General features: G+C 71.3%; 112 protein-coding genes and 1 pseudogene (2 of these 113 cut by a window edge). 59 read left to right on the plus strand and 54 right to left on the minus strand.

The window, feature by feature from the left end; genetic code table 11:
* The 3 genes from AC0QR5_RS00300 to AC0QR5_RS00310 form a co-directional block, all read left to right on the plus strand.
* A protein-coding gene (locus AC0QR5_RS00300; RefSeq protein ID WP_329863409.1) for a GntR family transcriptional regulator crosses the window boundary here: on the plus strand, positions 1-112 show its 3' end. 548 nt of this gene lie to the left of the window's left edge; only the last 112 of its 660 coding nucleotides appear in the window; its start codon lies beyond the left edge, outside the window; its stop codon occupies positions 110-112.
* Positions 113-175: 63 nt separating this feature from the next.
* On the plus strand, positions 176-955 hold the full coding sequence (gene map, locus AC0QR5_RS00305) for a type I methionyl aminopeptidase (RefSeq protein ID WP_329863410.1): 780 nt from the start codon (positions 176-178) through the stop codon (positions 953-955).
* Between the two features lie 259 nt (positions 956-1,214).
* Positions 1,215-1,505 carry an antibiotic biosynthesis monooxygenase family protein gene (locus tag AC0QR5_RS00310; RefSeq protein ID WP_329863412.1) on the plus strand — a complete coding sequence of 97 codons (291 nt, stop codon included), beginning with the start codon at positions 1,215-1,217 and terminating at the stop codon, positions 1,503-1,505.
* Between the two features lie 134 nt (positions 1,506-1,639).
* On the opposite strand, the gene AC0QR5_RS00315 is transcribed toward AC0QR5_RS00310, so the two are convergent.
* From AC0QR5_RS00315 to AC0QR5_RS00330, 4 genes are all read right to left on the minus strand, one after another.
* Positions 1,640-1,882, minus strand: a complete 243-nt coding sequence (locus AC0QR5_RS00315; RefSeq protein WP_329863414.1) for a helix-turn-helix domain-containing protein — start codon at positions 1,880-1,882, stop codon at positions 1,640-1,642.
* Positions 1,879-2,571, minus strand: coding sequence for a DUF2975 domain-containing protein (locus tag AC0QR5_RS00320; RefSeq protein WP_329863416.1), 693 nt, complete (start codon positions 2,569-2,571; stop codon positions 1,879-1,881). The genes AC0QR5_RS00315 and AC0QR5_RS00320 overlap by 4 nt, the downstream gene beginning before the upstream one ends.
* A 60-nt stretch (positions 2,572-2,631) precedes the next feature.
* Positions 2,632-3,894 (minus strand): hypothetical protein, encoded by a 1,263-nt coding sequence (locus AC0QR5_RS00325; RefSeq protein ID WP_329863418.1) that lies wholly within the window; start codon positions 3,892-3,894, stop codon positions 2,632-2,634.
* A gap of 97 nt (positions 3,895-3,991) precedes the next feature.
* On the minus strand, positions 3,992-4,942 hold the full coding sequence (locus AC0QR5_RS00330) for an NAD(P)-dependent alcohol dehydrogenase (RefSeq protein WP_329863420.1): 951 nt from the start codon (positions 4,940-4,942) through the stop codon (positions 3,992-3,994).
* Between the two features lie 74 nt (positions 4,943-5,016).
* On the opposite strand from AC0QR5_RS00330, the gene AC0QR5_RS00335 reads away from it, so the two are divergent.
* Positions 5,017-5,781 carry a TetR/AcrR family transcriptional regulator gene (locus AC0QR5_RS00335; protein ID WP_329863422.1) on the plus strand — a complete coding sequence of 255 codons (765 nt, stop codon included), beginning with the start codon at positions 5,017-5,019 and terminating at the stop codon, positions 5,779-5,781.
* Positions 5,782-5,941: 160 nt separating this feature from the next.
* Positions 5,942-6,868, plus strand: coding sequence for a carbohydrate kinase family protein (locus AC0QR5_RS00340; RefSeq protein ID WP_329863424.1), 927 nt, complete (start codon positions 5,942-5,944; stop codon positions 6,866-6,868).
* A 7-nt stretch (positions 6,869-6,875) separates the two neighbouring features.
* Here the strand turns inward: AC0QR5_RS00340 and AC0QR5_RS00345 are convergent, their stop codons facing one another.
* The 3 genes and pseudogenes from AC0QR5_RS00345 to AC0QR5_RS00355 form a co-directional block, all read right to left on the minus strand.
* Entirely contained in the window at positions 6,876-7,844 is a 969-nt protein-coding gene (locus AC0QR5_RS00345; RefSeq protein ID WP_329863426.1) for a hypothetical protein, read from the minus strand.
* 166 nt (positions 7,845-8,010) lie between these two features.
* Positions 8,011-8,925, minus strand: coding sequence for a hypothetical protein (locus AC0QR5_RS00350; protein ID WP_475372547.1), 915 nt, complete (start codon positions 8,923-8,925; stop codon positions 8,011-8,013).
* A 9-nt stretch (positions 8,926-8,934) separates the two neighbouring features.
* Positions 8,935-9,018, minus strand: a pseudogene (locus tag AC0QR5_RS00355) (hypothetical protein); the annotation flags it as partial.
* A gap of 120 nt (positions 9,019-9,138) precedes the next feature.
* On the opposite strand from AC0QR5_RS00355, the gene AC0QR5_RS00360 reads away from it, so the two are divergent.
* The 4 genes from AC0QR5_RS00360 (at position 9,139) to AC0QR5_RS00375 (ending at position 12,643) form a co-directional block, all read left to right on the plus strand.
* The gene (locus tag AC0QR5_RS00360; protein ID WP_329863430.1) at positions 9,139-9,867 is read left to right on the plus strand and encodes a DUF5058 family protein; all 729 of its coding nucleotides are present in this window, start codon (positions 9,139-9,141) and stop codon (positions 9,865-9,867) included.
* A 19-nt stretch (positions 9,868-9,886) separates the two neighbouring features.
* Positions 9,887-10,645: a hypothetical protein gene (locus AC0QR5_RS00365; RefSeq protein ID WP_329863431.1), complete on the plus strand. Its 759-nt coding sequence runs from the start codon at positions 9,887-9,889 to the stop codon at positions 10,643-10,645.
* 65 nt (positions 10,646-10,710) lie between these two features.
* Positions 10,711-12,216, plus strand: a complete 1,506-nt coding sequence (locus AC0QR5_RS00370) for an amidohydrolase (RefSeq protein WP_329863433.1) — start codon at positions 10,711-10,713, stop codon at positions 12,214-12,216.
* A gap of 145 nt (positions 12,217-12,361) precedes the next feature.
* A complete protein-coding gene (locus AC0QR5_RS00375; RefSeq protein WP_329863435.1) occupies positions 12,362-12,643 on the plus strand; it encodes a hypothetical protein in 282 nt (93 codons plus the stop codon).
* 212 nt (positions 12,644-12,855) lie between these two features.
* Here the strand turns inward: AC0QR5_RS00375 and AC0QR5_RS00380 are convergent, their stop codons facing one another.
* The 7 genes from AC0QR5_RS00380 to AC0QR5_RS00410 all read right to left on the minus strand — a co-directional run bounded on the left by AC0QR5_RS00380 (position 12,856) and on the right by AC0QR5_RS00410 (position 20,496).
* Positions 12,856-13,716: an SDR family oxidoreductase gene (locus AC0QR5_RS00380; protein ID WP_329863440.1), complete on the minus strand. Its 861-nt coding sequence runs from the start codon at positions 13,714-13,716 to the stop codon at positions 12,856-12,858.
* Positions 13,717-13,880: 164 nt separating this feature from the next.
* The gene (locus tag AC0QR5_RS00385; protein ID WP_329863442.1) at positions 13,881-14,903 is read right to left on the minus strand and encodes a sigma factor-like helix-turn-helix DNA-binding protein; all 1,023 of its coding nucleotides are present in this window, start codon (positions 14,901-14,903) and stop codon (positions 13,881-13,883) included.
* Positions 14,904-15,007: 104 nt separating this feature from the next.
* Positions 15,008-16,684 carry an SIR2 family NAD-dependent protein deacylase gene (locus AC0QR5_RS00390; protein ID WP_329863444.1) on the minus strand — a complete coding sequence of 559 codons (1,677 nt, stop codon included), beginning with the start codon at positions 16,682-16,684 and terminating at the stop codon, positions 15,008-15,010.
* Positions 16,685-16,809: 125 nt separating this feature from the next.
* On the minus strand, positions 16,810-17,499 hold the full coding sequence (locus AC0QR5_RS00395) for a vWA domain-containing protein (RefSeq protein WP_329863446.1): 690 nt from the start codon (positions 17,497-17,499) through the stop codon (positions 16,810-16,812).
* Entirely contained in the window at positions 17,496-17,879 is a 384-nt protein-coding gene (locus AC0QR5_RS00400; RefSeq protein WP_329863448.1) for a hypothetical protein, read from the minus strand. Before AC0QR5_RS00400 ends, AC0QR5_RS00395 begins: the two co-directional genes overlap by 4 nt.
* 46 nt (positions 17,880-17,925) lie before the next feature.
* Entirely contained in the window at positions 17,926-18,867 is a 942-nt protein-coding gene (locus AC0QR5_RS00405; protein WP_329863449.1) for a ribonuclease HI, read from the minus strand.
* Between the two features lie 436 nt (positions 18,868-19,303).
* Positions 19,304-20,496 (minus strand): IS3 family transposase gene (locus tag AC0QR5_RS00410; RefSeq protein ID WP_475372474.1). Its coding sequence is split into 2 segments (ribosomal slippage): positions 19,304-20,209 and positions 20,212-20,496, totalling 1,191 coding nucleotides; the frame shifts between segments, so codons are not numbered across the junction.
* Here AC0QR5_RS00410 and AC0QR5_RS00415 point away from each other — a divergent pair.
* The 3 genes from AC0QR5_RS00415 to istB all read left to right on the plus strand — a co-directional run bounded on the left by AC0QR5_RS00415 (position 20,489) and on the right by istB (position 23,257).
* Entirely contained in the window at positions 20,489-20,773 is a 285-nt protein-coding gene (locus tag AC0QR5_RS00415) for a GIY-YIG nuclease family protein (RefSeq protein WP_329864321.1), read from the plus strand. The two genes, AC0QR5_RS00410 and AC0QR5_RS00415, sit on opposite strands and share 8 nt — an antisense overlap.
* A 169-nt stretch (positions 20,774-20,942) precedes the next feature.
* A complete protein-coding gene (gene istA / locus AC0QR5_RS00420; protein ID WP_237428196.1) occupies positions 20,943-22,472 on the plus strand; it encodes an IS21 family transposase in 1,530 nt (509 codons plus the stop codon).
* On the plus strand, positions 22,469-23,257 hold the full coding sequence (gene istB, locus AC0QR5_RS00425) for an IS21-like element helper ATPase IstB (protein ID WP_237428195.1): 789 nt from the start codon (positions 22,469-22,471) through the stop codon (positions 23,255-23,257). The genes istA (AC0QR5_RS00420) and istB overlap by 4 nt, the downstream gene beginning before the upstream one ends.
* A gap of 445 nt (positions 23,258-23,702) precedes the next feature.
* Here the strand turns inward: istB and AC0QR5_RS00430 are convergent, their stop codons facing one another.
* Together AC0QR5_RS00430 and istA (AC0QR5_RS00435) are read right to left on the minus strand one after the other, a co-directional pair.
* Positions 23,703-24,449 (minus strand): ATP-binding protein, encoded by a 747-nt coding sequence (locus AC0QR5_RS00430; RefSeq protein ID WP_329863576.1) that lies wholly within the window; start codon positions 24,447-24,449, stop codon positions 23,703-23,705.
* On the minus strand, positions 24,446-26,008 hold the full coding sequence (gene istA / locus AC0QR5_RS00435; protein WP_475372487.1) for an IS21 family transposase: 1,563 nt from the start codon (positions 26,006-26,008) through the stop codon (positions 24,446-24,448). Before istA (AC0QR5_RS00435) ends, AC0QR5_RS00430 begins: the two co-directional genes overlap by 4 nt.
* A gap of 266 nt (positions 26,009-26,274) precedes the next feature.
* On the opposite strand from istA (AC0QR5_RS00435), the gene AC0QR5_RS00440 reads away from it, so the two are divergent.
* Positions 26,275-27,513 (plus strand): IS256 family transposase, encoded by a 1,239-nt coding sequence (locus tag AC0QR5_RS00440; protein WP_329862411.1) that lies wholly within the window; start codon positions 26,275-26,277, stop codon positions 27,511-27,513.
* 83 nt (positions 27,514-27,596) lie between these two features.
* On the opposite strand, the gene AC0QR5_RS00445 is transcribed toward AC0QR5_RS00440, so the two are convergent.
* Entirely contained in the window at positions 27,597-28,889 is a 1,293-nt protein-coding gene (locus AC0QR5_RS00445; protein ID WP_400588025.1) for an IS256 family transposase, read from the minus strand.
* A gap of 105 nt (positions 28,890-28,994) precedes the next feature.
* Here AC0QR5_RS00445 and AC0QR5_RS00450 point away from each other — a divergent pair, with 105 nt between their 5' ends.
* On the plus strand, positions 28,995-29,750 hold the full coding sequence (locus AC0QR5_RS00450; RefSeq protein WP_329859536.1) for a YdcF family protein: 756 nt from the start codon (positions 28,995-28,997) through the stop codon (positions 29,748-29,750).
* 154 nt (positions 29,751-29,904) lie between these two features.
* On the opposite strand, the gene AC0QR5_RS00455 is transcribed toward AC0QR5_RS00450, so the two are convergent.
* The 3 genes from AC0QR5_RS00455 to AC0QR5_RS00465 all read right to left on the minus strand — a co-directional run bounded on the left by AC0QR5_RS00455 (position 29,905) and on the right by AC0QR5_RS00465 (position 31,986).
* Positions 29,905-31,122 (minus strand): RNA polymerase sigma factor, encoded by a 1,218-nt coding sequence (locus tag AC0QR5_RS00455; protein ID WP_329859799.1) that lies wholly within the window; start codon positions 31,120-31,122, stop codon positions 29,905-29,907.
* A gap of 98 nt (positions 31,123-31,220) precedes the next feature.
* Complete coding sequence (locus AC0QR5_RS00460; RefSeq protein ID WP_329859538.1) at positions 31,221-31,607, minus strand: YciI family protein; 387 nt, start codon at positions 31,605-31,607, stop codon at positions 31,221-31,223.
* A 1-nt stretch (position 31,608) separates the two neighbouring features.
* Positions 31,609-31,986 carry a YciI family protein gene (locus AC0QR5_RS00465; protein ID WP_329859539.1) on the minus strand — a complete coding sequence of 126 codons (378 nt, stop codon included), beginning with the start codon at positions 31,984-31,986 and terminating at the stop codon, positions 31,609-31,611.
* Positions 31,987-32,216: 230 nt separating this feature from the next.
* Here AC0QR5_RS00465 and AC0QR5_RS00470 point away from each other — a divergent pair, with 230 nt between their 5' ends.
* On the plus strand, positions 32,217-33,326 hold the full coding sequence (locus AC0QR5_RS00470) for a Gfo/Idh/MocA family oxidoreductase (RefSeq protein WP_329859541.1): 1,110 nt from the start codon (positions 32,217-32,219) through the stop codon (positions 33,324-33,326).
* Between the two features lie 57 nt (positions 33,327-33,383).
* Here the strand turns inward: AC0QR5_RS00470 and AC0QR5_RS00475 are convergent, their stop codons facing one another.
* From AC0QR5_RS00475 to AC0QR5_RS00485, 3 genes are read right to left on the minus strand one after another with little or no spacing between them, the layout of a single operon-like run.
* Complete coding sequence (locus tag AC0QR5_RS00475) at positions 33,384-33,872, minus strand: ASCH domain-containing protein (RefSeq protein WP_430632572.1); 489 nt, start codon at positions 33,870-33,872, stop codon at positions 33,384-33,386.
* A 17-nt stretch (positions 33,873-33,889) separates the two neighbouring features.
* The gene (locus AC0QR5_RS00480; protein WP_329859543.1) at positions 33,890-35,092 is read right to left on the minus strand and encodes a hypothetical protein; all 1,203 of its coding nucleotides are present in this window, start codon (positions 35,090-35,092) and stop codon (positions 33,890-33,892) included.
* Positions 35,085-35,777 (minus strand): RNA polymerase sigma factor, encoded by a 693-nt coding sequence (locus tag AC0QR5_RS00485; protein ID WP_329859544.1) that lies wholly within the window; start codon positions 35,775-35,777, stop codon positions 35,085-35,087. The genes AC0QR5_RS00480 and AC0QR5_RS00485 overlap by 8 nt, the downstream gene beginning before the upstream one ends.
* A 175-nt stretch (positions 35,778-35,952) precedes the next feature.
* On the opposite strand from AC0QR5_RS00485, the gene AC0QR5_RS00490 reads away from it, so the two are divergent.
* From AC0QR5_RS00490 to AC0QR5_RS00500, 3 genes are all read left to right on the plus strand, one after another.
* Positions 35,953-37,044, plus strand: coding sequence for a nitrilase-related carbon-nitrogen hydrolase (locus AC0QR5_RS00490; RefSeq protein WP_329859546.1), 1,092 nt, complete (start codon positions 35,953-35,955; stop codon positions 37,042-37,044).
* Positions 37,045-37,111: 67 nt separating this feature from the next.
* Complete coding sequence (locus tag AC0QR5_RS00495) at positions 37,112-38,224, plus strand: agmatine deiminase family protein (protein WP_329859802.1); 1,113 nt, start codon at positions 37,112-37,114, stop codon at positions 38,222-38,224.
* Positions 38,221-39,762 (plus strand): APC family permease, encoded by a 1,542-nt coding sequence (locus AC0QR5_RS00500; protein ID WP_329859548.1) that lies wholly within the window; start codon positions 38,221-38,223, stop codon positions 39,760-39,762. Before AC0QR5_RS00495 ends, AC0QR5_RS00500 begins: the two co-directional genes overlap by 4 nt.
* Before the next feature lie 69 nt (positions 39,763-39,831).
* Here AC0QR5_RS00500 and AC0QR5_RS00505 read toward each other — a convergent pair whose 3' ends face one another.
* Positions 39,832-40,659 carry a TetR/AcrR family transcriptional regulator gene (locus AC0QR5_RS00505; RefSeq protein WP_329859549.1) on the minus strand — a complete coding sequence of 276 codons (828 nt, stop codon included), beginning with the start codon at positions 40,657-40,659 and terminating at the stop codon, positions 39,832-39,834.
* Between the two features lie 147 nt (positions 40,660-40,806).
* Here AC0QR5_RS00505 and AC0QR5_RS00510 point away from each other — a divergent pair, with 147 nt between their 5' ends.
* Positions 40,807-42,183 (plus strand): flavin monoamine oxidase family protein, encoded by a 1,377-nt coding sequence (locus AC0QR5_RS00510; RefSeq protein ID WP_329859550.1) that lies wholly within the window; start codon positions 40,807-40,809, stop codon positions 42,181-42,183.
* A 34-nt stretch (positions 42,184-42,217) separates the two neighbouring features.
* Complete coding sequence (locus tag AC0QR5_RS00515; RefSeq protein WP_329859551.1) at positions 42,218-43,675, plus strand: aspartate aminotransferase family protein; 1,458 nt, start codon at positions 42,218-42,220, stop codon at positions 43,673-43,675.
* 2 nt (positions 43,676-43,677) lie between these two features.
* Here AC0QR5_RS00515 and AC0QR5_RS00520 read toward each other — a convergent pair whose 3' ends face one another.
* A complete protein-coding gene (locus AC0QR5_RS00520) occupies positions 43,678-44,718 on the minus strand; it encodes an FAD-dependent oxidoreductase (protein ID WP_329859553.1) in 1,041 nt (346 codons plus the stop codon).
* 164 nt (positions 44,719-44,882) lie between these two features.
* Here AC0QR5_RS00520 and AC0QR5_RS00525 point away from each other — a divergent pair, with 164 nt between their 5' ends.
* The gene (locus AC0QR5_RS00525) at positions 44,883-45,641 is read left to right on the plus strand and encodes an AfsR/SARP family transcriptional regulator (RefSeq protein ID WP_329859554.1); all 759 of its coding nucleotides are present in this window, start codon (positions 44,883-44,885) and stop codon (positions 45,639-45,641) included.
* Between the two features lie 101 nt (positions 45,642-45,742).
* On the opposite strand, the gene AC0QR5_RS00530 is transcribed toward AC0QR5_RS00525, so the two are convergent.
* A complete protein-coding gene (locus tag AC0QR5_RS00530; RefSeq protein ID WP_329859555.1) occupies positions 45,743-46,327 on the minus strand; it encodes a helix-turn-helix domain-containing protein in 585 nt (194 codons plus the stop codon).
* Positions 46,328-46,441: 114 nt separating this feature from the next.
* On the opposite strand from AC0QR5_RS00530, the gene AC0QR5_RS00535 reads away from it, so the two are divergent.
* The 5 genes from AC0QR5_RS00535 to AC0QR5_RS00555 all read left to right on the plus strand — a co-directional run bounded on the left by AC0QR5_RS00535 (position 46,442) and on the right by AC0QR5_RS00555 (position 50,927).
* Positions 46,442-47,647 carry an MFS transporter gene (locus AC0QR5_RS00535; protein WP_329859556.1) on the plus strand — a complete coding sequence of 402 codons (1,206 nt, stop codon included), beginning with the start codon at positions 46,442-46,444 and terminating at the stop codon, positions 47,645-47,647.
* Between the two features lie 79 nt (positions 47,648-47,726).
* On the plus strand, positions 47,727-48,152 hold the full coding sequence (locus AC0QR5_RS00540; protein ID WP_329859558.1) for a hypothetical protein: 426 nt from the start codon (positions 47,727-47,729) through the stop codon (positions 48,150-48,152).
* Between the two features lie 434 nt (positions 48,153-48,586).
* The gene (locus AC0QR5_RS00545) at positions 48,587-48,919 is read left to right on the plus strand and encodes a hypothetical protein (protein ID WP_475372488.1); all 333 of its coding nucleotides are present in this window, start codon (positions 48,587-48,589) and stop codon (positions 48,917-48,919) included.
* 202 nt (positions 48,920-49,121) lie between these two features.
* Positions 49,122-49,619, plus strand: a complete 498-nt coding sequence (locus tag AC0QR5_RS00550) for a DoxX family protein (protein WP_329859560.1) — start codon at positions 49,122-49,124, stop codon at positions 49,617-49,619.
* A gap of 120 nt (positions 49,620-49,739) precedes the next feature.
* The gene (locus AC0QR5_RS00555) at positions 49,740-50,927 is read left to right on the plus strand and encodes a thermonuclease family protein (RefSeq protein WP_329859561.1); all 1,188 of its coding nucleotides are present in this window, start codon (positions 49,740-49,742) and stop codon (positions 50,925-50,927) included.
* A 77-nt stretch (positions 50,928-51,004) separates the two neighbouring features.
* Here AC0QR5_RS00555 and AC0QR5_RS00560 read toward each other — a convergent pair whose 3' ends face one another.
* From AC0QR5_RS00560 to AC0QR5_RS00575, 4 genes are all read right to left on the minus strand, one after another.
* Positions 51,005-51,538 carry a hypothetical protein gene (locus tag AC0QR5_RS00560; protein WP_329859562.1) on the minus strand — a complete coding sequence of 178 codons (534 nt, stop codon included), beginning with the start codon at positions 51,536-51,538 and terminating at the stop codon, positions 51,005-51,007.
* A 405-nt stretch (positions 51,539-51,943) separates the two neighbouring features.
* Entirely contained in the window at positions 51,944-52,534 is a 591-nt protein-coding gene (locus AC0QR5_RS00565) for a DNA-3-methyladenine glycosylase I (protein WP_329859564.1), read from the minus strand.
* Positions 52,531-53,196 (minus strand): alpha-ketoglutarate-dependent dioxygenase AlkB family protein, encoded by a 666-nt coding sequence (locus AC0QR5_RS00570; RefSeq protein WP_329859565.1) that lies wholly within the window; start codon positions 53,194-53,196, stop codon positions 52,531-52,533. The genes AC0QR5_RS00565 and AC0QR5_RS00570 overlap by 4 nt, the downstream gene beginning before the upstream one ends.
* A gap of 238 nt (positions 53,197-53,434) precedes the next feature.
* Positions 53,435-54,796, minus strand: coding sequence for a dihydrolipoyl dehydrogenase family protein (locus tag AC0QR5_RS00575; protein ID WP_329859566.1), 1,362 nt, complete (start codon positions 54,794-54,796; stop codon positions 53,435-53,437).
* 191 nt (positions 54,797-54,987) lie between these two features.
* On the opposite strand from AC0QR5_RS00575, the gene AC0QR5_RS00580 reads away from it, so the two are divergent.
* Entirely contained in the window at positions 54,988-55,695 is a 708-nt protein-coding gene (locus AC0QR5_RS00580; protein ID WP_329859567.1) for an alpha/beta fold hydrolase, read from the plus strand.
* 53 nt (positions 55,696-55,748) lie between these two features.
* Here AC0QR5_RS00580 and AC0QR5_RS00585 read toward each other — a convergent pair whose 3' ends face one another.
* On the minus strand, positions 55,749-56,219 hold the full coding sequence (locus AC0QR5_RS00585) for a DUF2231 domain-containing protein (protein ID WP_329859568.1): 471 nt from the start codon (positions 56,217-56,219) through the stop codon (positions 55,749-55,751).
* 149 nt (positions 56,220-56,368) lie between these two features.
* On the opposite strand from AC0QR5_RS00585, the gene AC0QR5_RS00590 reads away from it, so the two are divergent.
* A complete protein-coding gene (locus AC0QR5_RS00590; protein WP_329859569.1) occupies positions 56,369-56,695 on the plus strand; it encodes an IS1096 element passenger TnpR family protein in 327 nt (108 codons plus the stop codon).
* A 36-nt stretch (positions 56,696-56,731) separates the two neighbouring features.
* Positions 56,732-57,817, plus strand: coding sequence for an IS1096 element passenger TnpR family protein (locus AC0QR5_RS00595; protein WP_475372542.1), 1,086 nt, complete (start codon positions 56,732-56,734; stop codon positions 57,815-57,817).
* 82 nt (positions 57,818-57,899) lie between these two features.
* Here AC0QR5_RS00595 and AC0QR5_RS00600 read toward each other — a convergent pair whose 3' ends face one another.
* The 5 genes from AC0QR5_RS00600 to AC0QR5_RS00620 form a co-directional block, all read right to left on the minus strand.
* Entirely contained in the window at positions 57,900-58,406 is a 507-nt protein-coding gene (locus AC0QR5_RS00600) for a class II fructose-bisphosphate aldolase (RefSeq protein ID WP_329859570.1), read from the minus strand.
* Between the two features lie 151 nt (positions 58,407-58,557).
* Complete coding sequence (locus AC0QR5_RS00605; protein ID WP_329859572.1) at positions 58,558-59,781, minus strand: amidohydrolase; 1,224 nt, start codon at positions 59,779-59,781, stop codon at positions 58,558-58,560.
* 20 nt (positions 59,782-59,801) lie between these two features.
* Entirely contained in the window at positions 59,802-60,542 is a 741-nt protein-coding gene (locus tag AC0QR5_RS00610) for a hypothetical protein (RefSeq protein ID WP_329859574.1), read from the minus strand.
* Positions 60,543-60,560: 18 nt separating this feature from the next.
* Positions 60,561-61,307, minus strand: a complete 747-nt coding sequence (locus AC0QR5_RS00615; protein ID WP_329859575.1) for a DUF5058 family protein — start codon at positions 61,305-61,307, stop codon at positions 60,561-60,563.
* Positions 61,308-61,372: 65 nt separating this feature from the next.
* Positions 61,373-62,005, minus strand: a complete 633-nt coding sequence (locus AC0QR5_RS00620; protein WP_329859576.1) for an Lrp/AsnC family transcriptional regulator — start codon at positions 62,003-62,005, stop codon at positions 61,373-61,375.
* A 132-nt stretch (positions 62,006-62,137) separates the two neighbouring features.
* Here AC0QR5_RS00620 and AC0QR5_RS00625 point away from each other — a divergent pair, with 132 nt between their 5' ends.
* The 16 genes from AC0QR5_RS00625 (at position 62,138) to AC0QR5_RS00700 (ending at position 75,716) form a co-directional block, all read left to right on the plus strand.
* Positions 62,138-62,275, plus strand: a complete 138-nt coding sequence (locus tag AC0QR5_RS00625) for a hypothetical protein (protein WP_329859577.1) — start codon at positions 62,138-62,140, stop codon at positions 62,273-62,275.
* Between the two features lie 107 nt (positions 62,276-62,382).
* The gene (locus AC0QR5_RS00630; RefSeq protein ID WP_329859578.1) at positions 62,383-63,225 is read left to right on the plus strand and encodes an SRPBCC family protein; all 843 of its coding nucleotides are present in this window, start codon (positions 62,383-62,385) and stop codon (positions 63,223-63,225) included.
* Between the two features lie 176 nt (positions 63,226-63,401).
* Positions 63,402-64,085, plus strand: a complete 684-nt coding sequence (locus tag AC0QR5_RS00635; protein ID WP_329859579.1) for a fasciclin domain-containing protein — start codon at positions 63,402-63,404, stop codon at positions 64,083-64,085.
* Positions 64,086-64,220: 135 nt separating this feature from the next.
* Positions 64,221-64,799 carry an ECF RNA polymerase sigma factor SigK gene (gene sigK, locus AC0QR5_RS00640; RefSeq protein WP_430970672.1) on the plus strand — a complete coding sequence of 193 codons (579 nt, stop codon included), beginning with the start codon at positions 64,221-64,223 and terminating at the stop codon, positions 64,797-64,799.
* A gap of 20 nt (positions 64,800-64,819) precedes the next feature.
* Complete coding sequence (locus AC0QR5_RS00645; RefSeq protein WP_329859581.1) at positions 64,820-65,674, plus strand: anti-sigma factor; 855 nt, start codon at positions 64,820-64,822, stop codon at positions 65,672-65,674.
* A 9-nt stretch (positions 65,675-65,683) separates the two neighbouring features.
* The gene (locus AC0QR5_RS00650; protein WP_329859582.1) at positions 65,684-66,475 is read left to right on the plus strand and encodes a Pr6Pr family membrane protein; all 792 of its coding nucleotides are present in this window, start codon (positions 65,684-65,686) and stop codon (positions 66,473-66,475) included.
* A gap of 141 nt (positions 66,476-66,616) precedes the next feature.
* Positions 66,617-68,206, plus strand: a complete 1,590-nt coding sequence (locus tag AC0QR5_RS00655; protein WP_329859583.1) for a molybdopterin-dependent oxidoreductase — start codon at positions 66,617-66,619, stop codon at positions 68,204-68,206.
* A 187-nt stretch (positions 68,207-68,393) separates the two neighbouring features.
* Positions 68,394-69,710 (plus strand): extracellular solute-binding protein, encoded by a 1,317-nt coding sequence (locus AC0QR5_RS00660; RefSeq protein WP_329859584.1) that lies wholly within the window; start codon positions 68,394-68,396, stop codon positions 69,708-69,710.
* A complete protein-coding gene (locus AC0QR5_RS00665) occupies positions 69,707-70,672 on the plus strand; it encodes a carbohydrate ABC transporter permease (protein ID WP_430632592.1) in 966 nt (321 codons plus the stop codon). The genes AC0QR5_RS00660 and AC0QR5_RS00665 overlap by 4 nt, the downstream gene beginning before the upstream one ends.
* Entirely contained in the window at positions 70,672-71,514 is an 843-nt protein-coding gene (locus tag AC0QR5_RS00670; protein ID WP_329859585.1) for a carbohydrate ABC transporter permease, read from the plus strand. Before AC0QR5_RS00665 ends, AC0QR5_RS00670 begins: the two co-directional genes overlap by 1 nt.
* A gap of 30 nt (positions 71,515-71,544) precedes the next feature.
* Entirely contained in the window at positions 71,545-72,801 is a 1,257-nt protein-coding gene (locus AC0QR5_RS00675; protein WP_329859586.1) for an ABC transporter ATP-binding protein, read from the plus strand.
* Between the two features lie 134 nt (positions 72,802-72,935).
* Positions 72,936-73,217, plus strand: coding sequence for a hypothetical protein (locus AC0QR5_RS00680; RefSeq protein WP_329859587.1), 282 nt, complete (start codon positions 72,936-72,938; stop codon positions 73,215-73,217).
* Between the two features lie 252 nt (positions 73,218-73,469).
* Positions 73,470-73,769, plus strand: a complete 300-nt coding sequence (locus tag AC0QR5_RS00685) for a DUF7218 family protein (RefSeq protein WP_329859588.1) — start codon at positions 73,470-73,472, stop codon at positions 73,767-73,769.
* A gap of 114 nt (positions 73,770-73,883) precedes the next feature.
* Entirely contained in the window at positions 73,884-74,288 is a 405-nt protein-coding gene (locus AC0QR5_RS00690) for a hypothetical protein (RefSeq protein WP_329859590.1), read from the plus strand.
* Positions 74,289-74,343: 55 nt separating this feature from the next.
* Entirely contained in the window at positions 74,344-75,264 is a 921-nt protein-coding gene (locus AC0QR5_RS00695; protein ID WP_329859805.1) for an SDR family oxidoreductase, read from the plus strand.
* A 218-nt stretch (positions 75,265-75,482) separates the two neighbouring features.
* Complete coding sequence (locus AC0QR5_RS00700) at positions 75,483-75,716, plus strand: hypothetical protein (RefSeq protein WP_329859592.1); 234 nt, start codon at positions 75,483-75,485, stop codon at positions 75,714-75,716.
* A 94-nt stretch (positions 75,717-75,810) separates the two neighbouring features.
* Here AC0QR5_RS00700 and AC0QR5_RS00705 read toward each other — a convergent pair whose 3' ends face one another.
* Positions 75,811-76,005 (minus strand): CsbD family protein, encoded by a 195-nt coding sequence (locus AC0QR5_RS00705; protein WP_329859595.1) that lies wholly within the window; start codon positions 76,003-76,005, stop codon positions 75,811-75,813.
* A gap of 221 nt (positions 76,006-76,226) precedes the next feature.
* Here AC0QR5_RS00705 and AC0QR5_RS00710 point away from each other — a divergent pair, with 221 nt between their 5' ends.
* Positions 76,227-76,964 carry an FMN reductase gene (locus tag AC0QR5_RS00710; RefSeq protein WP_329859596.1) on the plus strand — a complete coding sequence of 246 codons (738 nt, stop codon included), beginning with the start codon at positions 76,227-76,229 and terminating at the stop codon, positions 76,962-76,964.
* A 13-nt stretch (positions 76,965-76,977) separates the two neighbouring features.
* Here AC0QR5_RS00710 and AC0QR5_RS00715 read toward each other — a convergent pair whose 3' ends face one another.
* Positions 76,978-78,183 (minus strand): MalY/PatB family protein, encoded by a 1,206-nt coding sequence (locus AC0QR5_RS00715; protein ID WP_329859597.1) that lies wholly within the window; start codon positions 78,181-78,183, stop codon positions 76,978-76,980.
* A gap of 90 nt (positions 78,184-78,273) precedes the next feature.
* Between AC0QR5_RS00715 and AC0QR5_RS00720 the strand changes: the two genes are divergently transcribed.
* Positions 78,274-78,810, plus strand: coding sequence for a DUF6328 family protein (locus AC0QR5_RS00720; protein ID WP_329859598.1), 537 nt, complete (start codon positions 78,274-78,276; stop codon positions 78,808-78,810).
* Complete coding sequence (locus AC0QR5_RS00725; protein WP_329859600.1) at positions 78,797-79,924, plus strand: DNA alkylation repair protein; 1,128 nt, start codon at positions 78,797-78,799, stop codon at positions 79,922-79,924. Before AC0QR5_RS00720 ends, AC0QR5_RS00725 begins: the two co-directional genes overlap by 14 nt.
* Here the strand turns inward: AC0QR5_RS00725 and AC0QR5_RS00730 are convergent.
* Both AC0QR5_RS00730 and AC0QR5_RS00735 read right to left on the minus strand, forming a co-directional pair.
* On the minus strand, positions 79,921-80,430 hold the full coding sequence (locus tag AC0QR5_RS00730; protein ID WP_329859601.1) for a hypothetical protein: 510 nt from the start codon (positions 80,428-80,430) through the stop codon (positions 79,921-79,923). The genes AC0QR5_RS00725 and AC0QR5_RS00730 overlap by 4 nt on opposite strands.
* Positions 80,431-80,893: 463 nt before the next feature.
* Entirely contained in the window at positions 80,894-81,568 is a 675-nt protein-coding gene (locus AC0QR5_RS00735; protein WP_329859602.1) for a DUF6318 family protein, read from the minus strand.
* Between the two features lie 220 nt (positions 81,569-81,788).
* On the opposite strand from AC0QR5_RS00735, the gene hpaH reads away from it, so the two are divergent.
* Both hpaH and AC0QR5_RS00745 read left to right on the plus strand, forming a co-directional pair.
* A complete protein-coding gene (gene hpaH, locus AC0QR5_RS00740) occupies positions 81,789-82,574 on the plus strand; it encodes a 2-oxo-hept-4-ene-1,7-dioate hydratase (protein WP_329859604.1) in 786 nt (261 codons plus the stop codon).
* On the plus strand, positions 82,559-83,383 hold the full coding sequence (locus AC0QR5_RS00745) for an HpcH/HpaI aldolase family protein (protein ID WP_329859605.1): 825 nt from the start codon (positions 82,559-82,561) through the stop codon (positions 83,381-83,383). Before hpaH ends, AC0QR5_RS00745 begins: the two co-directional genes overlap by 16 nt.
* A gap of 221 nt (positions 83,384-83,604) precedes the next feature.
* Here the strand turns inward: AC0QR5_RS00745 and AC0QR5_RS00750 are convergent, their stop codons facing one another.
* The 3 genes from AC0QR5_RS00750 to AC0QR5_RS00760 are packed head-to-tail and all read right to left on the minus strand — an operon-like array spanning position 83,605 to position 87,245.
* Positions 83,605-84,402, minus strand: a complete 798-nt coding sequence (locus AC0QR5_RS00750) for an IclR family transcriptional regulator domain-containing protein (RefSeq protein WP_329859606.1) — start codon at positions 84,400-84,402, stop codon at positions 83,605-83,607.
* A gap of 14 nt (positions 84,403-84,416) precedes the next feature.
* Complete coding sequence (locus AC0QR5_RS00755) at positions 84,417-86,369, minus strand: bifunctional sugar phosphate isomerase/epimerase/4-hydroxyphenylpyruvate dioxygenase family protein (protein ID WP_329859607.1); 1,953 nt, start codon at positions 86,367-86,369, stop codon at positions 84,417-84,419.
* Positions 86,370-86,372: 3 nt separating this feature from the next.
* Positions 86,373-87,245 (minus strand): shikimate dehydrogenase, encoded by an 873-nt coding sequence (locus AC0QR5_RS00760; protein WP_329859609.1) that lies wholly within the window; start codon positions 87,243-87,245, stop codon positions 86,373-86,375.
* Positions 87,246-87,432: 187 nt separating this feature from the next.
* Between AC0QR5_RS00760 and AC0QR5_RS00765 the strand changes: the two genes are divergently transcribed.
* A complete protein-coding gene (locus AC0QR5_RS00765; protein ID WP_329859610.1) occupies positions 87,433-88,785 on the plus strand; it encodes an MFS transporter in 1,353 nt (450 codons plus the stop codon).
* Positions 88,786-88,854: 69 nt separating this feature from the next.
* On the opposite strand, the gene AC0QR5_RS00770 is transcribed toward AC0QR5_RS00765, so the two are convergent.
* On the minus strand, positions 88,855-90,033 hold the full coding sequence (locus AC0QR5_RS00770; protein WP_329859611.1) for a glycosyltransferase family 4 protein: 1,179 nt from the start codon (positions 90,031-90,033) through the stop codon (positions 88,855-88,857).
* 125 nt (positions 90,034-90,158) lie between these two features.
* Here AC0QR5_RS00770 and AC0QR5_RS00775 point away from each other — a divergent pair, with 125 nt between their 5' ends.
* Both AC0QR5_RS00775 and AC0QR5_RS00780 read left to right on the plus strand, forming a co-directional pair.
* Complete coding sequence (locus AC0QR5_RS00775) at positions 90,159-90,908, plus strand: sulfite exporter TauE/SafE family protein (RefSeq protein ID WP_329859612.1); 750 nt, start codon at positions 90,159-90,161, stop codon at positions 90,906-90,908.
* A gap of 154 nt (positions 90,909-91,062) precedes the next feature.
* Positions 91,063-92,313, plus strand: a complete 1,251-nt coding sequence (locus AC0QR5_RS00780; RefSeq protein ID WP_430632787.1) for a cell division protein PerM — start codon at positions 91,063-91,065, stop codon at positions 92,311-92,313.
* A gap of 171 nt (positions 92,314-92,484) precedes the next feature.
* Here AC0QR5_RS00780 and AC0QR5_RS00785 read toward each other — a convergent pair whose 3' ends face one another.
* Together AC0QR5_RS00785 and AC0QR5_RS00790 are read right to left on the minus strand one after the other, a co-directional pair.
* Entirely contained in the window at positions 92,485-93,108 is a 624-nt protein-coding gene (locus AC0QR5_RS00785; RefSeq protein WP_329859615.1) for a DinB family protein, read from the minus strand.
* Positions 93,105-93,545: a hypothetical protein gene (locus AC0QR5_RS00790; RefSeq protein WP_329859616.1), complete on the minus strand. Its 441-nt coding sequence runs from the start codon at positions 93,543-93,545 to the stop codon at positions 93,105-93,107. Before AC0QR5_RS00790 ends, AC0QR5_RS00785 begins: the two co-directional genes overlap by 4 nt.
* A 22-nt stretch (positions 93,546-93,567) precedes the next feature.
* Between AC0QR5_RS00790 and purN the strand changes: the two genes are divergently transcribed.
* Positions 93,568-94,152, plus strand: coding sequence for a phosphoribosylglycinamide formyltransferase (purN, locus tag AC0QR5_RS00795; RefSeq protein ID WP_329859617.1), 585 nt, complete (start codon positions 93,568-93,570; stop codon positions 94,150-94,152).
* 17 nt (positions 94,153-94,169) lie between these two features.
* On the opposite strand, the gene AC0QR5_RS00800 is transcribed toward purN, so the two are convergent.
* From AC0QR5_RS00800 to AC0QR5_RS00810, 3 genes are all read right to left on the minus strand, one after another.
* Positions 94,170-94,406, minus strand: a complete 237-nt coding sequence (locus tag AC0QR5_RS00800; RefSeq protein ID WP_329859618.1) for a hypothetical protein — start codon at positions 94,404-94,406, stop codon at positions 94,170-94,172.
* 34 nt (positions 94,407-94,440) lie between these two features.
* Positions 94,441-95,781 carry a S8 family serine peptidase gene (locus AC0QR5_RS00805; RefSeq protein ID WP_329859620.1) on the minus strand — a complete coding sequence of 447 codons (1,341 nt, stop codon included), beginning with the start codon at positions 95,779-95,781 and terminating at the stop codon, positions 94,441-94,443.
* A 162-nt stretch (positions 95,782-95,943) separates the two neighbouring features.
* Complete coding sequence (locus tag AC0QR5_RS00810) at positions 95,944-97,293, minus strand: MFS transporter (protein WP_329859622.1); 1,350 nt, start codon at positions 97,291-97,293, stop codon at positions 95,944-95,946.
* 190 nt (positions 97,294-97,483) lie between these two features.
* Here AC0QR5_RS00810 and AC0QR5_RS00815 point away from each other — a divergent pair, with 190 nt between their 5' ends.
* From AC0QR5_RS00815 to purH, 3 genes are all read left to right on the plus strand, one after another.
* Positions 97,484-98,764: an Nramp family divalent metal transporter gene (locus AC0QR5_RS00815; protein ID WP_329859623.1), complete on the plus strand. Its 1,281-nt coding sequence runs from the start codon at positions 97,484-97,486 to the stop codon at positions 98,762-98,764.
* Positions 98,765-98,867: 103 nt separating this feature from the next.
* Positions 98,868-99,440 carry a DUF4303 domain-containing protein gene (locus AC0QR5_RS00820; RefSeq protein WP_329859624.1) on the plus strand — a complete coding sequence of 191 codons (573 nt, stop codon included), beginning with the start codon at positions 98,868-98,870 and terminating at the stop codon, positions 99,438-99,440.
* Between the two features lie 140 nt (positions 99,441-99,580).
* Entirely contained in the window at positions 99,581-101,251 is a 1,671-nt protein-coding gene (gene purH / locus AC0QR5_RS00825; protein ID WP_329859625.1) for a bifunctional phosphoribosylaminoimidazolecarboxamide formyltransferase/IMP cyclohydrolase, read from the plus strand.
* Here purH and AC0QR5_RS00830 read toward each other — a convergent pair.
* The 3 genes from AC0QR5_RS00830 to AC0QR5_RS00840 all read right to left on the minus strand — a co-directional run bounded on the left by AC0QR5_RS00830 (position 101,223) and on the right by AC0QR5_RS00840 (position 104,199).
* A complete protein-coding gene (locus tag AC0QR5_RS00830; protein ID WP_329859626.1) occupies positions 101,223-102,245 on the minus strand; it encodes an NAD(P)-dependent alcohol dehydrogenase in 1,023 nt (340 codons plus the stop codon). The genes purH and AC0QR5_RS00830 overlap by 29 nt on opposite strands.
* Before the next feature lie 53 nt (positions 102,246-102,298).
* A complete protein-coding gene (locus AC0QR5_RS00835) occupies positions 102,299-103,171 on the minus strand; it encodes a hypothetical protein (protein ID WP_329859627.1) in 873 nt (290 codons plus the stop codon).
* 146 nt (positions 103,172-103,317) lie between these two features.
* Entirely contained in the window at positions 103,318-104,199 is an 882-nt protein-coding gene (locus tag AC0QR5_RS00840; protein ID WP_475372489.1) for an N-acetylglucosamine kinase, read from the minus strand.
* Between the two features lie 337 nt (positions 104,200-104,536).
* Here AC0QR5_RS00840 and AC0QR5_RS00845 point away from each other — a divergent pair, with 337 nt between their 5' ends.
* Both AC0QR5_RS00845 and AC0QR5_RS00850 read left to right on the plus strand, forming a co-directional pair.
* Entirely contained in the window at positions 104,537-105,094 is a 558-nt protein-coding gene (locus AC0QR5_RS00845) for a DUF6318 family protein (protein WP_329859629.1), read from the plus strand.
* A 172-nt stretch (positions 105,095-105,266) separates the two neighbouring features.
* A complete protein-coding gene (locus tag AC0QR5_RS00850) occupies positions 105,267-107,489 on the plus strand; it encodes an NADP-dependent isocitrate dehydrogenase (protein ID WP_329859630.1) in 2,223 nt (740 codons plus the stop codon).
* Positions 107,490-107,762: 273 nt separating this feature from the next.
* Here AC0QR5_RS00850 and AC0QR5_RS00855 read toward each other — a convergent pair whose 3' ends face one another.
* Both AC0QR5_RS00855 and AC0QR5_RS00860 read right to left on the minus strand, forming a co-directional pair.
* The gene (locus AC0QR5_RS00855; RefSeq protein ID WP_329859631.1) at positions 107,763-109,529 is read right to left on the minus strand and encodes an ABC transporter ATP-binding protein; all 1,767 of its coding nucleotides are present in this window, start codon (positions 109,527-109,529) and stop codon (positions 107,763-107,765) included.
* Positions 109,526-109,556 carry the 3' end of an ABC transporter permease gene (locus AC0QR5_RS00860; RefSeq protein WP_329859633.1) on the minus strand. 896 nt of this gene lie beyond the right edge of the window, so only the last 31 of its 927 coding nucleotides appear in the window; its start codon lies beyond the right edge, outside the window — the gene reads right to left on this strand; it ends in the stop codon at positions 109,526-109,528. Before AC0QR5_RS00860 ends, AC0QR5_RS00855 begins: the two co-directional genes overlap by 4 nt.

Raw genomic sequence — 109,556 nt, forward strand, 5'->3', positions numbered from 1 at the left:
GTCCGGGCACGCCCAGCAGGCCGCCCTGGCGCTCAACGACTACCTCATGGACTTCGCGCTCGCCGTGGCCATCCGGCATTCGGAGGTCGGCCGCACCCCGCCGGTCAAGTAGAGGGGGCCCCGGCCCCGGGCGCTAGGGTGGGAACCTACCGGAACCGCGCGAAGGGCGACCCCCATGATCGAGATCCTGACCCCCGCCGAGCTGGACCGCGCCCGTGCCACGGGCGCGCTCGTGGCCGACATCCTGGACACGCTGCGCCAGCGCGCCGAGGTCGGCACCAACCTGCTCGAGCTCGACGGCTGGGCGCGGGAGATGATCGAGGCCGCCGGGGCGGTTTCCTGCTATGTCGACTACGCGCCGGCCTTCGGCCGCGGGCCGTTCGGCCACTACATCTGCACCTCGGTGAACGACGCCGTCCTGCACGGCCTGCCGCACGACTACGCGATCGCCGACGGAGACCTGGTCACGCTCGACCTCGCCGTCTCCCTCGACGGGATCGCCGCGGATTCGGCGATCAGCTTCGTCGTCGGCGAGGCCGCGCCGGAGAGCAACGCCCTCATCCGCGCCACCCGGGAGGCGCTGGCCGCCGGCATCGCCGCAGCCGGGCCCGGCACGCGGATCGGGGACCTCGCCCACGCCATCGGCTCGGTCCTCGAGGGGGCGGGCTATTCGGTCAACCTCGAGTTCGGCGGCCACGGGATCGGCTCCACGATGCACCAGGACCCGCACGTTCCCAACACGGGCCGGGCGGGCCGCGGGTACAGGCTGCGCCCCGGCCTGCTGCTCGCGCTGGAGCCGTGGGTCATGACGGACACCGCCGAGCTCGTCACGGACGACGACGGCTGGACCCTGCGCAGCGCGACCGGCTGCCGGACCGCGCACAGCGAGCACACGATCGCGATCACCGAGGACGGCGCCGAGATCCTCACGCTGCCGGCGCGCCTGCGCGGCTGAGCCCCCTCGCGGGCTTCCCGACCGCGCCCGCCCCGCGCCGCCGTCGTGCTCCCTTCCGCTCCTCGCCCCGCCGTCGTGCTCATTCCTGCGCACCTTTCGCCCTTGTTGCGCACCTTTACCCCGTGTGAACCGCGCCACCCCGGGGCCCTCCGGGTTACTTGAAGGGAAAAGTGCGCTGGGGGGGCGGGGGGGTTGCGAGGGGGTAGCGTGGGCCGGAAGCGGCCCCCGTGTGGTGGGGCCGGCGAGGCAAAGGAGCACCATGTCCGTCGTCGTCATCAACGCCCTGAACGTCCCCGAGGGGGCCGGCGCCGAGCTGGAGGCGCGCTTCGCCGCGCGCAAGCACGCCGTCGACAACGCCCCCGGCTTCGAGGGCTTCAAGCTGCTGCGCCCCACGGCCGGTGAGTCGCGCTACTTCGTCTACACGCAGTGGGCCACGCGCGCCGACTACGAGAACTGGCGGGACCACCGCGCAGCGCGCGACCACTCGGGCCAGGCGCCCGTCGCCTCGGGCGCGGAGCTGCTCGAGTTCGAAGTCGTCGAGCTCGGCTGATCCGCGCGACGGCCAAGAGCACGACGCCGGGGCCCGGCTCCCGTGCCTACCCCTCGGACCGCCGGGGTGCTGAGGCCTGCTGGTCGTCGAGCCAGCTGAGGGCACGGCTGCTGCCGGCCCAGGCGGCGCAGCCTTCAGTGCGTGTCTTCCTCGGTCAGGATCAGCAGTTCGCCCGGGGTGCAGTCCAGGGTCCGGCAAATCGCCGTGAGGGTGCTGAACCGGATGGACCGGGCGCGGTCGTTCTTCAGGATGGAGAGGTTAGCGAGCGTGATGCCGACGCGCTGGGCGAGCTCTGTCAGGGTCATTCCGCGCGCCTCGAGGAGCTCGTCGAGGCGGCAGTGCACGGCGTGGGCCGCATCGTCGGCCGAGGGAGTCATACGAGCCCGGCGACGTCGTACTGCATCTTCACGGCCCGCCGCCACACCCCGCCCAGGACGATCAGCACGAGGCCGAAGCCGATGGCCGTCCACGGCACGTCGGCCATGCTGAAGGGCGCCGGGATCACGCGTCCAGCTTCGGTTGACGTGTTGATCAGCCACGCGTGGAAGCCCCAGGTCGCGACGGACAGGGCGGCGGATCCGGCGGCGATCACGAGGCCGGCGGTCGTGAGGCGGCGGGCGTTCGCGGCCGTGAAGACGTCCTGGCGCCGGCTGTCTCGGACCAGGTTGGCCAGCTGCCAGGCCAGCACGGCCGCGACGAGCAGGGGAATTACGGAAAGCGCCACGAAGATCAGGGAATCCCAGCCTTTATAGGGCCAGACCTGGACGGAGAGGCCGTGGAGGATGTCCATGAGGTTCTGGTCTTCGGGGACAATCAGGGCGGTCTCCGTCTCCTCGAAGAGGTGGTCGTTGAGGCCCTCGAAGAGCGATCGGTCGGCGAAGTGGGGCTGGAGCCGGGGCCCGCTGCGGATGCCGGCCAGCGGTCCTTCCCGGTCGAGGACGTCGAGGTGGTCAAGCCAGTTCAGCATCGTCAGCTTGAGCCCGAAGGGACCCGCGACCCACAAGCCGGCCAGGACGAGCGACACGGCGGAACACGCCCTCAGGCCCATTTCGAGAAGTCGTTCCATGCCGTCCCCATCTCGTTTCACGATAATATCGACAAACGATATGGTCGGGATGCCGCGGCGTCAAGGGCCGGGCGGTTTCCGGGGAGACTGCGACGCGTCCTGCTCAAACCAGGCCCGGCCGTGGCGGTATCGGACGGCCCAGCCGTCGAAGCCGGCAGGGCGCAGGTCGATCCGGTCCAGCACTCCGTCCTGCGGGCGGAGGACGGCGGGCACGCGGTCCCGGTACTCGTCCTCGTCGAGGAACTCCGCCTCCTCCGTGGACGCCGTCACGGCCTCCACGCCGTTCGGCGTCCGCGCCACGGGGATCCCGGCGAAGAGCTCCCCGGCGAACGCGAAGACGTACGGTCCCGTGCCGCCCGCGTCCCGCGGAACGGGCGGCGTGGCCTCCCCGTCCCAGAGCCACGGCTGCTCCGCGATCCGGCGGAACCCGTCCGGCGCCAGCGCGTTGACCACGTCGATCCCGTGCTCGGGGCAATACGGGGCGGCGGGGACCAGCTCGTCGAACAACTCCGCGTCGTCCGGCCATCGCTCGAGCTCCGCGGCACACGAGCAATCGGGGCCGCCCTCACCGGGGACCATGCCCGTCTCCCGGCTCGGGTCGAGCACCACCGGGCCGCCCGGCGCGAACGGCAGCTGGCACACCGTGCCCGTGGCGCCGCCGACGACCACCTGGCGGGCAAGGCACCCGGCCCACCAGATCACGGCGAGCAGCCCGGCACCGAGGCCCACGGCGAGCGCCACGTCCGAGAAGGTCGTCTCGCCGAGCTCGGCCTCGGTCAGCCCCAGCTCGCCGGGCAGGATCCACCGCGCCGCCGCGAAGCCGGCCGCGGAACCGGCGGTGAACAACAGCGCCGTCTTCAGCCCACGCCGCCGGGCCAGCGACAGGCTGGCCCGGGCGCGCGGGCCGACCTCCACGGATTCGGACGTCGCGCCCGCGACGAGGAGGGCGCGGACGGCGGCGCCCCGGCGTCGTACTCCGAGCAGCTGGCACCCGGCCCAGCCGGCCGCGACGGCCGCGCCCGCCAGCCAGACCAGGGCCACGCCGGGCTTGCCCTCGAGGTGGAAGACTGCTGCGGCGTAGGCCAGGACGGGCGGCGCGGCGGCCGGGGCGCGCCGCCCCAGGGTCCAGGCGCCGAAGCAGAAGGCGAGCACCAGGTACAGCCCCGCCTGGTCGTAGGCCTCCCGCACGGTCCACGGGCCTTCCCACGTGGGCCCGTCGAGCTGCTCCCAGCCGCGGTCGGCGACGAACGCCGCGGTGATCGTGAGCGCGGAGGTGGCCGTCGCGACGATCCATTGCCGGGCCGCCGCCCGCTTCCCGCGCACCTTTCACGCCTCGCGCGCACTTTTACGCCGCGCGGACGCCGCTGACCAGGGGGTTTTAGAGTGCTTGAAGGTAAAAGTGCGCTGGGGAAGGGGGTGGTCAGGCCCAGGGGAGGACGACGACGTTGCCCGTCTTGCGGCCGGAATCCACCAGGGCGTGGGCTTCCGGGAGCGCGTCGAGGCCGCCGATCACGCGGGTGAACGGGTCGAGCGCGCCGCGGGCGGCGAGGTCCAGCAGGTACGCGACCAGCTCGGGGGAGTCGCTCGCGATCCCGGCGACGACCCGCCCGCGCGCCGTGATGGTGGTCAGCAGGTCGGCGGCGGCGAGCACCACGGTGCCGCGCTCGCCGGCGAGCCGCTTGCCGAGCGCGGCGGAGACGTTGCCGACCGCGTCGAGGACCAGGTCGAAGGGGCCGGTCAGCGATTCGACGGGCGTGCGCGTGTAGTCCACGGCCTCGTCCGCGCCCAGCCGGGCCAGGAGCTCCTGGTTGGCGGGCCCCGCGACGGCCGTGACGTGCGCGCCGAAGTGCTTCGCGAGCTGCACCGCCGAGGAGCCCACGGCCCCGGAGGCCCCGTTGACCAGCACCCTTGCGCCCGGCGCGAGGCGGGCCTTGTCGCGCAGGAAGTGCAGCGCCGTCGTCCCCCCGAAGAGCAGTCCCGCGGCGTCCGCGTGGCCGAGCTGCGCCGGCTTGGGCACGAGGATGCGGGCGGGGACGACGGCGAACTGGGCGTGGGTGCCGAGCCGTCCGTTCATCCCGGCGACCTCGTCTCCGGGGGTGTGGCCCTCGACTCCGTCGCCCAGTTCCTCGACGGTCCCGGAGAACGCCATGCCGAGGACCTTGCGGCGCGGGCCGCGCAGGCCGATCGCCAGGCGGGCCGGGAGGCCGAAGCCGCGCGGGAAGCGGCCGCCGCGCATGCGCGAGTCCCCGGCGGTGACGGCCGAGGCCTCGACGCGGACGAGGACCTCGCCGGGACCCGGTATGGGGCGCGGGACCTCGGTGACGTCGAGCGACTCCGGCGGGCCGTAGCGGTGCGCGATCGCTGCCTTCATGAACTTCCCCTTACACTCGTAAGCCTGTGGGATCGAGCGTAGGCTTACGGCTGTAAGAAGACAAGGGGTGGGACGTGAACGCGAGGGAACCATTGAGCCGCGAGCGCGTCGTCGAGGCCGCCGTGGCCGTCGCCGACCGCGGCGGTCTGGCCGCGGCGAGCATGCGCGGCGTCGCGGCGGAGCTCGGCGTGGAGGCGATGTCGCTCTACCACCACGTGGCCGGCAAGGACGCCCTGCTGGACGCGCTCGTGGATTGGGTCTTCGCACGGATCGAACTGCCCGGGGAGCGCGATCCGTGGCGGCCCGCGATGGCCGCACGCGCCGCCTCCGCGCGCTCGGTCCTGGCCGCGCACCCGTGGGCGCTGGGCCTGATCGAGTCCCGCCGCGTGCCCGGACCGGCGCTGCTCGCCCACCACAACGCGGTCCTCGGCAACCTGCGCGCCAACGGCTTCCCCGTCCGGCTCGCCGCCCACGCGTTCTCCGCGCTGGACTCGTACGTCTATGGGTTCGTGCTGACCGAACTGAACCTGCCGTTCGACGCCGCGGGGGACGGCGCGAACGGGGAGGCGGGGGACGGCGGGGGCGGGGGAGCCGGTCGGGAGGCGGCAGCGGGCCGGGCGGCGGGCGCGGGAGCCGTTGGGAGCGGAGACGCCGGCCGGGAGACTGGAGGAGCGGCCGCGGACTTCGCCGAGGGCCTCCTCGACGCCCTCGCGCCGTATCCGCACCTGCTCGAGATGGTCGGCGGGGTGGTCTCGCGGCGGGACTACGCCTACGCGGACGAGTTCGCGCCCGGGCTCGAGCTGATCCTGGACTCGCTCGAGCGCCGGCTGGAAGGCTGAGCCTGCGAGTGCCTGCCGTGCGCGGGCCGCGGAACCGGAGTGCGTCACGTTGGCGCAATGTGTGCCCCGCATCACGGCCGCGCGCCTACGCTGGACGGCAACGGTCGACGACGTCGCGGCCACCCACCCCAACCGCCACCGCACCGGAGGTTACTTTCCCATGCCCGCAGCAGAGAACACCGTTCTGTCCCACGACGTCCTCGTGGTCGGCGAGGCCCTGGTCGACGTCGTCCTGCAGGACGGCGGCACGCGGGAGCACCCCGGAGGCTCGCCGGCGAACGTCGCCTACGGGCTGGCCCGCCTCGGCCTGGACACGACGCTCCTGACGGCCCTGGGCGAGGACGCGCACGGGGCGCTGATCCGGGAGCACCTGTCCGGGGCCGGCGTCGGGCTCGCCCCCGTCGAGGCTCCGCTCGAGCGCACGGCCAGTGCGACGGCGGTGCTCGCCCCGGACGGCTCCGCCGAGTACGAGTTCGACATCCGCTGGGAGCCGGCACCCGTCCTGCCGCTGCCCCCGGCCCGGGCCATCCACACCGGCTCGATCGCCGCGTTCCTGGCGCCCGGCGCGGCCACGGTGCGCTCGATCCTCGAGGTGGCGCCGGCCGGCACGGTGATCACCTACGACCCGAACATCCGTCCCGCGCTGCTCGGCACGCACGCCGAGGCCCTCGCGGCGTTCGAGGAGCTCGCCCCGCTCGCGCACGTGGTCAAGCTCAGCGACGAGGACGCCGCCTGGCTCTACCCCGGTCGCGGGCTCGACGACGTCGCGGCCAGGATCATCGAGCTCGGCGCGCGCCTCGGCGTCGTCACCCTCGGGGCCGGCGGCTCGCTGCTGCGCAGCGCGGACCGGGAGCTGCGGGTCCCCGCGGTCGCCTCGCAGGTCGTGGACACCATCGGCGCCGGCGACTCCTACATGGCGGCGCTCATCGCGGGCGTCCTGGAAACGGGGACGGAGGAGCTCGGGGCGGCAGAACTGGCGCGGCTCGGCTCGCTCGCCGCGGCGGCAGCGGCCCTGACCGTGCGCCGGGCCGGGGCGAACCCGCCCACGCGCACCGAGCTCGACGGGCTGCTCGCCGGCGAAGGCTGAGGCCGGTTCACGGGCTCCCGGGTCCGCGTGGCCCGGCGGCGTCCGGGTGCGCATGCACCGAGATGGCCGGGGGAGCCTCCGTTCCCACTTCCGTGAACCCGCGGCCCGAGCGGGTCACCGCGAGCCCGGTGGAGGCCGGCCCCAGGTAGTAGGCGACGAACCCCGTGTCCGCGTCGTGCGCCGCCTCCGCCGGCAGCCGCAGCGGGCCTTCGCGCAGCGGAACCTCCCACACGGCAAGGCCGACCATCAGGCGCGCGGCGGAACGTCCTGCCACGCGCGCCCAGTACCCGAAAGCCAGGGCGGTGAAGAGGACGGCGAAGACGGCGCCTGCGCCCGGGTGGTGGCCCCTGAAGTCCAACCTCGGGAAGAGCCTCTGATACATCGGGTCCGGGTCCGAGACGACCTCGAAGTCCGCGATGAGGAAAAGGATGATTGCGGCCGCGGTGGTGCCGACGGCAAGGAGGACGCCCTTGCGGGCAGTCCGCAGGACGTAGGAGTCGACCCCGGCCCCGACCTCCGGGACGATTCCCCCGTCCGGCGTGTCCCGGGCGAGCGACGCCGCGGCCAGGGTGCCGCGGACGGACCGGCGGAGGCAGACGGCGGCCCACGCCAGGGACAGCACGGCGCCCGCAGCGGCAACGTAGGCGCCGCCGGATCCGTCGATCCCATAGGGGACCGCGAGCGCGGCGAGCACCGGCGGCGTCGCGATCGATGCGTGCCGGCCGAGGCCGACCCAGAAGAGTCCGACGAACACATAGGAGGCCCACGGGGGTCCGATGAGAAAGCCGCCGACGAAGTACTCGACGGCGGGGCCCCCGCCCTCGTCCGGCAGGAGGCGCTCGATGAGCAGCAGGCCGCCGACCGTCGCCCCGGTGATCAGCCCGGCGACGAGCGCCTGGAGCGCCGGGGACACGTCGAGGGGAAGGTCGCGCCAGCGGGCGGGATCGGGGCGGATCAGGCGGAGGCTGCGGGTCATGGTGTCCTTGGCTTCGGAGGCGTCACCGGCAGTCTAGGACGGCTTCGCCCACCGATCTCGCGCGGGGAGCGAGGCTGTGGATAGCGGGGTGCGCGGAGGACCCGCCGCGGCGCCGTCGTCCGCTTCCCCCTCCGTCGTCCGCTTCCCTCCCGTGGAAGACGGGCGCCTAGGCCGGCGGCACGACGTACCGCTCGGTGAACCGCCCGTCGTGATCCAGCAGGTGGCCCAGCCGCTTGGGCGTGCGCAGGACGATCTGCCGCCTGATCTTGACCCCCGTCTGGGAAAGCGAGTCGATCTTCGCCTCGAGGGCGTGCAGGACGCCCAGGCTGCGCAGCCACACGTCGAAGGTGAGGTTGGCCGGGCCCGCGGACGTGCCCACGTAGCGGACCTCGGGCTGCGCCGTCAGCGCGGCGGCGACCGCGGTGAGCTGGCGGGGCGGGACCTCGACGAAGTACCAGATGTGCACGGGCCACCCCGACCAGGCATTGACGACGTCCGTCCTCAACCTGAACTCGTCGCCGTGCAGCACCACGGCGATCCCGTCGTGGACCTTCTGCTCGCTCACGCCCAGGGTGCGGGCCAGCACGGAGGCCGGCACACGGGCATCTCGCCCGAGTTCCGCCATGAGGGCGCTGCGGAAGGCGGGATCCAGGTTCCTCGAGGCCCGGGCCCGCGGCGGACGGGGGCCGCTGATCCGGCCCGCCTCCTCCGGCTCGAGCGCCCTGAGGTTCCACCGGTCCCCGGTCTTGAGGATCGAGGTGGCGACGTGCGCCCGTACGTCCCGCACGCCGGGCAGTGACGGCACGGTCTCCAGGAGCATGGCGGCCAGCGCGGACGGGTGGGGCGCGTTGAGGGTCGCGACCAGGCACGTCCCCGAGGACGTGGCATCCAGCGTCATGGCCGTCGGCAGCTCCGCGAGGGTGTCCGTGACGTCGGCGAGCGCGCCGGGCTCGACGTCGATCTCCGCGAACGCCGTATGGCTCCGGGTGTTGATCCAGGTGGGGTGCCCGGTGGTCCTGACGAGGCCGGCCTCGTAGAGCCGCGCGAACCTTTGCGCGAGCGCCGAGGGGCTGGCGGACAACGCACGGGAGAGCTCGCTCCACGGGGCGCGCGGAGAAATCTGGAGTGCGTGAATCAGCCGGGCGTCGTCTTCTGAGATCGAGTTTCCATTCATCTGGAAGCCAACTTTCCCAGATTCAGCCAGATTTACGCAATGGAAACCGGCTATGTCCAAGATCACAAGACAGCCCGTCCCGCCCCGGGAACGGGTTCCTACGATCCCCAAGGAGCCTCCATGGAGGACACCGTTCCGACCTTGGCCCAAACCGTCAACCACCCGCTGCTCTGGCTCGGCGCCGTCCTGGTGCTGATCGTCATCCTGGTCCAGAGCGTCGTCTACCTCCGGGCGGCCAAGGCCGCCGCGACGTCCGTGGGCATGCCGTCCGCCGACGTGCGCACGGCCTTCCGCGCCGGCGGCGTCTCCGCCATCGGCCCGTCGATCGCCGTCTGCCTCGTCGCCCTCGCCCTGCTTCCCCTGTTCGGCAACCCCAGCACCATCACCCGGATCGGCCTCATCGGCTCGGCCGCCTACGAGACCATCGCGGCGAACCTCGCCCTCGGCACCATGGGCTCCGGGCTCGGCCAACCGGGCGTGGACGGCAACATGCTCGTGACGATGCTCCTGGCCCTCGCGATCGGCGGCAGCGGCTGGATGGTGGTCACGCTCATCATGACCCCCATCATGAAGCGCGGCATGGCCGCCGGCACCACCACCAAGACCGCCCGCAAGCGCTCCGCGCGCTGGGCCCTCCTGCCCGTCGCCGCCCTCATCGGCGCGTTCTTCACCATGGGCCTGAAGGAGGTCGCGGCCAGCTTCAACGGCGCCCTCGTCTTCGGCACCTCCGCCCTCCTCATGCTGGTCCTGACGCTCGTGGCCAAGCGCCTGGACAAGCCGATGCTGCTCGAGTTCGCCCTCGGCGCGTCGATGATCGGCGCGCTCGCCGTCGGCTACCTCGTCTCCTGAATCCGTGAGAGGACCCACCATGTCTGAAACCCCCGCGCCCGCCGCCACGCCAGCCACCACCGCGCCCGCCGCCGCCGGCGCCACCACGAACCCCCTCGCCGGCTTCGACCGCACCACGTCCGTCTGGGGCCCGGTCACGATGACGGCCGGCATGGCCGCGATGCTGATCGGCCCGGTCCTGATGGTCGTCTTCGGAGGCTACGAGGTCAGCCTGGGGACCCTCGTCGCGGCCGTCGTCGCGATCGCCCTCGTCATGGGCGTCATCTGGGTCATCGAGCCGATCTCCTACTTCCCGATCCTCGGGGCCGGCGCCATGTACCAGGCCTTCCTCATCGGCAATATCTCCACCAAGCTGCTCCCGGCCGCCGTCACGGCCCAGGCCAGCATCAAGGCCAAGCCGGGCACGCCCCAGGCCCAGATCGCCGCGACCCTGGCCATCTGCTCGGCCGCGTTCATCCACGTCGCCGCGCTCGTCCTGGTCATCGCGGTCTTCGGCCAGTGGCTCCTGACCATCGTCCCCGCGGACCTGCTCGCCGCCGTGACCCGGTTCGTGGTCCCGGCCGTCCTCGGCGCGTTCCTGATGCAGAACATCATCGGCAACTGGAAGCAGCCCAAGGTGCTCCTCGCGGGCCTGGCCGTCGGCGTCCTGGTGATCTACGGCGTCGTACCCCTGATCCCGGTGCTGGCCCCGGCGGCGCCCCTGTTCGGCGTCGTCCTGACCGTCGCCGTCGTGATGCTGACGTTCAAGGCGAAGCCCGCCGACGCGGACCGCGCCTAGCCACCGCCCGCACCCCGCCACCGCCGCGCCGTCACGCGCGGACCCCACCCTTCGAAAGGAACACCATGACCCTCAACGAGACCGCCCCGGCCCCGGCCGGCGCCCTGGACGCAACCCACGTGGAGGCCCTCGCGGAACGCGTGGCCGTAGCCGCCCCCGAGTTCACCGCGATGGCGGACGCGATCTGGGACGATCCGGAGATGCGCTGGGAGGAGTTCCGCGCCCAGGAGAAGCACCAGGCGGCGGCCCGGGCCCACGGGTTCACGGTCACCGAGCGGGTCGGCGGGATCCCGACGGCGTTCAGCGCCGAACGGGGGAGCGGCGGGCCCGTCATCGCGTTCCTCGGCGAATACGATGCGCTCGCCGACATCAGCCAGGAGTCCGGCAACGCGGAGCGCACGCCGGACCCGGCCAACGCCTCCGGCAACGGGCACGGCTGCCACCACCACCTGCTCGGCTCCGGAGCGCTCATGGCCGCCGTCGTCACGGCCGAGTACTTCGAGGCGGCCGGGATCGAGGCCCGGGTCCGCTACTACGGCTGCCCGGCGGAGGAGGCGGCCGCGGGCAAGACCTTCATGGTGAAGTCGGGGGCGTTCGCCGACGTCGACGCGGCCGTGACGTGGCACCCGACGCCCCTGACGCGCAGCCGGCAGTCGCTCACGCTGTCCTACTCGCAGGTCTACTTCCACTTCACGGGCCTGGCCGCCCACGCCGGCGCGATGCCGCACCTCGGCCGGTCCGCACTGGACGCGGTGGAGCTGATGAACGTGGGCGTGAACTTCCTGCGCGAGCACATGCCCGACTCGGCGCGCGTCCACTACGCGATCACCGATGCGGGCGGCCGGTCCCCGAACGTGGTCCAGGCCCATGCCAGCGTCTACTACGTCATCCGCGCCGAGGACACCCGGCAGATGCGCGAGCTCCACGAGCGGGTCGTGAGGATCGCCCGCGGCGCGGCCCTGATGACGGAGACGGAGCTGGAAATCGAGTTCGACGGCGCGTGCGCCGAGGTGCTGCCGAACGAGGTCCTCGAGCGGACGTTGGAGGGCGTGCTGCGGCAGATCGGCCCCGTGCCGTTCGACGCGGAGGACCAGCAGACCGCCGCCCGGTTCGCGGCGGGCCTCGACGCGCGGGAGATCTCGGGGGCGAAGCGCCTCGTCGGCTGGCAGGTGACCGACGGGCGGGCCCTGCATGATGGGATCGCGCCGTTCCTTCCGGAGCAGCCGCGGCCCCAGATGACCGGGTCCACGGACGTCGGCGACGTGAGCTGGGTGGTGCCGACCGTGCAGATCTCCTCGGCGACCGCGGCGCTCGGGACGCCCTTCCACGCGTGGCAGACGGTGGCGCAGGGCAAGCTCCCGGCCGCGCATAAGGGCATGCTCCACGCGGCGACGTCGATGGCGGCGACGGCCGCGGCGATCGTCCTGGATCCCGGGGTGCTGGCGGCGGCGCGGCAGGAGCACCGGGACGTCCTCGCGGTGACGCCCTACCTCGAGCCGATCCCCGACGGCGTCGTCGCACCGCCGCTGCGCGCCGGGGCCCGGTCCGCGGGGCCCGGGTCCGTCTCGTAGGGGAGCGGCGCCGCCGGCTCGCTCCTGCCGGTCGGGGCCCGCCGATTCGCGTTCGCAGGGCCCAACCGCTAGCCTTTCTAGTCAACTACGGCCGCGTGACCCGGGGCACAGTCCGGGGCGGCCGGTGGCGGAGGAGGGGAGGATCATGCACCACGGAATTCTGGACGAGGCGCTCGAGGTCCTCAGCGGGACCGATCCCGAGGACGCGTCGGCGGAGGCCCGCGGGCGCCGCGCGCACGCGCGGGTGCTGGCGATGATCGAGATGGCGCGCCAGGCGGAGGCGTCGCAGCGCGAGCAGCGCATCGCCAACCTGCTGCTGCTGGCGCAGCTGGACAAGAAGGACGCCGGCCCCGCGCTCAAGGAGGCGCGGCGGTTGATGGCGGAGGACGACGCCGGACGGGCGCCCGGGATCCGCCGCGTCGCCTGAGCGGGTGCCCGCCCGGGGGGCTTGTGTGCGTGTTCGCCCCCGCACTGGGCGCCGGCGCCGGCCAGTACGGGTATCCCGTCAAGAACGGGAAGTAAGCGGTCGGCGGATTGCCGAGGGCGCAGATTACCCGTCGTTGACCTGCCGATGATGATGTCGTGGCCGTGGCCCGTCCCGTGCATCGGGGCGGGCCACGGCCGTGCGGGGCGCCGGCGTCAGTTGGACTCGGCGGCCCAGGACTTCACGGCGTCGACAAGCGGGGTGGTCGGGCGGCCGATGAGGGTGGAGAGGTCCTTGGAGTCGGAGAGCAGCAGGTTCCCGGCGGTGTCGGCGTCGAGCGCGACGAGGAACCCGGCGGTCCCCTCGTCGAGCCCGGCCCCGGCCAGGGCCGCACGGTGGGCATCGGCGTCGACGTCCGTGTAGGCGACGTCGCGTCCGAGCGCCTGCCCGAACGCGTCGGCGAGGCCGGCGAGGGTGAACGCCTCGTCGCCGGCGAGCTCGTAGACGCGGCCCTCGTGGCCGTCGGCGGTGAGCACGGCGGCCGCGGCCTCAGCGTAGTCCGCGCGGGTGGCGGCGGAGACCCGGCCCTCGCCGGCGCTGCCGAGCACGGTGCCGGTTGCGGCGGCCTGGCCGAAGGCGGGGAGGTAGTTCTCGGTGTACCAGCCGTTGCGCAGGATGGTGTGGGGCAGGCCGGAGGCGGCGAGGAGCTCCTCGGTGGCCTTGTGCTCGGGCGCCAGGACCAGCGGGGAGCCGGAGGCATCGAGAATGCTCGTGTAGACGATCCGGGCGGCGCCGGCCTTCTTGGCCGCCTCGATGACGTTGCCGTGCTGGCGGGCGCGCTGGCCGACCTCGCTGCCGGAGACGAGCATGACGGTGTCGCCGGCCCCGATGACGCCCTCGGCGGGGGCGTCGAAGTCGAAGGCGGCGGTGGCGACGCCGCGCTCGGCGAGGTCGGCGAGCTTCTCGAGCGAGCGGCCGGTCGCGGTGATCTGGGCGGGCTCGATGCCGCGGTTCAGGAGGGACTCGACGATGAGGCGGCCGAGGTGGCCGGTGGCTCCGGTGACGATGATCGACATGCTGGCTCCTTCATGGGGCGGACCGCCCCGACTCGATGGTTGAAGGTGTAACCATTCGTTTGCCGGGATTGTTCCCCGGTACGAGGGGAGGACGACGCCGGGGCCGGCCCTGGTCTTCCGGGTGGCCCCGGCGTCGTTCCTTGAGCAGGGGAGTGCTCGCCAGATCAGGCGGAGAGATCGAATCCCAAGCGCACCACGTCGCTCCATGCGCCGAAGTAGTTCCGCAGCGACGAACCGGAGGGGATCTCGCAGTCAGTCCCCATGAGCCGCTGGGCCCGGTCTTCGTAGGCGGCGTAGGTCGGTGAAGCGCCGGACCGGGCACACTCGGCGAGGAAGCTGCGGGCCGCGTTGACGTAGTCGGCATCCGTGTACTTCACGAGCCCCGGTGTGCGGCCGCGGCTGGTGGTCGCGATCCCGAGCGACGCCAGGGCCCTGCTCCACGTGGCGTAGCGGCGCATCAAGGTCTGTCGGGTCGGGGGCCACGGGGAGGACCCCTTGGCGGAGACCCAGCCGAGCGCATCGACGAGTTCGCGCCGGAGTTCCTCATAGCGTGCGCCGGTGATCGTCGTGTCCGGTTCGGCCGTGACGTGCTGCTGGGCGGCGGCGATGACGCCCAGTACCGTGGACACGTCCTCGGCCGTGGCATCCCCGCTGCCGAGGATGGAGGCGAGCTCCTCCATGAGGTCGAGGTCGAGCAGCTCCGTGGCGGCCGCCCGGTCCGGGGCGAGTCCGTGCTCGGAGCCCAGCAGGTACCAGATGCCGGCCTCGACGACGGCGTCCGAGAAGATGTTGTCCACGTAGCGGTCGAAGACGATCGTCGACTGCCGCAGGGCCTCCTCCGCCAGCGCGGTGTCGAGGGAGGGGTTCAGCAGCGCGAGCCGCCGGATCGCCTGATCGCGCGTGTGGCCGTTGGCGGAGAGCCGCCGTGCCGTGGCGCCGAATTCGGCCATGAAGTCGTCGAGCCGGGCCTGCTGGGCGGCCTGGCGGGCGGCGATTCGCTTCGCGCGGGACTCCTCGGCGGACGGGCCGCCGAGTTTCGTGACGATCTGGCGGACGCGTTCGCGCGTCACTCCGTAGTCCTCGCCGATCGCGGCGAGGGTCTCGCCGTCAAGGTAGCGCTCGAGCATCTGCTGATTACGCTCCTGCGGGTCCTGCGTCGTGGCGGGCTCCCGGCGGGTCTGGGTCATGCACTCTCCTCAAGTCGATGGTCGCTGGACGGGTCGGGGACCGGACTCGTCCGGTCCCCCGTCCTCTGATTCTCAAGCTACGGGGGAGCGTCGACAGTTTGGGTTCATGGCTTGCCGACGCGTCGAGCCGATGGTTCCCGGCGGGGGCCGTGGCCGGCGGCGCCGCGGTCGAATCCGAGCGAGGACAGCATGGTGCGAACGACGTCCAATGCGTCGCCAGAAGCCCCCGTGGGGAGTGCGGCCGCGAGGTCCAGGAGCAGGCCACGCAGCTCCCGGTCGGCTTCCCCGAGGGCTCCGTCATACTTCGGGGCCAACAGATAGGAGTGCTCCGTGGCGATACATGCGGCGAGCATGTCCAGGAAGATCTCGAGGATGCGCCCGGCGGCCGGAAGAGCCGGGTCCCCGGTATCCCGGGTCAGTGGGACGATCCGCAGATGGTCCTCCCACAGGGCGTTCTGGAGTGTGTCGTCGTGCAGCACGAGGGCTGTGCCGAGCGTGCGGGACGGGCCATCCTCCCTCGGCATCGCGCGGCGGACGTCGTGGATGATCTCGTGGAAGTGCTCGTCAGTGAGCCCGAACCCGACGAACAGCATGTGGTGGGTCAAGAGGTGCGCTTGGACGAGGCCGGTCAGGGCCTGCTTGGTGGCGTTGAAACCCAGATAGTCGTCTCGCGTGAGGATGATCGACTCGACGTCGTCGACCGAGCCGTGCAGCTTGAGGAGCCACCGGTCACTGCTGGATGACGAGGAATCGGCCGGGACCTGTGGCGCCTCCGAACCCGAGGAAGCGCCGCGGGCCGGTGGAATGACCGTTCGCGATCGCGCCTGGTCCGCCGCCGCGGCCTCGAAGAGCGTGTCGTAGTTCAGGGTGATGGCGCCGTCCGAAGGCAGGGCGGCCAAGAGCGCGGGCGCAAGCCCGTAGCGCTCCAGGGACGCTTCACGCGCGATGGCCGCGCGGAAGCCCATGGCCGCGCCCGCGTCGCCTTCCTGCGCCGACTCGAACTTCGACTGGATGAGGGAGGCCCGGTCGAGAGTGCTCAGCCTGCTCAGGGCGTCGAGGTGGTCCTTCAGCTCGGTTCGTTCGGCGAGTGAGTTCAGCAGTCCGTTCCACGTGGGGCCGCCCGCGCTGACGCTCGTGCCGGCCCCCATGAAGGGGACGAGCTTCCCGCGGCGCGCGACGTCGGCTAGCGAGCGTGCCTCGTCCTTGAGCTCGGCCGACAGGGCCGGCCAGTTGTCGTTGTCCCTACGGATCCTCTGGGCCAGTCCGTACGCGGCCTCGTCCTGCAGGACGAGCGCGGCATCGACGCCGTGCTCGCGGACACCTGCGTCGAGTCCCGCGAGTAGTTCCTGGAGGACCGGGCCGCGCTGCAGGTCGCCACCACCGCCGCCCGTGCCGAAGAACGGGACGGCGAGGAGCGGTACGCACCGTGTCGAAACGAGCGGATCCCGCCTTGACGCCAAGGCCGCAACTGCTTCACGCATGAAGGCGTCTAGAGCCGGCCGGACATCGGGCGCAGACCTGATGCCGAGCAGCGGGACGGCCGTGGCGATCGGCAGCGGAAGCCTCGGCTTCCAGCCGGGAACCGCCGCGGCGAGCCGGTCTCCCGTGCCGAAGCCCGCGCCTCTCAGTCGGTCCACGCCGGGGGCCAGACCGTCAACGTGAGTCCAGCGGCGGGCGTGGAGGTGCTCGTCGGTGGGCAGCATCCACGCGTCGCAATTGAGATGCAGGATGTCGCCCCGGATCACGAAAACGTGGCCCGGCTGCGATGGTCGGGTGGGCATCGGCCCTCCTGGGTTGGAACGGTCGCCTGAGGTTGGCGGCAGTCTATGGCCCGCGATCCGTTTCGGTGCGCAAGAACCGGCGGGGCATCCGGCGTCGTACCTGATGCCCCGCCCAGGAGTCCTGCCTACCGCGCCGGCCGCCCCGTCGGCTTCTTCGCCCGCTTCCCGGCCATCGCCGCCATGCGGTCCTCGTCGCTGTAGGCCGCGGCGACACGCGCGTCCACCATCGGCGCGCCCGCGGCCACGTGCTCGCGGAGCATTGAAACCGAGCCCGCGAACGCGTCCATGGCGGCGTCAACGTTGCGCGGGTCGTAGGTCATGGACCGCTCGCGGGAGATGCCGAGCCCCGCGCCGACCTCGATGGCGTCCTGGTTGGCGCCGAGGTACATGAACGTCCAGTCCTCGGCGGCCTCCTGGCGCTCGATGATCTTCTTGACGTCGGCGTGCTTGAGCTCGCGGGAGGCGTTCTCGAGCCCGTCGGTGATGATCCCGAAGATCACGGCACCGGGACGTTCGCCGGCGGGCTTCGCGGCGAGGCGGGCGCGGGTCTCCGAGACGGAGCGGCCGATGGCGTCCAGGAGCGCGGTCATGCCGCGAGGGTGCAGCTCGAGGGGTCCGACTTCGGCGATCGGCTTGCCGACGTAGACCTCGGTGAACCGGTCGTCGAACTGGTAGAGGCTGACGGAGGCGTCGGTGCCCTGGGAGCGCTGTTCGGCGATGAAGGCGTTGAATCCGCCGATCATGTCGTCGGCGATGGAGGCCATCGAGCCGGAGCGGTCCAGCAGCATGATGATCTCGGTGTTGGTGGTGCTCATGGTGTTCCCCCTTTGCTTGGCCGGCGCTTGGTGAAGCGCGGCGGTTCGTTGCCTGGCGGCGGTGTGCGCTCGAGCTCCGCGTCGTAGCGGGCCCGCTCGAGAGAGGCGCTTCCGATCCGTCCTTCGGGGGACCGGTAGGCCTGCAGCGGCGCGGTGCGTGCGAGTCGTGGTGGCACCGCGTTGGGTGAGAGTCCGGCGCGGAGTGCGACGGCCCGGATCGACGCGCCCTCGAGGGCGGCTTGCGCCATGGCCTCGTTGAGGGCTTCGTCGAGCAGTTCGCGTGCCTCGCCGAGGACCTCGACTTGGTCCAGGGCGGGGCCCTGAAGGCCTTCCAGGAGCCGGATGGCCTGGCGGATGGCGGCACGGGAGTCAATGTTCATGAATTGATCATACGCATAAACTGCGCATGCGCAACTCTTGAGTACGCTATGCGGCGAGTGCGACGCCGGAGCGGGCGCCGAGCGCGGGGGCGTCGCTGCGGATGGAGTTGGCCTGGGCGAGGACCTGTTCCGGTGTGAGGCCGGCCTCGGCGGAGCGCCGGGCCATGACGGCCATCCGGTCGGCGAGCTCGTTGCCGGCGTCGCCGTTGTGCCCCTTGACCCACTCCACGCGAAGGGGGAGTCCCTTCATCTGGTGGAAGATCGCATCAACGATCGCGAGGCTGCGTAGCGTTGCCCGCTCGGGTGCCCATCCCGGGTGCTGGAGCATGCGGACGGCGAGCTGGCTGTCGGAGCGGACCGTGAAGGCGCACGACTCGTTGCTCGGGCACGGAACATGGGCCACGGCCTCCTTTAGGGCGAACAGGATGGCCCGCAGCTCCGCTTCGAGGACGTCCCTGCCGCGGCATGCTTGGTGGCCGAGCCGAGGAAGGATCCCGTGGCCGAAGTCGATCGCCCACCCTTGGCCCGTCCAGCCCCGCGTGCCGGCGGAAGCGTCGGTCGAGACGATGACGTCTCGGTAGCACGCGGTGATCGCCGCGGCAATGGCGGCCTCGTTCGCGGCGACTCCCACCTGGGGCGGGAAGAAGTTGGACACGACGAAACCGCGGGCGGTGAGTGCCTTGCCGATGCCGAGGCGCTCGAGGAGGCCGCCCTCATCGCAGTAGACGACCTCGGCGGCGTTGCGGCGGATGGCGCGGATGGCCTTGTCCAACTGCTGGTGAAGCCGGCCGAAGTGTGGTCCCATGTCCTCCTCGACGACCCGCCCTGTGCGAGTTGCGATGAGATTGCCGCCGACCGCGAGCGCGACGGACCAGAACGCCAGACCGCGTCGGCTGCCGACGCTGATGGCGATGCCGTCGCGGGATGCCACTTCCCGGAAGGCCGGGATGTACCGGTGGGCGGGTGGAGCGGGAATCGGGTGCTGCATGACTGCCTCCTCGTGTAGCTGGAACTCGGTCGCCGGTGCCTCCTTCGCTCGATGCATCGGTTGCCGAGAACACTAGGAGCGGGTACTGACAGTTTCGCTGGATTCTCGGCGTACTCAGTATCAGTAAGCGCCTCTAGGCGACTTCATGGCTTCGGTAGCGAAGCCGGAGGGGCCTTGCTCCCTGGCGCGAAAGTCACGGTTGGACCCTATGAGCCGTTCAGTCCTAGCCTTGCTTCATGTCGCAAAAGTCTGCGGAGACGCAACCTCACACAGCTCGGTTTTCGCTGAGCATCACTCAGGCAATGAAGAAGCAGCTTGCAGACCTCCTCGGAAGTCTAGATGCGCAACGGCTCACGCTCGACGCCGTCAATGCCATCAATGAGGAGCCGGGAGTTTACCAACTGGGACTGCTGCACGGTTAGGTGACAGGTTCTAGTCACGCCGCCAGTGCGACGGTCGTGTTCATGATGGTCTCGAACTCGATGGGCGTCAAACGACCCAGGCGTGCCTGACGGCGTCGCCGGTGATAGCTCCGCTCGATCCAGGTGACGATCGCGATGCGCAGCTGCTCGCGAGTGGTCCAGGAGCGGCGGTCGAGGACGTTCTTCTGGAGCAGCGCGAAGAAGCTTTCCATGGCGGCGTTGTCCCCGCTCGATCCGACTCTGCCCATGCTCCCGACCATGCGGTGAAGGGCAAGAGCGCGCAGGAACTTCCTGCTCCGAAATTGACTGCCCCTGTCGCTGTGCACGATGCAGCCGGCGACGTCGCCGCGCATCGCGACAGCATTCTCGAGCGCCTGAACGGCCAGGCGGGACTTCATCCTCGAGTCGATCGAGTACCCCACGATCCGGCCTGAGCACGCGTCCTTGATGGCGCAACAGTAGAGCTTGCCTTCCGCGGTCCGGTGCTCCGTGATGTCCACGAGCCAGAGCTGGTTCGGGGCTTCGGCGGCGAACACGTGCCGGGTCCGGCCGTCCTCGTCGACGACCGCGCACAGGTCGTCGTGGACCGGCGGGCCCGGCTTCTTGCCGTTACGTCCCCGCTTCTTCCCGAACGCGGACCACCAGCCGTTTGCGGAGGCGATCCGCCACGCGGTCCGGTCAGACATCGCCTCACCCGCGTCACGGGCCTCGTCGGCGAGGAGCCGGTGCCCGAACTCGGGGTCATCCTTGTGCGCGTCGAACAGCGCGTTCGCGCGATACGCCTCCACGACCTCGCTATCGGTGATGGGGCCGGCCAGCCATCGGTAGTAGGGCTGGCGGGAGAGCTTGAGCACCCGGCACGTCACCGTCACAGGGATCCCTGCTTCGGCGAGCTCTGTCACGAGCGGGTAGAACCTTTTCCCGGCAGATTCGCCTGCGACAGATACGCCGCCGCCCGCCGGAGGACCTCGTTCTCCTGCTCGAGCAACCGGTTCCGCTTCTTCAGCTCGCGGATCTCCGCCGCCTCGGTCCGGGACTGGCCGGGCTTCGCACCTGCGTCGATGTCGGCGCGACGCAGCCACTTCTGCAACGTCATCGGGTGGACCCCGAAGTCTTTCGCGATTTGCTCGATCGTCACTCCGGGCTCACGGTTCCTCGCGACGCGCACAACGTCGTCACGGAACTCGGACGGGTAGGGCTTGGGCACAGCAACATCCTTCCAGACCCACCCCGCGGGCAAGCCAGATCAGATGTCACCTACTCGTGCAGCAGTCCCACTTTTTCATGATCAGAACCCGGTCTACGTAGGAAAAGCGGACAAGTCACTGCGCCAGCGTCTGTTGAAGCACTACAAGAAACTGTCGGGACGCAAGTCGAAGTCGCACGAAAGCTTGCTCGACCGCATCCATTTCAAGTGCCTCTACGTGATGGAGGATCTGAATGCCCTTGCTCCGGTGTTAGCGGCCATGAAAAACTGCCCATAGGCGGCCACGAAAGTGCCCGCTGGCGGCCAGCAGAACTGCCCGCCGGTGGCCATGAGATCTGCCCACTTCCTTACTTGTTCCTGCCGCGTCTTTAAGCGGTGGGGGCCTCTCCCTGCGGTTTGATGACGGTGTCTAAGCGCACCAAAAGCGAACCAGGAAGAGGCCCTGTATGAAGTCTGACGGAGAAATCATGGAAATTCTTGCTGCCTACGATCTGACCGGATCGTTGCGCGCCACCGCGGAGCTCACGGGCTGCTCGCACCACACCGTTGCTAAACACGTCACCGCCCGTGACGCGGGCCGGCCGATCGGGGAACCCGCGGCCCGCGGCCGGGTCACCGACGCGTTCCTGCCCAAGATCGAGGAATGGATCGAAGCCTCCAAGGGCCGGATCCGGGCCGACAAGGCCCACGAAAAGCTCCTCGCTCTGGGCTACACCGGTTCGGAACGGTCTACCCGCCGGGCGATCGCGCAGGTCAAAGCCGCGTGGCGGCTGGGCCACACCCGCGTCCACCGGCCGTGGATCACAGAACCGGGGATGTGGTTGCAGTACGACTTCGGCGACGGGCCCCGGATCGGCGGGGTGAAGACCATCCTTTTCGTGGCCTGGCTGGCGTTCTCACGCTTCCGCATCGTGATCCCGCTCAGGGACAGGACCGCGCCGAGCGTGTTCGCGGCCCTGGACCGGTGCTTCCGGATCCTCGGAGGGGCGCCGACCTATGTCCTCACGGACAACGAGAAGACCGTCACCACCGCCCACGTCGCCGGGGTCCCGGTGCGCAACCAGCAGACCCTGGACTTCGCCCGGCACTACGGGGTGACCGTGCTGACCTGCCAACCGGCGGACCCGGCCACCAAAGGCGGAGTCGAAGCGTCCGTGAAACTCGCCAAGGCCGACCTCGTGCCCAAAGACACCAACCTCCGCGATGACTACCGCACCTTCGCCGAGCTCGAGGCCGCCTGCACGGCGTTCATGGACGAGGTCAATCACCGTGAGCACCGGACGACGCGGCGGAAACCCGCGGCCATGCTCGCCGAGGAAGCCCCGCGGCTGCACCGGATCCCGGACACCGCCCACACGGTCGCGTTCGGCCTGGCCCGCGGCGTTCCGGAGAACACCCCAATGGTCACCTTCGAAAACGCCCAGTACTCCGTCCCGGCCCACCTGCTCGGAGCCCGGGTGTTCGTCCGCACCCACGGCACCGGGCCCGGCGAGCAGGTCATCATCGTCCACCACGGCACGACCGGGCCCGTCGAAGTCGCCCGCCACGAACGGGCACGGCCCGGCAGCCCCGCCATCAACGACGAACACTTCCCCGGAACCCGGGCGAAGCTCCCCGGCGACTACGAGGTGAGGGCCCGCAGCGCGGACGAGGCCGCGTTCCTGGCCATCGGCGAAGGCGCCAGAACCTGGCTCGTCGAGGCCGCCGCGGCCGGGACCGCAAGGATGAACGTGAAAATGGCCGAAGCCGTTACGCTGGCCAAAATCGCCGGCACTGATCAGGTCGACCGGGCCCTGGGCGACGCCGCCCTGCACGGCCGGTTCGCGCACCCGGACCTCGCCTCGATCTTGAACGCCAACATCCGCCGCACTACCACCCACGCCGCCAACGAAGCCACCTCCCTCACCCAAGGAACAGGGGCGTGGGCCGCGATCGGCAACCCCGCAACCATCACCACGCCGGAGGAGGCCCGATGAGCCCCGTCACCACGACCAATACCGTGGCTCCGCCGCTACCGGCGGACCTGGAGGCCCTGATGCGGTCCCTGAAAATGCCCCACGCCCGGGCGCTGGCCCCGGACCTGATCGCGACCGCCCGCGCCCAGCGGTGGGAACCGGCCGAGGTCATCAAGGCCCTCTTCACGGAGGAAGCCGCCGGCCGGGCCCGGTCCATGCTCGCTTCCCGCCGCAAAGCAGCCGGGTTCCCGACCGGGAAGACCTTCGAGGCGTGGGACCCTGCAGCGTCCTCCATCCCGGGCCCGACCCAGCAGGCACTGCGGACCCTGGAATGGATCACCCGCAGGGAAAACTTGGTCGTCTGCGGGCCCTCGGGGACGGGGAAGACGTTCTTCCTCGAAGCCCTCGGCCAGCAGGCCGTCGAAGCCGGAATGCGGGTCGCTTGGTTCAGGCTCGAGGACCTCGGCGTCCTCATCCGCGCCCACCGAACCGATGACAGCGTCACCCGGGCCGTTGCCCGGATCCTGCGCGCCGAGCTCGTGGTCATCGATGATATTGGTCTGTTGCCCGTGGCCACGGACGCCGCCGAAGGCCTCTACCGGGTCGTGGACGCAGCCTACGAAAAACGCTCCGTCGCGATCAGCTCCAACCTCCACCCCGCCGGGTTCGATGAGCTCATGCCCAAAACCCTCGCCACCGCCACCGTTGACCGACTGCTGCACCACGCCCACGTCTGCCAGACCAGCGGCGATTCCGTCCGTCTTACCCAGGCCCTCGCCGGAAAAGGAGTGACCCGCTTGAACTGACCAACCCAACGATGGCCGACCCCGCCGAAACGAATCAGTGGGCAGATCTGTTGGCCATAACCGGGCAGTTTTACTGGCCACCAGCGGGCACATCAACTGGCCGCCCATGGGCAGAACGTAATGGCCATTGACACTCCGGAACGAATGTTGATCAAGGAATTCCGAGGGGGAACCGGAGTTGCCTGGAACGTCAATGGGTTCGGGAACAACGACCCAGGGAAACAGCGTGATCGGTCGATGGTCAAACAGAATCACTTTGACCGTCTCCACCCGATCAACCTGGATGTTCTGACGACGCTCGATCGCGACGCCCAGCTACTTCATTTGGCTGTGAGTATTCGAAGGCTTGGAGGCCATCCGATATTGCCGTTCGGGGCCAGTGATATTGCCGGTGGGGGCCAGCAGTGGCGTCGGTGGGGGCCACTGGTCCCCACCGACGGTCCTGCTACTGATTCTGCATGGCGTGTTCGCGCATGTTGTGCGTGCCGGTATCGACCCAGATGGTGTTGTGCACGATTCGGTCCATGATCGCGTCGGCGTGCACCCCGGAGCCAAGCCGTTGATGCCAGTCCTTCTTGGCGTACTGGGTGCAGAACACTGTCGAGGAACTGTCGTACCGGCGCTCAAGCAGCTCCAGGAGCATGCTTCGCATCCCTTCGTCCGGGTGGTCAAGCAGCCACTCGTCGATCACCAGCAGGGTGAACGCGGCGTACTTCTTTAGGAACTTCGTAGCTCCCAGCGGCTTGTCCCTGGCCAGGGCCCAGGCTTCCTCGAGATCGGGCATCCGGATGTAGTGGGCCCGGATCCGGTGTTGGCAGGCCTGCTTCGCCAGCGCGCACCCGAGGTAGGACTTCCCCGAGCCGGTGAAGCCCTGGAACACCACGTTCTGCTGCCGCTCGATGAACGAACACGTGCCGAGCTGCGCGATGACGTTGCGGTCCAGGCCGCGTTCGTCCACCCTGTCGAGCCGGCGCAGGTCGGCTGCCGGGTAGCGCAGTCCGGCCCGCCGGACCAGGCCCTCGACCTTGGCGTGGTTGAAGGTGGAGTGGGCCTCGTCGACGACCAGACGCAGCCGGTCCTCGAAACTCATCCCGAGGATCAGGTTCTCGTCCTGCGCCTCCAGCGCCGCCAGCAAAGGGGCGGCTCCCATCTCGCGGAGCTTGCGCTTGGTCTCGGTATCGATCCCGCTCACTTGGCGCCTCCCGCGTAGTAGTCGGCGCCGCGAACGTACCCGCCGAGCTCCGCTGGCTCATCCCGTGGGGGCCTCAGCCTCGGGGCCTGGTCCTGGCCGGTGGCCAGGAGCGGTTGCAGATGCGCATAGCGCGGGGATCTGATCCTGCCACCCAGGGCGATCCGGCAGGCGGCCTCCACCCGCTCCGCGGAATACCGCCGTGCCAGACGCAGCACGGCCAGGGCGGCGTCCAGGCCCTGCTCTTCCACGGGAACGGATTCGAAGATCCGGTTCACCACCACCACGGCGGATGGGCCGATCCGTCCCGCCCATTCCCGGGCCCTCGGCGCGTCCCAGGGCTGATACCGCCCGCCGGCGGGCAGGTCGGCGTCATTGGTGCGGTACTCGTTGGCCGAGCCTGCCGGCAGCAGCAAGTGGCTGCTCACCCGCTCGACGCCCCGGTAGACCTCGAGCATCCGGTCGGTGATGCGCAGGTCGATCGTGGTGCCGATATGGGCGAAGGGCACCGAGTAGTGGTTCTTCTCCCAGGCGACGTGTCCGTTGCGGGCCACCCTGCGCCCATAGACCCACCGGCTGATCTCGTAGGCCACCTGCGGCAGCGGCGTCAGCAGGGGCCGCTCCTCGGCGGTGAACACGCTGGTCCTGGACCCGGGCCGCTTCTGGAACGGCTCCGCGTTATAGGTCGCCACCCGCTCGGTAGCCGCGGCCTTCAGCTGCGGCAACGAGTCGAACCGCTGCTCCCGCAGGTCAGCGATGACGCGCATGGCCACGTGCCAGACCGTGTTTTCCACGCTGGCCTTGTCCTTAGGAGACCTCACCCTCCCCGGCAGCACGGCAGCCGAGTAGTGCGCGGCCATCTCCCGGTAGGCATCATTCAGGACGACCTCGCCCTCACGGGGATGACTGATCACCCCGGTCTTCAGGTTGTCCGGCACGATCCTGGGCACCGAGCCGCCGAACGCCTCGAACATCGACACGTGCGCCCGCAACCAGGTGTCCTGCTTCATATCCAAGGTCGGCTCGACGAAGGCGTAGCGGCTGAACGGCAGGCACCCCACGAACAAGAACACCGTCCGGGTCGCGCCAGTGACCGGACCGTGCAGCTGCATCGTCGGCCCGGACCAGTCCACCTCGACCGTCTGCCCGGCCTTATGCCCGACCCTCGAGGCGGCCCCGGTGACCAGCACGTGGCGCTGGTAGGTCCGGCAGAACCGGTCGTATCCCATCGCCGGCTCGCTGCCGGCCGCGCAGCCATCAGCGTATTCGCCGTGCAGCAGCTTCAACGTCACCCCGACCCGCGCCAGCTCCCGATGAACCCGCTCCCAGTCCGGCTGGGCGAACACGCTCTGATGCTCACCACGACCCGGGAACAACAACTCGTAAACCTCGCCGTGGGCAAGGTCCTTAATCTCGTCCCAGCCGATACCGGCAGCGTCGGCGGCCTCCAGCACCGCCGTGACCGATTTCCGGGACATGCCCTGCGACGCCGCGATCACCCGGCCGGACAAGCCCTCGGCCCGCAACTGCAACACCAGCTTGGCCCTGATCTTCCGTACCATTGATGGTTCTCCTTCCGCCGTGCGCCCTATACGTACGGCGGAAGGAGCCTAAGCGCGCGGTGGCCCCCAAGCACGCCACTGCCGGTCCCCACGCTCAATATCGGGCGATGAGCGCACCGGCCCCCGAACGCACGACCGGTGGACCCCAACGAAGCGAATATTCAGGCTGAATTCATGACGGAGATCAAGAAGGCAGGGAGTGTCAGAAAAACGGTGGGAACGGCGTGGCTTGACCGAAAGGAACGGCGATGACCGAAACCACCGAGATGATCGATCCTGTGACAGGGGAAATCATCGATCAGCAGGAGCTCGCTGAGCAGTTGCTCGCTCAGGCCAAGGAACAGGGCGTGAGCCTCGTGGGCCCGGGCGGGCTGCTGGCCGGCCTGACGAAGACGGTGCTTGAAACGGCGCTTGAGGCGGAGATGACCGATCACCTCGGGCACGAGAGGAACGGGGCTGCGGAGGGGCCGAACGTGCGTAACGGAACGCGCTCCAAGACGGTGCTGACCGAGATCGGGCCCGTCTCGATCGACGTGCCCCGGGACCGGGAGGGCAGCTTCGAGCCGACCATAGTCAAGAAGCGCCAGCGGCGCCTGGACGGGATCGACGAGGTCGTCCTTTCCTTGAGCGCGCGGGGCCTGACGACCGGTGAGATCGCCGCGCACTTCGACGAGGTCTACGGCGCAACGGTCTCCAAGGACACCATCAGCCGGATCACCGAGAAGGTGGCTGAGGAGATGGCCGAATGGGCGAACAGGCCCCTTGACCGGGTCTATCCCGTGATCATGGTGGATGCCATCCACGTGAAGGTCCGCGACGGACAGGTACGCAACAAGCCCTTCTACGTCGTCATCGGGGTCACGGTGAACGGCGAACGGGACATCCTGGGCATCTGGGCCGGGGATGGCGGAGAAGGCGCCAAGTTCTGGCTCGGGGTTCTGACCGAGGTCAAGAACCGCGGCGTGGAGGACGTGTGCATCGCCGTCTGCGACGGGCTCAAGGGCCTTCCGGACGCGATCACTGCCGTATGGGAACTCGCCACGGTCCAGACGTGCATCATCCACCTGATCCGCAACACCTTCCGCTTCGCCTCCCGGCACTACTGGGAGGAGATGGGCAGGGATCTCAAGCCGGTCTACACGGCTCCAACCGAGGCGGCGGCGAAGGAGCGGTTCGCCGAGTTCGACGCGAAATGGGGCACCCAATACCCGGCGATAAGCAGGCTCTGGCACAACGCTTGGGCAGAGTTCGTTCCTTTCCTGGACTGGGACGTGGAGATCCGCAGGGTCATCTGCTCGACGAACGCGATCGAGTCCCTCAACGCCCGCTACCGGCGCGCCGTGCGGGCCCGCGGCCATTTCCCCAACGACGCGGCGGCGCTGAAGTGCCTTTACCTCGTGACGCGCTCCCTTGACCCGACCGGGCGGGGCCGGGCACGATGGGCCACCCGGTGGAAGCCTGCACTGAACGCGTTCGCGATCGCGTTCGAAGGCAGGATCAACTAACAATGCGCCAGGCCAGACCCACCGTTAATCTGACACTCCCTCAACCGGGACTATCTCATTAACGGTGTATCCGGCGGTTTCTTTTAGTAGCTTTCAGCGGCCGGGAATCGGTCGCTGAAAGTGATGGCGAAGGCGTTCAAAGCGGGCTTCCAACGCACGGCCCATCGGGTCTTGCCGGCACCGGTCGGATCGAGGGATCGGGTGACCAGATACAGGCACTTTAGCGCAGCCTGCTCGGTGGGGAAATGACCCCGGGCCTTCACGGCGCGCCGGTACCTGGCGTTGAGGGATTCGATCGCATTGGTCGAGCAGATCACGCGCCGGATTTCCACGTCATAGTCCAGGAACGGGATGAACTCCTCCCACGCGTTCTCCCACAGCCGCACGATGGCCCCGTATTTCTTGCCCCAGCGCTCGGTGAGCTCCTCGAACGCCGCCCTGGCGGCCGCAGCGTTCACGGCGGTGTAGATGGGCTTCACGTCCCGTTTGAGCGCGTCCCAGTCCTTCTTCGAGGCCAGGCGGAAGGTATTGCGGATCAGGTGGATGATGCAGGTCTGCACGGTTGTCAGCGGCCAGACGTTGGTGACGACTTCGGGCAGGCCTTTGAGGCCGTCGCAGACCAGGAAGAAGGTGTCTTTCACGCCGCGGTTCTTGATGTCGGTGAGCACGCTCATCCAGAACTTCGCGCCCTCACCGCCGGTGCCGGCCCACAGGCCGAGGATGTCCTTCTCACCCTCCAGCGTCACGCCGATCGCGGCGTAGACGGGCCGGTTGGCGACCTGCCCGTCGCGGACCTTGACGACGATGGCGTCGATGAAGATCGCCGCGTAGACCTCATCCAGCGGCCGGTTTTGCCACGCGGCCATCTCGTCGAGCACCCTGTCGGTGATCCGCGAGACGGTCTCCTTTGACACGGACGCACCGTAGATCTCGGCGAAGTGCGCGCTGATTTCCCCGGTGGTCAGGCCCTTGGCATAGAGCGACAGGACCATCTCATCGACACCGGTCAGGCGGCGCTGACGCTTCTTGACGATGACCGGTGAGAAGGTCCCTTCCCGGTCCCGCGGCACGTCCACCTCCACCGGGCCCGTGGTCTCCGTCAGCACCGTTTTTGGGCGCACGCCGTTGCGGGAATTCGCGGTCTGCTTCCCTGCCGTATCGTGCTTTTCATATCCGAGATGCTCGGTCATTTCCTCATCGAGCGCGGTCTCGATCACGGTCTTGGTCAGCTGCTTGAGCAGACCGTCCGGCCCGGTCAGGGACAGGCCCTGTTCCTTCGCCATTCTGACCAGCTCGCGCGCAGCGTCGCCCTCGGATACTTCTGTCTTCTTTTCAGCGGTTTTCGTACTCGGCACAGCCTCAAGTGTTGCGGCCATATCGGGCTCCTCCCCGCCAGGCTTACCGCCCGGCGTGTCGAGCCGGATACACCGTTATTTCCACAGTCCCTCCTGGCAGGCTTCCTCATCGCCAACGGCATCACCATGCTACGCAGCGAGGGCCGCCGCCTCGGCAACCTGCTCTCGTTGGCCCTGGGCATCGCGATCCCCGTGCTGCCCGTCCTGGCCCTCGGTCTCGTGATGACGCAGCAGACGGTGGCGATCGGCGCCGCCGTCCTGCTGTTCTTCCTCTGCAGCTACGCCGGCGTGGTGTTCGTCGTCTACCTCGGCTACGCCTTCGCGTACGGAAGGATGCGGCACGAGGGTTACCCGTCCGCCGTCGTCATCCTCGGATCCCGGCTGATCGACGGCGAGGTGCCGCCGCTTCTGCGCAGCCGGCTGGACAAGGCACTCGAGGTCTACCGGGCCGCCCGGCCGCGCCCCGCGCTCATCCCCTCCGGAGGGCAGGGGTCCGACGAGTCGCGGGCCGAGGGCGACGCCATGGCCGAGTACCTCCTCGCGGCCGGCGCCGACCCGGGCGACGTCTTCCCGGAGAACCTGGCCACCACCACGGAGGAGAATCTGCGGTTCTCGGCCCGGATCCAGGACGACGCCGGACGGCCGGGTCCCGTTCTCGCCGTCACCAACAACTACCACGCCCTGCGCGCCGCGCTCCTGGCCCGCCGGATCGGGGTCGACGCCCAGGTCGTCGGTTCTCCGACCGCCCGGTACTACCTCCCGAGCGCGTTCCTGCGCGAGTTCGCCGCCGTCGTCATCGCCCACAAGTGGCTGCACCTGGTCCTGTTCATGCCGTTCCTGGGGCTCACGGCCGTCCTCGTCGCGGTGTCCCTCTCGACGTAGGAGCAGCGGCAGCGCGGCGGCCTTCGGTGGCAGATGGCCGGAGCAGGGGGCGCGTGAAACGCGACCGGAGGCGCCACGGCGGTGTCTGGGCGCCCGGTTCACGCGGCAGTCGGTAGCTACGCCGGATCAGGAGCGGTCTCCGTGTGGCGTCGGGTCAGGGGGCGGTCTCGCCGCGGCGCCGGGAGAGGTAGGCGCGCTCGGCGGGGTTGCCGGCGAGCCGGATCGCCGCGTCATAGGCGGACACCGCGTCCCCGTTGCGCCCGAGGCGGCGCAGCAACTCCGCCCGCGTCGCGTGGAAGGCGTGATAGCCGTCGAGGCTCCCGGCCAGGCGGTCGATCTCGGCGAGGGCCGCCGCGGGGCCGTCGAGCTCGGCGACCGCGACCGCCCGGTTCAGCCGGACGATCGGCGACGAGTCGATCGCCGCGAGGCGGTCGTAGAGCGCCAGGATCTGCGACCAGTCGGTCTCGCCCGCGTTCAGGGCGTGCGTGTGCACCGCGTTCACCGCGGCCAGGAGCTGGTAGCGTCCCGGTGCTTCGCCGCCGTCGGCCACCGCGGCCAGACGCTCCCGGACGAGCGCGTGGCCCTCGCTGACCAGGCCCCGGTCCCACAGGTCGCGGTCCTGCTCGTCGAGGGTCACGAGCTCCCCGGCCGGGGACACGCGGGCGGCCCGCCGCGCGTCCGTCAGGAGCATCAGGGCCAGGAGCCCGGTCGCCTCGCCGTGGTCGGGCAGGAGGGTGCGCAGGAGCCGGCCGAGCCGAATGGCCTCGTCGCTCAGCTCCGCGCGCAGCGGCTTGCCGTCCGCGCTGGCCAGGTAGCCCTCGTTGAAGACCAGGTAGACGACCGCGAGCACGCCGGCGAGCCGCTCGCGGACGTCCGCCGGCGACGGCACCCGGTACGGGATGCGGGCTGCCTTGATCTTGGCCTTCGCGCGCGTGATCCGCTGCGCCATCGCGGATTCGCCGACCAGGAACGCGTGGGCGATCTCGGCCACGGTCAGGCCGCCGATCAGCCGCAGGGTCAGGGCCACCCGCGCCTCCATCGAGAGCGCCGGGTGGCAGCACGTGAAGACGAGCCGGAGCCGGTCGTCCTCGATCGGTCCCCGGGGCGGGGGAGCGGCGTCGTCGCGCGTCATCAGCGCCTCCCGGTACTTGGCGCCGCGCAGGGATTCGCGGCGCAGCCGGTCGATGGCCTTGCGTGCCGCCGTCGTCGCGAGCCAGCCGCCGGGGTTGGGCGGCACGCCGTCCCGTGGCCACCGTTCGACGGCGGTCGCGAAGGCCTCGGCCGCCGCCTCCTCGGCGATGTCCAGATCGCCGAAGCGGCGGGCGAGCCCGGCGACGACCCGCGCCCACTCCTCGCGGTGGGCGCGGGTGATCGCCTCGTCGACCGGCGAGGGCGTGGTCGGCGTGGGTGTTGCCGGGGACGACTCGTCTGGCGAGGGAGTGGCCGGTGGGACCGCGTCCGGCGAGGGTGTCACGGTTCGAGCAGCGCCCGGACCGATTCCTCCGTCTGGAAGGGACGTACCTCGACTGTGCCGCGGCATGCCTTCGAGCCCTCCGCGGCCAGCGCCAGCGCCTCGTCGAGGTCGGCCGCCTCGATGACCCAGAAGCCGCCGAGCTGTTCCTTGGTCTCCAGATAGGGTCCGTCGGTGAAGACCGGCTCGCCGCCCTGGCCGTCGACGGTGGTCGCGGCCGTGGCCGCCTCGAGGCCGTCTGCGAAGACGAAGTGCCCGTCCCGTTCGAGCTTGTCGTTGAACGCGCCCGTGTCGGCGAAGGACTCCAGCATCGCCTCGCGGGAGGGGTAGCCGCCGAACTCGGGGCGTTCCGTCGGGCCGAAGACCGAGAGCATGTACCGGGGCATGTCAGTTCCCTTCTTCCAGGTGGAGGATGTCTTCCCTGCGCGGAAAGCGGTGGACCTCTTGCGGCCATTCGAGCGCGACGGCGAGCCGTCCCGCCCAGTGGCGCGCCGCGTCGTCGTCGGCCACGTCGATCACCGTGAAGCCGCCGAGGTGCTCCTTGGTCTCGGCGAAGGGGCCGTCGGTGAAGACGGGCTCTCCGTCGCGGGCCTCGACATTGCACAGCACCGTCGAGGCGTCGAGCCCGCCGTTGCCGAAGACGAACACGCCGGCGGCCTCCATCTCCTCGATGACCTTCAGGGAGGCGGTGCCCTTGGCACGCAGCTCGTCCAAGGTGTGCTCCTGCACCCATTCGTCGTTGAACGCGATCAGGTATTGCGCCATCGCGGTCTCCTTTCAGGCAAGGCGGGGGCCTCGCGGCTCCCTGCGGTGCGGCGACCGGGATGGCCGCCGCTACACACTCTACGAACGGCGGACCGCCGATCCGACACCTGCGGCCGGGGAATTTTCCGGGACGCCGCGAACTGCGCTTTCCCTAGTTTGTCTTGACATGCTGACAAAGCAGGGGAAGTCTTGATGCGGGACCAAGACATCGAGACACAGGAGGTCGGCACATGGCGGCGGCAATCAGGCTCGGACTCGTGGGATACGGCACGGGCGGGCGGTACTTCCATGCCCCCTTCATCGAGGCCGCCGACGGGGTCGAGCTGGCGGGCATCGTCACCCGGTCCGCCGCGCGCCGCGAGGCCGCCGCCGCGGACTACCCGGGCGTCCCGCTCTTCGACTCGCTCGCCGAGCTGCTCGCCTCCGGCGTCCACGCCGTCGCGATCACGACGCCCCCCGAGACCCGCCGCGAGCTCGTGTTGGAGGCCCTGACCGCCGGCGTGCACGTCGTGGCCGACAAGCCCTTCGCCCCGACGGCGGAGACCGGCCGCGAACTGCTCCGCGCCGCCGAGTCGGCCGGCGTGGTGCTGAACGCCTTCCACAACCGCCGCTGGGACACCGACCTCGTCACCTTGCGCTCCGTGCTGGACTCCGGCGCGATCGGGGACGTGGCCCGTTTCGAATCCCGCCTCGACCAGGACCAGCCGGGCTCGCTCGACGCCGGACCCGGCGGCGGACTGCTGCGGGACCTCGGCAGTCACCTCGTGGACCAGGCCCTGTGGCTCTTCGGGCCGGCCGTCGGCGTGCATGCGGCGCTGGAGTGGACCGAGCTGCCCGCGGGGCGCACCGATTCAGGGTTCGCGCTGACCATCACCCACGCCGGAGGCGTGCGCTCGCGACTGGCCGGCAGCAAGACCCACCGGCTCGAGAGCCGGGAACTGCGCCTCCTCGGCTCGCGCGGCAACTACGTCTCCACCTACTCGGACGTCCAGGCGGACGCCGCGATCGCCGGCCGCCGCCCCGCCGTCGACCCGCAGGGGTGGGGCTACGAGGAGGAGTCCCGCTGGGGGACGCTGACGACGGCGGACGGCCGGGTCCGGGTACCCTCCCTCCAAGGCGCGTACCAGGAGTACTACCGCCGCTTCGCGCTCGCCGTCTTCGCGGGAGGGGAGGGGCCCGTCCCCGCCCGGGAGGCGGTCCACGTCCTCGAGGTCCTCGACGCGGCGCGCCTCAGCGATGCCGAAGACCGCGTGGTGCACCTGCCGGCAGAAGGTCAGCGGAGCGCGGGTCGTGCCTTCCGCGGAACACCTCGGGTCGTGGCTCCCGTGGAGCTCGGGTAGCGGCTCCCGTGCGGCACCGCGGTCGTGGCTCTTGCGGAGCGACCCGGGTCGTCGGCCCTACGGCGCCTCGCTCCAGACCACGTCGAAGCGTTCGAAGACGATCTCCGTCGCGTCGGTGAACTCGAGGCCGCGCGCCGCGGCGACGCGGGACCAGTAACGGCGGTGCCCGTCGAGCCAGACCGGAAGCGAGCCGTCGTCCTCGGCCTCGTCGCGGGCGAAGGCGGCGTCGGCGCTCGTGATCGGCCCCAGCCGCAGCTCCGTGGTGCGCAGGACGACGCGGGGCGCGCCCCCGCCGTCGCACGCGATCCAATGCCCGCCGATCCGCGGCAGCGGTTCGCCATCGGCCCCGAACTCCGCGGCCAGCGTCGCCGTCGCCCGCTTCCGGCCGGACAGCACGAGTCCCAGCAGCTCGTCCGCCAGGGCGGGGGAATCGCCGAAGTACTCCACGCTGGGCATGTCCCGCTCCCCGTGCATCTCGGCGCCCGAGGCGAGGTAGGAGGCCCACATGCGGGCGGCGTCGGCCCGGTCCGGTTCAGGAAGTTCCACCCTCAGATCCTAGGTGCTCATCCGATGGCGATGTAGCGCAGGACGCTTGGTACGGGCGCCCATGCCGCGCCCTCGGCCGGCCCGCCGATGAGCTGCCCCTCGATGGCCAGCAAGGAGCCGTCGCCGCCGAAAACCGCCAGCGCGCGGTAGGTGCCTTCGGGAGCCGTGGTCTCGACCGCCAGGGCAGTCCCGGCGCGGCCCCGGCGGTCGATGACGGATCCGGCCACCTCGACGCCGGGCTGCCCGGCCAGGGCCTCTGCCAACGCGAGCTCCTGTCCGGCGTCGAGCTTCCATTCGCCCGCGAGGAATCCGACGGAGGCGAACAACCCGCCCGCTCCGTCGCCCACCATGGCGCCCGCGCGGCGCTGGAAGGAAGCGAGATAGTCACCGAAGGCCGCAGCCTCCCGCGGCGGCGCCCCGGGAAACAGCGTGGGCGTCAGGGTACCGGCGCCGTGGCTGCCCTGCTCCACCGTGCCGGGCGCAACCGTCGGGAACGGTCCCTCCTCGACGACGAGGGGGGCGTCGGGGTCGGCTTCAGTTCCGGGGGCCGGAGGCGTGTCGAGCCCGACGGCGGTGAAGTCGGCTCCCGGTCCCGGCTCGCCGAAGGGCTCCCCGACCGTCGCGGTCCGCGTGCCCGAGCCGTCTCCCGCGCGCACCGTCTCGACGCGGACCGGCAGCGTCACGGTGTCGCTGTAGGCGCCGGCAGCGGCGTCCCACATGGTGCCGAGCTCCCAGTGCTCGACGTCCGTGTGGCCCGGGTCGACCGGGCCGGGCCGGGCCGCTGCGCCCGCACGGATCCGGTCGAGGAACGCGGAAGTCGACTCGCCGTCGGGAACGGGGCCCAGCACGGCCGGCACCGCGGCGGCCGCCCGCCTGCCGAGGCCCGTGCCCCACAAGGACCCCGCGAGGACGACGGCGACAGCGGCCGCTGCGGCAAGCCCCCACCGCAATGCGTGGTGCCGGGGGACCGCTGGCACGGTTCCACCGCGCACAGCGGGGACGGCGGCCCCGGAGCCGTCGGGCGCATCCGAGGTCGCGGGTCCTCCGTCTGGGGGCGCATCGGTGCCCGGGAGGCCTGCGGCGATCCGTTCGGCGCGCGGGACGGCGGTGATTCGTTCGAGGACCTCCTCGGCGCGCCGGTCCAGGGGACGGTCGGCGTCGAAGGGGGAGGGGTTGGCTCGGCGCAGAGCGGTGCCGAGTGAGTCGTCGGACTTAGCCATGGTGGAGGCCTTTCGAGCGAAGGGTCGAGGTGAGGGCGCGGCGGGCGCGGCTGATGCGCGCCCAGACCGCGGATTCCGAGCAGCCGAGGACGGCGGTGATGCGGGCCGCGCTCGCTTCCTCCCAATAGCTCAGGTAGAGCACTTCGCGGTCGGGGCCACGGAGTTCGAGCAAGGCCTCGCGGAGAAAATGGGCGTCGAGGGCCTCCTCGGGGCCGGGCTCCACCGCTTCCGGTTCGGCCGCAAGGCGGCGGGCGAGGGCCTTGCTGCGCAGCCTGCGCCGGTACTCGTTGCCGATGAGGTTCCGGCACGTGGTGTAGAGGAAGCCCAGCCCGGGAGGTTCGGGGTCCTGCCAGCGGTCCCATGCGATCCTGAACGCCTCGGCCGCCGCGTCACGCGCCGCGTCCGGATCGTCCAGGCGCCGTTCGGCGAAGGCCACGACGAGCCAATAGTTGGCCCGGTAGAACGCGTTGAACCCCTCGACGACCGTTGCAACCGTCGCAAACGTGGCGACCGTCGCGTCCGGACTGTCTGGCGCGACCGGATCATCTGGCCCTTGCGGCCCGTTCCTCCCGTCCAATCCGTGCTGCCCGCCGGGCTCGCCGGACTCGCCGGTCCCGCCGGTCCCGCCGGGCGGTGCCGTCGCGCGCGGCGGGCGGTCCTGCTCGGTGGTCTCGGTGGTGTCCACGCGGTGGGGCCTTTCGCTCGGGTGCTCCTACTTCCCTGTGTTTCCGGCACCGGGTGGATCCTGACACACATCGGCCCCTTGCGTGGGAGTGTGGCGTGCGCCATACTCGATAATGAACGCCATTCATTTAGTGCCTCGCACCACGTGCCGAGGCGGCAACCCCCGGGAGAGCCCCATGCAGGAGATCGTCACCCTCGCCCCGCCCGCCTCCGAGTGCCGGACGGAGGCGCCCGAGCGCGGCAGCATCGTCGTCGGACTCGTCCAGCACCGCTGGAATCCGGACCCGGCCGCCCTGCGCGCCGAGCTCGCCGAGGGGATCGCCCGGGCCGCCGGCCACGGGGCGCGGGCCGTGTTCCTGCCCGAGCTCACGCTCTCCCGCTACCCGGCGGACACCCTGCCCGCCGGCCGCGCCGCGGACGCCGCCGAGGACCTCCTGGGCGGCCCGACGTTCGCCTTCGCCGCCGAACAGGCCGCCGGCCACGGGATCCACGTCCACGCCTCGCTCTACCAGCAGGCGACCGCGGAGGACGGCTCCGACGACGGCCTGGGCCTGAACACCGCCATCATCGCGGCCCCCGACGGCACGCTCGCCGCCGCCACGCACAAGCTCCACATCCCCCGCACGGCGGGCTACCACGAGGACCGCTACTTCCGCCCCGGCCCCGCGGCCGATCCCTACCCGGTGCACGCCCCGGCCGGCCTGGACACGGACGCGGGGTCCCCGCTGCGCCTGGGCCTGCCGACGTGTTGGGACGAGTGGTTCCCCGAGCCCGCCCGCGCCTATGCGCTCGCCGGCGCCGACGCACTCGCCTACCCCACGGCGATCGGCTCCGAGCCGGACCACCCCGGCTTCGACACCGAGCCGCTGTGGCGCCAGAGCATCATCGGCCACGGGATCGCCAACGGCCTGTTCATGATCGTCCCCAACCGCTGGGGCGCCGAGGGATCCCTGACGTTCTACGGATCCTCCTTCATCGCCGATCCCTTCGGCCGTGTCCTGGCCCGCGCCCCGCGAGACGCCTCCGCCGTGCTCGTCGCTTCCCTGGACCTTGACCAGCGCCGCGACTGGCTCACCCTCTTCCCCTTCCTGCGCACCCGCCGCCCCGACACCTACGGGGTCCTCGCCGAACCCGTCGCGGACACACCGCTGGGCATTCGGGACGACGCCGGGGCCCCCTCCCGCCGGGACGCGCGCCGCGGGGGCGCGGACGACGCCGGGGCCTCCCTCCGCGCGGACCGCACGGCAACCGCCGGGCTGGGTGCCTGAGATGCGCGCCGAGAACACTATGGTGGCGGCGACGCCGACCGCGACCGCCGTCGCGCCGGGCTACCGCATGCCGGCCGAGACCGGCCCGCAGGAGCGGGTGTGGATGGCCTTCCCGTCCGGCGGCTACACACTCGGGGACTCGCCTCAGGAGGCCGAAGCCGTCCGCCGCGCGTGGGCCGCGACGGCCCGGGCCGTCTCCCGCTTCGCCCCTGTGACCATGGTCGTGGACCCCTCGGCCGAGGCCGACGCCCGCCGCCACCTCGGCGACGCGGTGGAGTACGTGTGCCGCCCGCTCGACGACGCGTGGATGCGGGACATCGGCCCGACGTTCGTCCGAGCCGCCGACGGCTCCCTGGCCGCCATTGACTGGGGCTTCAACGGCTGGGGCACCCAGGACTGGGCGAGCTGGGACCAGGACTCGGCCATCGCCGCCGAGGTCGCCGGCCTCGCCGGCGTCCCCGTGCTGAGCGCGCGGATCGTCAACGAGGGCGGCGGCATCCACGTCGACGGCGAGGGCACCGTCCTGGCCACCGAGACCGTCCAGCTGGACCCGGGCCGCAACCCCGGCGCCACGCGCGCGGACGTCGAGGCCGAGTTCGCCCGCCTCCTCGGCGCCACGAAGACCATCTGGCTTCCCTGCGGCCTGACCCGGGACAACGGGCTCTTCGGCACGCGCGGCCACGTGGACCTCACGGCGGCGATCCCGTCCCCGGGCACCGTCCTGCTCCACGAACAGCGCAACCCGGCGCACCCCGACTTCGAGGTCTCCCGCCGCATCCGCGCCGTCTTCGAGTCCACGCCCGACGCCGCTGGACGCCCCTGGCGGATCCTGCCGGTCCCCGCACCCGCGGTCCTGCACGACGCCGAGGGCTGGGTCGACTACTCCTACATCAACCACCTCGTCGTCAACGGCGGCGTGATCGCCTGCACGTTCGGCGACGCGAACGACGCCGAGGCGCTCGCCGTCCTCGCCGAGGCCTACCCGGGCCGTGAGGTCGTCGGCGTCGACGCCCGCGAGCTCTTCGCCCGTGGCGGCGGCATCCACTGCATCACGCAGCAGCAGCCCGCGCGCCTCCCCGCCCCGGCCCCCGCGCCCGGCCCGACCGCCGCCTCGGCACGCGACACCGCGCCGGCCCTAGCGGGAGTACCTTCCCGGCCCCGGACGGAGGCGCGGCCATGAACCCGAAGCCGGGCACCGGCGTCGTGCCCGTCCCCGCGGCTCCCCACCCGGGAGGCCCTTCCGCGCCGCGCACCGGCTCCAAGGGCCTGCGCGGCGGGCAGATCGGGCTGCTCGCGGCGATCGTGATCGGTGTGTCCACGATCGCCCCCGCCTACGTCCTCACGTCATCGATCGGCCCCACGGCGGAAGCGGTCGGCGAGCACCTGCCCGCGATCTTCCTGGCCGGATTCATCCCGATGTTCCTCGTGGCCCTGGCCTACCGCGAGCTCAACGCGGCGATGCCGGACAACGGCACCACGTTCACCTGGACATGGAAGGCGTTCGGCCCGCGCGCCGGCTGGATGGGCGGCTGGGGGCTGCTCGCGGCCAACATCATCGTCCTGTCCAACCTGGCCGGTGTCGCCGTCGACTTCCTCTACCTCTTCCTGGCCCAGCTCACGGGCCGTCCCGGGCTCGCGGACCTCGCGGCGGACCCGCTCGTCAACATCGCCACGTGCCTGGTGCTCGTCGGCGCCGCGGTCTGGATCTCCTGCCGCGGCCTGCACACCACGCGCGGCGTCCAGGCCGTGCTCGTCGGTTTCCAAGTGGTGGTCCTGGCATGGTTCATCACCTCGGCGATCGGACATGCCGGAACGCAGCCGGGGGCTCCGCAGTTCAGCTGGGACTGGTTCAACCCCCTGCACATCGGCTCGTTCTCCGCGTTCGCCGTGGGCCTGAGCCTGTCCATCTTCGCCTTCTGGGGCTGGGACGTGTGCCTGACCATGAACGAGGAGACCACCGACGGCGGGCGGACCTCCGGCATCGCGGCGGGCGTCACCGCCGTCGTCGTCCTGGCGCTGTATCTGGCGGGATCCGTCGCGGCGACCCTCTTCGCCGGCACGGGGACCGAGGGCCTGGGCCTGGCCAACCCGGAGAACGCCGGGAACATATTCGCCGCCCTCGCGCACCCGGTGATGGGCCCCTTCGCGATCCTGCTCTCCCTCTCCGTGCTCTCCAGTTGCGCCGCCTCGCTGCAGTCCACGATGATCTCCCCGGCACGCTCCCTGCTGGCCATGGGCCACCACGGCGCACTGCCGCACCGCTTCGCGCGGCTCCACCCGCGCTGGGGCACCCCCGCGTTCGCGACCGTCTTCGCCGGCGTCGTCTCGGCCGGCTTCTACGCCCTGATGCGCGTACTGTCCACGAACGTCCTGAACGACACGATCCTGGCGCTCGGCATGATGATCTGCTTCTACTACGGGATCACCGCGCTCGCCTGCGCCTGGTACTTCCGCCGCAGCGCGCTGACATCCTGGCGGAATTTCCTGCTGCGCTGCGCGGCCCCGCTGGCCGGCGGACTGGCGCTGACGGCGGCCTTCGCGCAGACCGCCGTGGACAGCTGGGACCCGGGCTACGGCTCGGGATCCCACATCGGGGGAGTGGGGCTCGTGTTCGTCGTCGGCGTCGGGATCCTCGCCGTCGGCGCGCTGTTCCTGATCCGCGCCGGCCGCCGCCGTCCCGGTTTCTTCAGGACGACGGCGGAGCCCCCGCCCCGCTGATCCGTCGCCCGGGGCGACCGGTTCCGGCGCCGACCGGGCGTCGTGGCCGGGCCTGCGGTGCCGTGCGGCTCAGGTCTCTTGGGGGACCTGCGGGCAGAGCCCATCGAGGAGGGCGTCGAGGCCCGCGAAGAACGCGTCGTCGGCGGGGTCCACGCCTTCGGCGCGCTGGGCCCGCAGGGCCGCTGCGAACTCGCCCCCGCGCCGTCCCCCGGCCGCGTCGAAGATGTCCCGCGGCGCCGTCGCGTCGAGCGCGGAGCCGAAGATGAAGGACTCCAGCGCCACGATCGCGGGGATGATCCGGGCCCGCTCCCAGCCGCCGGCGGCCATGCCGGCCGCGACGGCCTCGTACATCGTGACCGTCGCGGGCGCGCCGCCCACGGGCAGCACCGCGATGACGGGGATCAGCGGGCCGTGGTGGGCGAAGACGTCGCGGTAGCTCACGGCCCAGCGGCGCAGCGCCTCGCGCAGCGGCAGCATGCCGAAGCCCGAATGGTCCACCTCCGCCATGACCGAGTTCTCCACCCACGCCAGGAGCTCGTGCTTGTTGGCCACGTGGTTGTAGAGCGCCGACGGGGCGACGCCGAGCCGCGACGCGAGTGCCGACATCGTCAGCGCCTCGTAGCCGCGCTCGCCGATGATCTCCAGGGCCGCCGCCGTGATGTGCGCCTGCGAGAGCACCGCGGTGCGCGGCCGTCCCGCCCGGCGCTTCGGCCCGGGTGCCGGGGCGGAGCCCCGCGGGGGGGCCGGGGCGGGTGACTGCACGGAGGCCGGGCCGGGTGACGGCGCTGACGCCGGGTCCGGGGACCGGCCCGGCACATGGTTCGTCCCGCGCCCGGGGGTCCCGGTGGCGCCGTTCCGCGCCCGGGGCGCGGCCCCGGCGTCGTTCTCCTCGACCATCCGAGCCCTCCCGAAATCCTGGTCCTTCCCAAGCCGGGGAGGATGCCGTACGATCATCCTATAAATGAATGCGATTCATTTACTTGTCCGACACAGAACACGACCCGGAACCCCCGGGCGCCCCGAGCCAGGAAGCACGTGATACCCATGGCAACGCTGCACCGCGATGTCGTCGTCATCGGCGCCGGACCCACCGGCCTCACCACCGCCCGCGCCCTGAGCCGCGCCGGCCGCAGCGTCGCGGTCCTCGAGGCCCGCGACCGCGTCGGCGGCCGGACCTGGACCCGCGAGATCGGGGGAGCGACCCTCGAGATCGGCGGCCAGTGGGTCTCCCCGGACCAGACCGCGCTCCTGGAGCTGCTCGACGAGCTCCGGCTCGAGACCTACCCGCGCTACCGCGAGGGCGCGAGCGTGTTCATCGCCCCCGGCGGCACGCGCCACGAGTACGCGGGCGAGGACTTCCCCGTGGCGCGGGCGACGCTCGAGGCGATGGAACGGCTCACGGCGCTCCTGGACCGGCTTGCTGCCGAGACCGATCCCGAGCACCCGTGGGAGCACCCGCAGGCCCGCGAGCTCGACTCCGTCTCCTTCCACGCCTGGCTCCGCGCCCACTCGGACGACGAGGAGGCGTGCCGGAACATCGGCCTGTTCATCGCGGGCGGCATGCTCACCAAGCCGGCGCACACCTTCTCCGCCCTGCAGGCCGTGCTCATGGCGGCCTCCGCGGGATCGTTCTCGAACCTCGTCGACGACGGGTTCATCCTGGACCGGCGCGTGAAGGGCACGATGCAGGCCGTCTCCCAGCGCATGGCCGAGGAGCTCGGGGACGACGTGTTCCTGTCCAACCCCGTGCTGCGGCTGGAATGGGACGAGGACGGCGTGACCGCCCACGGCGCGGACGTGGTGGTGCGCGCCCGGCAGGCCGTCGTCGCCGTGCCGCCGAACCTGTACTCGCGGATCAGCTACGACCCGCCCCTGCCGCGCTGGCAGCACCTGGCCCACCAGCACCAGTCCATGGGCCTCGTGATCAAGGTCCACGCGGTGTATCCGACCCCCTTCTGGCGCGCCAAGAGCCTCTCCGGAACCGGGTTCAGCCCCGACGGGCTCGTGCAGGAGGTCTACGACAACACGCTGCACGGCGATACGCGCGGGACCCTCGTGGGCTTCGTCTCCGACGAGAAGGCCGACGCCGTGTTCGCGCTCGACGAGCACGAGCGCCGGGCCGCGGTCCTGTCCTCGCTCGCCGGCTTCCTCGGCCCGGAGGCCCTCGACCCCGAGGTCTACTTCGAGTCCGACTTCGGCTCGGAGGAGTGGACCCGCGGGGCCTACGCCACGAGCTACGACCTCGGCGGGCTCCTGCGCTACGGGCCGCGGCAGCACGAGGCCGTGGGGCCGCTCCTCTTCGCCTCCTCCGACCTGGCCGGGGCCGGATACCAGCACGTCGACGGCGCCGTGCGCATGGGGCGCCGGACCGCCGAGCGCATCCTCGCCGCCCTGCCGCAGCCGGCGGACGTGCGATCCTAGAGGCAAAGCCGAGCAAGCCCGGAAGGAAACCGCCATGACCGACACCACGACCGCAGCCGACGCCCCCGAGGAGGGCCCCGGCGTCGTACCCGGCGCCACGGATCCCGCGGCGGGCGGATCCACGGACGGGCCCGGGCCGGACGGAGGCATCACGGCCGAGCAGATCGAGGCCGGGCGCCGCGCCTACGAGCTCGATCGCGCCCACGTGTTCCACTCCTGGTCCGCCCAGGGGTCCCTGACGCCGATGACGATCCTCAAGGCGGAGGGTTCCCACGTCTGGGACGGCGAGGGGCGAAGGCTCCTGGACTTCTCGAGCCAGCTCGTCAACACCAACATCGGCCACCAGCATTCCCGGGTCGTCGCGGCGATCCAGGAGCAGGCGGCCAAGCTCTGCACCGTCGCGCCGCAGCACGCCAACGACGCCCGCTCCGAGGCCGCGCGGCTCATCGCGGAGCTCACCCCCGGCGATCTGGACCACGTGTTCTTCACCAATGCCGGCGCGGAAGCGGTCGAGCACGCGATCCGCATGGCCCGCCTGCACACCGGGCGGCGCAAGGTCCTCGCCGCCTACCGCAGCTACCACGGCGGCACGCACCTCGCCGTCAACGTCACGGGGGATCCCCGCCGCTTCGCCAACGACGACGGCGACGCGGGCGTCGTGCACTTCATGCCCGCCTACCCGTACCGCTCCTACTTCGGCTCCACGAGCGAGGCCGAGGAGACCGAACGGGCGCTGCGGCACCTCGAGGACATGATCCTGTTGGAGGGCCCGCAGAACATCGCCGCGCTGATCCTGGAGACGGTTCCGGGGACCGCCGGCATCTACGTCCCGCCGGCCGGCTACCTCGAGGGCGTGCGGGAGCTGACCCGCCGGCACGGGATCGTCTACATCGCCGACGAGGTCATGGCCGGCTTCGGGCGGACGGGGAAGTGGTTCGCCGTCGACCACTTCGGCGTGGTCCCGGACCTGATCACCTTCGCCAAGGGCGTGAACTCCGGGTACGTGCCGCTCGGCGGCGTGGCGATCTCCGAGGCGGTCTACCAGACGTTCGTCGAACGCCCCTACCCGGGAGGGCTCACCTACTCCGGGCACCCGCTCGCCTGCGCGGCGGCCGTCGCGACCATCAACGCGATGCGCGAGGAGTCCATGGTGGAGCACGCCGCGTGGCTGGGAGAGCACGTGATAGGCCCCGGGCTGCGGGAGATCGCCTCGCGGCACCGCAGCGTCGGAGAGGTCCGCGGCCTCGGCGTCTTCTGGGCGATCGAGCTGGTCAAGGACCGTGCCACGCGCGAGCCGATGGCGGCCTACGGGGGCTCCTCGCCCGAGATGAACGAGCTCGTGGCCGCGCTCAAGGCTGCCGGGATGCTGCCGTTCGCGAACTTCAACCGCATCCACGTGGTGCCGCCGCTGAATACGTCCGAGGCCGACGTCCGCCGCGGCCTGGAGATCATCGACCGGGCGCTCGAGGTCACGGACCGCCACGCGGCGTAGAGCTAGGAACCCCGCGCCGCCGCGAGGCGCCCCGCCGTCGCGATCAGCCCGTCGCGCAGGCCCGTGCGGCGGGTGCGGTTGCTCACGCGCGACATCGCCGCCGAGGCCCGCACGATCCGCTGGGACCGGCGCCGGCGGGCCGCGTCGTACCGGGCCAGTCCGTCGGCGACCGTCGGCGAGGCCAGCAGGCACTCGGCCAGGACCAGCCCGTCCGTCAGCGCCTCGCAGCCGCCTCGGCCCAGGTGCGGCGCCATGGCGTGCGCCGCGTCGCCGAGCAGGACCGTGTTCGCCGAGACGAAGGAGCGCAGCGGCACCGACTCCTCGATCCGGCGCCGGTCCACGCCGTCCCCGGGCACGGCGTCGAGCACGCGCTGCACGTCCGCATGCCATCCCGAGTAGAGCGCGCGCAGCAGCCCCGGCCAGTCGCCGTCGCGCTCTCCCGCGAGCCCCGCGGCGACGCCCGCGTACCAATTCGTGCCGCCGCCCGGGAACGGGCTGATGCCGAAGATCAGCCCGCTGCCCCACGTCTCCGAGGTCTGCCCGGCCGGGATCGGCGCGACCCCGCGGAAGGCGACGACCTGCGTGTCCCGGACGCGGGCGAGAGGGAACGCCGCCGCGCGCACGGCGCTGTGGATTCCGTCCGCCGCCACGACGACGTCCGCCGGGGGAGCCGGCCGCTCGGGCCCGACGGTGCGGGACCACTGGACCGTGTCGGGAGGCAGCCCCGCCAAGAGGGCCTCGAGCAGTTCCGTCCGCGGGACCGTGCGGAGGTTCCCCCGCGTCTCGAAGGCCGCCAGGACCTGTCCGTCCGGCCGCCGGATCTCGCCGCGCTGGAGCCCCGCCCCGCCCGCCGTGAGGTGATCGGCGACGCCGAGGCGCTCGAGCGCCCGCCACGCGGACGGCCAGATGCCGAGCTGGGTCCCCGCCGAGGACAGGAACGGTCCGCGCTCCAGCACGGTCACGTCCCACCCCGCGGCCGTGAGCGCGCGCGCCGCCGCCAGCCCGCCGATTCCGGCCCCGACGATCGTCGCCGTTCCCTGCATCGGAGTCCTCCCTTCCGCGGCGCGGGGCCGTCCTGGGAACCATGATGCACCACTCGCCGGGCCGCGGACAGGGGCCGGGTGCCGCGCAAGTGCTGATTTTTGGGCGATCTCGGCGCATAGTTAGCCCTACCAGTCGCTGTGCCTAAGGGATCGGGGGTGTCGGGATGGGCGAGGTGTGGCCGGGGGCCGGGCGGGGGCGGTACCGGGTGGAACTGCTGGGCCGTTTCCACGTCAGCGCCGACGGCCAGCCGCTCGAGGTGCCCGTGGGGACCCAGCGGCTCATTTCCAAGCTGGCCCTGCGGGGCGCCTGCGGGCGGAGCCGGCTGGCCGGGCTGCTGTGGCCCGAGACGACCGAGGCCAAGGCCCTCGCGAGCCTGCGTACCGCCATCTGGAGGGCGGGGCGGATCGCTCCCGGGCTGCTCCTGACCGGGCACGACGACGTCTCCCTCGCCTCCGATGTCGAGGTCGACGTCTCCCGCCTCGTCGAGATGGCCCACGAGATCATGGAGGGCCGCCGCTTCGTCGAGCTCGATGAGCCGCGGCTGCACCAGGTGGAGGAGGACCTGCTGCCGGACTGGACCGACGACTGGCTGATCGTCGACCGCGAACGCCTCCGCCAACTGCGACTGCACGTGCTCGAATCGCTCTCCGAGCAGCTCTTGGCACGCGGCGCGTTCGGGATGGCCCTCGAGGCCGCCATGATCGCGCTCAACGCCGACACACTGCGGGAGAGCGCCCACCGTGCCGTGATGCGCGTCCACGTCGCGGAGGGCAACGTGCTCGACGCCAGGCGCGCGTACGCCTACTGCCAGGCCCTGTTGCGCCGCGAGCTCGGGGTCGCGCCGTCCGCGGAGACCCTGGATCTGGCCCGGAGGTGGAGCCTGGAGCGCTCGGCCCCCGCGGTACCGTGCCGGCTGCGCTGAGGCGTCCCCCGGGCCGGGTGCCGCTCCCACGCCCCTCCGGAAGGGGACGCCGATGCGCCGCCCCGCGCGGGCCGGGTTCCGGCGTCGTGCCCGCTTCCGGGCTACTCGGCCGGCGCCGCCGAGGCGGGATACTGCACGACGACGGAGAAGCCCACCGCGCCGCGGCCGGCGGGGGAGTAGGAGTGCTCGACATCGCCCGGGTGGGCCGCGGAATCGCCGGCGGCGAGCACGACCTCCTCGCCCGCGACGCCGAGGCGCAGGCGGCCCGCGTGGACCACGACGAGTTCGCGGGTCCCGGGCGGGTGGGGGCTGGAGAGGTGCTCCTCGCCGGGCTCCATGCGCCACTGCCACTGCTCGGCCACGTTCGCGCCCGGGAGGCTCCCGGCGAGGTGGGCGGCCCCGCCGTCGTCCCCCTCCCAGAGGACGGCGCCCTCGCCCGCCCGCCGGACCAGCAGCGTGTCCGGCGAGCCCGCGCCGACGAGGGCGACGAAGGCCACACCGAGGGCGTCGCTGATCCCGGAGAGGACGGCGATCGAGGGGTTGGCCTGCCCCTGCTCGATCATCACGAGCGTGCGGCGGCTGACCCCGGCCCGGTTCGCGAGCTCGTCCAGGGTCCACTGGCGGGCGGTGCGGCGGGCGCGGATGCGCTGGCCGATCAGCGCGGCGATGTCCTGGTTGCCGGTCAAGGGGGTCCTTCCAGACGGTGTCGGTGCCCCAGTCTACCCGCGGGTCCCCGTGGTCCAGCTCACTATGATGCGCAGCATAGTGCATTATGTTGCACGCGCGGCTACCATGGATCCATGGCCTCCTACCGCGAACTCTTCCGTGCCCCCGGCGTGCTCCGCGTCGTGTTCTCGCAACTGCTCGCGCGCTTCCCGGCCGGCATGCTCTCCCTCGCCGCGCTCATCCACGTCGAGCACGTCCACGGCTCCTACGCGGCCGCCGGGCTCGTCATCGCCGCCCTCGCGGTCGGCCAGGCCGTCGCCGGCCCGCTGACCAGCCGGATCTTCGGGCGGTTCGGCATGCGCCGCGTCATCGGGACCACGCTCACGGTCTCCGGGTTCGCGACCGCCGCGCTCGCGATCCCGGACCTGTCCGTGCCCCTGTATGCCGTTACGGCCTTCATCGCCGGGATCTCCACGCCGCCCATCCAGCCCGCGGCGCGCTCCATCTACCCCTCGCTCGTCCCGGCCTCCGGGCGCACCGCGCTTTTCGCCTTCGACGCCTCCATCCAGGAGGTCATCTGGATCATGGGGCCCGTCCTGACGACGTTCGTCGCGCTCGGCGTAAACACCTCCCTCGGCATCCTGCTCTCCGCCGTGTTCCTGGCCGGAGGCGGCCTCTGGTTCCTCTCGGCCCCGCAGATCCGCACGGCCGTGCCCGCCGCGCCGACGGGGCGGTTCGGTTCCGTGCTGCGCAGCCCGGCGCTGCGCCTGGCCTCCGGAATCGGCTTCCTGATTTGCGCCTGCACCGCGATGCTGGAGGCGGCGATCGTCGCCGTGTTCGGCCATGGAGGGGCGCTGGCCGGGGTGGTCCTGGCCGTGTTCTGCGTCGGCTCCCTCGCGGCGGGCCTGGCGCTCGGACACCACGCGATCGGCCGCTTCTCCCTGGCCCGCCGCATGGGCGTCGTGGCCGTCGGGCTTGCGCTGGCCGCCGTGTCCCTGGACTTCTGGTGGATCCTGGCGACGGTGTTCGTGGCCGGGCTGGGCGTCGCCCCGGTCATCGCGGCGATGACCACCATGACGTCCGCCGGGGTGCCCGCCGCGGACGTCGCCGAGGCGTTCGGGTGGAGTACGACGGCGCAGCTCGTCGGCGTCGCGATCGGTTCCGCCGTCGCGGGGATCGTGATCGACGGCCCGGGGCCGCAGGCTGCGCTCGCCTGGGCCGCCGGACTCGCCGCCGCCGGGGTGCTGCTGGCGCTGCTCGTCCGCCGCGGACAGCCGGGGGCGCCGGCCGCGGGGTCCTCCGTGGGGCCGCAGACCGGGATGCTCGCGCGCATCGGCTGAATGCCCGCGGGCCGAACGCCCGCGGGCTGGAGGCCTCGGCCAAGCGCCGGCCTTGCCATCGGAAGAGGCGCCGGCCGGGATGGCGAACGCCGAGGGCGAGTCCATCGTGGACTTCGTGGTCAAGGATGTCGATCTGGCCCTGAAGTGCACCGAGCAGTTCGCCGAGAAGGCCGAGAACGGACGCCTGATCGGCCTGCACCTGGACGTCGAGACGCACAAGGCGCTCGGCGGCGAGGACCAGTGGATCAAGACCTTCGACGCCTCGGCGCACACGTGGACGTTCGTCTCCGCCGCCGGGACGACCTTCAATGGCAGCCTGGCCACCATGCCCTCGTTCTTCTGCCTCGCCGACGCCGAGACTCTGCCGTTTGACATCGGGCCGGCCCAGAAGGCCAGCGGCGTCGTCGTCCTGGACGTTCCCGAGGCCGAAGGCACCTTGATCTTCGAGCCCTACGGGGACGGACTCGGCTGGGAGTGGGAGATCGGCGTAGGTGCGGACGCCTAGCACGGAGCGCGGCCCCCACCGCGGGAGTAGGCTCGGTGCACCGGTGGGCCCGGATCAGCGGCGCCGCTGGCTGACGGGCATCGAGCAAGGGAGGCGCCGTGGGCCGCGGATATCGCGAGGGGTGGGCGCCCGGCGCGCGCCCACGCGCCGGCGTCCGTCCCGGGGTCCGCCCGGAGGTCCGTCCCGAACGGGCGGACTGGAAGGCGCGCGGCGCCGGACGCCTCGCCGCGGCCGGTGTGGCGGCGTTCGTGGCCTGCGCGGCGGCCCTGCTGCCCGGGTGCACCGGGGTGCCCGGGCCGGCTCCGGCGTCGTCCTCTTCCTCTACTGCATGGCCCACCCTCGAAACGAGCCCGTCCGCGTCGCCCGGCGACGCGCCCGGCGCCGGGGTGGGCGGCGGCGAGGCCGGAGGCGACGCGGAAGCCGGCGGAACCGAAGTGTCGCCGCTAGCAGTGCCCGCGCTGGGTGGAGACCTCCTCGTGCGCGCCGACGGGCAGATCGGGCCCGGTTCGATCGAAGGCGTCCGCCCCAGGGGAGGGGCGATCGCGGTCGCCGTCGCCTGCCGCGGGGAGGGGAAGATCTCGGTGCGGATCGGCGGTGCCGGCGGGTTCGGACTCGAGTGCGCGGCGGCCTCGAACGACATCAGCGGGGTGTTCGAGATCGGCGAGCGGCGGCGCCTCATCGACATCCATGTCGACGCGGGCCGGGAGACCGAATGGTCGTTGGCCGTCTCGGAGACCGAACGGAAACCCGGCGCAGGAGGCGGCTGACCTCGCGCCGGTGTCCGGTGCTCCATCGCATCGGGCCCCCGCGGGTCAACCCGTTCGAGACAAGTCCCACATTAGATGAAGTAACAACTAAATTCTTGCTTGAGTGGAGGGAAGGAGGGCCCGGTCCATGGGACCTCCACACGATGAGCGTCGCCTGCTGGGCGGCCACCGAACCGATGACCCCAGGAACCAGCGAGGAACCATGACCACTCAGAACGTGACGGCCCAGGACACGACAGGCCCGAAGACGACTCCGAACACGATCCTGCGCCCCGGCCCGGGGGCGCTGACCACCGCCCAGACGCTGCTCCGCGTCGTCACCGGCTTCCTCTTCGCCGCCCACGGATGGCAGAAGTACAACGAATTCACGCTGGCCGGCACGGAGGCCGCCTTCGGGCAGATGGGCGTCCCCGCCGCGAACCTGGCCGCGCCCTTCGTCGCCACGCTCGAGCTGGCCGGCGGCATCGCGCTGATCCTGGGCCTCCTCGCCCGTCCGGTCGGCGCCGTCCTGGCCGCCGTCATGCTGGGCGCCATCGCCCTCGTCCATGCCCCGGCCGGGGTGTTCGTCGAGGCCGGCGGCTTCGAGCTGGTCCTCGCCCTGGGCGCCGGCGCAGCGACGGTCGCGCTGCTCGGCGCGGGCCGCTGGTCGCTCGACACCGTGCTCTTCGGCCGCCGCGGCGCGCTGTCCAAGCTGGCCTGATCCAAACCGTCACCGGCATCCCCTAGGGTGCTGACACGGGGCCCGGCTGGTGCCGGGCCCCGTTGTCATTCGCATCGAGTACAAGGGGGAGCCATGGGGTGGTTGTCGGCAACAGGGGGAATGACCGCGTTCGGGAAGGTGGCGGCCGCGGCCGTCGGGGCGTCGGTCGTCGGGTTGATCGCCGTGGGCGGGGCGCAGTTCGTCAAGCTGCCGCTCGGCGAGGGGGACCGGGCCACGGTCCAGCGCGTCATCGACGGGGACACGTTTGTCGCGCGCGTGGGCGGATCGGAGCAGACCATCCGCCTGCTCAACGTCGACACCCCGGAGACCAAGGCGCCAGGACAGCCGGTCGAGTGCCTCGGGCCGGAGGCCACCGAGTTCCTCGAGGGCCGGCTGGTCCCGGGGCAGGAAGTGCGGTTGGTGTACGACGTCGAACGGACCGACCGCTACGGGCGCACCCTGGCTGGGGTGTACGAGGGCGGTTCGCTCGTCAACGCTGACATCGCGGAGGCCGGGCTCGGCGTCGCGGTGCTCTTCGAGCCGAACCGGCGCTTCTACCAGGAGGTGCTCGACGCGCAGGCGAAGGCGCCCGCGCAGCTGGCGGGCTTCCATGATCCCGAGATCGGATGCACGCTGCCCGGGCAGGTCGACGAGGCGATCTCGGACCTCGCGGCGTTGGAGGCGCTGTCGCCCGTCTCGGCGACCGGGGCCGCGGCGGCCGTCGCCGCAGGCGCCGCCGCACTGGCCGCGGCCGATGCACTCGCCGCGGCGGTGCGCGAGGGCGGCCATGCGCTGGGGTCCGTGGCGTCCGCGGCCTACAAGGCGGCGGGGACAGGGGTGCTCGTGGCCGGCCTGGTCGAGGCCCGGACGTCCGGCGCGCAGCAGCACGAGCGACTGAAGGGCATCGATGCCCGCATCCAGCGCGAAGCCGCGGAGGCCGCGGCCGCGAAGAAGGCGGCCGAGGAGAAGGCGGCGGCCGAGAAGCGCGCCGCTGAAGAGGCTGCCGCGAAGAAGAAGGCGGCCGAGGAGAAGGCGGCTGCGGAGAAGAAGGCCGCCGAGAAGCGCGAGGCCGAGAAGAAAGCCGCGGAGAAGCGGGCCGTCGAGAAGGCCGCGGCAGAACGGCGTGCGGCCGCCGAGCGGGCGGCTTCCCAGAAGGCGCATCAGCAGCAACAGCGGAAGTCCCAGCCGGCCCAGAAGGCTCCGACGCAGAAGGCCAAGACCACGCCGTCCAACCCGTACCCGGGCTACACGGGTCCGCGCTGCTACGCCCCGGGAGGCAAGAGCTGGAAGCCCTGCGGGCGCAGGTAGCCGGGGCGTGAGCTTCCCCGGGGATCGATCAGATCAGGTCGGACTCGGGGAAGGCGCTTGGCCGACGACGCCGGAAGCTACGGCCGGGGGAGCCGCCAGTGTTCGCCTGCCGACTGGTACTGCTGAGCCTGTTCCGCTGCGGTCATCTCCCGGCCAGGCGAGTCCGCCGGCACCCGGAGGGAAGCGCGCCCGGCACGCTGTCTGTAGGCGGCCACTTGAAACTCGGCGACGATCTCACGGGGTAGGAATCGCCTGAAGCCCTCGAAGTCTGCCTCGTCCGCCCGGAACGAGACGGCGCGGCTCACTTCGTCGGACTGATCGTCCCGGTGGGCCGAGACCAGAAAGTAGACGAACTCGCTCAATTTCCGAAGTGGGTGTCCGGCGGGCAGGCTTGCAAACTGGGCCTTGACGTTTTGCGTTGTGCCGCGGAAGTCGGAGAGGCGGGTGCCTCCGGATTCGCCCGCTTGCAGACGCAGGAAGACGCCCGCCAGCAGAGTGGCCATGCGGAAGCACTCTTCAGCTCCTGGCAGTTGTCCTTCGACGGCTTCCCAGATGAGAAGGGTGACGTCTTCGACGTCGTCCGCGTCGTTGCGGAAGGTGAGGTCGTTCATGACTGCTCCTTTCGGGTTGTGCCAGATTGAGTGGGGAATCGATTCGAGGGTTCCGGTGGGTGAGGACGCCGACACGAGGGCGCGCAGATGCGCAAAGGGGCCCGCTGACGGCGGGCCCCTTTGGGGTGGTGTATGCAGAAACGCCCGAAAGCAGGGCTTTCGGGCGTGAACTATGTGGACTGGATGAGGGCAGGGATGTGCCTAGGCCGCATGACGTCTGAGTGTGGAGTTATGGATAGAAGGTGCCAGATTCACAAACGGCACCGCCGAATGATCTGTAATCGATGATTATGAATGTACCTTCGTTGCACTGCAACAATTTTCTGAGATTGCGATCCAAGCTTTATAAATATCCCTTGTTTGGAATTGTCGTGGATCGACGAAGGCCTTTCCTCAGGGAATGCGTCAGCGCGGCCAGACTCCCGAGCTGCCGCGGCGGTGGCTCGAGACGAGGTGCGTGTCGATGATGCCGATCGCCTCCATGAGGGCATACATCGTCGTCGGACCCACGAACTTGAAGCCCCGCCGCCGTAGCGCCTTCGACAGCGCCACCGACTCCTCGGACTGCGAGGGGACCTCGTCGAACGTGGCCGGCTCCGGGGTCGTCTCCGGCTGGAAGGACCACACGAGGGCCGCGAGCCCGCCGTCGGCGCGCAGCCCGATCGTCGCCCGGGCGTTGGCGATCGCCGCCTGGATCTTGGCCCGGTTGCGGATGATCCGGGCGTCCTGCATGAGCCGCACGACGTCCTCCTCCGTGAACCCGGCGACCACGTCCGGGTCGAAGCCGGCGAAGACCTCCCGGAACGCCGGGCGCTTGCGCAGGATCGTCGCCCAGGAGAGCCCCGACTGGAAGCCCTCGAGGCAGATCCTCTCGTACAACCCCTGCTCGTCCCGGACCGGCATGCCCCATTCGGTGTCGTAGTACTCGCGCATCAGGGGGTCCGTGCTCGCCCACGCCGGCCGCGCCAGCCCGTCCTCGCCCACAACCACTGTCATAGTCCCGTCTCCCTCATGGTGATGTTGATCCTTCCGCTGCCGATCCCGCACCCGGCCGGGGCGGTTCCGGGGTGCACCTTGACGACCCCGTGGTAGGCCAGCCGCGACGGGCCGCCGAAGACGAACAGGTCCCCGGACGCGAGCTCGATGTCCTCGTACGGCTTGTTGCGGTGCTCCGTGTTCCCGAAGCGGAAGCGGCACGTGTCCCCGATGGAGAGGGAGACGACCGGAGCCCGCGACTTCTCATCCCGGTCCTGGTGCATGCCCATGTGGGCCGTGGAATCGTAGTAGTTAACCAGCGCCGTGTCAGGCGTGTAGGCGAGCGCCCGGCCTTCGTCGACGCCCGCCTCGAGGAGCGCCTTGCGGCCGAGGCGCACCATCCACTCCGGGAAGTCCAGGACCCGGTTCCCGTTGACGTCCACGGCCTCCCGCGTGTACTCGTACGGCCGCCAGTGCCAGCCCAGGCACACCGTCTGGACGCTCATCCGGTGTCCCCGCACCACGGCCGAGCGGAGCGGCACCGGACCCGCGACCCACTCGCGGAAGCGCTCTGCGATCCACGCCTGCTGGCCGGGCGCCAGCCACCCCGGCACCCACACGGCTCCGGGAGCGAGCTCGCGGCGCGGCCGCTCGATCAGCTCGTCGCCGAACAACGCGTCCATCCCCACCTCTCCTTCCCGCCCTGCCGGTAGCGCACCGCCGACCGGCGTCCCGTTTCGGAGACCACGGTACCGGCCGGGTCGTGGACAGGGCACACACGCACGTGACCTGTGCATCGATCGTCTCGTTCGACGGTTGTGGAGGGGATCTCATGGAAAAGCGCGCGGCGGGCCGCGCAAGGTCACGGACCCCGGCCCGGGGGCCGGAGGGCATCGGCGGGTGGGGTGCCGCGGGCCCGGTTCAGACCCTCTCGAAGAGGTCCAGCGCCGCGAGGTAGGCCTCGTGGTAGCTCGGAAACTGGGCCACCTGGTCGCGCAGGACCCCGATCGGCAACTCCGCGCGGATCGCGAGCGCGGCGTAGTGGATCCACTCTCCGGCCTGCGGTCCCACAGCCCACGCGCCGAGCAGGACGCCACGGACGACGTCGGCCAGCAGTCCGAGCCGCGTCTCCGGGTCCCGCTCATAGGTCCATGGGCGGGCCAGGGCCTCCGCCGCGTCCAGCTCGACGGCCTCCACGTCGAAGCCCCGCTCCCTGGCCTGTCCCGCCGTCAAGCCGACGGCTGCGATCTCGGGGATGCTGAACACGACGCGCGGTATGCCCGCGTAGTCGGCCGTGGGAGTCCTTCCGAGGATCGCCTCGGCCACGATGCGTCCTTGGTACTTGGCCACGTGGGTGAACGGCAGGCGTCCCGTGACATCGCCGACGGCCCAGACGCCTTCGGCCGCGCGGCACGTCGAATCGACGACGACGGCTCCGCGATCGTCCACGACGACGCCTGCCGCCTCCAGCCCGAGGCCGTCGGTCCGCGGGCGGCGTCCCGTCGCGAAGACGACGGCATCCCCCGAGACCTCCCGTGGGCCGCCGCTTCCCTTGAGCTCGAGGGTGCTGAGCCCGCCGCGCCGCGTGGCCCGGTGCGGGGCGGCGCCGAGGACGACGTCGATGCCCGCCTCCCGCAGTTGCGCGGCGGCAAGCTCCGAGACGCGCTGCTCCTCCCGCGACAGGAGGCGGTGGCCACGATGAACCAGCGTGGTCCGGACGCCGAAGCCGGCCAGGAACGTCGCGGTCTCCACCCCGACGGCGCTGCCTCCGACCACGACCACCGAGCCGGGCAGCTCCTGCACGGAGTACGCTTCCCGGTTGGTCCACACGGTGATGTCCCCGAGCCCCTCGAGCGCGGGCAGCTCCGGAACGGTTCCGGTGGCGATGACGAGGTTCCGTGCCTGCAGCGTGCGCCCTCCTGCGTCCACGCGTCCCGGGGCGGTCACCGTGGCGTGTGCCTTGACGACCGTGGCGCCACGTTCCTCGTAGGCTGCCGATTGTGCCGAGTCGTCCAGGTGGCGGACCATGGCGTCCCGGTACTCCGCTGCCGCGCGCCAGTCCAGAACGGCGCCGGTGGCGCCGGGAGCGCGGCCCGCCGCGTGGACCGCCTCGGGCCCGCGCAGGAGCGTCTTGGAAGGGATGCAGGCCCAGTATCCGCACTCGCCGCCGATCAGTTCCCTCTCGACGACCGCGACTTTCTTCCCGGCGGACAGCAGGCGGTCGGCCGCTACCTCGCCTCCAGGGCCCATGCCGATGACGATCGCATCGAATTCCTCAACCATGCGACCCACGCTCCCACATGCGTTGGCACCGGGGAAGGTGCCCGCGACAGGCAGGAGGAAGCGCGATGCCCGTGCCGCGCCCGAGCGTCCCGGGCGATCCGCGGGCGATGGGCGGGAGCCGTCCCGGGCCGTCGGCTGGCCTGTGCCGCCCCCATTCCCCACTGTCGGTGCCCTCCGCTAGCGTCTGGGGCATGGACATCATCCTCGTACCCGGTTTCTGGCTCGACGCGTCGTCATGGGACGACGTGCTGCCTCCCCTGCTCGCCGCCGGCCACACCGTGCACCCCCTGACCCTTCCAGGCCTCGAATCGGTCGACGCCCCGCGCGCGGGCATCGGCCTGCGCGACCACATCGACGCCGTGATCGAGGTCGTCGACGGTCTCGAGGGCCAGGTCGTGCTCGTCGGCCACTCCGGTGGCGGCGCCATCATCCACGGTGTGGTCGATGCCCGGCCGGACCGCGTCGCGCGGGCGGTCTACGTGGACTCGGGACCGCTCGGCCACGGCGGAGTGATCAACGACGAGCTACCGGCCGAGGGCGACTCGATTCCCCTGCCGGACTGGGAGGTCTTCGACGACGAAAGCCTCGCCGATCTCGACGACGGGCTGCGCGAGGCCTTCCGCGCCCGGGCCATTCCGCAGCCCCGGGGCGTTGCGGAGCAGGCTCAGGTGCTCGGCAACGAGCGCCGCTACGACGTCCCGGCGACGGTCATCACCTGCGAGATGCCCGGGGATCTCCTGCGCGAGCTCATCGCCAAGGACCACCCGTACGTGGCAGAGCTCGGCAGGATCAAGGATTACGAGATCATCGAGCTGCCCACGAGTCACTGGCCCCAGTTCACGCGCCCCACCGAGCTGCGCGAGCTGATCCTGGCCGCCGTCGAGAAGGCGGCCGGATAGCGCGGTCAGACAGCGGCTGGATAGCGGCTGGATAGCGGCTGGAAAGCGCGGCCTCAGCCGCCGAGCCACACCGACTGGGCGCCTGCGTCGCCGATCAGGATCACCTGGACGGTCGACGCGAGGGCGAACAGGAGCCCGACGACGCTGAGCGCCGTGTGCACCCACGGGACACCGGCCAGGGCGCCCTCGTTCAACTGCGCGACGAATCCGGGGCGTCCCAGGTGCAGCACGGCCGCGACGACGAGGAACACGGCCGTGGCCACGGTGAGCGGCACGATGTACTCGGCCAGTTCCTCGTGGCGTTCCAGGATCGGGGAGCTACCGGTCGTCTCCAGCAGCTGCTCGCCCGTGGCCCGCGCCGCGATCGCCCCCGCGACCGAGGCGAGCGCGAAGAGCCCGGCCAGCGGCGCCATGGCCATGCGCCACCGCGGAACCAGCGCCGCGGCCGCGAAGACGGCGGTCAGCGGGATGAAGACCACCACCACGTGGATGATGAGCGGGTGGAGCGGGATGCCGTTGATCATGCCCGCATTATCGCGCCGCAGGCGCCGATCCGTTCCCCCTCGAGGCGAAGAATTCTCCGAGCCGTGATCCGCGTCCGGCCCCCGCGAGCGCGGCAGGCCGTGCCCCGGGGAGCACGAGAGGCGGCCGCTTCGTGTTGTTGGATGGACGCATGGCCACTTCCCGTGAACTGCTGACCATCCATGCCGAGATCCTCGGGGCCGATCCGTCGATCTGGCGCCTCGTCGAGGTGGATTCAACGCTGCCGCTGGACCGCTTCCACAAGGTGCTCCAGGAGGCGTTCGGTTGGGACGGCTACCACCTGCACCTGTTCATGGACCGCTCGCCCGACGAGGACGTCCGCCGGGCCCTGCGTGTGGTGCCACGGACGTGGCTTATGGAGTCCTCGATCGACGAGGGCCTCGAGGGCTTCCCCGAGGAAGAGGAGACGGTCGGCGGGGCGCTCTCGATCGGTCAGGGCAACCTCTACTACGAATAAGACTTCGGTGATTCCTGGATCCATCAGCTCCGGCTGATCTCCTCGCGCCCCTTCGCCGACGGCGAGCCGCTGGCGTCCGTGCTCGACGGCGCCCGCCGTGCCCCGCTCGAGGACAGCGGCGGGATCGGCGGCTACCGGCAGTGCCTGGAACTATGGGCCCGGCGTGACGGCGAACTCTCCGAGGACGAGCGGCAGACGCTCGAGTGGGTGCGTGGCATGGCGGGCCTGACGGGGGAGTTCGATCCGGGCGAGTTCGACGCGGGCTTCGCCAACGCCGCCGTCCGCGCCGCGGTGGGTGGTCCGGGTGCCGGGGACGACGCCGGGGCCGCGCCCCAGGCGCTCGGCCTGCGGTGGATCGCCGAGCAGGATTCCTACGGTCGGCGCTGGCTGCGGAGCCTGGCCCGTGCCGCGGGGCTGTGGGGGGAGCAGCCTCTTTCGGCCGCCGATCCGCTCGTCGCTCCCGGCGTCGACGCGGTGCTGGCCGCTGCCGGTCTGGACCTGGAGACCCTGTTGAAGCCGCTGATCTGGTTCGTCCTCGAGGCCCACGAGCGGGGCTTCGAGCTCACGGACACCAACCGTCTCAAGAAGGTCGAGGTCGCCCGGATCGTCGACGAGCTGGGCTGGCAGGATCCGCACCCCTACGGAACCGAGCAGAAGACGGAGAACGGATACCCGGTCGTCGCCCGGCTGCGGACCATGGCCCTGGAACTCAAGCTCGCCCGCCGGCAGGGCAAGCGCCTGACCGCGGGCACGGGCGCGGTGCGCCTCGCGTCGAAGCCGGAGAACCTGTGGGGGAGGGTCGTCGACTGGATCGAGGACCGCGGCCACGGGACGCTCCGCGACGAGACCGTGATCGAGCTCCTCGTCACCGCAGGAGGCCCAGGGCTTAAAGCGGCGCGGGACTCCATGGCGAGGCACGAGCTGGTCAACCGGGCCATGGAGGTCATCGGCTACACGAACTCGCAGGGCGGACCCCTGATGGGCTACGTGCCCCCGCCGGAACGCTACCTGGCGCTGATGCACACCCTCGCCGGCCCGCTCCGCTCGCGGCTCGGCAGCGAGGGGCACCAGGAGGCGGAACGCCGCCGCACCGCCATCGCCCGGGCGCTCCTGCTCTCCTGATCCAGGCGTCGTCGCGGACGCTTCGGCAGGTCTCGGCGCGATACCGGCCCGATGGCCACTCCGGCGTGTTCGCGGTCCGGGGTCAATCGGGGCTGGAATCCGGCGCCGGCGGCCGCGGTGCGGCGTGTGCGTCGTGGTGCCTGGGGTGCAGCGCCTCCTGCTCCTTCAAGTGCTTCTCGAGCTTCTCCTCGGCTTCCCGGCGGCGCTGCGCGAGCGATCGCAGCTCCTCGTGGCTTTGGAAGACCTCCTCGTGGTGGCGGGCGGAGGAGCCCCGCTTGCGGTGCCCCGATCCGGACCCTGGCGTCGTGGAATCCGATGGTGTCTGCATACGGCCATCGTCGCACCGATCACGGCCGGCCGACAGGGCCCCGCGGCGATCTGGTCGCCGGGCCAGGTCCCCGGAGGGGAGGCCCGAGGCGCCGTGCAGTACGAGCGGTACGCCGGCGGAGGCGCCGCGGATCCGCCCGATCAGCTCCCCATCCAGGCGCGGCTCGCCGCGGTAGCTGCCGTGGGCGTTGCCGATCGCGACGGCGAGGAGGTCCGCGCCGGATTCCTCGAGGAACCCGGCCACGAGCAAGGGGTCGGTCATCCCGGAGGGGACGTCCGGCGTCGTACCCCGGCCCCGAGGACGTGGCGCTTGAGGTCGTCCAGGGTCTGGTCCATGTGTTCCAGCATCGCGCCACGGGCCCCTCTTTTCGTCTGTTGTCAGATCACCGCCCCAGTCCGTTCCCCGGGCTCCGTCAGCGTCCCAGGTACTCGAGCAACACGGCGGCCGCCGCCGTCGTCCCCGTTTCCAGGGCCGGACCCAGTTCGGGGCCGAAATGGGGGGAGTGGTTGACCGGGAGCGGTCCCGCCGCCGGATCGAAGCCGCCGAAGAACCAGTACACGAGCGGGACCCCGATCGCGTCCGCAAGTCTCCCCACGTCCTCGCTGCCCATGAGCTGCGGCTGCTCCTGCACCTGGTCCTCGCCGAGCGCCCGGCCCAAGGCGGCCGCGACGCGGGTGGGCTCGGCGGGGTCGTTGTAGCAGCGCGGGAACCGGGAGATCGGCTCGACGAGCGGCTTCGGCGCTCCCGAGGCGGCGGCCTCGGCCGCGACGATGCGTTCGACGGCTTCCAGGACCCGCGACCGGGCCTCCTCGCCCGCGGTCCGGATGTTCAGGGTCAGCTCCGCCCGCGCCGGGATGATGTTCTCCTTCAGGCCGGCATGGAACGTGCCCACCGTGACGACGGCCGGTGTGAGCGGCCCCAGCTCGCGGGAGACGATGGTCTGCAACCGCGTCACGAGGTGCGCCCCCATGACGATGGGGTCGATCGAGTCCTGGGGCTGCGAGCCGTGGGACTGCCTGCCGAAGAGCGTGACCCGCAGGGAGTCCGCCATCGCCATCGTGTTCCCGCTCGAGTAGGCGACGCGCCCCGAGGCGAGGGGCATGAGGTGCTGGCCGAGGACGATTCCGGGCCGCGGGGCCTTGTCCCAGAGGCTGTCGGCGACCATGGCGGCCGCGCCGGCGCCGGTCTCCTCGCCCGGTTGGAAGACGAGCACCAGCGTTCCCGCCCAGTCCTCGCGGCGGCGCAGGAGCACGGTCAGCGCGCCGAAGGCGGTGGCCACGTGCGTGTCGTGTCCGCAGCCATGCATGACGGGGACCTCTGACCCGTCGGGCAGGAGGCCCGTCGCCGTGGAGGCGTAGTCGAGCCCGGTGTCCTCCGCGATGGGCAGGCCGTCCGTGTCCGCCCGGTAGGCGACGACCGGGCCGTTGCCGTTGCCGTTGCGCACGATGCCGACGACGCCGGTCCCGCCGCAGCGGAAGTGCTCGATCCCGAGCGCTTCCAGCCGCTCCTCGATCAGGGCCGCGGTGGCGTGCTCCTGCATCGACAGCTCCGGGTGGGAGTGCAGGTGGCGGTAGAAGGCGTGCTGATCGGCGCGCTCGGCCTCGGTGAGGGCCAGGGCTGCGGTGGCGGTGGTCATGGGGTGGTTCTCCTTCGGCGCTACGGCTGGGATTCGGTGGTGGCATCGGCGGGGCGGCCCGTGTGCCGGTTGCGGTCACGGAGCAGCCACGAGAGCGCGATCGCGAGGACGACGACGATCGCGGTGGCGAACAGGCCCAGGGTCGGGAACGCCGGAACGACGACGAACAGGAAGAGCAGGGACAGCCCCACGGCGATCAGGGTGGGCCGCAGCTGCCGCATCGTCACGACGGCCTGGACCAGCACGGCGCCGAGCACGGAGGGAAGGATGTAGAGCCGGGCGACCTCGATGACGTCGCTCGGGATGACGCTGATCAGCCAGGTGCCGAGGAACCCGACGAACACCAGGAGGGAGACGAGGTGGACGGTCGCCGCGCCGCAGATGGCCATGACGGCGGTGAGGTCGCCACGTCGGGTTCCGGCCTTGGCGCCGATCGAGGACTGGGCGACGATGGCCGCCGGGAGCAGCTTGTTGGAGATGTTGCCGATCATAAACGCCTGGTACATGGCCGATGAACCGAGGATCGGGAAGTAGGTGACGGGTTCCAGGACCCACAGGACGCCGAAGGCGGCCGCGACGCCGATGAAGGCGAGCCAGATCTGCTGGGCCGCGAGGTCCATGCCGGTGAAGAAGGCGACGTAGACGGGGCCGATGAGTGACAGGGCCAGGCCGATCATCATGGTGACCCGGCCCCAGCGGTTGGTGGTGGCCTCGAAGCCGGCCATTCCGGCGGCGGCCCGGGATTCGGTGACGGTGCTCATGGGTTTCCTTCCCGGGTCCTAGAGGGTGTGGGCGAAGTAGGCGGTGAAGAGGGCGACGACGATCGCGATGCCCAGCGCCCATTCCTTGAGCCAGTGCGCCTTGAGCGTCCTGGCCAGGAAGAGGCAGCCCGCCATGACCGCGGCGGAGACGCCGACGGTGACGGCGTGGACCGCGGACTTCGGCAGCTCGGCGATGGTCAGCATGCTGAAGGCCCCCAGGAGCGCCGCGCAGGGGATGATCGCCATCGCTGCCGGGTTGACACGGGCGAGCGAACTGCTGCCGCGCTTGAGGATGGGGGTCAGGATCAACGTGGCGAGCATCCACATGGCTCCGGACAGGCTCATGACGATGAAGGAGAGAGCGAAGACCTGCTGCGTGTAGTCGGGGCCGCCGAGCGTGGCGCCGACGCTGTTCGCGGCGATGCCCGCCGAGGCCGTCTCGGCCGCCGCCGAGCCGATCAACCCGATCCTGACCAGGACGGCCGGCGTTCCGAAGAGCGCCAGGAGTGCGATCGCGACGAGCACGACGGCGAGCGATGGCCCGACCGAGGCGACGGCGCCGGCCCGGTAGGCGCCCATGACCTCGCGGGTCTCCATGCCGATCTCGGGGCCGGCCCTGCGCGCGGCCTTCATGTAGATGAAGGTCTGGACGAAGATGACGGCGAAGACGCCGAAGGCGCAGAACCAGACCACGGGGCTGTTGGCCAGGGCCAGGATGTCCGTCGAGGCGGGATCGGCGGCGGTGGGAAGCGGTCGGTGGATCATGGTCCCAGCGACTCCTCCAGGGGAAAGGTGAGGTGGATCACAGAGGAACCGGGGCGCCGCGCGGGCTACGCCTCACCGGGGTTGAGCCGTCCGCCCCGCTTCCGGGCGTGGAGCAGGAGGGTCGTCTCGATCGCCTCCGCGTCGCGGGTCCACTCGGACCGTGTCGTGAAGTCGTACAGTGCCGCGTTGGTCTCGAAGACGACGTCGGCCACGACGTGGCGCTCGCCGGCGACGGCCGCCGCGTAGCGGACCTGGGGATGAGAGGCCAGCGAGCGACCGAGCTGCTCGACCTTGTCGGGGGAGGCCTTGAGCCAGAGCATCGCCTCGACGGGCCGTCCGGCGACGAGCGGCTCGACGAGCGCCCGGATCTGCACCCGGCGGTTGGCGAGGATCCACTCGAGCCTGCGCGCCGCCGTCGTCTCCGAGGTCGACGCGCGCCGGGCGAGGGTCTCGATCGTGGCCCGGCCGTCCTCGAACAGGACGTCGGCGAGCCTCCGGTCGATGCCCTCGAGTGGTGCCTCCGGGATCATGCCCGAGGTCCCGGGAACAAGCGGCGTGGTCAGGGCATTGACCTGTTGCGGCGTCAGCGCTCCCAGGTTCCACTTGCCGAGCGTGCGGAAGTACCGCAGCACGGGGTAGCTGAACGCGCGGACCAGCCCGACGGTGGCAGGGATCTCGTGGGTGAGGACGGGGCGCATCCGTCCGTGGTCGAACAGGAGCTCGGCGACGCAATCGGCCCCTGTTGCGCCGGCGGGCCCGGGCGTACAGTTCGGTGTGGGGGAGCAACCCCTGATTCCACGGGGACCCCGTTCCCAACGAGGAGGCACGCCATGCCCATCAAGGATCCAGGCCGGCACCAGTCCAAGAAGGTCGGCAAGAGCATCAAGCAGAAGCGCGCGGAGAAGCGCGCCAAGGCCGCGGGGACCCCGCTCATCGACACGGGCAAGACGTCCCGCCAGCGGCACTGACACACGACGGCGGGTCCGGGCTACCGGGCCCGCCGTTTCGCTGCCCGGCCGGCCCGCATCCCGCGGGCCCGGCATGACCGACGGAACGGACGGAGCAGGAGGAATCGATGGATGCCATCACGGACTGGATCGAGGAGGAGGACGGCCGCTGCCTGGTGGTCGTGGAGGCACGGATCGCCGCGGCGGCGGAGGCGGTCTGGGAGTCGGTGGGGACCGGGCCCGGCTACACGGCGTGGTTCGTGCCGGCCGAGGTCGAGCCCGGCGAGGGCGGTGGTGTCACGATGCACCACGGGAGCTTCGGTGACTCCGAGGGCACCATCACGGCATGGGACCCGCCGCGCCGGATCTCCTACGACGAAGGAGGGTGGTTGGGCGAGGACACCCCGGTGCCGCCGTGGTCCACGGAGGTCGATGTGGAGGATCCGGGCGACAATGCGCCGCTGGTGGTGCGCCTGACCTCTGGCCTGTTGGAGGACGGGCCGCGCTGGAGGGAGCAGATCCTGCCGACGCGTGAAGGATGGGTGGGCGCGGTGCGGATGCTCCGCGAATACCACACGCACTTCGCCGGGCTTCCTGCGGCCCAGTTCATCGTCCAGGTCGAGCCGGGCGGGAACGACGTCGTGACCGGGGTGGGTTCCCTGGACGACGGCGGTGTCCCCGGCCCAGTCCCCGACCTCGCCGAGGCGGCGGGGCTGGCCGGGGTGGAAGCGGGTCGTCCGGCTGTCACGGCCCCTGGCGTGCCGCCGCTGGCCGGGACGGTGATCGCCCAGGATCCCGGATCCGTGACGCTGCGGGTCGACGGCGCGGGGATCTACGAGTTCGGCACGGCCGAGTTCGGCCCGACGCGCATGCTCACGGTGCGGGGCTACCTCTACGGGGTCGACGCGGCCGAGCGCGCGGCCGCCGAGGAGCGGCCCTGGCGGGACTGGGTCGAGTCGCTCCTGCGCTGACGGGACCGATGGGCCGGGCGGTCTCCGGCCGCCACGGCGTCCGTGCACCGGGAGGCATCGAGTGCTGCTCCAATCCGTCGCCCTTCCCGCTCCGAACTGCCGTGCGACAGCCCGTACCGGAGACGGAAACGGGATCCCACGGCGGGCAACCGCCGATCGGTTGAAGGAGCATCATCATGAAGACCCTGAACCGCAGGTTCGCAGGAGCCCTCGGAATCGTCGCCATCGCCGGACTGGGCCTGACGGCTTGTGCCGGCGGTGCCGATCCGGGCCAGGATCCGTCCTCGCCGGAGGGCGGCAATGCCACGTCGGCCCCGGCATCCGCTCCGGCGACTTCGGAAGCCGCCATGGATCCGGCTGCCGGCCTGGTCGGCCCCGGCTGTGCCGCCTATGCGGAGCAGGTGCCGGACGGCGCCGGATCCGTCGAGGGCATGGCCTTGGATCCCGTGGCCGTAGCCGCGTCCAACAACCCGCTGCTGACGACCCTGACGTCGGCCGTCTCCGGCGAGCTGAACCCGGACGTCGACCTCGTCGACACGCTCAATGGCGACGAGTTCACCGTGTTCGCCCCCGTCGACGAGGCGTTCGCCGCCATCCCCGAGGCGGATCTGACAGGCGTCGTCGAGGACTCGGAGATGCTCTCGAGCGTCCTCACCTACCACGTGGTCCCCGGCCAGCTCACTCCCGACGAGGTCATGGGCCTGCAGGCGACCGTTCAAGGGGCGGACGTCGAGGTGACCGGAAGCGGTGACTCCTTGATGGTCAACGACGCCAACGTCATCTGCGGCGGCGTGAAGACGGCGAACGCCACCGTCTACCTGATCGACGCGGTCCTGATGCCGCCGGCAGAGACGAAGTAGCCCGCCGTTACGGCGGTCGGCCGGACCCGGGGGACCGCGCCGACCGCCTCGGCACGCCGCGCCACATGCCGCGAGGACACACTGAAGCAGGAGGAGGGGTGGGACATGGACTACGGGCATGAGAGCGTGGACCCCATGCGCTTTCCACGGATCCGGATCGCGGCGGAGCGGCCGCCGACCCAGGAAGATCTGCTGCGCCGTGTTGCCTTGGGGGACGAGGACGCCTTCGAGGCCCTCTACGACGCCGTGGCACCCGTGGTCTTCGGCCTGGTCCGCCGCATCGTCCGCGATCCGTCGCAGAGCGAGGAAGTGGCACAGGAGATCTTCGTCGAGGTCTGGCAGAAGGCCGTCCTCTTCGATGCGGATCGCGGCAAGGCGCTGTCGTGGATCTGTACCGTGGCGCATCGCCGGGCCGTCGACCGGGTCCGTGCGAGCCAGGCCAGCCGTGACCGGGACCTCCGCCAGGGGATCAAGGAGTTCCAGGAATCCTACGACGACGTCCAGGACCAGGCTGTCCTACGGGCCGACGGCGAGCGCGTGCTCAAGGCCCTCGACTCCCTGACGCAGGCCCAAGGCGATGCCATCCGCCTGGCCTACTACGGCGGCTACACGCACCAAGAGGTCGCTGGACTGCTGCAGGTCCCGGTGGGGACCGTGAAAACGCGGATCCGCGATGGAATGATCAGACTACGGGACATGATGGGGGTGGCGTGATGGAAGAGAAGGACTGCCGGATGACCGGCGTGCACGCCCTCAACGCGCTGGGTGATGGTGAACGGGAGGCGTTCGAGCGGCATGCCGCCGCGTCCCCGGAGAGCGCGCAGGAAGCCCGCGAGCTCGCGGAGACCGCGGCACTGCTGGCCTTGGGAACGCCCGAAGTCACCCCTCCTCCGAGGCTCAAGAAGAGCGTCATGGACGCCATCCGCAGCACGCGGCAGCTGCCCGCGGTCGCCGCCCCGGCCGACGCCGATGACGGTGTCGACACCGACGCCGACGCCGGCTCGAGCGATCCCGAGACAGCCCCGGCCATGGAGTCCCCACGACCCCCCTCGTCCGCGCCGCCCGCCGCCAGCCCCGGCTCGGAGGCACCGACGGGGCCGGCGGTGCCGGCGGCGACCAAATGGTGGGCCCTCGCGGCCGGGCTGCTGCTGCTCGCGACGGGTGGCCTCGCCGGTGTCGTGGCCGTGCAGCAGAACGAGCAGTCCCGCCTGCAGGAGCAGCTGACGGCCGCCCAGTCCAGCCAGGCCGCCCTCCATCAGCTCTTCGCGTCGAGCGACCTGAAGACGGCGGTCCAGCGCCTGGACGACGGAGCCACGGTGAGCCTGAGCTACTCGGCGGCCGAAGGCATGATGGCGGTCTCGACCCGCGGGCTGCCCGAACCGCCGAGCGGCCACGGCTACGAGCTGTGGCTGATCTCGGGCGACGGCGCGACCCCCGCGGGCATGCTCAGCGCGGAGGCCGTGTCCGCGGCCGAGCCGACGATGGTCACCGGCCCCATGGAGGGGGTCACGCACTTCGGCATCACGGTCGAGCCCGAAGGCGGTTCCCCGGCGCCCACGACCGACCCGATCGTGTTGCAGGAGCTGTAGGCTTCCCGTATGCGGGAACTGGTGCTGGCCCTCCGGGTCGGGGGAGCGATCGCGATCTTCGCCGCCCTCACCGCGCAGCTGATCAACACCGTCAACTTCGAGTCGGCCGGCGCGGGCCACACCGCCTTCGTGGCCGTGAACTTCTTCAGCTTCTTCACGGTCGAGTCGAATCTGATCGCCGCCGCCGTGCTGGCCACGGCGGCGGCCTACTCGCTCGGATCGCTTCCGGAGCCGGCCTGGCTGGGGCCGGTCCGGGCCGCGGCGACGACCTACATGGTCACGACGGGCGTCGTCTACAACCTGCTGCTTCGGGGCGTGGAGCTGCCGATCGGCTCTGTCGTCGCCTGGTCCAACGAGATCCTCCACGTCGCGGGACCCGTCATCGTCGCGCTCGACTGGCTCGTGGCGCCGGGGCGCCGCCGGCTGCCGCCGCGCACCCTCGCTGGGATCGTCGTCTTCCCGATCGCATGGGCCGCCTACACGCTGGTCCGCGGTGCTCTGACCATCGATCCGCGCACCGATGGGCACTGGTACCCGTACCCGTTCCTGAACCCGGGGACGTCGGCGAACGGCTACGCCTCGGTGGCGTTCTACATCCTGCTCATCGCCGCGGTCATCTGCGTCGTCGGCTCGGGCGTCGTCCGGATCGGTGCCGCGGCCCGGGAACGGGCTGCCGCGGAGGACCTCGCGGACGCCACGGAATACCCGCAGGAGGCGCACGACGCCGGGGCCCCGCCCACGCGCGCCGCCCGCCCCGGGCAGGGGGAACCGCGGGCGGGACAGCGGGCGACGCGGGAGTAGGCGGCTGCCCGTCGCGCCCGGGGCCCGAGGTGCTCTCCGCCGTGGCGCTTTCCTCCATGGCGCATCCGGGGGATCCTGATCCCATCCGTTCCGCCCGCGGCTCCGAACCGGATCCGACCGCAACGGGAAGGCAGGCTCATCATGAACCACGCGCACGGAATGGGCTCCAAGCGGCCCTGGCCCTTTGCCGTCGCCGGGCTGGCCTCCGCCGCACTCCTGTTCGGAACGGCCGAGCTCGTCTCCGCGTTCTTCGGCGGATCGTCGTCGCCCATGGTGGCGATGGGCGGGTCGTTCATCGACATCACGCCGCCCTGGCTCAAGGACCTCGCCATCGGCTTGTTCGGGACCGCGGACAAGATCGCGCTCTTCGTGTCCATCGCCCTCGTCGCCGCGGTGGCCGCGGCGGGGATCGGCCTGCTCTCGAGGCGCCGTCCGAATGCCGCCTACGCAGCCATCGCGGCCCTCGGCGTCGCCATGTCCGCGAGCGTCCTGAGCCGTCCGGCGACCGGGCCGCTCGACGTCGTGCCGACCATCGTCGGCGTGTTCTCCGGCCTCGCCGCGTTGGCCTTCCTGCGCCCCCGGGCCGAGGCCGCCCTGCAGGAGGGACCGGTGGCCATTGAACTGCGTGCGGAAGGCGGGGCCCCGGCGTCGTCCGGCGGGTCCGGGAGGCGGGCCTTCCTGGCCTGGGCCGGTGCGGCGGCGCTCCTGGCCGCGGCGGGAACGCTCGCCGGGCGCGCCGCCTCGGGGGTCCGCAACCTGGCGGCGGCGACGCGGGACGCGCTCCGCCTGCCTGCGCCCGCGAGCCCCGCGCCTCCGCTGCCCGGCGGCCTCGAACCGGGAATCGAGGGCATGCCGCCGTGGCAGAGCCCAAACACGGGCTTCTACCGGATCGACACGGCGCTCGTCGTGCCGGAAGTGGATCCCTCGACGTGGTCGCTGCGCGTCCACGGTCTCGTCGAGGAGGAGTTCACGCTCGGCTTCGACGAGCTCCTAGCCCTCGAGCTCGAGGAGGCCTGGGTGACCCTGACGTGCGTCTCCAACCCCGTCGGCGGCGATCTGGCCGGCAACGCCCGCTGGCTCGGCTACCCGGTGCGCAAGCTCCTGGACCGCGCCCGCCCGCTCGACGAGGCGGACATGGTCCTGTCCACGAGCATCGACGGTTTCTCCGCCTCGACCCCGCTCGAGGTGCTGACCGACGAGCGGGATGCGCTGCTCGCCGTCGGCATGAACGGCGAGCCGCTGCCGCTGCAGCACGGCTTCCCGGTGCGGCTCGTGGTCCCCGGACTCTACGGCTATGTCTCGGCCACGAAGTGGGTCGTCGACCTGGAAGTGACCCGTTTCGACGAGAAGACGGCCTACTGGACGGACCGGGGCTGGTCCGATCGAGGGCCCATCAAGCTCGCCTCCAGGATCGACGTGCCCCGCGGGTTCGCGCGCGTCCCGGCCGGTTCCGTGGCCCTCGGCGGGACCGCGTGGGCGCAGCAGCGCGGGATCTCCGGCGTGCAGGTGCGGATCGACGACGGCGACTGGGTGGAGGCCGAGCTCGCCGCCGAGGCCTCCGTCGACACGTGGAGGCAGTGGTCCTACGCGTGGGCCGACGCCGCGCCGGGCCGGCACACCGTCACGGTGCGCGCCGTCGACGGGGACGGCGAAGCGCAGACGGCCGAGCGGGCCGACCCGGTCCCGGACGGGGCCTCGGGATGGCATTCGGTGACCTTCACGGTCGAGTAGTCCGGCGTCGGGGCATCAGGGAGGTGTCCGGCAGGTAAACCACACACGTCGGCGCCGCGGGCGGCGGACTGTGGCGCGCGACACCTTTCCGGCATAGGGTCTAGTCACAGAGGCCGTTGGCCTGTGACAGGTGCCGACGGTCTTGGACACGAGAAGTGTGGACAAGACGATCTGGAGGCCTGTGACAATGCCCAAGAATCAACCACCCGCGGCGGCCCGCCGCCGGCGTCGTGCCACCGTGGTGGCCGTCGCAGCGGCGGGCCTCCTGCTGTCCGGGTGCGGCCCGGCGGAGGAAGGGCCGCCGGTCCTGACCTGGTACATCAACCCGGACGACGGCGGACAGGCGGCGCTCGCGCAGAAGTGCACCGCCGACGCGGGCGGCGACTACCGCATCGAGGTCACGCTCCTGCCGTCCGACGCCTCGTCCCAGCGCGAACAGCTCGCCCGGCGCCTCGCCGCCGGCGACACCTCGCTCGACATCATGAGCCTCGACCCGCCCTTCATTCCCGAACTCGCCGAGCCCGGATTCCTGGCTCCCGTCCCCGCCGACGTCGCCCAGCGCACCACCGGGAACACGCTCGAGGGCGCGCTCGCCGGGGCGATGTGGAAGGACGAGCTCGTCACGGTCCCGTTCTGGGCCAATACGCAGATCCTCTGGTACCGCAAATCGGTCGCCGAGGCCGCGGGGCTGGACATGTCGGGCTCCGTCACGTGGGACCAGATCATCGACGCCGCCCGCGACCAGGACAAGCACCTCGGCGTCCAGGGGGCCAGGGCCGAGTCGATGACGGTATGGGTCAACGCGCTCATCGAATCCAGCGGGGAGAACATCGTGACCAACCCGGAGGCGACGGCCGACGAGGTCCGGCTCGGCCTCGAATCGGAGGCGGGGCGCAAGGCCGCGGAGATCGTCTCCACGATCGGCCGGGAGGGCCTCGGCGGTCCCGGCCTGCCGACCCAGGCGGAAAACGAGTCGATGCTGCAGTTCCAGGGCCAACGCGGCTCGTTCATGGTCAACTGGCCGTTCGTCTGGCCCGCGACCAACGCCGGCGTCGACGCGGGCAACCTCGACGCCTCGCTCATCGAGGACATCGGCTGGGGCGTCTACCCGCAGACGGTCGAAGGCACGCCGTCCGCGCCGCCGCTCGGCGGCATCAACCTGGGGGTGGGGTCCGAGAGCCGGAACCCGGAGCTCGCGTACCAGGCGATCGAGTGCATCGTCTCGACGGAGAACCAGGTGGAGTACTTCGTGACCAACGGCAACCCGCCGTCGGACTCCACGGCCTACGACGACCCGTCGATCATCGAGCAGTTCCCGATGGCCGAGACCATCCGCGAGTCGCTCGACCAGTCGGCGCCGCGCCCGCAGACCCCGTACTACAACGAGGTCTCCACGGGGATCCAGCAGAACTGGGCCCCGCCGTCGGGCGTTGATCCCGACACGACGCCGAAGAACACTTCCGACTTCATCACCGAGGTCCTGAGAGGGGAGAGGCTGCTGTGACTACCACCACCGGACCCCGGGCGGAGGCACGGCGCTCGAGGAACCAGAACCAGAAGATCGTGCTCAGCGACCGCCGGCGGGCCGAACGCCGGCTCGGCTGGTGGCTCGCCGGCCCGGCGTTCGTCATCATGCTCCTCGTGACGCTGTACCCGATCCTCCAGGCCGTCTGGGACTCGCTCTTCAACTTCCGCCTCACGGCGCCCGACGACCGCGGGTTCATCGGCCTGAAGAACTACGCCGTCATCCTCACCGACCCGGTCTTCTGGAACGGCCTCGGCGTCACGCTGCTCATCACCGTCGTCACCGTCGTCGTCGAGCTCGTGCTCGGCTTCGCCCTGGCGCTCGTGATGAGCAAGGCGCTCAAGTCGGTCCGCGGCTGGCTGCGGACCGCGATCCTGGTGCCGTACGGCATCATCACCGTGGTCTCCGCGTTCGCCTGGTTCTACATGTTCGACATCAACTCGGGCTTCGTGAACAGCTGGTTCGACTGGGTCCCGGGCATCGGCGAGGAGACCAACTGGTTCGCCGGCACCTGGACCTCGCTGTTCGTCATCATGGCCTCCGAGATCTGGAAGACCACCCCGTTCATCTCGCTGCTGCTGCTGGCCGGCCTGGCCCAGGTGCCCGACGAGCTGACCGAGGCGGCCAAGGTCGACGGCGCCACCTGGTGGCAGCAGATGCAGCGCGTGATCCTGCCGAACATGAAGGCCGCCATCATGGTGGCCGTCCTGTTCAGGGCGCTGGACGCCTTCAGGATCTTCGACAACGTCTTCATCATGACGGGCGGCGCGTACGGCACGGAAGTGCTCTCGCTGCTCGCCTACAGGACATCGATCGGGCGCCTGGAGATCGGGCTCGGTTCGGCCGTCTCGGTGCTGCTGTTCATCTGCGTCCTGCTGATCTGCTTCATCGCCATCAAGCTGTTCAAGGTCGATCTGGCCGGTACCCGGGGAGGAAAGTGATGCAGGGCTCCAAGACCAGGACCCGGATCGTCTGGGCCGTCATCTCCGTCGTCGTCGTCCTCTACGCGCTGTTCCCCGTGGCGTCCATCTTCGCCACGAGCTTCAAGCAGCCCTCCGACCTCGCGAACGGCAAGTTCCTGCCGACCCGCTGGTCCAGCGTGAACTACGAGCAGATCCTCGTCGGGGACGCGCAGGAGCTGTTCCTGAGCTCCTTGCGCAACTCAATAGGGATCGCGCTCATCGCGACCTTCGTCGCCGTCGTCCTCGCGACCCTGTGCGCGTACGCGATCGCCCGGCTCGACTTCCCGGGGAAGAAGCTCATCCTGACCACCGCCCTGGCGGTCTCGATCTTCCCCGTCATCTCGATCGTCACCCCGCTGTTCAACGTGTGGCGCACGATCGGGCTGTACGACACGTGGCTCGGCCTCATCATCCCCTACCTCTCGCTCACCCTGCCGATCTCGATCTGGACGCTCGCCGCGTTCTTCCGGCAGATTCCGTGGGAGCTCGAGCAGGCCGCGCAGGTCGACGGGGCCACGACGTGGCAGGCGTTCCGCAAGGCGATCGTCCCCCTGGCCGCGCCGGGGGTGTTCACGACGGCGATCATCGCGTTCTTCATCGCCTGGAACGACTTCGTCTACGGCATCTCGCTCACCTCCACCGAGGCGGCGAGGCCCGTCCCGGCGGCGCTGGCGTTCTTCACGGGCGCCTCGCAGTTCGAATCGCCGACGGGGGCGATCTCGGCGGCGGCGATCATCGTCACCATCCCCGTGGTCCTGCTGGTGCTCCTGTTCCAGCGGCAAATCGTTTCCGGCCTGACCCAGGGCGCCGTCAAGGGCTAGGGCCCGCACCATTCGAAAAGGACTGTTTCCATGGCATCGATCACCCTGAAGAACATCGTCAAGAAGTACGACGACGGCTTCCCGGCCGTCAACGACGTGTCCATCGACATCGCCGACGGGGAGTTCATCATCCTCGTGGGCCCGTCGGGCTGCGGCAAGTCCACGCTCCTGCGCATGATCGTGGGACTGGAGGACATCACGAGCGGCGACCTGCTCATCGACGGCAAGCGGGTCAACGAGAAGGCGCCGCGCGACCGAAACCTGGCGATGGTGTTCCAGAACTACGCCCTCTACCCGCACCTGACGGTGTTCGAGAACATCGCGTTCCCGCTCCGCCTGGCCAAGGGGAAGTTCACCGAGGAGCAGGTGCGCGAGCGCGTGACGTCGGCGGCGAAGACGCTGGAGCTGATGGACCACCTGGAGCGCAAGCCCGGCAACCTCTCCGGCGGCCAGCGCCAACGCGTGGCCATGGGCCGCGCGATCGTCCGGCAGGCCGACGCGTTCCTGTTCGACGAGCCCCTGTCCAACCTCGACGCCAAGCTGCGCGGGCAGATGCGCTCGGAGATCTCGCAGATGCAGCGCCGCCTCGGCACGACGTCCGTCTACGTCACCCACGACCAGACGGAGGCCATGACCCTCGGCGACCGCGTGGCCGTGCTGAAGAAGGGCCTCCTGCAGCAGATCGCCTCGCCGCGGGAGCTGTACGAGCAGCCGGTGAACCTGTTCGTCGCCGGATTCATCGGCAGCCCGTCGATGAACTTCCTTCCGGCCACGCTCGACGGCACCGTCCTGAAGACCCCGATCGGAGACATCCCGGTTCCCGAGGAGAAGGCCGCCGTGGCGCGTGGGAAGGACGTCGTGCTGCTCGGCGTGCGGCCCGAGTTCTTCGAAGACGCCTCGCTCGTCGAAGAGCACAAGCTCGAGCACGGCTCGCGGTTCCAGGCGGAGCTCACCCACACCGAGTGGCTCGGCAACGAGCAGTACGGCTACATCGACTTCGAGCCGAGCCCCGAGGTGCGGGACCTGCTGCAGGGCCTCGCGGCGGACATGGACGCCGAGGAGCTGCGCCCGCAGGTCGTCGTCACGCTCGACGCCGCGAGCCGGATCCGTGGCGGGCATCCGGCGGAGTTGTGGCTGGACACGCGCCGCCTGCATATCTTCGATCCCGGCTCGGGGGAGAACCTGACCCGCGACGCCGAGGCCGGCGCGCGCCTGACGGAACAGGCCGCCGAGGAGCGCCAGGAGCAGATCGAGCGCGCCAAGCAGAACGGGGCCGCCGTGTCCTGAGGCGTCCCCGCGCGGTACGTCGACGAGGGGCCCGGCCGCGTGCCGGGCCCCTCGGGCGTGCGGGGTCCGGCCCCTTGACTCTGGCGTGGGCAGGTCTACCGTTGGCAGTACCAGCGGCATAGGAGGTACTTGTCATGGCTGGACCGTTTCACCACGTACACCTCGACCGCCACGATCCCGTCCGGGAGCAGGCGGCGCACAACGGCAAGGTCCTGATCGTCGCGGGCCTGCTGGTCATCGCCCTCTTTTCGGCGTTCGCGATCGTCGTCGCCGTCCAGGGCGGCGGCCTCTCGCCCGTCGTCATCGGGGCCGTCTTCGGCCTGCTCATGATCGGCATGGGGCTCGTCCGCTGGTTCGTCGGGCCGAGCGCGCTCGACTACCCCGGCGGATTCCCTCCCGATCAGCGCGGCGGCTAGGACGCCCGTCCCGCCGCCGGCGCGGGAAGCCGACGCGGCGGATGCCCACCACTGCCTCAGCCAGTAGCACGGACCGTCCCGAATCCCCGGGATGGTCCGTTCCCACGCCCGCCGACACCGGGAATCGGCGTCGCCAGCACAACCATTGACCCGGGGGGCCGGTCCGTGCCTATGGTGGCGGGGTGCTCCGGTTCTCCCCGATCCGGCGGCGCGCGCAGTCCACCCAGCAGTCCACGTACGGAGGTCGCACGCATGGCAGGGCAGCAGAGGTCCACCGGATCCGGCGGAGGCGCAGCCGACGATCCCGGCATCAAGGATCCGGAACTCTACGAGAAGCTCCGGGACGAGGGCGAGTCGAAGCAGAAGGCCGCCCGCATCGCCAACGCCGCCGCCCGGGACGGCCGCAAGGCCGTCGGGGAACGCGGCGGAAGCTCCGGCAGCTACGAGGACTGGACGGTCGAGGAGCTTCGGCAGCGAGCCAGGGAGATCGGCCTCGAGGGCTACTCCGGGCTGGCGAAGGCGGGACTCATCAAGGCCCTGCGCGACTCCTAGGCTGTACTACCCGGCGCACGTCCCGGGACGGCGCCTCGTGGAGGCGCGGTGCCCGGACGTCCGACCACCGGGGAGCTCCTCCCCGGACCCACCACCCACGCGAAGGAGACGACCATGTCACCGACCGAACAGCCCGAGTTCACGGGCTCAGCGCCCCGCTCGCCGGATTCCGAGCCCTTGGACGGCCGCGACGGCCAGCCCGTCGAGGAGGGTTCGTCCGACGACCCGCGAACGCTCGACGCCGTCGACCCCTTGAAGGACGTCGACGCGCTGCTGGAGCGCCCCGGCCCGGGCCTCCCGGGCGCCGATCCGGCGGACTCCGAGTCCGCCGGGGCCGCGATCCCCGGCGACGACGGCCAGGATCCTGCGGACTCGGACTCGGATTCGGAGCGGCGGGCCGAGGACGTCGTCGATTCCCGGGTGCGGCCGGACGCGGATGAGCTGCCGGACGGCAGCGGAGGCAACCGGGGCCGCGAGCGCGCGGGCAGCGAGGACGAGGACCGGTTCGACGCCGGATGAGTTCCAACCACGAAAGGACGGCACCATGCGGGACGACAACGAGGCCAACACGGACATGCGCGAAGCGAGCACGACGGTGGGTGATTCCGGGCAGCTGACGCTGGACAACCCCGTCACGAGGCACCCGCGGATCTCGCCGCCGAAGCAGGACCAGCCCGAACCGGGGCTCGATGCGCTGCTGCAGCCCCGTGCCGACCTCGGTGAGGACGGCTACCGCGGCACGGGCCGCCTCAAGGGGCGCAGGGCGCTCATCACGGGCGGGGACTCGGGCATCGGCGCGGCCGTGGCCATCGCCTTCGCACGCGAGGGCGCGGACGTCGGAATCGCCTACCTTCCGCAGGAAGAGGAGGACGCGCGCCGCATCATCGCGCTGATCGAGGCCGAAGGGCGCGTCGGCATCGGCTTCCCCGGCGACCTCATGGACTCCGGGTACCGCAACGGCCTCGCGGACCAGGCCGCAGAGGCCCTGGGCGGGCTGGACATCCTGGTCAACAACGCGGGGAAGCAGCTGAGCGTGGACCGCTTGGAGGACCTGGACGAACAGCAGCTCCTCGAGACGTTCCAGGTCAACATCATGGCCATGTTCAGCATCACGCGGGCCGCGCTCAAGCACTTGCCCGCAGGGGCCAGCATCATCAACACGACGTCGATCCAGGCCTACGACCCGTCACCGAACCTCCTGGACTACGCCTCCACGAAGGCCGCGATCAACAGCTTCACCAAGGGCCTGGCCATGCAGCTCGCGCCGAAGGGGATCCGGGTCAACGCCGTGGCGCCGGGCCCGGTGTGGACGCCGTTGCAGGTCTCCGACGGGCAGCCGAAGGACAAGCTCCCGGAATTCGGCCACAACACGCCCCTCGGGCGGGCCGGCCAGCCGGTCGAGGTGGCGCCGGCCTACGTCTTCCTCGCGTCGGCGGAGTCCAGCTACGTCGTCGGAGAGACGCTGAACGTGAACGGCGGCAAGGCCTCGCCGTAGCCGGACGGGCGGCCTGGATGCATGGCGCGGGCGGTCGCCGGGGCCGGCAGATCACAAGGCCGTGACGGTCGCCGTCCACCCCTTGTCCGGTGTTGACGGCGAGTTTACCGTTGGGGTATCCAACCGGCTGCGTTGGCCGGTGAGGCCGCAGCAAAGGAGCGAGCGCCATGGGACACCAGTACATCGCCGCAGCGGGTGGAACACGGGGAGGCCGCCCGATGAGGACCCGCCATCTCCCCGGGGCCGCGTTGACGGGCTGGGGCCTGGCGCTCCTGCTCTTCAGCGCCTGGTTCAGCGCCGTGGGGCTGGGCGGATCCGGGGCCGGGGGATCGCTGTTCTTCGCGATGTTCCTCGGCCTGTGCATGATCGGCTACGGGATCTACCGCCGCATCGGCGGCAGCAACGTGCTTCAGAAGCTGTGGGACGACTCTCCGGGCGACCGCGAGAACTAGGCGACGTAGCCGCGGCCGGTGTGGCACCTGCGTCGTACCCGCATAAAAAAAGCGCCGCCCCACGCGAACGGGGGCGGCGCTTCCGTGCAGGAGGCTACTTGCTGAAGCCGTCCTTGAGGTCCTGCGCGGCGTCCTTGACGTGCTCGCCGGCCTGCTTGGCCCCGGCGGCCGCCTTGTCGGCGGCCCCCTCGGCCTGCAGCGACTCGTTGTTCGTCAGGTCGCCGATCGTTTCCTTGGCCTGGCCCTTGAGCTCCTCGGCCTTGTTCGAAATCTTGTCACCCAAACCCATAACAGGCTCCTTTCGCTGGTCCGTGTGCCCGGATGGGCGCTTACCTAGGCCACGGTAACGGGGCGTAGTGGGGCGCGCCATCCTTTAAGCCCATCGCCGAATCGGGATCCCGCGCGGGCCGGTCGGGGTCGGAAGGAGAGGGTGCGCGGGCCCCGGGAATGAATCCGCCGCGTCCCCGGTTTTATATGCAAACGCATGAAACCCAATGAAAGGCGGTTCCCATGTCCGCGCACATCGTGGTCCTCTCCGGAGGCCTCGGGGTCCCCTCCACGAGCCGGATGCTCGGCGACCAGCTCGCGGCGTCCACCCTCCGCGCCCTCTCCGGGCGCGGGATCGAGGCGGCGATCGAGGTCGTCGAGCTGCGCGAGCACGCCGTGGACATCGCCACCATGATGCTCACGCGCTTCCCCTCGCCGCGGCTCGCGGAGGCCATCGAGCGGGTCCTCGCCGCCGACGCCGTGATCGCCGTGAGCCCCGTGTTCACGGCGTCCGTGAGCGGACTGTTCAAGTCCTTCCTCGACGTGCTCGACCCGCAGGCGCTCGCCGGCAAGCCCGTCCTGCTGGCCGCGACGGGAGGCTCGAGCCGGCACAGCATGGTCCTGGACCACGTGATGCGCCCGGTCTTCAGCTACCTGCGCGCCGATGTCGCCCCGACCGGCGTCTTCGCCGCGCCGGAGGACTGGGGAGGCGACACGGGCGAGGGCCCGCTGTCCGCCCGCGGCGACCGGGCCGGGCGCGAGCTCGCGGACGCCGTGGCGCGGAACCTCGGTCAGGCGCAGGCGCAGGCGCAGGCGCAGGGTGCCGCGGCCGCGGGCACGGGGAGCGCGGGGCAGGCAGCGGGTACGACGCCGGACGCCGGCCCCGGTGCGGAGCCCGCCTCCGCGCCGGGGAGCTCCGGTGCGGGGCCGATGCAGTCCCTGCCCTTCGAGCAGCTCCTGGCCGACATCCAGGGCAGGTAGCGCCCGGGGCGGGCTAGAGGTAGTCGTCCAGGTCGCCGGAGTCGTTGGGGTCGCAGCCGTCGACGGCGGCGCCCATGCGGTGCACGATCGCCTCGAGCACGGGACGCGGCGTGGCGAAGTTCAGCCGGACGTAGCCGCGCCCGGCCTCGCCGCAGTCCGTCCCGCCGACCGTGGCGACCCCGGCCTGGTGCCGGAAGAAGCGGGCCGGGTTGCGGCCGAGCATGAGCCGGGAGACGTCGAGCCACGCGAGGTACGTTCCCTCCGGGGCCACGTAGCGGGCGGCCGGCAGGTGCTCGGCGACGAGCCCCTCGAGGCGCCGGCGGCTGCCGTCGAGGTAGTCGACCACCCCCGCGAGCCAGGCCGCCCCGCCGTCGTACGCCGCGGCCGTGGCCGCCAGCCCGACGTTCGCGGTCCCGTCCTCCACGATCGAGCCGACCGCGCCCCACACGAGACGGTCGAGGTCGTTGCCGAGCACCACCTGCGCGCACTTCAGTCCCGGCAGGTTGAACGCCTTGGACGCGCTCACGGCCGTCAGCGTATGGCCCGCCGCCGTGGGACCGAGCGAGGCGTACGGGAGGTGCGTGGCGCCGTCGTACACGAGCGGGGCGTGCACCTCGTCCGCGAAGACGCGCGATCCCGTCGCGTCGACCAGGTCGCAGATGCGCTCCAGCTCGGCGTGCGCGTAGACCTTCCCGAGCGGGTTGTGCGGATTGACCAGGATCAGGAGCGCCCCGCCGCGCAGCGCCTCCTCAAGCGCCGCCCAATCGACCTCCCAGCCCGCGTCGCCGGCAACCATCTCCACGTGCAGGGACCGGCGGCCCAGCCGGGACGGCACGTCGAGGAACCCCGGATAGGCGGGCGTCAGGAAGACGACCGGCGCCTCCGGGCGGTGCGCGGGGGAGAAGTGCAGGATCGCGGCGACGAGCGCGGACAGGACGGTCGGCACGGGGCGGACGGCGTCGTCGTCGACCTCCCAGCCGAAGCGCGCGGCGAGCCACGCCGCCGTCGACTCCCGCAGGTTCCGCACGAGGCGCGGGGGCGCGTAGCCGAGCATGCCCGAGGCGACCGTCTCCTGCGCCGCCTCGATGACGCCGGGCGCCGTCCCGAAGTCCATCTCCGCCACCCAGGCGCCGAGCATCTCCGGGTATCCCGTCCACTTGAGCGAGCCGCGGCGGCGCAGCTCCTCGGACGTGATGTGGTCGAAGGGGTGGGCGTCCATGGGGGACAGCTTATGCAGCCCGCGGCCCGCGCGGCAGGTGTGTGGACCACACGGCCGTCCGGACGCCGGGGCATCCGGTACCTTGACCCTATGGAAACAGGCAGCGACACGTCCGGCGGGCGGCCGGGCCGGGGGCGGGACGAGACCCCGCAGGAACGCTCGGACCGGAACTGGAACGACCTCCTCCAGGAACTGCGTGTCATGCAGACGGGCGCGCAGATCATCACGGCGTTCCTCATGATGCTGCCGTTCCAATCGCGCTTCGAGGACCTCGGCGCGTTCCAGCAGGGCTTCTACATCGGTCTCCTGGCGTTCTCCGCCCTGCTGACGGGGCTCATCATGACTCCCGTGGCGATCCACCGCCGCTTCTTCGGCAAGCAGGTCAAGGAGGCGACGGTGCGGCACGGGCACCGGATCGTGAAGATCTCCGTGGTCAGCATCGGCGTGATGGTCAGCGCGTGCGTGTTCTTCATCGTGGACGTCATGCTCGGGATCGGACCGTCGCTCGCCATCGGCCTCGGCGTGCTGGCCGCCGTCCTGTTCCTGCTCGTCGCGCTGCCGCGGATGCTCAAGCCGCGGCCCGAGGACGGGGCCGGGCGACGGGAGGACGCGCATGGGCGCCATTGACGAGCTGCTCTCCCCGGAGGTCGTGGAGCGGTTGCGCTCCGTGTTGGAGGCGGCGGCGCCGGAGATCCGCTGGGACGGCCTGGCGGAGCTGCCGGCGGGGTACGGCGGGATGTCGATCCGTGCCCGGGCGGACGCCGTGTCGGGGTTGATGCTCGCCTCGCTGGGGCGCTCCGGGGCCGGGTACGACGCCGGGGCCTCCGCCGTGCGCCAGGCGCTCGCCGGGGAGGGGCTGACGGGCTGGATGGTGTGGCCGGTGGGGGAGACGGTGGTGACGCTCGCGCTGGACGACGGGGCCACGGCGTCGTTCGACGACGCACTGGTGCTGCTGGCGGAGCTGACACCGCGGCTGACGAGCGAGTTCCCGATCCGCCGGATGCTGCGGCACGATCTTCAGCGTTCGCTGCTCGTGGCGCGGGGATGGGCGTCGCATCCGGATGAACACGTGCGCCGTCTGTCCAGCGAGGGGACGCGGAGCTACCTGCCGTGGGCGGTGCGGGTGCCGGGGCTGATCGCCGATCCCGGCGCGACCGTGCCCATCCTCGACGCGCTGTATGCCGATCCGAGCGAGTACGTGCGGCGCTCGGTGGCAAACCACTTGAACGACCTGGCGCGGCATGCCCCGGACCTCGTCGTGGCGGTGGCCGGGCGCTGGATGCGCGACGGCGGCGAGGACGCGCGCTGGGTCGTGCGCCACGGGCTGCGCACGCTCGTGAAGAAGGCGCATCCGGGCGCGATGGCGCTCCTGGGCTTCGTCCCCGCGCAGGTCGAGGTGCCGCGACTGACGCTGGACCGTGAGGCCGTCGAGTTGCCGACGAGCCTGGAGTTCACGGCGGACCTCGTGAATCGGGGGAGCGAGGACGCGCGGGTGGCCGTGGACTACGTGGTGCACTACGTGAAGGCCAACGGTGGCCTGTCTGAGAAGGTCTTCAAGCTGGCCGTCCTGGATCTGGGTCCCGGCGAGGAGGCCACGGTGCGCAAGCGCCACGCGTTCCGGCAGATGACCACGCGCGTCCACTACCCCGGGACGCACGCGCTCGAGCTGCAGGTCAACGGGGAGCGCCACGCGCGCACGGAGTTCGACGTCCTGGTCCCCGAGGCCCTCGACGCGGATTAGCGCTCGGCGTCGTCCTCGAACGGGGAGGCGCAGCCGGGGCCGTCGGGGTTCTCGATGCAGTCGGAGTCGACGAGGAGTTTCTTGGTCCGCCAGACGCTGACCTCGGCCGGGGTGCTGGGGACGGTGGCCATGCCGGCGACGGGAAGCCAGGGTCCGCCGTCGACCGAGTACTGGCCGGTGTAGACGGTGGTCAGTCCGACGGGGTAGTCGCCGGTCTCGGTGTAGACGTGGCTCGTGGTGGTCTCGGTGTCGAAGGATCCGTCGTTGAGCGGGGCTCCTGGTTCATAGGTGGTGCGTGCTTGTCCGTCGCCGTAGGACCAGCGGTATTCGTAGGGTGTCGCGCGGACCCGGACCTCGGATCCCAGGATCGTGGTGGTCAGTTCGCGGACGTCCGACTCGGCGTAGATGTTCGTGTGGGCGTTGCGGAGCGTGAAGCCGTTCAGCTCCATTTCGATCGTCGAGCCCGGGATCGGAAGCCTCTGGAATTCGGCAGCGGTCAGAATCACCAGTTCTTCCGGGACGTCCGCTGCCGGCGCTTCGGCATCGCCGATGCAGCCGGAACGACCTGTTGAGCGAGGTGTTGGATCGCGAAGGGTGTACGTGTAGTAGGTCACTAATCGCTCCCCGTCAGAACAGCGGCTCTGGGTGAGGACCAAGCAATCGATGTTGCCAGTCCCGAGATTGGGGTCCATGCAGTATGGAACCCAAGTGGTGATGACACGGTCGAGATCTGGTTTGGCGTCCTCGCCCCCTGTGCTCTCTGTTAGACCGGGTGGCGGCCCGCCCCGGCCCGGCACGATGAATTCGTCGGGCGATGTCGATCCGAGGTTGGCGTCACCGCCGCTCATGTCTACATCAACCGTCTCTTCCAAATTTTTGGACGGTGGAGATGACTGTGTGAAAGGCAGCCAGATCTGGGCTGCGAGCACCGAGGAAGCGACGATGCGCGACGCGGCGGGTGCGAGTGAGCTACCCATCGTTCGTCGTCATCTTCTCAAGCGTCTCGTCCGAGGCGACGACAGCCATCTTCCAGCCGCTTGCTTCGTCGAAGAATGCAAAGCTGTTGAACGGCGTCTTGACCGCGTCCTTCTTCGTTCCATCCTTGAGGTTGCCCTCTTCATCGAAGGCTGCAATGGCTTCTTGACGGAGAATGAAGAGCCCTTGATACATTTCCTGATCGTCGGGGACTAGCTGCGTCACGAAGTTTTCGGCGTATACCTCGCCGCCAACAACCCAACCGCCATCGGCGTTGTACGTCTCGATCGCCTGCAACCTCTGGGCGCAAAGCCCGCATCGCTCGTCGGATACCGCCGAGAACGGTTCAGGGTCGCCTGTTGCCAATCCGTAGTTCTGCGCCTCGAACCAATACTCCACGAACGCCTCGTAGCCTTCCTTCGAGAATTCCTTCGCCTCCGGGGGCATGACGGGCTTCGGGAGGTTCTTGGCGGGGGAGGTCGAGGTCGCTGGAACCGGCTCGGTGGGGCTCGCGCTCGTTGGGGGAGCCGAGGTGGTGGAGGCCGTCGTGTCCTCGGCTCCGCTCGTCGGCGATTCGCCGGTCGAAGGGCTGCACGCGGTCAGGGCCAGGGCCAGCAAGGCGGCCGTGGCCAGGGCCGGGCGCAGCGTGGTCGAGAAGGGCGGTTCCATGCGGTCCTCATCTTCGTGTTGACAAGTTGTGTCAATCCATCATATCGCGAAATTCCGCGGCATATGAAGTTGTCCACAGGCCGCTACTTCGCGGCTCGGGCTAGCATGATCTGGGTGGACGGCACGCCCGCCGCACGGGACCGGCCCACGGAGGCCGGGCCCGCTCGGACCGGCCGCGCGCCTCCCACCGCACCGCCCAGACCCGTAAGGATCCCCACGCATGCTCAACGATGAGACGATCACCGCCATCGCCGACGAACTCGTCGAGGCCGGCCGCACCCGCTCGCCCGTTCCGCGGCTGACCGCCCGGTACCCCGACATGACGGTCGAGGACTCCTACAAGGTCCAGAACCTCTGGCGCCAGCGCAGCGAGGAGAACGGCCGCCGCCTGGCCGGCCGCAAGATCGGCCTCACGTCCAAGGCCATGCAGGCCGCCACGGGCATCACCGAGCCGGACTACGGCATTATCTTCGACGACATGGTCCTCGAGAACGGCTGCACGGTGAAGTGGGACCAGTACACCCACCCGCGCATCGAGGTCGAGCTCGCGTTCGTCCTGAACAAGGACATCGACGGCCCCAACGCCAACCTCTTCGACGTCCTCAACGCCACGGAATACGTCGTCCCCGCCCTCGAGATCCTGGACTCCCGGATCGAGATGGAGGGCCGCACCATCGTCGACACCATCTCGGACAACGCCGCGATGGGCGCCATGGTCGTCGGCGGCAACCCCGTCCGCCCCCACGACGTCGACCTGCGCTGGGTCTCCGCGATCCTCTACAAGAACCAGACCGTCGAGGAGACCGGGGTCGCCGCCGGCGTCCTCAACCACCCCGGCGCGGGCGTCTACTGGCTCGCGAACAAGATCGCCGCCCACGGCGACGGCCTCAAGGCCGGGGAGATCATCCTCGCCGGCTCCTTCACCCGCCCGATGTGGGTCTTCGAGGGCGACACCGTCTTCGCCGACTACGGACCGCTGGGAACCGTGACATGCCGTTTCAAGTAGACACTCCGGCGTCCTTCAAGGACCTCTTTCCCGGCCGCACGCGCCCCGTGGCCGGCATGTTCGTCTGCTCGGGCGACGCCGGCATCGCCGAGATCTGCGCCGGCTCCGGCCTCGACTACCTCCTCATCGACGCCGAGCACGGCGCCATGAACCTCGAGTCCGTCCTCGCCCAGCTGCGCGCCGTCGCCGCCTACCCGTGCGCCGCCGTCGTCCGGGTCCCCGACAACGACGCCGTCCTGATCAAGCAGTTCCTGGACCTCGGCGCCCAGTCCATCCTGGTGCCCATGGTGCACACCGCCGATCAGGCCCGCGCCGCCGTCGCCGCGGTCCGCTACCCGCCCGCCGGGATCCGCGGGGTCGGCTCCGCGCTGGCCCGCTCCGCCCGCTGGAACCGCGTGCCCGGCTACCTGGACCGGGCCGGGGAGTTCATCAGCCTGATCGTGCAGATCGAGTCCGCCGAGGCCGTCGCCAACGCCTCCGGGATCGCCGCGGTCGACGGGGTCGACGCCGTCTTCATCGGCCCCTCCGACCTCGCCGCGAGCATGGGCGTGCTCGGCCAGCAGGACCACCCCGACGTCGTCGACGCCGTCCTGCGCACCATCGAGGCAGTCAAGGCGGCCGGCAAGATCGTCGGCGTCAACGCGTTCGTCGAGGCGCACGCGCGCCGCTACCTCGACGTCGGGGCGGACTTCGTCAACGTCGGGGCCGACGTCGCGCTCCTCGCGCGGGGCACCGAGGCCCTCGCGGCCCGCTACATCGGGGCGGACGGGACCGGGAGCGACGCCGGGGCCGCACCGGCGAGCTACTAGCCCGCGGTTCCTCCCGCCTCGCCTCCGGACGCCAACTCGTGGGCGGACGACGCGCTCGCCCGCACCCATGTGGAGGCGTTCAACGGTGTCATCCCAACGCGTGTGCGGATCACGCGGACCCCGGCCGGGTCTTGCAGCACTAGCCGCCCACGCGTCGCGGGGGAGCGGGTAGGGCGGCTGAGGTGAGGCCTGATCCGCCCACGCGTTGCGGGGGTAGCGCGCTAGTTGGCGACGGCCCGGCTGCGCCCGCCGAAGTCGTCGGCGATCGCGACGGCAGCGGCCTGCAGCGCCGGAACGAGCTCCTCGGCCACCGCGGCCTTCGCCGAACGCCCGGCCCGGATGGAGATGTTCAGCGCAGCCAGCACGTCGCCTCCGCGCATCACGGGAACGGCGATGCCGCGCAGCCCCTCGTCGAGCTCCTGGTCGACGAGGCTCCAGCCGCGCCGGCGCACCACGTCGAGCTCGGCCCGGAGCTCGTCGACGCCGCGGATCGTGTGGGACGTGTACTCCTGCGGGACGATCCCCGCGAGGAACTCCTCCCGCGCCGGCTCGGGCAGCGACGCGATCAGCACGCGGCCCATCGACGTCACCCAGGCGGGCAGGCGGTTGCCGATGTTGAGCGTGACGGTATGCAGCCGGGGCGCGGCGACGCGCGCGATGTACAGCACGTCCTGGCCGTCGAGCACGCTCAGCGTCGCCGTCTCGTCCAGCCGGTGCGCGAGCTCGGCCAGGTGACGCTCGGCGACGCGCGGCAGGCTCAGCCCGGCCAGGTAGCCCGCCCCGATGTCCAGGACGCGCGGGGTCTGCCGGAACAGCGTCCCGTCGGTGCTCAGGTACCCGAGGTCGGTCAGCGTCAGCAGGAAGCGGCGGGCGGCCGCCCGGCTCAGGTCCGTCGCCTCGGCCACCTGCGTCACCGACAGCGCCGAGCCCGCGGCCGTGAACGCGAGCAGCACGCTCAGCGTCTTCTCGGCGGACTTGACGTAGTAGTGGCCGTTGCCCGGCTCGATGCCCTCGCTCACGCGGCTCCTTGGATCTAGGTCCTCTCGCCGCCACGGCGCGAGCGCTCGAACTGGGCGGCGAGGCGGACGGGCGCGTTGGGCGCGCCGTAGCCATCGTAGCCGCCGCGCCGCTCGACGACCTCGAAGAAGACCTGCCCGATCGTCTCCGTATAGAAGTGGAGGAAGGCCCCGTCGTCGTCCTCGTCGTAGAGCAGCCCGAGCCGGCGCAGCAGCCCGAGCTCCTCCTCGGGGATCCGGAAGCGGGCCGCGAGGTCCTCGTAGTAGTTCGCCGGAACCGGGAGGAAGTCCATCCCCGCCGCCTTGGCGCGCCCGGCGACCGCGACGATGTCCCGCGTCGCGAAGCCCACGTGCTCGGGATAGGAGCGCGCCGTGCCGTCGGCGTCGAGCGCGTGGGGGACCAGGTTCAGGGCCAGCCGGACCGCGCCGTCGCCGGTGCGCACCACCTGGCTGCGGATCAGCCCCGCGGGGCTCGGCACCTCCGTCCCGGGCCGCGTGGTGAGCCGCAGGACGCTCTCGTAGAACAGCACGGCCTCGTCGAAGGCCTGCCACGGCTGGGCCAGGTTGACGTGGTCGACCGACTCGATGAGCTCGCCGGGTACGACGCCGGACGCAGTGCCTTCCGTGCCCGGCGCCGCCTGTGCGGCGGTGCCGGTCGGGGACGGGCCGGTGCTCGACGCGCCGGACGGCGGAATGGCGCCCGGGCCGAACTCCCGGGTCCAGGCCGGTTCGGTGCCGGCCGCGGCGAAGAAGACCTCGGTGCCGTCCGGCGCCCGGACGGCGTGCAGTTCCTCTTCGTCGGCCGTGTTGTGCCGGGCGACGGGCCGCGCCTTGAGCTCGAGCGCACGCTCGTATCCGGTGCGCGCGTCGGCGACCTGGAACGCGAGGGCCGAGATGCTGGGCTCGGTCGCACGCGCCCGCTGCCCGTTGATCACGACGCGCGCCGCGCCCTGCGTCCACAACTGGACGGCCTTGCGCCGGTGCTGGCCGCGGAAGGCGAATCCCAGCTGGGAGAGGACCTCGGCGACGGCATCCGGCTCGTCGGTGCGCAGCTCCACGAAGTCGATCCCGCTCGGAGGTTCCACGACGGGCAGCTGCGTGAGCTCCATGTGCGGCTCGGGCAGGGGGGCGGCGCCGGCGGCCAGCGCGTTCGCGATCCGGTGGCCCGAGCGGTTCTGCAGCCACTGCAGCGAGCGCAGGGCGTCGACGGCGGTGCGCTGCACGTTGGACTGGCGGAAGACGTCGTTGAAGATCTCCAGCGACACGGGCCCCGTGTAGCCGGAGCGGACCAGGTGCACGAGGAACGCGGCGAGGTCGAAGCCGCCCTGGCCCGGGAACACGCGGTAGTGGCGGCTCCAGGACAGGATGTCCATCGACAGGACGGGAGCGTCGGCGAGCTGGACGAAGAAGATCTTCTCCGGGTCGATGTCCTCGATCCCGGAGGGGTCGTCGCCGCGGGAGAGGATGTGGAAGCTGTCCAGGCACGTCCCGACGTGGGGGTGGTCGGCGAGCTGGACGATCCGCCACGCGCGGCCGTAGGTGTTCACGAAGCGGCCCCAGGCGAGCGCCTCGTAGGCGATCCGCACGCCGTAGCGGGCCGCGAGGTCTCCGAGGCGGCGCAGCTGGGACGCCATGACCTCGTCGTCGTCGATCGTGGCCGTGGCGACGTTGCTGCAGACCAGGATGGTGTCGATCCCGAGCCGGTTCATGACCTGGAACTTGGCCTCGGCGCGGCGCAGGTTCTCGACGAGCACGTCCTCGGCGACGCCGTCGAAGTCGCGGAACGGCTGGTAAAGGTCCAGCGTCAGGCCGAGCCGGTCGGCGAGGGCGCGCACCTCTTCCGGGGAGAGCGGGCTGACCAGCAGGTCCTGCTCGAAGATCTCGACGCCGTCGAAGCCGGCCTCGGCGCAGGCATGCAGCTTCTCCTCGAGCGTCCCGGAGAGGCAGACCGTGGCGATGGAGGTGCGCATGGCCTAGAGCCCCTGCTCGAGGAGGGACAGGAAGTGCGCGCGCATCCGCTCCGCGTCCGGCTCGCGCCCGGTGATCAGCCGGAAGGCGTCGACGGCCTGGCCGACCGCCATGTGTCCGCCGTCGAGGACGCGGCAGCCGGCCGCGCGGGCGGCGAGCACGAGCTCCGTCTCCACGGGCCGGTAGACGATGTCGGCGACCCAGGGCCGCGCGTCGAGGAGGGCCGCGCCCACGGGCAGCCCGGGATGCTGGTGCATGCCCACGGGGGTGCAGTGCACGAGCCCGTCGGCCGTGGCCAGGGCGGCAGCGGCGTCGTCCGGCGTACCGGAGGTGACGTCGCGCCCGGGGAAGAGGGCCCGCAGCGCGGCGGCGCGCTCCTCCGCCCGGTCCGCGTCGAGGTCCAGGAGCCGCAGGTGTTCGACGCCGGAGGCCAGGAGGGCGTAGGCCACGGCGGCTCCCGCGCCTCCCGCGCCGAGCTGGACGACGGTGCCGAGGGCGGCGCCGTCGAGCCCGGTCCGCAGGGCGTGGGCGAACCCGGAGAAGTCGGTGTTCTCGCCGTGGAGCTGGCCGTCGCGGATGAGCACGGTGTTGACGGCTCCGAGGCGGCGGGCGTCGTCGGAGAGGGTGTCGAGGTGCTCCAGGACCAGTTGTTTGCAGGGGTGGGTCACGTTGAAGGCGTTGAAGCCCAGGTCGCGGCCGGCCCGCAGGAGCTCGCCGACGTCCGCGCCGTCGCGGCCGAGCGGCGTCAGGTCGACGGGGCGGTAGAGGTAGCGCAGGCCCTGGGCGTCGCCCTCGGCCTCGTGCATGGGCGGGGTCAGGGACGGCGTGACGCCGTCGCCGATGAGCCCCACCAGGAACGATTCGGATGTCGTGCTCACGTGGTGTCCTTTTCCCTCGGCGGGTGTTACCTGATTCTTTCGCAGAGTGTGACGCGATGTTGCGTGTGATGTGACCTGGATCTATTCTAGACACAATTGTACGCATTCCGTACAGATGTGCGCATAGCGCGCATCTTTCGACGCAGGAGCCCCCGCTCCACTCCGTCCCCCGTCCCAAGGAGAATCCATGACCCACGCAGCCACCGCGACGCCGCCGTCGCCGGACGTGGAACCGCAACAGGGCCGCACGCCCGTCAGGGCAGCGCTCGCCAGCTTCATGGGCAGCGCCGTCGAGTACTACGACTTCTTCATCTTCGGCGCCGCCGCCGCGCTGATCTTCCCGCACGTCTTCTTCCCCGACGCCGACGCCAACGCGGCCGTCATGTCGCTGGCCACGTTCGGCTTCGCCTACATCGCCCGCCCCGTCGGCGCCGTCGTCCTGGGGCACTTCGGGGACCGCGTGGGCCGCCAGAAGGTCCTCATGTTCACGCTCCTGCTCATGGGCGTCTCCACGTTCCTCATCGGCTGCCTGCCGACCTTCGAGCAGGTGGGCTGGCTCGCACCCGGCCTCCTTGTGCTGGCCCGCCTCATGCAGGGCCTCTCCGCGGCCGGCGAGCAGGCCGGAGCCAGCTCGCTGACGCTCGAGCACGCCCCGGACGACCGCCGTTCGTTCTTCACCTCCTGGACCCTGACGGGCACCCAGGGCGGGCAGATCCTCGCCGCGCTCGTGTTCATCCCCGTCGTCGCCCTGCCCGACGAGATCAAGTTCGGCATCGGCTGGCGCATCCCGTTCTGGCTCTCGGCCGTCGTCGTCGTGGTCACCTACTTCATCCGCAAGTCCCTCCACGAGACCCCGGAGTTCGAGAAGGCCAAGGCCAACCAGGAGATCGTCAAGCTCCCCGTCGGCGTGCTGCTGCGGGACCACTGGCGCGACGTGCTGCGCGTGGTGCTGTGCGCGTTCATCGCCGCCGTCTCGACCGTCTACGGGACCCTCGCCATCACCTACGGCAAGCAGGTCGGCAGCGTCGACGAGTCGATCACCCTGTGGCTCGTGGTCGCCGGCAACGTCGTGGCCCTGGGCACCCAGCCGCTGTTCGGCATGCTCGCCGACCGGATCGGACGCAAGCCCGTCTTCGTCTACGGCGCCCTGGGCAGCGCGGCCGTCATGCCGTTCTACCTGCTCTCCATGGAGTCCGGGAACACGCTGCTCCAGTTCGCGCTCTCGATCGCCGTGTTCTCCGGCGCCTACGCCGCCGCGAACGCCGTGTGGCCGTCCTTCTACGCCGAGATGTTCAGCGCCAAGGTGCGCTTCTCCGGCCTCGCGATCGGCACGCAGCTCGGCTTCCTGATGGCCGGCTTCGCCCCGTCGATCGTCGCCGCCATGGGCGGACTGGAGCCGGGCGGCTGGGTGCCGATCAGCATCTTCACCGCCATCATCGCGGTCGTTGCCGCCGGCTCGGCGCTGACGGCCCGGGAGAGCTACCGGATTCCGACGTCGGAGCTCGGCCTCAAGCGCGTCGCGGCCGCCCCGGCGCCCTAGGGGCCGGCGGATTCCGGGGCGCCGCCCGCGCGGGCCCGGGTGCCCGTCGGACGCCGCCGGAGCGCCGTCCTACAGCCCGATGTGGTGCAGGGCCTCGGCGTGCAGGCGGCGGGACGTGACCTCGATGGCGCGGGCGTAGTGTCCCAGCAGCTCGTCGCACAACGCCGGCCACGTGCGGCCCTGGACCGAGGCGAGGGCCGCGGCCGCGAACGCGGCGCGCTTGGCGTCGTCGTACACGAGGTCCTCGACGCGCCGGCGCAGGTCCGCGAGGTCGCCGGGGGCGTAGATCCACCCCGTCCTTGACGAATCCACGAGGTCCAGCGGCCCGCCGCGGCCCACGGCGACCACGGGGACGCCGGACGCCATGGCCTCCTGGATGGTCTGGCAGAACGTCTCCGCCTCGCCCGGGTGGACGAACAGGTCGAACGAGGCGACCGTGCGGGCCAGGTCCACGCCGCCCTGGAAACCGGCGAAATGGGCGCGGGGCAGGGCCCGCCGCAGCTGCTCCTTGAGCGGCCCCGAGCCGACCACGACGAGGCGCGTCCCCGAGAGCGCATCCAGGACGGCCAGGTCCTCGACCTGCTTCTCCGCGGCGAGGCGGCCGACGTAGCCGATGAGCTGCTCGCCGCCCGGGGCGAGCTCCGCGCGCAGCTCCTCGGAGCGGCGGGACGGGTGGAAGCGCTCCGTGTCGACGCCGCGGCGCCACATCCGCAGGCGCGGGACGCCGGCCGATCGCAGCTGGTTCATCGAATGGCTGCTGGGCACGAGGGTGGCGGTCGAGGCCTCGTGCATGGTCCGCATGTGGTTCCAGAGCAGCTGCTCGAGCCACGGAGCGCCGTAGCGGGCCGCGTAGGCGGGGATCTCCGTCTGGTAGACCGAGACCGTCGGCAGGCCGAGCTGCTGCGCCGCCTGGATGGCCCGCCAGCCGAGGACGAAGGGGCTCGCCACGTGCACGACGTCCGGGGCGGCCTCGGCCAGCAGCCGCCGCACCCGGGCCACGGTGCCGGCCGCGACCCGCACGTTGGGGTAGCCGTTCAGCGGGAGCGCGGGGAGCCGGTGGACGGGGAAGCCCTCGACCGTGTCCGGTGCCGGCTCCGCCGCCCACGCCGGCCCGGCCCAGGACGACGCGGGGGCCAGCACGACGGCGTCGTGTCCCGTCCGGCGCAGATGCGCCAGGAGCTGCAGAACGGAGTTGGTGACGCCGTTCATATGGGGGAGGAACGATTCCGCGACCACAGCGATCTTCACCCCTCCAGCGTGGGCGCCGCGGGTTTCCCGCCGGTGAACCCGACGCACGCCGCACGTGAACGTTCAGAGGCGGAAGCCCGGATCCGATGCCGGAGGGGCGTCCGCCCGTCGGTAGGCTGGGCCGGGTGGAAACCGCCCTGCTCGCCGCCGTCCTCGCCTTCATCGTCGTCGGAGCCGTGGCCCAGCGCGTCGCCGGACTCGGGTTCGCGATGCTCGTCGCCCCGTTCCTCGTGCTGCTCCTGGGGCCCCATGCGGGCGTGTTCCTCGTCAACATCTGCGGCGTCGTGTCCTCCGCCCTCATCGCCCCGCGCGTGTGGAAGGACATCGACTGGTCGATGTTCCGCTGGCTCACGCTCGCCTCCGTGGCCGGCTCGGTTCCCGGCGCCGTCGCCGCCGGGCTGCTGCCGTCCGCGGTGCTGTCCGTCTTCGTCGGCGCCGTTGTGCTCGCCGCGCTCGTGCTCTCCCTCCTGCTGAGCCGTGCCAACCGCGTCTTCGACGGCAAGCCCGTCCGCGTCGGCGCGGGACTCCTCGCGGGGCTCACGAACGCCATGGCCGGCGTCGGCGGCCCCGCCGTGAGCGCCTACGCCGTCCTGGCCCGGTGGCCGCAACGCCCCTTCGCGGCGACCCTGCAGCCGTTCTTCGTGGTCATCGGGCTCGTGGCCGTCTCCGTCAAGCTCGCGACCCACCCCGAGCAGCTCCCGCTGCTGGACTGGTGGGCCTGGGGCCTGATCACCGGGGCGATCATCCTCGGGATCCTCGGCGGGGAGCGCCTCCAGCGCCACGTGAGCGACCGCAGCGCCCGACTCTTCGTGGTCGTCGTCGCCTTCGCCGGGGCCCTCTCCGCGCTCGCCAAGGGCCTGATCGAGCTCGCCTGATCGGCCCGTGCCGCGTCGCTGCCCCGGCCGCAGGGGACGGGGTGGCACCATGGAGACGATGAAAGAGCAGCCCCGGAACGACGACGGATCGCCACCGAAGAACCACAAGGGCGCGCTGGACGGACTCGCGTCGGTGCTGCGTGAGGGCATCCCCATGCCCTTGTGGCTCCAGGGCGCGCTCGAGTTCCTGCAGAGCGCCTTCCTCAGCGCCGTGCTCGTCGTCGTTCCGCTGCTCGCGGTCTGGTTCGCGGGCGGCTTCGAGGCCCTGAGGCTGGAGAACGTGTTCCGGCTGGCCGGGCAGGCCTGGCTCCTGATGCACGGCGTGCCGCTGCAGCTGGCGATCCCGGAGGGCGCGGACTCCGCGGAGATCCTGACGGGCACGCTGTCCCTGACCCCCCTCGGCCTGACCCTGATTCCGTTCTTCCTCTCGTGGCGCGCCGGGCGGCGCATCGCCCGTGCCTCCTACACCGACCAGTTGTGGCAGGGCATCGCCGGAGCGCTCGGCGCCTACCTGCTCTTCGGGCTCGTGACCGGATTCGCCGTGCCCACGGAGGAGGTCTCCGTGAACCTCGCCGCGGCCGCGTTCATCCCGCTCGTGGCCTCCGGGGCCGGCGTCGTCGTCGGCGCCTACCGCGAGGCGGGATCCTGGTCCCGGCTCATCGGCGTGGACAGCGCGGCATGGATCGCCAAGACGAGCCAGCATTCGCGCTGGGCCGGGTCCTACGTGTGGTCCGTGGTCCGCGCCGGATCGCTCGGCTACCTCGCCGCCCTCGGACTCGCCGCGCTCGTGCTGTCCATCGACCTCGCCGTGCGCTGGGTCGACATCTCCAACATCTACCAGCAGCTCCAGGCCGGCCCCGTGGGCGGATCGGTCCTGACGATCGCCCAACTCGGGCTGATGCCCAACCTGGCCCTGTGGACGCTCGCCTGGATCAGCGGGGGAGGGGTCGTCCTCGGGACGGGCAGCACCCTCAGCACCCTCGAGACGACCGTCGGCCCGCTGCCGGCCCTGCCCGTCCTGGGCGCGCTGCCCACCGGCGAGCTCGGCAACGCGTGGGTGTTCATGCTCGTGCCCGTCCTCGCCGGCTTCCTCGCCGGATGGTGGTTCCTGCGCGAAGGCGAGGACCACCTCGACGACTGGCTGGCCCTGAAGATCACTGCGCGCTGGGCCTCGCTCTCGCTCTCGACGCTCCTGCTGGGGCTCTTCACCGGCGCCGTGGCCGGGATCGTGTCCCTGATCGGCAGCTGGCTCGCCGGCGGATCGCTCGGCATCGGCCGGCTGACGGAGATCGGGCCGAACCCCTGGCTGACGGCCCTCCTGCTCGCGGCCGAGGTCGCCGTCGGGGCGATGATCGGCGCCCTCACCGCACCGATGCTCGAGCACGACCCCGTCCTCGAGGACTAGGTCCTCGGCCCGGCTTCCCGCGCGGCCGGTGGCGCCGCCGCGGGCTTGGGCACCGGTTCCGGGGCGTCGGGATAGCCCCGGCCCCGCGCGCGGGGAGACGGGCACTGAAGGCCGAGACGGAGCTGGGGGCCCCGGGCCCCGGCCCCGCGTGCGGGGAGCCGGTCGCGGGCCTCAGGCCCCGACGTCGTACAGGTGGTGCGCGACGTCGTGCCAGGCGTAGCGGGCGAGCGTCTCGACCGTGAAGACCGAGCCGTTGCCGCGCAGGCCCGCGCGCGCGAGCTCGCGGCCCAGAACGGCGTCGAGCCCGTCGGCGAAGCCCCGCCCGGCGGCGGCGAGCTGCGTCGCCACCGTGCGCGGATCCTGCCCCGCGTAGTCCTCCTCGACCGCCGTCGCGTCCTGGTCCCAGTTCGGGAACTCCGGCGATTCCCGGGTCAGCATCAGGTCCAGGCGGTAGTGCATCACCCGGAAGACATCGCGCACGTGTGCCGCATACTCGAGCGTGCTCCACGTCCCCGGCGCGGGGCGGCGGCGGACCAGCTCCGGCCCGGCCAGGAGCGCCCGCTGCCAACGCGGCAGGCTCTCGCGGACGAGCGCCGCGACGTCCTGCGGCGAGAGGCCCCGGACGTCGGCGCCGCACTCAGGGCACGCCCGGTCCAGGGTCCACGTCCAGTCCTTGAGGTCCGGGACGATCCCGTCCTGCTCCGCGCCGTCGCGCGCGGCGCCGTCGTGCTGTGCGCCGTCCCGCTCCGCTCCTTCCCCGTGCTCCCCGCTCCGGGGGCCGCCTGCACCGCTCATGTTCCGTAGATCCCTTCCAGACGCCTCAGCTTGTCCTCGTAGTCGCGGGTGCACTGAGCCGCCGAACGGTCCGTGACGGACGTGGCGACGCAGCGCTCGTAGTCCAGCGTGGGCTGGTAGAACAGGAGCTGCATGCCGGCCGAGGCCGTGAACAAGAGGCAGGCGGCCGTGGCCAGCGGCAGCGAGACCCGCAGCACGAGCGGCGCGGGGCCGCGGAAGGCGAGGACGGCGGCCACGACCCCCGCAGCGATGCCCGCGATGCCGACGACGACGGCGGCCGCCTTCCATGGCAACTGCAGCATCGAGAGCGGATAGGCGAGCAGGACCAGCAGGAACGCCGCCCGCGTCCACGCGGCCAGGCGCGGCGCCGTCGGCCGGCCGTCCTGTGGCCCGCGCGGCGGGGAAGCGGACCGGTCCTGGGTGGGCGTCGAGGGCATGATCCAAGCCTAGACTGGATCAATGCGCATCGTGGTCCTCGTCTCCGGTTCCGGTTCCAACCTCCAGGCCGTCATCGACGCCGTCGCCGAAGGATCGCTCGAGGGGGTCGAGATCGCCGCCGTCGGTGCCGACAAGCACGGGACGTATGGCGTGGAACGCGCCGCCGCGGCCGGGTACGAGACGTTCGTCGTGAACTTCAAGGACTACGCCGTGCGCGACGAGTGGAACCATGCGCTGACCGCGAAGTGCCTCTCCTACGCGCCGGACTACGTCGTGTCCTCCGGGTTCATGCGGATCGTGGGCGAGGAGTTCGTCAACGCCTTCGACGGCACCTACCTCAATACGCATCCGGCGCTGCTTCCCTCCTTCCCCGGAGCACACGGCGTTCGCGACGCCCTCGCCTACGGCGTGAAGGTCACCGGCTGCACGGTGCACATCGCCGACGCCGGCGTGGACACCGGCCCGATCCTGGCCCAGGCCGCCGTCGAGGTCCTGCCCGGCGACACCGAGGAGAGCCTCCACGAGCGGATCAAGGTCCAGGAGCGCGCCCTGCTGATCCGCGTGCTGGGCCAGCTGGCCGCCGGCCGGGACCCCCGGGACGGCTGAACGTGACGGTGGCGTGGCTACTGGACGGACGAGTCCGGCGGCGCGATCTGGACGTCCTGCTGGATGTCGATCGAGGCCACGCCGTCGACGGCTTCGAGGGCCGGGCGGCAGGAATCGTCCGCCGATCCGGAGACCATGCCGAGCGAGCCGAGGACGCTCTCGACCTGCATGCCGAGCCCGCGCAGGCGGGCCGCGACGCCCTCGACGTCCTCGGCGTGGTCCTCGTCCACGGTCACGATGATGTGCTGATCCATGGGCCGGTGCCTTCCTTTCTCCGGTGCCGGGCGGCTAGAGCGGCTGGTAGCTGCGGGGAGCGGAGCCGTCGGGAACCGAGGGGTCCGCGGGCGGCGGCGCGAGCGTCAGGCCGGAGCCGACGTCCACCGAGGCCGCCTCGAGCCGCTGGGCCTCCTGGACGAGCTCGGCCCACAGCTCCCGGCCCCGCAGCCCCGTGGCCTCGGCCAGGAGCGCGGCCACGCCGGAGACGTGCGGCGTGGCCATGCTCGTGCCGCTGATGGTGTTGTAGCGCTTCGGCATGGGCCAGGAGGAGTAGACGTTGACGCCCGGGCCCGCGATGTCCACCTGGCCGCCGCGGCCCTGCAGGGTCCGGGCGGAGAAGTTCGCGACTCCGAGCGAGGAGTCAAGGGCTCCGACGGACATGATGAAGGGGCTGTTGGCCGGGACGCCGACGAATCCCGGGTCGCCGCCCCTGCGGTTGGCGTTGTTGCCCGCGGCGGCGATGATGAGCGAGCCCTTGGCGAGGGAGCGCTTGCCCGCGGCGACGTACGGCGGGTGGACCTGGGCGACGTCGGCGCCGAGGGACATCGAGATGACGGCGCAGCCGTTGTGGACGGCCCAGTCGATGCCGGCGAGGATCCCGGCGTCGGATCCCGAGCCGGCATTGCCCAGGACCTTCCCCGCGAAGATCTCCGCGCCGGAGGCCACTCCGTAGCCCGGACCCGTCTCCGGGTCCCGCGGGCCGCAGGCCGATCCGATGCAGTGCGTCCCGTGGCCGTGCCCGTCCTGGGCGTCCTCGCCGGCGATGAAGGACTGCACGGTGACGGCGCGCCCGGCGTAGTCCGGGTGCGCTGAATCGAAGCCCGTGTCCAGAACCGCGACGCGGATCCCCGCGCCCGTGTACCCGGACTGGACGGCCTGGACCGCCTGGAGGCCCCACGTCAACTCGGCCGTGTCGGCGAAGTCCACGGAAGGCGGCGTCTCGGCGGCCCGGCGTCCCCGGCCCCCGGGTGGTCCGGTGAGCACGCGGTGGACGAGTTCGGGGGAAACGCTCAGGGGGCGGCGCTGTTCGATGGAGCGCGTGCGCAGGGTTCCCAGCTGCTCCGGATCGGCGTCGACGACGGCGATGCCGAGCTCGGCGAAGTACACGGAGCCCGAACCCTCGCCTGCGCCGGCTGCTCCGCCGAGCACCGACGGGCCCGAGCGGGAACCCGCCGGGCCGGCCGGCGGGCCGCCGGACTCGAGCAGGGGCCCGTCGAAGTCCCGCGAATCGGCGACGTCCCGGACGCCGCACGAGCCCAGCAGCTCGGGAGCGTCCGTGTCCTCCGAGGCGAAGACCACGATGAAGCGCCCCGTGGTCACGTGGTCGGTCAAGGGCTGGTCCGGGTCAAACATGGTGATCTCTCCCGTCGGCGGGCCGTGCACGGCTCCCTTCGGTCCGGTGTCCCAGGGGCCCCGGACCCTATGCCGATGAGTCTAGACCCGGGCGCCGACAGTTTGGAGGGGTCAGCGGGCTCCCGGGAACGGCCGCCTGCCCGACGGTGCCGCATCCGGTGGCTAGTGCAGCGCGGCCCCGCGTGTCTCGGGGGCGTTGAAGGCCATCCACGCCACGGCCAGCAGGACGAGGCCCCCGGCGATCAGGAACGAGGTGGCCAGGCCGATCACGGGCCAGGCGACGGCGAACACGAGCGGTCCGAACCCGGCGCCCAGGCGGCTGAACGTCGACGCCCAGCCGAACCCCGAGCCGCGCAGCTCGGTCGGATAGAGCTCGGAGACGTACGCGTAGAGCACGGGGATGGCGATCTGCACCACGAAGCCGAACACCAGGAGCCACGCCACCGCGAGCCTCGGATTCCCCAGCGAGAGCGCCACGACCACGAGGACGAGGGCCGAGAGCGGGCCCGTGACGCCGAGGAGCCACTTGCGGCCCACGCGCTCGACGAGCGCCGCCGCGACCACGACGCCGAGCAGCCCCACCGCGGCCATGCCGGCCGTGCTGAAGAACGCGGCCACCTGCGCCATGCCCGCGTCCGCCAGGATGGACGGCATCCACGTCAGTGCCAGGTAGTAGACCAGCAGGACGGTGAAGAACAGGGTCCAGGCAGCGAACGTGATCCTCGCGTTGAAGCGCCACACGTTCACGAGCTGCTCGCCCCAGGAGCCGGGAGAGAGGCGCGGCGCATCGGCCGGCTCCGGCAAGGTGTAGTCCACCTTCTCGGCGCCCGTGCGCTCGACCAGGTCGTCGATGACGCGCGCCGCCTCCGCCTGGCGCCCCTGCCGGATGAGGTAGAGCGGGGACTCCGGAACGCTGCGCCGGATCCAGAACACGAGCAGGGCGGGCAGCACCATGACCACGAGGATGAGCCGCCAGTTGTCCGTCGTGGCCTGGATGACGGCGGAGACGAAGAACGCGAGCGCGGCGCCCACGGGCCACCAGCCGTCCATGGCCGTCAGGACCCGTCCACGCTGCCGCGCCGGCGTGAACTCGCCGACGAGCGCGTAGTCCACCGGAATGCACCCGCCCAGGCCCACGCCGGCCAGGAAGCGGAACAGGACGAACAGCTCGAAGCCCGGGGCCAGGGCGCCCGCGACGGTGAAGAGGGAGAAGATCAGCAGCGTCCAGGTGAAGGCCGTCTTGCGCCCCACCCGGTCCGCGATCGTTCCCCACGCGAAGGCGCCCAGCGCCATGCCGACGAGGTTCGCGGTCCCCAACAGCGCCGCCGTCGTCCGCTCCAGCCCCCACTCCTCGGCGACGAGCGGGATCAGGGCGCCGTTGAGCGTCACATCCCAAGCGTCGAACATAAAGCCCAGCCCGCCGATGAGGAAGATCCGGCCCTGCACGTTCCACCGCCAGGGCAGGTTCTGCACGATCGATTCGCCGGTGGCCAGCTTGCGGTACACGTTCATCGGTGGCGGGGTCCCCTCACAGGAAGCGGAGGCGCCCGGGTCACGGATTCCCCCGGTGCGCGCGGCTGCACATAGAGTAGCGCGGTCGGCGCGCCCGGCCGCGCGCAACCGCGGCCGGTACGCTGCCTACACGGAACCAGTCAAACACAAGGGGCCGAGGAGGAATCCTCCCGGTCCGCGGAAAGGCACCATGAGCAAGGACGCAACGGAGCAGACACAGCTCGAATCGCCCAAGAAATGGAAGGTCATCGGCCCAGGGCTGGTGGTCGCCGCCACGGGTGTGGGCGCCGCCGACATGGTCGCCACGCTCGCCGCCGGATCCCGCTACGGCTACACGCTGCTGTGGGCCGTGATCCTCGGCGTCATCCTGAAGATCGTCCTCGTCGAGGGGGCCGGCCGCTTCACGCTCGCCACCGGCAAGACGATCTTCGAGGGCTGGCGCTCGCTGGGCCGCTGGCCCGTCTGGTACTTCGGCCCATACATCATGATCTGGGGCTTCGTCTACGGCGCCTCCGCCATGTCCTCCACCGCGCTGCCGCTCGCGGCGCTCTTCCCGGCCGTCCCGCTCTGGGCCTTCGCGGTCGCGACCGGCATCGCCGGCTTCCTGCTGGTCTGGTTCAACCGCTACGCCGTCTTCGAGAAGATCACCGCGGTCCTCGTGGGCCTCATGTTCCTGACGATCGTCAGCCTCGCGTTCCTCGCCACGCCCAACATCCCCGAGATGGCCGCGGGCCTGATCCCGCGCCTGCCGGAGGGCAGCGTGCTCTACACCCTCGCGCTCGCCGGCGGCGTCGGCGGCACCATCACCCTCGCGGCCTACGGCTACTGGCTGCGGGAGAAGGGCTGGACGAAGCCGGGCTGGATGCGCGTGATGCGCCTGGACAACACCATGGCGTACGTCATGACCGGCATCTTCGTGATCTCGATGCTCATCGTCGGCGCCGAGGTCGTCCGCGCCGCCGGCGTCGCGATCGGCGCCGGCGACAAGGGGCTGCTGGACCTCACCGACGTCCTCGTGGCCGAGTACGGCGACTTCGTCGGCAAGGCCTTCCTCGTGGGCTTCTTCGCCGCCGCCTTCTCCTCCGTCATCGGCGTCTGGAACGGCGTGTCCCTGATGTTCGCCGACTTCTGGGCCAACATGCGAGGCAAGGGCTCCGAGCACCCGGACGCCAAGCTCAACGGGAAGTACTTCCGCTTCTATTTGTTGTGGCTGACCTTCCCGCCGATGCTCCTGCTCCTCCTGGACCAGCCGATCGGCCTGGTGCTGGCCTACGGCGTCCTCGGCGCCCTGTTCATGCCGTTCCTGGCCGTCACGCTCCTGCCGCTGCTGAACATGGCCCGCTACGGCGTGCCCAAGGAGTGGCGCAACCGGCTGCATACGAACATCGCCCTGGCCGTCACCGCGATCCTGTTCGTCTGGCTCGGGGTCTACCAGCTCGTCGACGCGATCCGGAAGGCGATCGCCGGCTGAGCGGGCCCGCACCCGGGCGCGGTTCCGGCGTCGTTCCCCCAGAACGACGCCGGAGCCGCGTTTTGCGCTTAACGCCCGCCGGGGGCGGGAGTAGAGTCTGGTCATGGGAGTAGATTGGACGGCACTCGAGGAAGCGATCCGCAGATCAGCGCTCCGGCAGGCGCGCGAAGTGATCGACCACCACCCCGGCCACGTGTTCTACGCCGTGGCCCTCGACGGGGTCTCGACCGAGCCCGCGGAGAAGATCGAGCTGCCGGTGCTCGCCCTGAACTCGGAGCAGGCCCTTGCCCGGGACCTGGCGCTGGCCGAGGCGGACCAGGCACCCGTGGACGTCTCCGAGGACGACGTCGAACCGGCCGAGGAGAGCTTCTACTCGCGGCGGTGGAACCCGCCGGACTGGCACTGGTGCTCCATGGAGCTCTTCGACGAGTCAGCGACCGAGCTGTGGTCCCAGGCGCTGACGAACGTCGCACTGCACCACGGCTGGGAGCCGACGATCCGCCGGTACTACGAGATGCTGCTCTCCGTGACCGCCTCGCTCGGACCGGAGCTCGCCACGGGCCGCAACAGCGAACTGGTCTGCTACCTCTCCGACGAGGACCACGCCGACAAGATCCTGCGCCGCTGCCTCAGCGACGAGCAATTGCGGCGGCATTTCCCGGAACTCGCGAGCTAGGGGCCCCGACGGACCGGGAGGCGGACCGCGCAGGCGCGCCCCCGCCGCGGTTTCCGGGGCGTCGTCACGCACTCAGGAGCCGGCACCGGGGCCGGTAGGATGGTGGCGATCCCCACCCCTGAATCCCTTGGGAGCGCCTTGTGAGCCAGAATGTCCTGAACCGTGTGCCGATCCGCCGGGCCCTGATCTCCGTCTACGACAAGACCGGGCTGGAGGAGCTCGCGCAGGGCCTGCACGCGGCCGGTGTCGCGATCGTCTCCACGGGCTCGACCGCGTCCCGCATCGCCGCCGCCGGCGTCCCCGTGACGGAGGTCGCCGAGGTCACCGGGTTCCAGGAGTGCCTCGACGGGCGCGTGAAGACCCTGCACCCGCGCGTGCACGCCGGCATCCTCGCCGACCGCCGCCTGCCCGAGCACGTCGCCCAGCTCGAGGAGCTCGGGATCGAGGCCTTCGACCTCGTCGTCGTGAACCTCTACCCGTTCGTGGACACCGTGAAGTCGGGGGCGGGACAGGACGCCGTCGTCGAGCAGATCGACATCGGCGGGCCCTCCATGGTCCGCGCCGCCGCCAAGAACCACCCGTCCGTGGCCGTCGTCGTGGACCCCGCCCGCTACGCCGACGTCGTCTCCGCCGCCCGCGAGGGCGGCTTCGAGCTCGCCGCCCGCCAGCGCCTCGCCGCGGCCGCGTTCGCCCACACCGCGTCCTACGACAACGCCGTGGCCCAGTGGACCGCGAGCCAGTTCCTCGACGTCGACGGCGACGGAGTGGTCGACTGGCCCGCCTACGCCGGCCTCTCGCTCGAGCGCTCCGAGGTGCTGCGCTACGGCGAGAACCCGCACCAGCAGGCCGCCCTCTACGTGGACCACGCCGCGCCGGCCGGGATCGCCCAGGCGGACCAGCTCCACGGCAAGGCCATGAGCTACAACAACTACGTCGACGCCGACGCGGCCCTCCGTGCGGCGTTCGACTTCGCCCAGCCCGCCGTCGCCGTCGTCAAGCACGCCAATCCGTGCGGCGTCGCCGTGGCCACCGAGGGCGCCGCGGACCCGATCGCGGACGCCCACGCGAAGGCCCACGGCACGGATCCGCTGTCCGCCTTCGGCGGCGTGATCGCCGCCAACCGCCCCGTCACCGCGGCCATGGCCGAGACGGTCAAGGACATCTTCACCGAGGTCGTCATCGCCCCCGGCTTCGAGCCGGAGGCCGTCGAGATCCTGTCGAAGAAGAAAAACATCCGCCTGCTGTCGCTGCCCGAGGGCTACGACCGCTATCCGACAGAGGTCAAGCAGGTTTCCGGCGGCGTCCTCGTCCAGGTCTCGGACAAGGTCGACGCCGCGGGCGACGACCCCGCCACGTGGACCCTCGCGGCCGGCGAGGCGGCCGACGAGGCGACCCTGGCGGACCTCGCGTTCGCCTGGACCGCGGTCCGCGCGGCCAAGTCCAACGCCGTGCTGCTGGCCAAGGACGGCGCCGCCGTCGGAATCGGCATGGGCCAGGTCAACCGCCTGGATTCCTGCAAGCTCGCGGTCGAGCGCGCCAACACGCTCGGCGTGGCGGTCGAGTCCGCCGTCGACGCCGCGGGAGGGGCCGAGGCCGGATCGTCCGCGGGTGCCCCCGAGCGCGCCCGCGGCGCCGTCGCGGCCTCCGATGCGTTCTTCCCCTTCGCCGACGGCCTGGGGATCCTCATCGACGCCGGTGTGAAGGCCGTCGTCCAGCCGGGCGGCTCCGTCCGGGACGAGGAGGTCGTGGCCGCGGCCAACGCCGCCGGGATCACGATGTACTTCACCGGTTCGCGCCACTTCTTCCACTAGGAACGACGACGGCCTTGAGGGACTCCCGTTCGCGGCGGCCGAGCGTCAGCGCCTGCTCCGTGTCCTCGATGCCGAAGCGGTGCGTGATCACCTCGGAGGCCCGCACCGAGCCGTCGGCCAGCAGGGCGAGGGCCTCCGGGTAGGTGTTGGCGTAGCGGAAGACGCCCGTGATGCTCAGCTCGCGGCCCTGGACCAGCGGGACGTTGAGCGGGACCGCGTCGGACCCCATGCCCACGAGGACGGCGCGGCCGGCCGGCGCCAACGACGCGAGCCCGGCATCGAGGGCGGCCGCCGCGCCGGAGCACTCCAACAGGACCGTGTGGACCGGATCCAGTGCGGCATCCGCCTCGGCCGCCTCGAAGCCCAGGCCGCGGGCCACCGAAAGGCGGTAGGCGCTCGGATCGGTCACGGTGACCGAGGAGGCACCGAAGGCCCGCGCCACCTGGGCGGCGAAGAGTCCGATGGGACCGGCGCCCGTGACCAGGACCCGGTCGCCGACCGAGACGGCGGCCTTCCGCGCGGCCCAGACGCCCACGGAGACGGGCTCGGCCATGGCGGCCTCCTCGAAGGAGAGCCCGTCCGGGACCGGGTGGGCGAAGTCGGCGTCGATGGCCACGAAGCCGGCGATCGAACCGTGAACCGGCGGCGTCGCGAAGAACACGACGTCGGGGCAGAGGTTGTAGCGCCCGTGCCGGCACTGCGCGCAACGCCGGCAGGGGACGCCCGGTTCGAGTGCCACCGCCTGGCCGATCCGTGCCGGGTCGACGCCCGCGCCGACCGCCGTGACCACGCCGGCCGATTCGTGCCCGATGACCATCGGGGCGTCGACGATGTAGTCGCCGATCCGGCCGTGCTCGTAGTAGTGGATGTCCGATCCGCAGATGCCCGTGGCCCGGACCGAGACGACGAGCTCGTGCGCTTCGGGGACGGGGAGCGGACGGTCCTCGATCGCGACCGTGCGGATGCCGTGCAGCACGGCGCTGGGGTTGAGCATGGGGTCCTCCCGTGGTCGGTGATCGTGGTGCCGTGTGCCGATTGCCGCGGTGCCTATCCGGCGGCGTCGGGGACCGCCCCGTCCTCAGCCCAGCGCAGCACGCGCAGGGCCCGCAGCGTGTTCCAGGGGCTCGGCTCGCCCTGCGGCGCATCGACGTCGAAGTACACCGCGCCGGGCCAGGTCACGCCGGCCAGCCAGCGTCCTTCGTCGTCCCGGCGGGAGACGAGCTCCTCGAGCGCCCGCCCCATGCGGGCCTCGAAAGGGCGGCCCGAGTCGCGGAAGTAGTCCAGGGCGCGCAGCACGTCGTAGAACCAGTAGGGCGGGAAGGAGAAGTTCAGGTAGCGCCCCTGCGCCACCTCGCCGGTGGAGAGCCGGCGGTAGAGCGAGCGCTCCAGGAGGTATTCCTCCCCGCGCCGGCGGGCCGCGGCCACCTGGGCGGTGACCTCCGCGGGGACGTGGTGGGTAGCCGTGGACACGGCGCGTTCGAACTCCAGGAAGGCCTCGAGGACGTTCAGCGTCGAGTCGAAGGACGAGCGGCTGGATCCGGGCGCCTCGCAGTTCCATCCGCCGTCCTCGAGCTGCTCGCCGAGGAGGCGGTCCACGAGACGCTCGCTCCCCGCCCCGAGCCGGCCGAAGGAGGCCGCCTGCGCCACGACCCCGCCGTTGATGCAGGGTTCGACTTCGCCGTGGAAGTAGGGGAGCTCGCCCCACTCGCTCCAGACGACGTGCGCGTGGACCCTGTCGACGGCCGCCGCGACCCGGGGGTCCGCCGGGTCGGCCGGGGCCGAGCCGGCGGAGCAGGGCCAGGACCCAGTACACGCCCGTGCGGTCCTGCCCGAACTCCTCGTTGTTCCAGTAGCCGCGCTCGTCCTGGAGTTCCAGCCGTGCGGCTCCCCACCCCTCGCGGGCCACGCGGGTGCGCTCACGCGCCGCTTCGCCCGGGGGCGTCGAGGAGGTCGCGCATCACCTGCCAGCGCAAGGCGGGATCGAAGCTCAGCAGCCAGCCGGTGGTGTCCATGGCCCCCATCGTCGCGCAGACCCCGGCCCGGCGCCAGTGCCCGCCCGGGCCCGGTCAGCCGCGGGCCGTGTGGATGCTCGCCGAGAGCGCCGAGGTGCCGGCGACGTGGGGGAGCATCGCGGCGCCGTCGAGCCCCGTGGCCAGCGGCTCGCGCACCGACACGTGCGGCCACAGCTCGCGCAGGCGCGCCGTCAGTCCCTCCCGGACGCGGGCTCCGCGGAGGACCCCGCCGAGGTAGCAGACCGATGTCGCGCCGGCCTGGTCCTCGCCGACGCGGCGCAGCCCCGTCGCCACGGACAGGGCCAGCTCCGCGGCCGCCGCGTCGCAGATCGAGGCGGCGACGGCGTCGTCCTCGGCCAGGCGTGCGACGTGGGCCGCGTAGGAGGCCGTGCGGCTGATCCGTTCCGGGTCCTGCTGGAGCTGCACATAGGCGTTCTCCAGGTCCGGGTAGTCGGCCCGGACGGCGTCGGTGAGCGCGGTCTGCGGTCCGCGGCCGTCGTAGGCGCGCATGACGGCGTCGAGCGCGGCGCGGCCGAGCCAGTAGCCGCTTCCGGCGTCGCCCATGATGTAGCCCCAGCCGTCGATCCGCACGACGTCCTCGGCGCCGACCGCGAGAGTCACGACGCCGGTGCCGGAGGCGATGACGGCGCCGCGCTCGTCGCCGAGCGCCCCGAGGTAGGAGCTGACGGAATCGTGGGTGATGTTGACCTCGCGCACGCCGAGCCCGGACGTGGCGCCCAGGAGCGGTGCCGCGAGCGCCGCCCCGTCGGTGAGGCCGCTCAGCCCGGCGGACACGGTCTGGAAGGAGAGTCCGGTGGCGGCCGAGGCCTTCTGGACGACCTCCGTCATCTGCTCCAGCAGCGGCCGGTACGTCAGGATCCCGCTGAACTCCTGGACGGGGACGGACGGATCCACCGTCCCGTCGGGTCGTCGCACCTGCGCACGGATCCCCGTCTGTCCACCATCAATTGCCAATGCCGCGTAGGGCATGCCCGCCGCCCTTCGTCGGATCGTCGCTGCGCGCCCTACTGGCGCCGCACCATCATACGCAGATCCGGGCCCGAGGGGTGAGATGGGGCACACTGTGACGCCGCGGGGCGACGTCCTGCCGCGGCCGGCCGGGGTTCGACGGCGTCTGGCGCCTCCGCGGCCCCGCGCCCGGATCGATGGTGGCCTCGGGCAACGGCTAGGCTGTGAAGGGGTCGTTTGACATGAATTCGACTGCGCTCCGGCGCGGCCGCGCGGCCCCCAGCAACGAACCCCGGGAGTAACCATGAAGAAGACCCACGCGCTCGGCGCCGTCGCCGTGCTCACCGCCCTCGCCCTGACCGGCTGCGGTGCCGGCGAACCCGCCGCCGAGGCCCCCACGGCGAAGCAGGTCCGCGAGCCCGCCGTCAACGAGCTCATGAAGGACGAGACCGCCAAGGGGCTCTCCGCCACGAGCTACTACTACTTCGACGCCGTCAACTACGCGCTGCAGACCGGGGACACCGGGCTCATGCTCTCCGTCGCGGCGGACTGCGCCGAATGCGCCGAGGAGGCCTCGGCCATCGAGGCCGTCTACGCCGACGGCGGCCGGATCGAGGGCGGCCAGCCCAAGGCCCAGAACGTCATGGCCCTCGGCGAGCCGGACGCGGACGGCGCCCTGTCCGCCGTCGTCCCCTACATGGAGGACGCGAAGACCGTCTACGCCGCGGACGGCTCCGTGATCGAGGAGACCACGTGGGACGCCGACGGGACCGTCTACACCGTCCAGGGACGCTACGCAGACGGCGCCTGGAGCCTCGTCTCGCTCGCCGAGACGCCCGACGCCGAGCTCCCCGAGGAGTAGGCGCCGCCGGAGGCGGGCGCCGCCAGCCGCATCCGCGGTACCGGTGCCCGCCGGACAAGCGGCCGGGACGTCTCCGATGGGCGCCCGGCGCGTGGTCTCGGGTAAGTTTGTCCTGTTGAGATCACACCGCATGCGCACGAACCGCAGACCTTTTCAGGGAGTTGCCTCGCCTATGGCCAAGATCATTTACACCCACACGGATGAAGCGCCGCTGCTGGCGACCTATTCGTTCCTGCCGATCGTCGAGGCCTTCGCCTCCACGGCGGGCGTGGAAGTCGAGACCCGCGACATCTCCCTGGCGGGCCGCATCATCGCCGTGTTCGGCGACTTCCTCACCGAGGAGCAGCGCACCGGGGACGCTCTGGCCGAGCTCGGCCGGCTGGCCAAGACCCCCGAGGCCAACATCGTCAAGCTCCCGAACATCTCGGCCTCGATCCCGCAGCTGAAGGCCGCGATCGCCGAGCTCCAGTCCCAGGGCTACGCCCTTCCGGACTACCCGGACAACCCGTCCTCCGACGAGGAGACGGACATCCGCGCCCGCTACGACAAGATCAAGGGCTCTGCCGTGAACCCGGTCCTGCGCGAGGGCAACTCCGACCGCCGCGCGCCGCTGTCCGTGAAGACCTACGCACGGCAGAACCCGCACTCCATGGGCGCCTGGACGCCGGAGTCCAAGACCAACGTCGCGACCATGGGCGCCGGCGACTTCGCCTCCAACGAGAAGTCGGTGACCCTCGCGGCCGACGACACCCTGAGCATCCAGCTGGTCCGCACGGACGGCACCGTCAAGGTCCTGCTGAAGTCGCTGCCCGTCCTCGCCGGCGAGGTCGTGGACGGGACGTTCATGAGCGCCGCGGCGCTCGACGCGTTCCTCGCCGAGCAGGTCCAGCGCGCCAAGGAAGAGGGCGTGCTGTTCTCCGCCCACCTCAAGGCGACCATGATGAAGGTCTCCGATCCGATTATCTTCGGCCACGTCGTCAAGGCGTACTTCGCCGAGCTGTTCGAGAAGCACGGCGACGACCTCGCAGCGGCCGGCCTGAGCGCCAACAACGGCCTGGCGGCCATCCTCGGCGGGCTCGACGACGTCGCCGAAGACGTGCGCGAGAGCATCCAGTCCGCCATCGAGAAGGGCTATGCCGACGGCCCGGCCCTGGCCATGGTCGATTCCGACAAGGGCATCACCAACCTGCACGTCCCGTCCGACGTCATCGTCGACGCCTCGATGCCGGCCATGATCCGCACTTCCGGCCACATGTGGGGCCCGGACGGCCGGGAGGCCGACACCCTCGCGGTGCTGCCGGACAGCTCCTACGCCGGCGTTTACCAGGTCGTCATCGACGACTGCCGCGCCCACGGGGCCTTCGACCCGACGACCATGGGCACCGTCCCGAACGTCGGCCTCATGGCCCAGGCCGCCGAGGAGTACGGAAGCCACAACAAGACCTTCGAGATCCCGGCCGCCGGCACCGTCCAGGTCCTCAACGCCGCGGGCGACGTGCTGATCGAGCACGCCGTCGAGCAGGGCGACATCTGGCGGGCCTGCCAGACCAAGGACGTGCCGATCCGCGACTGGGTCAAGCTGGCCGTCACCCGCGCCCGCGCGTCGGAGACCCCGGCCGTGTTCTGGCTCGACAAGAACCGCGCCCACGACGCCCAGCTGATCGCCAAGGTCGAGCGGTACCTCGGCGAGCACGACACCGAGGGCCTCGAAATCGCCATCATGAGCCCCGTCGACGCCACGGCCTTCACGATCGAGCGCCTGCGCCGCGGCGAGGACACGATCTCCGTCACCGGCAACGTGCTGCGCGACTACCTGACGGACCTCTTCCCGATCCTCGAGCTCGGCACGTCCGCCAAGATGCTCTCCGTGGTTCCGCTGATCAACGGCGGCGGGCTCTTCGAGACGGGCGCCGGCGGCTCCGCCCCGAAGCACGTGCAGCAGCTCGTGAAGGAGGACTACCTGCGGTGGGACTCGCTCGGCGAGTTCTTCGCGCTCGTCCCGTCGCTCGAGAAGTACGCGGAGCAGGCCGGCACCCCGGGCGCGTCCGTCCTCGCGGCCGCACTGGACCGCGCCACCGCGACGTTCCTGCTGGAGAACCGCTCGCCGGGCCGCAAGCTGGGCACGATCGACAACCGCGGCTCGCACTTCTACCTCGCCCTGTACTGGGCGAAGGAGCTCGCGGCGCAGAACGACGACGCCGTCCTGGCCGGGGTCTTCGCGCCTGTGGCCGAGGCGTTGTCCGGCCAGGAGGAGGCCATCGTGGCCGAGCTCCAGGCCGTGCAGGGCCGGCCCGTCGATCTGGGCGGCTACTACCGTCCGGACGCCGCGAAGGCCTCCGCGGCCATGCGCCCGTCGGCCACGCTCAACGCGGTCATCGACGGACTGAAGAAGTAGCGGCCCTCGCCGCCAGCCGGCCGGGTTCCCCACACGGGGGCCCGGCCGGCGCCGTTAACGCGCGGCGGGACGTCGCCGCGAAGCGCCCGTGGGCGACTGGGGCCGGCCGGCGCCGTCAACGCGTGGCGGGACGGCCGGATCATCCACTTCTGGACGAATCAGCGTCCATTGGACGCTGAAATGTCCAGAACGTGATGATTCGCCGGGCGGGCGTCCGCCTTCCCCGGCGAGCGTGAACCCTCCACGGTGAGTGTCGGCCTTCCACGGCGGGCGTCAGCCGCGCAGGGACGGCGTCGCGGCGAGGAGCGCGCGCGTGTAGTCGTGCGAGGGCGCCGTGAAGACCTCCTCGGTGGGCCCGCGCTCCACGATCCGCCCGGCGCGCATGACCGCGACCTCGTCGCTCATGTGCCGCACCACGGCCAGGTCGTGGGAGATGAAGAGGCAGGACAGCCCGAGCCGCTCCTGCAGCCCGTCGACGAGGTCCAGGATCTGCGCCTGCACGGACACGTCGAGCGCGGAGACGGGCTCGTCGAGCAGCAGGACGCGCGGCTGCGGGGCGAGCGCGCGGGCGATCGCGACGCGCTGCCGCTGGCCGCCGGAGAGGGTCCGCGGGTGCCGCCGCGCCACGTCCTCCCCGAGCCCGACGAGCGCGAGGAGCTCCGCGACGGCCGCGCGGTGGCGGGCCGCGCGGCGGGTCGTACCGCCGCTGAGCGCGTCGGCGAGGATCGAGCCCACGTCCATGCGCGGGTCGAAGGAGCTGAACGGGTCCTGGTAGACGGCGCCGAGCTGGCGACGCCGGGGCCGGCGTCCGGCCTCGGTGGCCCCGCTCCACGGGCGCCCGAAGAGCCGGACGTCGCCGGCATCAGGCGCAGCCAGGCCCAGGATCATCCGGGCGGTCGTCGACTTGCCGGACCCGGATTCCCCCACGAGCCCGAGCGTGGAGCCGGGCCGCAGGACCAGGTCCACGCCGTCGACGGCGGCCAGGCGCGAACCATCGGGCCGCCGGAAGGACTTCGTCAGGCCCGTGGCCTCGAGCACGGGCAGTGACGCCTCGGCCGGCGTGCCGGGCGGCGGCGGCGCGGCCCCGCCGCCCGCCATCGGTCCGGGCGGGCGGGACGGGGGCGGCGGAGCCCCGTCGCCTGCCATCGGTCCGGACGGGCCGGAAACGCCGGACGTGCCGGACGGGCCGGAGCGAGGATCGGCGGCGAGCCGCGTGCCGCGGGGCTTGCCGGCCGGCACGGCGCGCAGCAGCGAGCGCGTGTACTCGTGCCGCGGCTCGGTGAGCACCTGTTCAGCGGGCCCCTGCTCCACGATCCGTCCGCCGCGCATCACGGCGATGCGGTCGGCCACCGAGGCGACGACGGCGAGGTCGTGGCTGATGAGGAGCAGGGCCGAGCCGCGGGCGCGCAGCCCGTCGAGGACCTGGAGGACCTGGTGCTGCACGGTCGCGTCGAGGGCGGTCGTAGGCTCGTCGGCGATGAGCAGGGGCGGATCGAGCGCGATCGCCGAGGCGATGAGCGCCCGCTGCCGCATCCCGCCGGAGAGCTCGCCGGAGCGGCTCCCGGCCACCGCGGCGTCCAGCCCCGTGGACTCGAGCAGTACGCGCACGCGGGCCGCCCGGGCCGCGGGAGCGAGGCGCGTGTGCAGGCGGAGCGCGTCGTCGATCTCCCGGCCCACGGTGCGCAGGGGGTCGAGCGAGACCAGGGCGTCCTGAAGGATCAGGCCGGCCGCCGTCCCGCGGACCCTGCGCCACGAGCCGGGGCGCAGCAGATCGTGCCCGTCGAGGCGCAGGACGTCGGCCTCGACGCGCGCCCGCCCGGAGCGCGCGGCACCGGCCGGGCCGCCGTCGGCCAGGCCCAGCAGCGTGCGGGCCGTGACGGACTTCCCGGAGCCGGACTCGCCGACGATCGCGAGGGCCTCGCCGCGGTCCAGCCGGAAGGAGACGCCGTCCAGGACGGGCCGCCGGCCGAAGGCGACGCGGAGGCCCGTGACTTCCAGGAGCGGGGCCGCGCCCTCCGGGGGCAGGCGGCCGGCGCTCACAGGCCCGCCGCCCGTCGGGACAGGGCT

The sequence above is a fragment of the Arthrobacter sp. J156 genome (assembly GCF_056172865.1).

Excerpts from the sequence above, each read along its gene's own strand:
- map (WP_329863410.1), top strand. The coding sequence starts at position 176 with ATGATCGAGATCCTGACCCCCGCCGAGCTGGACCGCGCCCGTGCCACG.
- AC0QR5_RS00310 (WP_329863412.1), top strand. The coding sequence starts at position 1,215 with ATGTCCGTCGTCGTCATCAACGCCCTGAACGTCCCCGAGGGGGCCGGC.
- AC0QR5_RS00315 (WP_329863414.1), bottom strand. The coding sequence starts at position 1,882 with ATGACTCCCTCGGCCGACGATGCGGCCCACGCCGTGCACTGCCGCCTC.
- AC0QR5_RS00320 (WP_329863416.1), bottom strand. The coding sequence starts at position 2,571 with ATGGAACGACTTCTCGAAATGGGCCTGAGGGCGTGTTCCGCCGTGTCG.
- AC0QR5_RS00330 (WP_329863420.1), bottom strand. The coding sequence starts at position 4,942 with ATGAAGGCAGCGATCGCGCACCGCTACGGCCCGCCGGAGTCGCTCGAC.
- AC0QR5_RS00340 (WP_329863424.1), top strand. The coding sequence starts at position 5,942 with ATGCCCGCAGCAGAGAACACCGTTCTGTCCCACGACGTCCTCGTGGTC.
- AC0QR5_RS00345 (WP_329863426.1), bottom strand. The coding sequence starts at position 7,844 with ATGACCCGCAGCCTCCGCCTGATCCGCCCCGATCCCGCCCGCTGGCGC.
- AC0QR5_RS00360 (WP_329863430.1), top strand. The coding sequence starts at position 9,139 with ATGGAGGACACCGTTCCGACCTTGGCCCAAACCGTCAACCACCCGCTG.
- AC0QR5_RS00365 (WP_329863431.1), top strand. The coding sequence starts at position 9,887 with ATGTCTGAAACCCCCGCGCCCGCCGCCACGCCAGCCACCACCGCGCCC.
- AC0QR5_RS00370 (WP_329863433.1), top strand. The coding sequence starts at position 10,711 with ATGACCCTCAACGAGACCGCCCCGGCCCCGGCCGGCGCCCTGGACGCA.
- AC0QR5_RS00375 (WP_329863435.1), top strand. The coding sequence starts at position 12,362 with ATGCACCACGGAATTCTGGACGAGGCGCTCGAGGTCCTCAGCGGGACC.
- AC0QR5_RS00380 (WP_329863440.1), bottom strand. The coding sequence starts at position 13,716 with ATGTCGATCATCGTCACCGGAGCCACCGGCCACCTCGGCCGCCTCATC.
- AC0QR5_RS00385 (WP_329863442.1), bottom strand. The coding sequence starts at position 14,903 with ATGACCCAGACCCGCCGGGAGCCCGCCACGACGCAGGACCCGCAGGAG.
- AC0QR5_RS00390 (WP_329863444.1), bottom strand. The coding sequence starts at position 16,684 with ATGCCCACCCGACCATCGCAGCCGGGCCACGTTTTCGTGATCCGGGGC.
- AC0QR5_RS00395 (WP_329863446.1), bottom strand. The coding sequence starts at position 17,499 with ATGAGCACCACCAACACCGAGATCATCATGCTGCTGGACCGCTCCGGC.
- AC0QR5_RS00400 (WP_329863448.1), bottom strand. The coding sequence starts at position 17,879 with ATGAACATTGACTCCCGTGCCGCCATCCGCCAGGCCATCCGGCTCCTG.
- AC0QR5_RS00405 (WP_329863449.1), bottom strand. The coding sequence starts at position 18,867 with ATGCAGCACCCGATTCCCGCTCCACCCGCCCACCGGTACATCCCGGCC.
- istA (WP_237428196.1), top strand. The coding sequence starts at position 20,943 with ATGAAGTCTGACGGAGAAATCATGGAAATTCTTGCTGCCTACGATCTG.
- istB (WP_237428195.1), top strand. The coding sequence starts at position 22,469 with ATGAGCCCCGTCACCACGACCAATACCGTGGCTCCGCCGCTACCGGCG.
- istA (WP_475372487.1), bottom strand. The coding sequence starts at position 26,008 with ATGGTACGGAAGATCAGGGCCAAGCTGGTGTTGCAGTTGCGGGCCGAG.
- AC0QR5_RS00440 (WP_329862411.1), top strand. The coding sequence starts at position 26,275 with ATGATCGATCCTGTGACAGGGGAAATCATCGATCAGCAGGAGCTCGCT.
- AC0QR5_RS00445 (WP_400588025.1), bottom strand. The coding sequence starts at position 28,889 with ATGGCCGCAACACTTGAGGCTGTGCCGAGTACGAAAACCGCTGAAAAG.
- AC0QR5_RS00450 (WP_329859536.1), top strand. The coding sequence starts at position 28,995 with ATGCTACGCAGCGAGGGCCGCCGCCTCGGCAACCTGCTCTCGTTGGCC.
- AC0QR5_RS00460 (WP_329859538.1), bottom strand. The coding sequence starts at position 31,607 with ATGCCCCGGTACATGCTCTCGGTCTTCGGCCCGACGGAACGCCCCGAG.
- AC0QR5_RS00465 (WP_329859539.1), bottom strand. The coding sequence starts at position 31,986 with ATGGCGCAATACCTGATCGCGTTCAACGACGAATGGGTGCAGGAGCAC.
- AC0QR5_RS00470 (WP_329859541.1), top strand. The coding sequence starts at position 32,217 with ATGGCGGCGGCAATCAGGCTCGGACTCGTGGGATACGGCACGGGCGGG.
- AC0QR5_RS00480 (WP_329859543.1), bottom strand. The coding sequence starts at position 35,092 with ATGGCTAAGTCCGACGACTCACTCGGCACCGCTCTGCGCCGAGCCAAC.
- AC0QR5_RS00490 (WP_329859546.1), top strand. The coding sequence starts at position 35,953 with ATGCAGGAGATCGTCACCCTCGCCCCGCCCGCCTCCGAGTGCCGGACG.
- AC0QR5_RS00495 (WP_329859802.1), top strand. The coding sequence starts at position 37,112 with ATGCCGGCCGAGACCGGCCCGCAGGAGCGGGTGTGGATGGCCTTCCCG.
- AC0QR5_RS00500 (WP_329859548.1), top strand. The coding sequence starts at position 38,221 with ATGAACCCGAAGCCGGGCACCGGCGTCGTGCCCGTCCCCGCGGCTCCC.
- AC0QR5_RS00505 (WP_329859549.1), bottom strand. The coding sequence starts at position 40,659 with ATGGTCGAGGAGAACGACGCCGGGGCCGCGCCCCGGGCGCGGAACGGC.
- AC0QR5_RS00510 (WP_329859550.1), top strand. The coding sequence starts at position 40,807 with ATGGCAACGCTGCACCGCGATGTCGTCGTCATCGGCGCCGGACCCACC.
- AC0QR5_RS00515 (WP_329859551.1), top strand. The coding sequence starts at position 42,218 with ATGACCGACACCACGACCGCAGCCGACGCCCCCGAGGAGGGCCCCGGC.
- AC0QR5_RS00520 (WP_329859553.1), bottom strand. The coding sequence starts at position 44,718 with ATGCAGGGAACGGCGACGATCGTCGGGGCCGGAATCGGCGGGCTGGCG.
- AC0QR5_RS00525 (WP_329859554.1), top strand. The coding sequence starts at position 44,883 with ATGGGCGAGGTGTGGCCGGGGGCCGGGCGGGGGCGGTACCGGGTGGAA.
- AC0QR5_RS00535 (WP_329859556.1), top strand. The coding sequence starts at position 46,442 with ATGGCCTCCTACCGCGAACTCTTCCGTGCCCCCGGCGTGCTCCGCGTC.
- AC0QR5_RS00540 (WP_329859558.1), top strand. The coding sequence starts at position 47,727 with ATGGCGAACGCCGAGGGCGAGTCCATCGTGGACTTCGTGGTCAAGGAT.
- AC0QR5_RS00550 (WP_329859560.1), top strand. The coding sequence starts at position 49,122 with ATGACCACTCAGAACGTGACGGCCCAGGACACGACAGGCCCGAAGACG.
- AC0QR5_RS00555 (WP_329859561.1), top strand. The coding sequence starts at position 49,740 with ATGACCGCGTTCGGGAAGGTGGCGGCCGCGGCCGTCGGGGCGTCGGTC.
- AC0QR5_RS00560 (WP_329859562.1), bottom strand. The coding sequence starts at position 51,538 with ATGAACGACCTCACCTTCCGCAACGACGCGGACGACGTCGAAGACGTC.
- AC0QR5_RS00565 (WP_329859564.1), bottom strand. The coding sequence starts at position 52,534 with ATGACAGTGGTTGTGGGCGAGGACGGGCTGGCGCGGCCGGCGTGGGCG.
- AC0QR5_RS00570 (WP_329859565.1), bottom strand. The coding sequence starts at position 53,196 with ATGGACGCGTTGTTCGGCGACGAGCTGATCGAGCGGCCGCGCCGCGAG.
- AC0QR5_RS00575 (WP_329859566.1), bottom strand. The coding sequence starts at position 54,796 with ATGGTTGAGGAATTCGATGCGATCGTCATCGGCATGGGCCCTGGAGGC.
- AC0QR5_RS00580 (WP_329859567.1), top strand. The coding sequence starts at position 54,988 with ATGGACATCATCCTCGTACCCGGTTTCTGGCTCGACGCGTCGTCATGG.
- AC0QR5_RS00585 (WP_329859568.1), bottom strand. The coding sequence starts at position 56,219 with ATGATCAACGGCATCCCGCTCCACCCGCTCATCATCCACGTGGTGGTG.
- AC0QR5_RS00590 (WP_329859569.1), top strand. The coding sequence starts at position 56,369 with ATGGCCACTTCCCGTGAACTGCTGACCATCCATGCCGAGATCCTCGGG.
- AC0QR5_RS00600 (WP_329859570.1), bottom strand. The coding sequence starts at position 58,406 with ATGACCGACCCCTTGCTCGTGGCCGGGTTCCTCGAGGAATCCGGCGCG.
- AC0QR5_RS00605 (WP_329859572.1), bottom strand. The coding sequence starts at position 59,781 with ATGACCACCGCCACCGCAGCCCTGGCCCTCACCGAGGCCGAGCGCGCC.
- AC0QR5_RS00610 (WP_329859574.1), bottom strand. The coding sequence starts at position 60,542 with ATGAGCACCGTCACCGAATCCCGGGCCGCCGCCGGAATGGCCGGCTTC.
- AC0QR5_RS00615 (WP_329859575.1), bottom strand. The coding sequence starts at position 61,307 with ATGATCCACCGACCGCTTCCCACCGCCGCCGATCCCGCCTCGACGGAC.
- AC0QR5_RS00620 (WP_329859576.1), bottom strand. The coding sequence starts at position 62,005 with ATGCGCCCCGTCCTCACCCACGAGATCCCTGCCACCGTCGGGCTGGTC.
- AC0QR5_RS00625 (WP_329859577.1), top strand. The coding sequence starts at position 62,138 with ATGCCCATCAAGGATCCAGGCCGGCACCAGTCCAAGAAGGTCGGCAAG.
- AC0QR5_RS00630 (WP_329859578.1), top strand. The coding sequence starts at position 62,383 with ATGGATGCCATCACGGACTGGATCGAGGAGGAGGACGGCCGCTGCCTG.
- AC0QR5_RS00635 (WP_329859579.1), top strand. The coding sequence starts at position 63,402 with ATGAAGACCCTGAACCGCAGGTTCGCAGGAGCCCTCGGAATCGTCGCC.
- sigK (WP_430970672.1), top strand. The coding sequence starts at position 64,221 with ATGCGCTTTCCACGGATCCGGATCGCGGCGGAGCGGCCGCCGACCCAG.
- AC0QR5_RS00645 (WP_329859581.1), top strand. The coding sequence starts at position 64,820 with ATGACCGGCGTGCACGCCCTCAACGCGCTGGGTGATGGTGAACGGGAG.
- AC0QR5_RS00650 (WP_329859582.1), top strand. The coding sequence starts at position 65,684 with ATGCGGGAACTGGTGCTGGCCCTCCGGGTCGGGGGAGCGATCGCGATC.
- AC0QR5_RS00655 (WP_329859583.1), top strand. The coding sequence starts at position 66,617 with ATGAACCACGCGCACGGAATGGGCTCCAAGCGGCCCTGGCCCTTTGCC.
- AC0QR5_RS00660 (WP_329859584.1), top strand. The coding sequence starts at position 68,394 with ATGCCCAAGAATCAACCACCCGCGGCGGCCCGCCGCCGGCGTCGTGCC.
- AC0QR5_RS00670 (WP_329859585.1), top strand. The coding sequence starts at position 70,672 with ATGCAGGGCTCCAAGACCAGGACCCGGATCGTCTGGGCCGTCATCTCC.
- AC0QR5_RS00675 (WP_329859586.1), top strand. The coding sequence starts at position 71,545 with ATGGCATCGATCACCCTGAAGAACATCGTCAAGAAGTACGACGACGGC.
- AC0QR5_RS00680 (WP_329859587.1), top strand. The coding sequence starts at position 72,936 with ATGGCTGGACCGTTTCACCACGTACACCTCGACCGCCACGATCCCGTC.
- AC0QR5_RS00685 (WP_329859588.1), top strand. The coding sequence starts at position 73,470 with ATGGCAGGGCAGCAGAGGTCCACCGGATCCGGCGGAGGCGCAGCCGAC.
- AC0QR5_RS00690 (WP_329859590.1), top strand. The coding sequence starts at position 73,884 with ATGTCACCGACCGAACAGCCCGAGTTCACGGGCTCAGCGCCCCGCTCG.
- AC0QR5_RS00695 (WP_329859805.1), top strand. The coding sequence starts at position 74,344 with ATGCGCGAAGCGAGCACGACGGTGGGTGATTCCGGGCAGCTGACGCTG.
- AC0QR5_RS00700 (WP_329859592.1), top strand. The coding sequence starts at position 75,483 with ATGAGGACCCGCCATCTCCCCGGGGCCGCGTTGACGGGCTGGGGCCTG.
- AC0QR5_RS00705 (WP_329859595.1), bottom strand. The coding sequence starts at position 76,005 with ATGGGTTTGGGTGACAAGATTTCGAACAAGGCCGAGGAGCTCAAGGGC.
- AC0QR5_RS00710 (WP_329859596.1), top strand. The coding sequence starts at position 76,227 with ATGTCCGCGCACATCGTGGTCCTCTCCGGAGGCCTCGGGGTCCCCTCC.
- AC0QR5_RS00715 (WP_329859597.1), bottom strand. The coding sequence starts at position 78,183 with ATGGACGCCCACCCCTTCGACCACATCACGTCCGAGGAGCTGCGCCGC.
- AC0QR5_RS00720 (WP_329859598.1), top strand. The coding sequence starts at position 78,274 with ATGGAAACAGGCAGCGACACGTCCGGCGGGCGGCCGGGCCGGGGGCGG.
- AC0QR5_RS00725 (WP_329859600.1), top strand. The coding sequence starts at position 78,797 with ATGGGCGCCATTGACGAGCTGCTCTCCCCGGAGGTCGTGGAGCGGTTG.
- AC0QR5_RS00735 (WP_329859602.1), bottom strand. The coding sequence starts at position 81,568 with ATGGAACCGCCCTTCTCGACCACGCTGCGCCCGGCCCTGGCCACGGCC.
- hpaH (WP_329859604.1), top strand. The coding sequence starts at position 81,789 with ATGCTCAACGATGAGACGATCACCGCCATCGCCGACGAACTCGTCGAG.
- AC0QR5_RS00745 (WP_329859605.1), top strand. The coding sequence starts at position 82,559 with ATGCCGTTTCAAGTAGACACTCCGGCGTCCTTCAAGGACCTCTTTCCC.
- AC0QR5_RS00755 (WP_329859607.1), bottom strand. The coding sequence starts at position 86,369 with ATGCGCACCTCCATCGCCACGGTCTGCCTCTCCGGGACGCTCGAGGAG.
- AC0QR5_RS00765 (WP_329859610.1), top strand. The coding sequence starts at position 87,433 with ATGACCCACGCAGCCACCGCGACGCCGCCGTCGCCGGACGTGGAACCG.
- AC0QR5_RS00780 (WP_430632787.1), top strand. The coding sequence starts at position 91,063 with ATGCCCTTGTGGCTCCAGGGCGCGCTCGAGTTCCTGCAGAGCGCCTTC.
- AC0QR5_RS00785 (WP_329859615.1), bottom strand. The coding sequence starts at position 93,108 with ATGAGCGGTGCAGGCGGCCCCCGGAGCGGGGAGCACGGGGAAGGAGCG.
- AC0QR5_RS00790 (WP_329859616.1), bottom strand. The coding sequence starts at position 93,545 with ATGCCCTCGACGCCCACCCAGGACCGGTCCGCTTCCCCGCCGCGCGGG.
- purN (WP_329859617.1), top strand. The coding sequence starts at position 93,568 with ATGCGCATCGTGGTCCTCGTCTCCGGTTCCGGTTCCAACCTCCAGGCC.
- AC0QR5_RS00800 (WP_329859618.1), bottom strand. The coding sequence starts at position 94,406 with ATGGATCAGCACATCATCGTGACCGTGGACGAGGACCACGCCGAGGAC.
- AC0QR5_RS00805 (WP_329859620.1), bottom strand. The coding sequence starts at position 95,781 with ATGTTTGACCCGGACCAGCCCTTGACCGACCACGTGACCACGGGGCGC.
- AC0QR5_RS00810 (WP_329859622.1), bottom strand. The coding sequence starts at position 97,293 with ATGAACGTGTACCGCAAGCTGGCCACCGGCGAATCGATCGTGCAGAAC.
- AC0QR5_RS00815 (WP_329859623.1), top strand. The coding sequence starts at position 97,484 with ATGAGCAAGGACGCAACGGAGCAGACACAGCTCGAATCGCCCAAGAAA.
- AC0QR5_RS00820 (WP_329859624.1), top strand. The coding sequence starts at position 98,868 with ATGGGAGTAGATTGGACGGCACTCGAGGAAGCGATCCGCAGATCAGCG.
- AC0QR5_RS00830 (WP_329859626.1), bottom strand. The coding sequence starts at position 102,245 with ATGCTCAACCCCAGCGCCGTGCTGCACGGCATCCGCACGGTCGCGATC.
- AC0QR5_RS00845 (WP_329859629.1), top strand. The coding sequence starts at position 104,537 with ATGAAGAAGACCCACGCGCTCGGCGCCGTCGCCGTGCTCACCGCCCTC.
- AC0QR5_RS00850 (WP_329859630.1), top strand. The coding sequence starts at position 105,267 with ATGGCCAAGATCATTTACACCCACACGGATGAAGCGCCGCTGCTGGCG.